This window comes from Bacillus salipaludis (assembly GCF_030938565.1).
GTDB lineage: Bacteria > Bacillota > Bacilli > Bacillales > Cytobacillaceae > Neobacillus > Neobacillus salipaludis_A.
In genome coordinates this window covers 4,089,883-4,205,225 of record NZ_JAVGVR010000001.1, presented here as the reverse complement: position 1 = coordinate 4,205,225, position 115,343 = coordinate 4,089,883, and the positions used below count along the sequence as shown (strand labels likewise).

The 115,343-nt window shown below is 37.8% G+C and carries 121 protein-coding genes and 3 pseudogenes (2 of these 124 only partly in view); 95 read left to right on the top strand and 29 right to left on the bottom strand.

Annotation, left to right across the window (positions count from 1 at the left end; all coding sequences use genetic code 11):
* From RCG21_RS20945 to RCG21_RS20930, 4 genes are all read left to right on the top strand, one after another.
* Positions 1-605 carry the 3' portion of a dienelactone hydrolase family protein gene (locus tag RCG21_RS20945; protein ID WP_133334736.1) on the top strand. The gene continues 211 nt to the left of window position 1, outside the view, so 605 of the gene's 816 nt are visible here — the last part of the coding sequence; the start codon falls outside the window, past its left edge; its stop codon occupies positions 603-605.
* 136 nt (positions 606-741) lie between these two features.
* Positions 742-1,389 carry a glycoside hydrolase domain-containing protein gene (locus tag RCG21_RS20940; protein WP_133334738.1) on the top strand — a complete coding sequence of 216 codons (648 nt, stop codon included), beginning with the start codon at positions 742-744 and terminating at the stop codon, positions 1,387-1,389.
* A gap of 121 nt (positions 1,390-1,510) precedes the next feature.
* Complete coding sequence (locus RCG21_RS20935; protein WP_235824827.1) at positions 1,511-1,801, top strand: hypothetical protein; 291 nt, start codon at positions 1,511-1,513, stop codon at positions 1,799-1,801.
* Positions 1,738-2,112: a VanZ family protein gene (locus RCG21_RS20930; RefSeq protein ID WP_235824817.1), complete on the top strand. Its 375-nt coding sequence runs from the start codon at positions 1,738-1,740 to the stop codon at positions 2,110-2,112. Before RCG21_RS20935 ends, RCG21_RS20930 begins: the two co-directional genes overlap by 64 nt.
* 128 nt (positions 2,113-2,240) lie before the next feature.
* On the opposite strand, the gene RCG21_RS20925 is transcribed toward RCG21_RS20930, so the two are convergent.
* Complete coding sequence (locus tag RCG21_RS20925) at positions 2,241-3,221, bottom strand: NAD(P)H-dependent flavin oxidoreductase (protein ID WP_208025367.1); 981 nt, start codon at positions 3,219-3,221, stop codon at positions 2,241-2,243.
* Between the two features lie 277 nt (positions 3,222-3,498).
* On the opposite strand from RCG21_RS20925, the gene RCG21_RS20920 reads away from it, so the two are divergent.
* The 3 genes from RCG21_RS20920 (at position 3,499) to RCG21_RS20910 (ending at position 7,461) form a co-directional block, all read left to right on the top strand.
* The gene (locus tag RCG21_RS20920) at positions 3,499-4,728 is read left to right on the top strand and encodes a DUF438 domain-containing protein (protein WP_133334742.1); all 1,230 of its coding nucleotides are present in this window, start codon (positions 3,499-3,501) and stop codon (positions 4,726-4,728) included.
* Between the two features lie 280 nt (positions 4,729-5,008).
* The gene (locus RCG21_RS20915) at positions 5,009-6,214 is read left to right on the top strand and encodes a CaiB/BaiF CoA transferase family protein (protein ID WP_308913731.1); all 1,206 of its coding nucleotides are present in this window, start codon (positions 5,009-5,011) and stop codon (positions 6,212-6,214) included.
* A gap of 35 nt (positions 6,215-6,249) precedes the next feature.
* Positions 6,250-7,461, top strand: a complete 1,212-nt coding sequence (locus RCG21_RS20910) for an acyl-CoA dehydrogenase family protein (RefSeq protein ID WP_133334746.1) — start codon at positions 6,250-6,252, stop codon at positions 7,459-7,461.
* 255 nt (positions 7,462-7,716) lie between these two features.
* On the opposite strand, the gene RCG21_RS20905 is transcribed toward RCG21_RS20910, so the two are convergent.
* Positions 7,717-8,025 (bottom strand): DUF3870 domain-containing protein, encoded by a 309-nt coding sequence (locus RCG21_RS20905; RefSeq protein WP_026576089.1) that lies wholly within the window; start codon positions 8,023-8,025, stop codon positions 7,717-7,719.
* Positions 8,026-8,217: 192 nt separating this feature from the next.
* On the opposite strand from RCG21_RS20905, the gene RCG21_RS20900 reads away from it, so the two are divergent.
* Both RCG21_RS20900 and brnQ (RCG21_RS20895) read left to right on the top strand, forming a co-directional pair.
* Complete coding sequence (locus RCG21_RS20900; RefSeq protein ID WP_308913730.1) at positions 8,218-9,528, top strand: sensor histidine kinase; 1,311 nt, start codon at positions 8,218-8,220, stop codon at positions 9,526-9,528.
* Positions 9,529-9,973: 445 nt separating this feature from the next.
* On the top strand, positions 9,974-11,329 hold the full coding sequence (gene brnQ, locus RCG21_RS20895; RefSeq protein WP_133334750.1) for a branched-chain amino acid transport system II carrier protein: 1,356 nt from the start codon (positions 9,974-9,976) through the stop codon (positions 11,327-11,329).
* A 114-nt stretch (positions 11,330-11,443) separates the two neighbouring features.
* Here the strand turns inward: brnQ (RCG21_RS20895) and RCG21_RS20890 are convergent, their stop codons facing one another.
* Together RCG21_RS20890 and guaC are read right to left on the bottom strand one after the other, a co-directional pair.
* Positions 11,444-12,163: a cell wall hydrolase gene (locus RCG21_RS20890; protein ID WP_308913729.1), complete on the bottom strand. Its 720-nt coding sequence runs from the start codon at positions 12,161-12,163 to the stop codon at positions 11,444-11,446.
* A 196-nt stretch (positions 12,164-12,359) separates the two neighbouring features.
* Positions 12,360-13,343, bottom strand: a complete 984-nt coding sequence (gene guaC / locus RCG21_RS20885) for a GMP reductase (protein ID WP_133334754.1) — start codon at positions 13,341-13,343, stop codon at positions 12,360-12,362.
* Between the two features lie 320 nt (positions 13,344-13,663).
* Here guaC and RCG21_RS20880 point away from each other — a divergent pair, with 320 nt between their 5' ends.
* The 5 genes from RCG21_RS20880 (at position 13,664) to proC (ending at position 18,629) form a co-directional block, all read left to right on the top strand.
* Positions 13,664-14,773, top strand: a complete 1,110-nt coding sequence (locus tag RCG21_RS20880; protein ID WP_133334756.1) for an FtsZ/tubulin family protein — start codon at positions 13,664-13,666, stop codon at positions 14,771-14,773.
* A 177-nt stretch (positions 14,774-14,950) separates the two neighbouring features.
* Complete coding sequence (locus RCG21_RS20875) at positions 14,951-15,712, top strand: SDR family NAD(P)-dependent oxidoreductase (protein ID WP_308913728.1); 762 nt, start codon at positions 14,951-14,953, stop codon at positions 15,710-15,712.
* Positions 15,713-15,726: 14 nt separating this feature from the next.
* A complete protein-coding gene (locus tag RCG21_RS20870) occupies positions 15,727-16,638 on the top strand; it encodes a ketopantoate reductase family protein (protein ID WP_133334760.1) in 912 nt (303 codons plus the stop codon).
* A 209-nt stretch (positions 16,639-16,847) separates the two neighbouring features.
* Entirely contained in the window at positions 16,848-17,765 is a 918-nt protein-coding gene (locus RCG21_RS20865) for a DUF1002 domain-containing protein (protein ID WP_133334762.1), read from the top strand.
* Positions 17,766-17,831: 66 nt separating this feature from the next.
* Positions 17,832-18,629 (top strand): pyrroline-5-carboxylate reductase, encoded by a 798-nt coding sequence (gene proC, locus RCG21_RS20860; RefSeq protein WP_133334764.1) that lies wholly within the window; start codon positions 17,832-17,834, stop codon positions 18,627-18,629.
* A 49-nt stretch (positions 18,630-18,678) separates the two neighbouring features.
* On the opposite strand, the gene RCG21_RS20855 is transcribed toward proC, so the two are convergent.
* Positions 18,679-19,500 (bottom strand): HAD family hydrolase, encoded by an 822-nt coding sequence (locus RCG21_RS20855; RefSeq protein WP_133334766.1) that lies wholly within the window; start codon positions 19,498-19,500, stop codon positions 18,679-18,681.
* A gap of 118 nt (positions 19,501-19,618) precedes the next feature.
* Between RCG21_RS20855 and RCG21_RS20850 the strand changes: the two genes are divergently transcribed.
* From RCG21_RS20850 to RCG21_RS20835, 4 genes are all read left to right on the top strand, one after another.
* On the top strand, positions 19,619-20,299 hold the full coding sequence (locus RCG21_RS20850; protein WP_308913727.1) for a glycosyltransferase: 681 nt from the start codon (positions 19,619-19,621) through the stop codon (positions 20,297-20,299).
* 151 nt (positions 20,300-20,450) lie between these two features.
* Entirely contained in the window at positions 20,451-20,822 is a 372-nt protein-coding gene (locus RCG21_RS20845) for a hypothetical protein (protein WP_133334768.1), read from the top strand.
* A 275-nt stretch (positions 20,823-21,097) separates the two neighbouring features.
* Positions 21,098-21,598, top strand: a complete 501-nt coding sequence (locus RCG21_RS20840) for a hypothetical protein (protein WP_133334770.1) — start codon at positions 21,098-21,100, stop codon at positions 21,596-21,598.
* A gap of 223 nt (positions 21,599-21,821) precedes the next feature.
* The gene (locus tag RCG21_RS20835; RefSeq protein WP_308913726.1) at positions 21,822-23,747 is read left to right on the top strand and encodes an FUSC family protein; all 1,926 of its coding nucleotides are present in this window, start codon (positions 21,822-21,824) and stop codon (positions 23,745-23,747) included.
* A gap of 111 nt (positions 23,748-23,858) precedes the next feature.
* Here the strand turns inward: RCG21_RS20835 and RCG21_RS20830 are convergent, their stop codons facing one another.
* Both RCG21_RS20830 and RCG21_RS20825 read right to left on the bottom strand, forming a co-directional pair.
* Positions 23,859-24,845, bottom strand: coding sequence for an inorganic phosphate transporter (locus RCG21_RS20830; RefSeq protein ID WP_133334774.1), 987 nt, complete (start codon positions 24,843-24,845; stop codon positions 23,859-23,861).
* A 37-nt stretch (positions 24,846-24,882) separates the two neighbouring features.
* The gene (locus RCG21_RS20825) at positions 24,883-25,497 is read right to left on the bottom strand and encodes a DUF47 domain-containing protein (protein ID WP_133334776.1); all 615 of its coding nucleotides are present in this window, start codon (positions 25,495-25,497) and stop codon (positions 24,883-24,885) included.
* Positions 25,498-25,754: 257 nt separating this feature from the next.
* On the opposite strand from RCG21_RS20825, the gene RCG21_RS20820 reads away from it, so the two are divergent.
* Positions 25,755-27,032 carry a VTT domain-containing protein gene (locus RCG21_RS20820; RefSeq protein WP_133334778.1) on the top strand — a complete coding sequence of 426 codons (1,278 nt, stop codon included), beginning with the start codon at positions 25,755-25,757 and terminating at the stop codon, positions 27,030-27,032.
* Positions 27,033-27,062: 30 nt separating this feature from the next.
* On the opposite strand, the gene serC is transcribed toward RCG21_RS20820, so the two are convergent.
* The 3 genes from serC to RCG21_RS20805 form a co-directional block, all read right to left on the bottom strand.
* Positions 27,063-28,160: a 3-phosphoserine/phosphohydroxythreonine transaminase gene (gene serC, locus RCG21_RS20815; protein ID WP_133334780.1), complete on the bottom strand. Its 1,098-nt coding sequence runs from the start codon at positions 28,158-28,160 to the stop codon at positions 27,063-27,065.
* Positions 28,161-28,453: 293 nt separating this feature from the next.
* A complete protein-coding gene (locus RCG21_RS20810) occupies positions 28,454-28,570 on the bottom strand; it encodes a YjcZ family sporulation protein (RefSeq protein WP_133334782.1) in 117 nt (38 codons plus the stop codon).
* Between the two features lie 38 nt (positions 28,571-28,608).
* Positions 28,609-28,710: a YjcZ family sporulation protein gene (locus RCG21_RS20805; protein ID WP_133334784.1), complete on the bottom strand. Its 102-nt coding sequence runs from the start codon at positions 28,708-28,710 to the stop codon at positions 28,609-28,611.
* Between the two features lie 453 nt (positions 28,711-29,163).
* Here RCG21_RS20805 and RCG21_RS20800 point away from each other — a divergent pair, with 453 nt between their 5' ends.
* Positions 29,164-30,621: a sensor histidine kinase gene (locus RCG21_RS20800; RefSeq protein WP_133334786.1), complete on the top strand. Its 1,458-nt coding sequence runs from the start codon at positions 29,164-29,166 to the stop codon at positions 30,619-30,621.
* Complete coding sequence (locus RCG21_RS20795; RefSeq protein ID WP_133334788.1) at positions 30,618-31,310, top strand: response regulator transcription factor; 693 nt, start codon at positions 30,618-30,620, stop codon at positions 31,308-31,310. Before RCG21_RS20800 ends, RCG21_RS20795 begins: the two co-directional genes overlap by 4 nt.
* Before the next feature lie 91 nt (positions 31,311-31,401).
* Here RCG21_RS20795 and brnQ (RCG21_RS20790) read toward each other — a convergent pair whose 3' ends face one another.
* Positions 31,402-32,754 (bottom strand): branched-chain amino acid transport system II carrier protein, encoded by a 1,353-nt coding sequence (brnQ, locus tag RCG21_RS20790; protein WP_133334790.1) that lies wholly within the window; start codon positions 32,752-32,754, stop codon positions 31,402-31,404.
* 252 nt (positions 32,755-33,006) lie between these two features.
* On the opposite strand from brnQ (RCG21_RS20790), the gene RCG21_RS20785 reads away from it, so the two are divergent.
* The 3 genes from RCG21_RS20785 (at position 33,007) to pdxR (RCG21_RS20775) (ending at position 35,689) form a co-directional block, all read left to right on the top strand.
* Positions 33,007-33,525, top strand: coding sequence for a DUF2269 family protein (locus RCG21_RS20785; RefSeq protein ID WP_133334792.1), 519 nt, complete (start codon positions 33,007-33,009; stop codon positions 33,523-33,525).
* A gap of 239 nt (positions 33,526-33,764) precedes the next feature.
* The gene (locus tag RCG21_RS20780; protein WP_133334794.1) at positions 33,765-34,151 is read left to right on the top strand and encodes a YkvA family protein; all 387 of its coding nucleotides are present in this window, start codon (positions 33,765-33,767) and stop codon (positions 34,149-34,151) included.
* A gap of 101 nt (positions 34,152-34,252) precedes the next feature.
* Entirely contained in the window at positions 34,253-35,689 is a 1,437-nt protein-coding gene (pdxR, locus tag RCG21_RS20775; protein WP_133334796.1) for a MocR-like pyridoxine biosynthesis transcription factor PdxR, read from the top strand.
* 50 nt (positions 35,690-35,739) lie between these two features.
* Here pdxR (RCG21_RS20775) and RCG21_RS20770 read toward each other — a convergent pair whose 3' ends face one another.
* From RCG21_RS20770 to RCG21_RS20760, 3 genes are all read right to left on the bottom strand, one after another.
* On the bottom strand, positions 35,740-36,171 hold the full coding sequence (locus tag RCG21_RS20770) for a YfmQ family protein (RefSeq protein ID WP_133334798.1): 432 nt from the start codon (positions 36,169-36,171) through the stop codon (positions 35,740-35,742).
* 52 nt (positions 36,172-36,223) lie between these two features.
* Positions 36,224-36,418: a hypothetical protein gene (locus tag RCG21_RS20765; RefSeq protein WP_133334800.1), complete on the bottom strand. Its 195-nt coding sequence runs from the start codon at positions 36,416-36,418 to the stop codon at positions 36,224-36,226.
* Positions 36,419-36,617: 199 nt separating this feature from the next.
* On the bottom strand, positions 36,618-37,049 hold the full coding sequence (locus tag RCG21_RS20760; RefSeq protein WP_133334802.1) for a Gp49 family protein: 432 nt from the start codon (positions 37,047-37,049) through the stop codon (positions 36,618-36,620).
* Between the two features lie 273 nt (positions 37,050-37,322).
* On the opposite strand from RCG21_RS20760, the gene RCG21_RS20755 reads away from it, so the two are divergent.
* Positions 37,323-37,472, top strand: a complete 150-nt coding sequence (locus RCG21_RS20755; RefSeq protein WP_165976264.1) for a hypothetical protein — start codon at positions 37,323-37,325, stop codon at positions 37,470-37,472.
* Positions 37,473-37,629: 157 nt separating this feature from the next.
* Here RCG21_RS20755 and trxA read toward each other — a convergent pair whose 3' ends face one another.
* Positions 37,630-37,950, bottom strand: a complete 321-nt coding sequence (gene trxA, locus RCG21_RS20750; protein ID WP_133334804.1) for a thioredoxin — start codon at positions 37,948-37,950, stop codon at positions 37,630-37,632.
* A 121-nt stretch (positions 37,951-38,071) separates the two neighbouring features.
* On the opposite strand from trxA, the gene RCG21_RS20745 reads away from it, so the two are divergent.
* The 3 genes from RCG21_RS20745 (at position 38,072) to RCG21_RS20735 (ending at position 41,258) form a co-directional block, all read left to right on the top strand.
* Positions 38,072-38,986, top strand: a complete 915-nt coding sequence (locus tag RCG21_RS20745; protein ID WP_133334806.1) for a LysR family transcriptional regulator — start codon at positions 38,072-38,074, stop codon at positions 38,984-38,986.
* A gap of 87 nt (positions 38,987-39,073) precedes the next feature.
* Positions 39,074-39,928 (top strand): MBL fold metallo-hydrolase, encoded by an 855-nt coding sequence (locus RCG21_RS20740; RefSeq protein WP_308913725.1) that lies wholly within the window; start codon positions 39,074-39,076, stop codon positions 39,926-39,928.
* Positions 39,929-40,058: 130 nt separating this feature from the next.
* On the top strand, positions 40,059-41,258 hold the full coding sequence (locus RCG21_RS20735) for a class I SAM-dependent rRNA methyltransferase (RefSeq protein ID WP_133334810.1): 1,200 nt from the start codon (positions 40,059-40,061) through the stop codon (positions 41,256-41,258).
* Positions 41,259-41,474: 216 nt separating this feature from the next.
* On the opposite strand, the gene RCG21_RS20730 is transcribed toward RCG21_RS20735, so the two are convergent.
* Positions 41,475-41,813 (bottom strand): DsrE family protein, encoded by a 339-nt coding sequence (locus RCG21_RS20730; RefSeq protein WP_133334812.1) that lies wholly within the window; start codon positions 41,811-41,813, stop codon positions 41,475-41,477.
* Positions 41,814-42,499: 686 nt separating this feature from the next.
* Here RCG21_RS20730 and RCG21_RS20725 point away from each other — a divergent pair.
* Both RCG21_RS20725 and RCG21_RS20720 read left to right on the top strand, forming a co-directional pair.
* A complete protein-coding gene (locus RCG21_RS20725) occupies positions 42,500-43,264 on the top strand; it encodes an SDR family NAD(P)-dependent oxidoreductase (protein WP_133334814.1) in 765 nt (254 codons plus the stop codon).
* Positions 43,265-43,280: 16 nt separating this feature from the next.
* The gene (locus RCG21_RS20720; protein ID WP_133334816.1) at positions 43,281-43,586 is read left to right on the top strand and encodes an ArsR/SmtB family transcription factor; all 306 of its coding nucleotides are present in this window, start codon (positions 43,281-43,283) and stop codon (positions 43,584-43,586) included.
* A gap of 561 nt (positions 43,587-44,147) precedes the next feature.
* Here the strand turns inward: RCG21_RS20720 and RCG21_RS20715 are convergent.
* From RCG21_RS20715 to RCG21_RS20705, 3 genes are all read right to left on the bottom strand, one after another.
* Entirely contained in the window at positions 44,148-45,563 is a 1,416-nt protein-coding gene (locus RCG21_RS20715; RefSeq protein ID WP_133334818.1) for a glycoside hydrolase family 18 protein, read from the bottom strand.
* 177 nt (positions 45,564-45,740) lie between these two features.
* On the bottom strand, positions 45,741-45,896 hold the full coding sequence (locus RCG21_RS20710; RefSeq protein WP_133334820.1) for a type II toxin-antitoxin system antitoxin: 156 nt from the start codon (positions 45,894-45,896) through the stop codon (positions 45,741-45,743).
* Between the two features lie 13 nt (positions 45,897-45,909).
* On the bottom strand, positions 45,910-46,770 hold the full coding sequence (locus RCG21_RS20705; protein ID WP_133334822.1) for an SPFH domain-containing protein: 861 nt from the start codon (positions 46,768-46,770) through the stop codon (positions 45,910-45,912).
* Positions 46,771-47,056: 286 nt separating this feature from the next.
* Here RCG21_RS20705 and RCG21_RS20700 point away from each other — a divergent pair, with 286 nt between their 5' ends.
* The 8 genes from RCG21_RS20700 to RCG21_RS20665 all read left to right on the top strand — a co-directional run bounded on the left by RCG21_RS20700 (position 47,057) and on the right by RCG21_RS20665 (position 52,381).
* Positions 47,057-47,689: an AmiS/UreI family transporter gene (locus RCG21_RS20700; protein WP_133334824.1), complete on the top strand. Its 633-nt coding sequence runs from the start codon at positions 47,057-47,059 to the stop codon at positions 47,687-47,689.
* Positions 47,690-47,853: 164 nt separating this feature from the next.
* Complete coding sequence (locus RCG21_RS20695) at positions 47,854-48,276, top strand: MarR family winged helix-turn-helix transcriptional regulator (RefSeq protein WP_133334826.1); 423 nt, start codon at positions 47,854-47,856, stop codon at positions 48,274-48,276.
* 62 nt (positions 48,277-48,338) lie between these two features.
* A complete protein-coding gene (locus RCG21_RS20690) occupies positions 48,339-48,737 on the top strand; it encodes a DoxX family protein (protein WP_133334828.1) in 399 nt (132 codons plus the stop codon).
* 124 nt (positions 48,738-48,861) lie between these two features.
* Positions 48,862-49,800: a ring-cleaving dioxygenase gene (locus tag RCG21_RS20685; RefSeq protein WP_133334830.1), complete on the top strand. Its 939-nt coding sequence runs from the start codon at positions 48,862-48,864 to the stop codon at positions 49,798-49,800.
* Positions 49,801-49,823: 23 nt separating this feature from the next.
* Positions 49,824-50,432 carry a flavin reductase family protein gene (locus tag RCG21_RS20680; protein ID WP_133335560.1) on the top strand — a complete coding sequence of 203 codons (609 nt, stop codon included), beginning with the start codon at positions 49,824-49,826 and terminating at the stop codon, positions 50,430-50,432.
* Between the two features lie 38 nt (positions 50,433-50,470).
* Positions 50,471-51,088 carry an alpha/beta hydrolase gene (locus RCG21_RS20675; RefSeq protein ID WP_133334832.1) on the top strand — a complete coding sequence of 206 codons (618 nt, stop codon included), beginning with the start codon at positions 50,471-50,473 and terminating at the stop codon, positions 51,086-51,088.
* A 147-nt stretch (positions 51,089-51,235) separates the two neighbouring features.
* On the top strand, positions 51,236-51,841 hold the full coding sequence (locus RCG21_RS20670; protein ID WP_308913724.1) for a hypothetical protein: 606 nt from the start codon (positions 51,236-51,238) through the stop codon (positions 51,839-51,841).
* 126 nt (positions 51,842-51,967) lie between these two features.
* A complete protein-coding gene (locus RCG21_RS20665) occupies positions 51,968-52,381 on the top strand; it encodes a gamma-glutamylcyclotransferase family protein (protein WP_165976265.1) in 414 nt (137 codons plus the stop codon).
* A 46-nt stretch (positions 52,382-52,427) separates the two neighbouring features.
* Here RCG21_RS20665 and RCG21_RS20660 read toward each other — a convergent pair whose 3' ends face one another.
* Positions 52,428-52,856 (bottom strand): hypothetical protein, encoded by a 429-nt coding sequence (locus tag RCG21_RS20660; RefSeq protein WP_133334838.1) that lies wholly within the window; start codon positions 52,854-52,856, stop codon positions 52,428-52,430.
* A gap of 443 nt (positions 52,857-53,299) precedes the next feature.
* Here RCG21_RS20660 and RCG21_RS20655 point away from each other — a divergent pair, with 443 nt between their 5' ends.
* Positions 53,300-54,313: a DUF3231 family protein gene (locus RCG21_RS20655; RefSeq protein ID WP_308913723.1), complete on the top strand. Its 1,014-nt coding sequence runs from the start codon at positions 53,300-53,302 to the stop codon at positions 54,311-54,313.
* 297 nt (positions 54,314-54,610) lie between these two features.
* On the opposite strand, the gene RCG21_RS20650 is transcribed toward RCG21_RS20655, so the two are convergent.
* Both RCG21_RS20650 and RCG21_RS20645 read right to left on the bottom strand, forming a co-directional pair.
* Positions 54,611-54,982, bottom strand: a complete 372-nt coding sequence (locus tag RCG21_RS20650; RefSeq protein ID WP_133334842.1) for a hypothetical protein — start codon at positions 54,980-54,982, stop codon at positions 54,611-54,613.
* Positions 54,983-55,069: 87 nt separating this feature from the next.
* Positions 55,070-55,861: a hypothetical protein gene (locus tag RCG21_RS20645; protein WP_133334844.1), complete on the bottom strand. Its 792-nt coding sequence runs from the start codon at positions 55,859-55,861 to the stop codon at positions 55,070-55,072.
* Between the two features lie 175 nt (positions 55,862-56,036).
* On the opposite strand from RCG21_RS20645, the gene RCG21_RS20640 reads away from it, so the two are divergent.
* On the top strand, positions 56,037-56,588 hold the full coding sequence (locus tag RCG21_RS20640; RefSeq protein WP_133334846.1) for a DJ-1/PfpI family protein: 552 nt from the start codon (positions 56,037-56,039) through the stop codon (positions 56,586-56,588).
* A gap of 135 nt (positions 56,589-56,723) precedes the next feature.
* Here RCG21_RS20640 and pdxR (RCG21_RS20635) read toward each other — a convergent pair whose 3' ends face one another.
* Entirely contained in the window at positions 56,724-58,133 is a 1,410-nt protein-coding gene (gene pdxR, locus RCG21_RS20635; protein ID WP_208025368.1) for a MocR-like pyridoxine biosynthesis transcription factor PdxR, read from the bottom strand.
* Between the two features lie 105 nt (positions 58,134-58,238).
* Here pdxR (RCG21_RS20635) and pdxS point away from each other — a divergent pair, with 105 nt between their 5' ends.
* The 5 genes from pdxS to RCG21_RS20610 all read left to right on the top strand — a co-directional run bounded on the left by pdxS (position 58,239) and on the right by RCG21_RS20610 (position 64,171).
* Positions 58,239-59,123: a pyridoxal 5'-phosphate synthase lyase subunit PdxS gene (gene pdxS / locus RCG21_RS20630; protein ID WP_026576133.1), complete on the top strand. Its 885-nt coding sequence runs from the start codon at positions 58,239-58,241 to the stop codon at positions 59,121-59,123.
* Position 59,124: 1 nt separating this feature from the next.
* A complete protein-coding gene (pdxT, locus tag RCG21_RS20625) occupies positions 59,125-59,715 on the top strand; it encodes a pyridoxal 5'-phosphate synthase glutaminase subunit PdxT (RefSeq protein ID WP_133334848.1) in 591 nt (196 codons plus the stop codon).
* Positions 59,716-60,289: 574 nt separating this feature from the next.
* Complete coding sequence (locus RCG21_RS20620; protein ID WP_133334850.1) at positions 60,290-61,846, top strand: spore germination protein; 1,557 nt, start codon at positions 60,290-60,292, stop codon at positions 61,844-61,846.
* 25 nt (positions 61,847-61,871) lie between these two features.
* Positions 61,872-62,963, top strand: a complete 1,092-nt coding sequence (locus RCG21_RS20615) for a spore germination protein (RefSeq protein WP_133334852.1) — start codon at positions 61,872-61,874, stop codon at positions 62,961-62,963.
* Positions 62,960-64,171 carry a Ger(x)C family spore germination protein gene (locus tag RCG21_RS20610; protein WP_133334854.1) on the top strand — a complete coding sequence of 404 codons (1,212 nt, stop codon included), beginning with the start codon at positions 62,960-62,962 and terminating at the stop codon, positions 64,169-64,171. The genes RCG21_RS20615 and RCG21_RS20610 overlap by 4 nt, the downstream gene beginning before the upstream one ends.
* A 78-nt stretch (positions 64,172-64,249) precedes the next feature.
* Here the strand turns inward: RCG21_RS20610 and RCG21_RS20605 are convergent, their stop codons facing one another.
* Both RCG21_RS20605 and RCG21_RS20600 read right to left on the bottom strand, forming a co-directional pair.
* Complete coding sequence (locus RCG21_RS20605; protein ID WP_133334856.1) at positions 64,250-65,179, bottom strand: response regulator; 930 nt, start codon at positions 65,177-65,179, stop codon at positions 64,250-64,252.
* A 4-nt stretch (positions 65,180-65,183) separates the two neighbouring features.
* Complete coding sequence (locus RCG21_RS20600; protein WP_133334858.1) at positions 65,184-66,503, bottom strand: ATP-binding protein; 1,320 nt, start codon at positions 66,501-66,503, stop codon at positions 65,184-65,186.
* Positions 66,504-66,750: 247 nt separating this feature from the next.
* Between RCG21_RS20600 and RCG21_RS20595 the strand changes: the two genes are divergently transcribed.
* From RCG21_RS20595 to RCG21_RS20585, 3 genes and pseudogenes are all read left to right on the top strand, one after another.
* Complete coding sequence (locus RCG21_RS20595) at positions 66,751-67,731, top strand: glutaminase (RefSeq protein ID WP_133334860.1); 981 nt, start codon at positions 66,751-66,753, stop codon at positions 67,729-67,731.
* Between the two features lie 30 nt (positions 67,732-67,761).
* Positions 67,762-69,398 (top strand): annotated as a pseudogene (gene aimA, locus RCG21_RS20590) (glutamate/serine transporter AimA).
* A 56-nt stretch (positions 69,399-69,454) separates the two neighbouring features.
* Entirely contained in the window at positions 69,455-69,604 is a 150-nt protein-coding gene (locus RCG21_RS20585) for a hypothetical protein (RefSeq protein ID WP_165976266.1), read from the top strand.
* A gap of 61 nt (positions 69,605-69,665) precedes the next feature.
* Here RCG21_RS20585 and RCG21_RS20580 read toward each other — a convergent pair whose 3' ends face one another.
* Positions 69,666-70,289: a TetR/AcrR family transcriptional regulator gene (locus tag RCG21_RS20580; protein WP_308913722.1), complete on the bottom strand. Its 624-nt coding sequence runs from the start codon at positions 70,287-70,289 to the stop codon at positions 69,666-69,668.
* Positions 70,290-70,498: 209 nt separating this feature from the next.
* Between RCG21_RS20580 and RCG21_RS20575 the strand changes: the two genes are divergently transcribed.
* The 4 genes from RCG21_RS20575 (at position 70,499) to RCG21_RS20560 (ending at position 74,056) form a co-directional block, all read left to right on the top strand.
* A complete protein-coding gene (locus tag RCG21_RS20575) occupies positions 70,499-70,939 on the top strand; it encodes a MarR family winged helix-turn-helix transcriptional regulator (protein ID WP_133334866.1) in 441 nt (146 codons plus the stop codon).
* Positions 70,940-70,944: 5 nt separating this feature from the next.
* Complete coding sequence (locus RCG21_RS20570) at positions 70,945-71,598, top strand: HlyD family secretion protein (RefSeq protein WP_133334868.1); 654 nt, start codon at positions 70,945-70,947, stop codon at positions 71,596-71,598.
* 8 nt (positions 71,599-71,606) lie between these two features.
* On the top strand, positions 71,607-73,469 hold the full coding sequence (locus RCG21_RS20565) for a DHA2 family efflux MFS transporter permease subunit (protein ID WP_133334870.1): 1,863 nt from the start codon (positions 71,607-71,609) through the stop codon (positions 73,467-73,469).
* A 188-nt stretch (positions 73,470-73,657) separates the two neighbouring features.
* Positions 73,658-74,056 (top strand): DoxX family protein, encoded by a 399-nt coding sequence (locus RCG21_RS20560; RefSeq protein WP_133334872.1) that lies wholly within the window; start codon positions 73,658-73,660, stop codon positions 74,054-74,056.
* Between the two features lie 397 nt (positions 74,057-74,453).
* Here the strand turns inward: RCG21_RS20560 and RCG21_RS20555 are convergent, their stop codons facing one another.
* Positions 74,454-75,152, bottom strand: a complete 699-nt coding sequence (locus RCG21_RS20555) for a hypothetical protein (RefSeq protein ID WP_133334874.1) — start codon at positions 75,150-75,152, stop codon at positions 74,454-74,456.
* A gap of 352 nt (positions 75,153-75,504) precedes the next feature.
* Between RCG21_RS20555 and RCG21_RS20550 the strand changes: the two genes are divergently transcribed.
* The 3 genes from RCG21_RS20550 (at position 75,505) to RCG21_RS20540 (ending at position 80,134) form a co-directional block, all read left to right on the top strand.
* The gene (locus tag RCG21_RS20550) at positions 75,505-76,677 is read left to right on the top strand and encodes a sulfite reductase subunit alpha (protein WP_133334876.1); all 1,173 of its coding nucleotides are present in this window, start codon (positions 75,505-75,507) and stop codon (positions 76,675-76,677) included.
* Between the two features lie 1,778 nt (positions 76,678-78,455).
* Positions 78,456-79,295 (top strand): GNAT family N-acetyltransferase, encoded by an 840-nt coding sequence (locus RCG21_RS20545; protein WP_133334878.1) that lies wholly within the window; start codon positions 78,456-78,458, stop codon positions 79,293-79,295.
* 263 nt (positions 79,296-79,558) lie between these two features.
* Positions 79,559-80,134 (top strand): hypothetical protein, encoded by a 576-nt coding sequence (locus RCG21_RS20540; RefSeq protein WP_308913721.1) that lies wholly within the window; start codon positions 79,559-79,561, stop codon positions 80,132-80,134.
* Positions 80,135-80,179: 45 nt separating this feature from the next.
* Here the strand turns inward: RCG21_RS20540 and RCG21_RS20535 are convergent, their stop codons facing one another.
* The gene (locus RCG21_RS20535; RefSeq protein WP_133334882.1) at positions 80,180-80,359 is read right to left on the bottom strand and encodes a DUF3896 family protein; all 180 of its coding nucleotides are present in this window, start codon (positions 80,357-80,359) and stop codon (positions 80,180-80,182) included.
* Between the two features lie 326 nt (positions 80,360-80,685).
* On the opposite strand from RCG21_RS20535, the gene RCG21_RS20530 reads away from it, so the two are divergent.
* From RCG21_RS20530 to RCG21_RS20395, 30 genes and pseudogenes are all read left to right on the top strand, one after another.
* Positions 80,686-81,225, top strand: a complete 540-nt coding sequence (locus RCG21_RS20530; RefSeq protein WP_133334884.1) for a CcdC protein domain-containing protein — start codon at positions 80,686-80,688, stop codon at positions 81,223-81,225.
* A 20-nt stretch (positions 81,226-81,245) separates the two neighbouring features.
* A complete protein-coding gene (locus RCG21_RS20525; protein WP_308913720.1) occupies positions 81,246-81,725 on the top strand; it encodes a hypothetical protein in 480 nt (159 codons plus the stop codon).
* On the top strand, positions 81,641-81,850 hold the full coding sequence (locus RCG21_RS33590; RefSeq protein WP_133335564.1) for a response regulator: 210 nt from the start codon (positions 81,641-81,643) through the stop codon (positions 81,848-81,850). Before RCG21_RS20525 ends, RCG21_RS33590 begins: the two co-directional genes overlap by 85 nt.
* 87 nt (positions 81,851-81,937) lie before the next feature.
* Positions 81,938-82,165 carry a hypothetical protein gene (locus RCG21_RS20520; RefSeq protein WP_235824828.1) on the top strand — a complete coding sequence of 76 codons (228 nt, stop codon included), beginning with the start codon at positions 81,938-81,940 and terminating at the stop codon, positions 82,163-82,165.
* A complete protein-coding gene (locus tag RCG21_RS33585) occupies positions 82,135-82,284 on the top strand; it encodes a LuxR C-terminal-related transcriptional regulator (RefSeq protein ID WP_235824807.1) in 150 nt (49 codons plus the stop codon). The genes RCG21_RS20520 and RCG21_RS33585 overlap by 31 nt, the downstream gene beginning before the upstream one ends.
* Before the next feature lie 163 nt (positions 82,285-82,447).
* Positions 82,448-82,939 carry a CarD family transcriptional regulator gene (locus tag RCG21_RS20515; RefSeq protein WP_133334888.1) on the top strand — a complete coding sequence of 164 codons (492 nt, stop codon included), beginning with the start codon at positions 82,448-82,450 and terminating at the stop codon, positions 82,937-82,939.
* Between the two features lie 408 nt (positions 82,940-83,347).
* The gene (locus RCG21_RS20510) at positions 83,348-83,548 is read left to right on the top strand and encodes a cold-shock protein (protein ID WP_026576199.1); all 201 of its coding nucleotides are present in this window, start codon (positions 83,348-83,350) and stop codon (positions 83,546-83,548) included.
* 580 nt (positions 83,549-84,128) lie between these two features.
* Positions 84,129-85,574: a L,D-transpeptidase family protein gene (locus RCG21_RS20505; RefSeq protein WP_133334890.1), complete on the top strand. Its 1,446-nt coding sequence runs from the start codon at positions 84,129-84,131 to the stop codon at positions 85,572-85,574.
* 320 nt (positions 85,575-85,894) lie between these two features.
* A complete protein-coding gene (locus RCG21_RS20500; protein ID WP_133334892.1) occupies positions 85,895-86,311 on the top strand; it encodes a helical membrane plugin domain-containing protein in 417 nt (138 codons plus the stop codon).
* A gap of 31 nt (positions 86,312-86,342) precedes the next feature.
* Positions 86,343-87,521, top strand: a complete 1,179-nt coding sequence (locus RCG21_RS20495) for an NAD(P)/FAD-dependent oxidoreductase (protein ID WP_133334894.1) — start codon at positions 86,343-86,345, stop codon at positions 87,519-87,521.
* Positions 87,522-87,911: 390 nt separating this feature from the next.
* Complete coding sequence (locus RCG21_RS20490) at positions 87,912-88,592, top strand: hypothetical protein (protein WP_133334896.1); 681 nt, start codon at positions 87,912-87,914, stop codon at positions 88,590-88,592.
* 172 nt (positions 88,593-88,764) lie between these two features.
* Positions 88,765-89,127, top strand: a complete 363-nt coding sequence (locus tag RCG21_RS20485) for a DUF1835 domain-containing protein (protein ID WP_308913719.1) — start codon at positions 88,765-88,767, stop codon at positions 89,125-89,127.
* A 41-nt stretch (positions 89,128-89,168) separates the two neighbouring features.
* Complete coding sequence (locus RCG21_RS20480) at positions 89,169-89,681, top strand: hypothetical protein (RefSeq protein WP_308913718.1); 513 nt, start codon at positions 89,169-89,171, stop codon at positions 89,679-89,681.
* Between the two features lie 152 nt (positions 89,682-89,833).
* Positions 89,834-90,676 (top strand): aldo/keto reductase, encoded by an 843-nt coding sequence (locus tag RCG21_RS20475; RefSeq protein ID WP_308913717.1) that lies wholly within the window; start codon positions 89,834-89,836, stop codon positions 90,674-90,676.
* Between the two features lie 233 nt (positions 90,677-90,909).
* Entirely contained in the window at positions 90,910-91,809 is a 900-nt protein-coding gene (locus tag RCG21_RS20470) for a LysR family transcriptional regulator (RefSeq protein ID WP_308913716.1), read from the top strand.
* Positions 91,810-91,985: 176 nt separating this feature from the next.
* A complete protein-coding gene (locus tag RCG21_RS20465; protein WP_133334905.1) occupies positions 91,986-92,321 on the top strand; it encodes a hypothetical protein in 336 nt (111 codons plus the stop codon).
* 178 nt (positions 92,322-92,499) lie between these two features.
* Positions 92,500-93,515 (top strand): annotated as a pseudogene (locus tag RCG21_RS20460) (LLM class flavin-dependent oxidoreductase).
* A gap of 98 nt (positions 93,516-93,613) precedes the next feature.
* On the top strand, positions 93,614-94,951 hold the full coding sequence (locus RCG21_RS20455; RefSeq protein ID WP_133334909.1) for an LLM class flavin-dependent oxidoreductase: 1,338 nt from the start codon (positions 93,614-93,616) through the stop codon (positions 94,949-94,951).
* A gap of 119 nt (positions 94,952-95,070) precedes the next feature.
* Complete coding sequence (locus RCG21_RS20450; protein WP_133334911.1) at positions 95,071-95,829, top strand: alpha/beta hydrolase; 759 nt, start codon at positions 95,071-95,073, stop codon at positions 95,827-95,829.
* 310 nt (positions 95,830-96,139) lie between these two features.
* Positions 96,140-96,418 (top strand): glutaredoxin family protein, encoded by a 279-nt coding sequence (locus RCG21_RS20445; RefSeq protein ID WP_133334913.1) that lies wholly within the window; start codon positions 96,140-96,142, stop codon positions 96,416-96,418.
* A gap of 110 nt (positions 96,419-96,528) precedes the next feature.
* Positions 96,529-97,344 (top strand): transporter substrate-binding domain-containing protein, encoded by an 816-nt coding sequence (locus RCG21_RS20440; RefSeq protein ID WP_133334915.1) that lies wholly within the window; start codon positions 96,529-96,531, stop codon positions 97,342-97,344.
* Between the two features lie 35 nt (positions 97,345-97,379).
* Positions 97,380-98,087, top strand: a complete 708-nt coding sequence (locus RCG21_RS20435; RefSeq protein ID WP_133334917.1) for an amino acid ABC transporter permease — start codon at positions 97,380-97,382, stop codon at positions 98,085-98,087.
* A 16-nt stretch (positions 98,088-98,103) separates the two neighbouring features.
* Complete coding sequence (locus RCG21_RS20430) at positions 98,104-98,814, top strand: amino acid ABC transporter permease (RefSeq protein WP_133334919.1); 711 nt, start codon at positions 98,104-98,106, stop codon at positions 98,812-98,814.
* A complete protein-coding gene (locus RCG21_RS20425; protein WP_133334921.1) occupies positions 98,811-99,581 on the top strand; it encodes an amino acid ABC transporter ATP-binding protein in 771 nt (256 codons plus the stop codon). Before RCG21_RS20430 ends, RCG21_RS20425 begins: the two co-directional genes overlap by 4 nt.
* 29 nt (positions 99,582-99,610) lie before the next feature.
* Positions 99,611-100,120 carry a GNAT family N-acetyltransferase gene (locus tag RCG21_RS20420; RefSeq protein ID WP_133334923.1) on the top strand — a complete coding sequence of 170 codons (510 nt, stop codon included), beginning with the start codon at positions 99,611-99,613 and terminating at the stop codon, positions 100,118-100,120.
* 19 nt (positions 100,121-100,139) lie between these two features.
* Positions 100,140-101,285: an amidohydrolase gene (locus RCG21_RS20415; RefSeq protein WP_133334925.1), complete on the top strand. Its 1,146-nt coding sequence runs from the start codon at positions 100,140-100,142 to the stop codon at positions 101,283-101,285.
* A 74-nt stretch (positions 101,286-101,359) separates the two neighbouring features.
* Positions 101,360-101,566 (top strand): Fur-regulated basic protein FbpA, encoded by a 207-nt coding sequence (locus RCG21_RS20410; RefSeq protein WP_133334927.1) that lies wholly within the window; start codon positions 101,360-101,362, stop codon positions 101,564-101,566.
* 38 nt (positions 101,567-101,604) lie between these two features.
* Entirely contained in the window at positions 101,605-102,165 is a 561-nt protein-coding gene (gene ssuE, locus RCG21_RS20405; RefSeq protein ID WP_133334929.1) for an NADPH-dependent FMN reductase, read from the top strand.
* A gap of 233 nt (positions 102,166-102,398) precedes the next feature.
* Positions 102,399-103,025, top strand: coding sequence for a hypothetical protein (locus tag RCG21_RS20400; RefSeq protein WP_133334931.1), 627 nt, complete (start codon positions 102,399-102,401; stop codon positions 103,023-103,025).
* Positions 103,026-103,063: 38 nt separating this feature from the next.
* Positions 103,064-103,450, top strand: a complete 387-nt coding sequence (locus tag RCG21_RS20395; RefSeq protein ID WP_133334933.1) for a VOC family protein — start codon at positions 103,064-103,066, stop codon at positions 103,448-103,450.
* A 365-nt stretch (positions 103,451-103,815) separates the two neighbouring features.
* Here the strand turns inward: RCG21_RS20395 and RCG21_RS20390 are convergent, their stop codons facing one another.
* Positions 103,816-104,379: a hypothetical protein gene (locus RCG21_RS20390; protein WP_133334935.1), complete on the bottom strand. Its 564-nt coding sequence runs from the start codon at positions 104,377-104,379 to the stop codon at positions 103,816-103,818.
* A 303-nt stretch (positions 104,380-104,682) separates the two neighbouring features.
* On the opposite strand from RCG21_RS20390, the gene RCG21_RS20385 reads away from it, so the two are divergent.
* The 10 genes and pseudogenes from RCG21_RS20385 to RCG21_RS20340 form a co-directional block, all read left to right on the top strand.
* Positions 104,683-105,672: a LacI family DNA-binding transcriptional regulator gene (locus tag RCG21_RS20385; RefSeq protein WP_133334937.1), complete on the top strand. Its 990-nt coding sequence runs from the start codon at positions 104,683-104,685 to the stop codon at positions 105,670-105,672.
* Entirely contained in the window at positions 105,665-106,543 is an 879-nt protein-coding gene (gene rbsK / locus RCG21_RS20380; RefSeq protein ID WP_133334939.1) for a ribokinase, read from the top strand. Before RCG21_RS20385 ends, rbsK begins: the two co-directional genes overlap by 8 nt.
* A gap of 1 nt (position 106,544) precedes the next feature.
* Positions 106,545-106,940 (top strand): D-ribose pyranase, encoded by a 396-nt coding sequence (gene rbsD, locus RCG21_RS20375; protein WP_133334941.1) that lies wholly within the window; start codon positions 106,545-106,547, stop codon positions 106,938-106,940.
* 71 nt (positions 106,941-107,011) lie between these two features.
* Positions 107,012-108,493: a sugar ABC transporter ATP-binding protein gene (locus tag RCG21_RS20370; protein WP_133334943.1), complete on the top strand. Its 1,482-nt coding sequence runs from the start codon at positions 107,012-107,014 to the stop codon at positions 108,491-108,493.
* 46 nt (positions 108,494-108,539) lie between these two features.
* A pseudogene (gene rbsC, locus RCG21_RS20365) lies at positions 108,540-109,465 on the top strand (ribose ABC transporter permease RbsC).
* A 14-nt stretch (positions 109,466-109,479) separates the two neighbouring features.
* Positions 109,480-110,397 carry a ribose ABC transporter substrate-binding protein RbsB gene (gene rbsB, locus RCG21_RS20360; protein ID WP_133334945.1) on the top strand — a complete coding sequence of 306 codons (918 nt, stop codon included), beginning with the start codon at positions 109,480-109,482 and terminating at the stop codon, positions 110,395-110,397.
* A gap of 190 nt (positions 110,398-110,587) precedes the next feature.
* Complete coding sequence (locus RCG21_RS20355; RefSeq protein WP_308913715.1) at positions 110,588-112,942, top strand: polyprenyl synthetase family protein; 2,355 nt, start codon at positions 110,588-110,590, stop codon at positions 112,940-112,942.
* A gap of 93 nt (positions 112,943-113,035) precedes the next feature.
* Complete coding sequence (locus RCG21_RS20350) at positions 113,036-113,290, top strand: autorepressor SdpR family transcription factor (RefSeq protein WP_133334949.1); 255 nt, start codon at positions 113,036-113,038, stop codon at positions 113,288-113,290.
* 13 nt (positions 113,291-113,303) lie between these two features.
* Positions 113,304-113,939, top strand: a complete 636-nt coding sequence (locus tag RCG21_RS20345; protein WP_133334951.1) for an SdpI family protein — start codon at positions 113,304-113,306, stop codon at positions 113,937-113,939.
* A 210-nt stretch (positions 113,940-114,149) separates the two neighbouring features.
* On the top strand, positions 114,150-115,343 hold the 5' portion of the coding sequence (locus RCG21_RS20340; RefSeq protein WP_133334953.1) for a protein adenylyltransferase SelO. Its footprint extends 273 nt past the window's final position; 1,194 of the gene's 1,467 nt are visible here — the first part of the coding sequence; it begins with the start codon at positions 114,150-114,152; the stop codon falls past the right edge of the window.

Sequence of the window (115,343 nt, the reverse complement as noted above, 5' to 3'; positions counted from 1 at the left end):
AATTGCGTACAGAGCGGGTTGCTGAGGTGAAGGCCTTTCTCGACACATTGCCACATTCGGTATGGAACAACCCTGATGAACGAGAGCAGGCTCTTCGCGAATTAGAGGAAGAAAAACAAAACCGTGTAACAAAAACCTTTGAACGAATGTTTAGCGGGATTAATTCTTCTGATTATATTGAACAGCTTTTGGCAACTTCTAGTTTTTTGCGTGAGGAATACGGGGCGTCTAAGGGACAAGGTGTTGCATCCGTTGGTTTTTGTATGGGAGGGGCTCTTTCCGCACAATTAGCCTGCCGGGATCCCAAATTAAAAGGAGCGGTTATCTTTTACGGAAATGCTCCACAGGATGAAGATATCAAGCATATTCAGTGTCCAGTCTATGGATTTTACGGTGATCAGGACAAACGGATATCGGACAATGTTCCACATCTTGCAGAACAAATGAAACAAAATGGTAAATCATTTGAATATAAAATTTATCAAAATACAGGTCATGCTTTTTTCAACGATACGCGTGCATCCTACAATGTGGCCTCTGCAAGGGATGCTTACCAGCAAGTGTTACAATTTTTTCATCAAGTGCTTAATACAGAAACAAAATAGCTTGATTAAAAGCGTCTCTCCATTTAGAGGGCGCTTTTTTAAGTTTTATAATAAATGCTAATGGCTGTCTTAATCGATTTTTTCATTAGGATAAGTATCCTCCGCATATACATATAGATGGAAATGGAGGTGTAGTATGGCAGTTTTTTGGGGTGTAGACTCTACAGTAAATGCTAATGAGGAAGTATTACTATGTGTCCAGAGAAACTTTGGGATACCGGATTTTTGGGGAAGATATTTGAGCACGGTGCCCAATGCTAGCGAGGGACTTACGAAGGACGAACTACGGTTTTTAAGATCGAAAGGCATAAAAGTTATGCCTATTTATAATGATTTTAACAACCCTGTTGGGCGGCAAGAGGGAAAAGTAATGGCGCGGAATGCTATTTACCATGCCCGAAGGCTGGGAATTCGTAAAGGGACTGTTATATTCGCAAATGTAGAACGGTTTCACGAAGCGGATGCAGAGTGGTTAATTGGCTGGGTGGAAACGTTTTATACCAGTTCATATAGGGCGGGATTTTATCATGATCCAATGGTCGGCGGTTTTCATAGTGCCTACTGTGAAGCCGTTCAAAAAGAGGAGTTCGTGAAAAATCAAGCAGTATTGTGGAGTGCGAAGCCTGAAAAAGGAATCAGCACCAAACGGAGCAAACCAAAATTTAACCCGAAAAAACCAAGATGTCCTGGTTTAGTATGGGCATGGCAATACGGAAGAGATGCAAAAGTCTGCCCGATTGACACCAATTTAGCAGAAGAAAAATTATTTAATCTTATGCATTGAGATTCGACAAAATTTGGGCGGTGCCAGGCACCGCCCAAATTTTGTCGATAAATGGGTTCCCCGCCGCTACTCTTTTTCGTGGTAGAATGGTAAGGATTGATTTTTTGACGGGGGTTCTTCAATGATTTCAAAAAAATGGGCGGTTTGGCTCTCTGTGATCGTATCGCAGGGCTTATTTGCCGCTTTGCTTCCGATTTGGATAAAATTATTTAATTATCTTCATCCGGTCGTTTTGATTTTGGTGTGGTTCTGTCTGACCATTTTTATTTTTTTCTTCATTTTATTAGTTACAGGAAATACGATGTCTATTTCAAAACGGATATTATCGACTTTCTTATTCTTGTATTCATGTTCATTGCTGGTTCTTTTCTTTTCAGGCCATCCAATCAAGAATACCAAACATATAATTTAGTTCCTTTTAAAACTATCTCCTCTTATTTAAGTGGGGAGGTTTCATTCTTAATCGCGTTTTACAACTTAGCAGCAAATGTTTTATTGTTTGTCCCATTTGGGATTTTTACTATGATCATAGCCAGAAAATCGCCTGTCAATAATATAAAACGATTCGGGCTCCCTATTATCATGATTACAATGATTGAGGTTCTGCAATTCCTTACCAAAAGAGGAAGTTTGGATGTAGATGATTTGATATTAAACGTTTTCGGGGTTTATGCAGGCTATGGATTGTCACGTTCGATAAAGAAGGTTCTGCAAATAGATTAGAGGTAGTTGATTTTTATCGGTGTATAAATTAAAAAATGGTCCCGAGTGTTTAAATCTGCACCCGGGATTTGTTAGCTTTTCAGCAAAAAGTAAGCCGAGAGTGTTTCATTCTAGTACAAAATAGACCTTTAAGCGTTTTCTGCAGCCAAACCATATTCAATAGTAAGATTGTCAATGATTTTTTGGACCGGAAGAATTTCCTTTATTTCTCCCACTCTTGCACCAGCAAAAACTAACCCATTCTCCACATCTCCTCCAACAGACACAAGGAGGGAATCTAGTGTGCAAAAACGATAGGAACAATTTTTTAGACAATCATGGCATTTAGCAATTTTCAACTTGTCAGGACCACTGATCAATTTTGTAAAGTTATTGCTTATGGCTCTTCCTTGAAGGCCAACTGTCGTTTTAACCAGAACGGTGTCTTCTTTACGTGCATCCACATATTTTTGCTTGAAGGCAAGTGGCGCATCACATTCCTCGCTTGCCACAAACCGAGTGCCCATTTGCACGCCGGATGCACCCATTCCAATCGCTTTTGCAATATCATCACCCGTCATAATTCCTCCCGCAGCAATGACAGGGATGGAAACAGCCTCTACAATTTCCGGAAGTATATCCAACATAGGACGCTCAGTACCAAGATGTCCTCCCGCTTCAAAACCTTCAACGACCACTGCTGCAGCGCCAAGACGTTCAGAAATTCTAGCCAATTTTGCCGAAGAGACAATCGAAATGACGGGTATTCCCGCCTGTTTTCCCCATGCGTACATATCTCGTGAGATTCCTGCGCCTGATATAATAAAATCCACTTTTTCTTCAAGGGCAGCTTTCATTTTTTCCGCAAAATCATTCATGGCAAATAATACATTTACGCCAATATATCCAGCATCTTTGACAAGATTTTTAGCTCGTCTTATATGGGTCCTCATTTCATCAACTGAAATTCCAGTACCGGATATTATGCCAATCCCGCCGGCATTCGCAACAGCTGAAGCTAGCTTGCTTAAAGAAATGCCAACACCCATACCACCTTGCATTATCGGTACTCTCGGCATCATATGACCTATTTTCAGTTGTGGAAAGTTCACTACATAACCCCATTTCAATTTATTTATTTACTTACACTCTTGCATCATACCATTCAGATTTTATATTGGATGTGATAATTATCATCAGGTCATAATAGCAGGTATTTCCAACTCGACAAAATTCAGGCGGTGCCAGGCACCGCCCGAGTTTTGTCGAATCAACTTGTCTATTTTGTGAACATTGTTTGTTTTGCATTGTAGTAATGATATAAATCACAAACCTTTGGGGGATTGCGTGATATTCTTGAGAAAAGTTATCACTAAGGTACAGATGCTTTAGCGAAGGAGAATCGTTATGAGTGAAATGATTAATAATCGTGAACAATTTTTATTAAAAAATACAAAACGATTTGAAATGATTAAACAAATTTTTACGGATCTTCATAATGGAAGAAGTGTTGAAGAGGTAAAAGCCCATTTTAATGCGCTCATCGGTAAAATTACCATTGATGAAATTTCACAAATACAGCATGATTTTACCCAAGAGGGGACCTTGCCCGCAGAAGAAGTGAAGCGTTTATACGCGGCGCACACCGCTCTGTTTAAAGGCTCAATCGAAGAGGAGCAGCGCTCACAGCATCCTGAGGAACAGCCTGGACATCCGGTCCATACCTTTAAGTTGGAAAATAGGGAATTAGAAAAATTAATTAAAACAAAGGTTCAAATCCATTTATGGCAATTTGAAAAGGAAGATTCACCTGAGAATGTTTATAAACTCCTGGAAGATTGCAATCTTTTACTGGATATAGACAAGCATTTTAACAGGAAGGAACATTTAATTTTCCCATACCTTGAGAAATATGGAATCTATGGTCCTTCTACGAATATGTGGAGAATCGATGACTTTATTCGTGATGCGATTAAAGATGCCAAACAAAATTTATCTTATTACGATGGAGATAAGCAGGGCATTGTTCAAGTTGTTACCTATATCATCAATGAAGTAAATGATATGATTTACCGCGAAGAAAATATTTTGTTTCCAATGGCTCTCAACAATCTGACTGAAGATGAATGGGTGAAAATTGCTCATGAAAGTGATGAAATTGGCTTCTGCCTGACGGAGCCTGCTGATGTTTGGAGGCCTGAAAGACAAGCACTTGCAGAGAATGCCATCTCTGAAGGGTATATCAAGATGGAAACCGGGATATTATCGTTAAAACAGCTCGAACTGCTGTTAAACCATTTACCGGTGGATATTACCTTTATAGACCACGACGATGTTGTTCGTTATTTTTCTCACGGAAAAGATAGGATTTTTGCCCGTACGAAAGCTGTTATCGGGCGCACGGTCCAAAATTGCCATCCGCCAAGAAGTGTCCACGCCGTCGAAGAACTGCTCGCAGATTTTAAATCAGGCAAAAAAGATGTGGAGGATTTCTGGATAAAATTTAAGGACAAATATGTTTATATTCGTTATTTTGCAGTTCGGGATGAAAATGGAGAATATATTGGTACCTTAGAATTTACGCAAAATATTGACCCCATCAAGCAAGTTGATGGGGAGAAACGAATATTATCATAGGTAGGAAAATAAATAATAATTCCCCAAATATATTCAAAAAGCACTTGAAATATTCAGAACATTCTTTTAAAATAAAGATAACTTCTCCCTATCAGCCTTTACAGCTGAAGGTAGTGAAGTCCGTTTTTGATTCTTAAATATTTGACTGAGAAGATTCCAATACCAGCCCTACCAGGTTGGATGAAATGGATCATGTAGCCAGTCCTTAACACATGAATGTGGAAAGGACTGGCTTTTTGTATGTAAAAAATGTTTTTTTTCAAAAAAGGGAGGAGGTAACATGAGCGGTGCATTAGAAGGAATTAAAGTATTGGATTTAACACGTGTGCTTGCGGGTCCTTACTGCACCATGATTTTAGCAGACTTAGGCGCAGATGTAATAAAAGTAGAAGCCCCTGGTGGAAGTGATGAGACACGAGGATGGGGACCTCCGTTTCAAAATGGCGTCAGTGCCTATTATTTATGTGCCAATCGGAATAAGCGCAGCCTGACGGTTGACTTAAAAACGGAAGAAGGCAGGGACATAGTCCGAGAACTAGCCAAAGAGGCGGATGTGTTGATTCATAACTTTAAATCTGGCTCGATGGAAAAATGGTTACTAGATTATGATTCATTGAAAGAAAATAACCCAAAATTAGTTTTTTGTTCGATCACAGGCTTTGGAGAATCAGGCCCCTATCGCCATCTTCCCGGATATGATTATATAATCCAAGGAATGAGCGGTCTGATGAGCATTACGGGGGATCAAGACAGCAGTCCATTTAAAATTGGCGTGGCAATGGTTGATATTCTTACAGGATTATATTCAGCTATTTCCATTGAAGCAGCCCTTTTAGAACGAGAGAGGTCCGGGAAGGGACAAAAAATTGATATGTCGCTTATGGATGCTGCAGTTAGCTCATTAGCTAATGTGGCCAGCAATTATCTTATTTCTGGTAATGTGCCACAAAGGCTCGGAAATGACCACCCAAATATTGTCCCATATTCTATATTTAAAGCTATGGATGGAGAAATTATTATCGCTGTGGGGAATAACAGGCAGTTTACAACATTATGTGAAGTAATGAAGATTCCTGAAATAGCTAAAGATGAAAAATATAGAACAAATGAAGCAAGGGTAGAAAATAGGATTGAACTTACGAATATTTTGGAAAATCAGCTTCAATTAAAGTCTTCTGAATTTTGGATGGAGTTGTTTTCTAAAAATAATATCCCTTGCGGTCCAATCCAAACCATGGACCAGGTATTTAACCACCCACAGGTGATTGAGCGGGATATGGTAGTTCAAGTCAATCATCCTGAGGCAGGTTCAGTAAAACTAGTAGGTTCTCCGATAAAACTATCAAGGACAGCTACAAAAGTAGAACGGCACCCCCCGATGCAGGAGAGCATACTATCGAGATCCTTCAAGAAGCAGGGTACACTCCTGAAGAGATTTCACAATTTATCCAGAAAAAAATTATCGACTCTGGGATTAATTCATTAGAGTTAAAAAATTAATATAATTGGAGAGTGTTCACGATGAATTTTGATTTTTCAGAAGAGCAAGTAATGCTAAGAAAGATGATTAGAAGTTTCGTAGATAAAGAAATTATTCCAAATATGAGAGAGTGGGATGAACAAGGGGCCTTCGATCCGAAAATTTGGAAGCGCTTAAGTGATTTAAATCTTATGGGGGTTTGTATCCCGGAAGAGTACGGCGGAAGCGGGATGGATTATAATGCACTGGCAATCGTTTGTGAAGAACTGGAAAGAGGGGATACAGCGTTTCGTACAGCGGTATCAGTTCATACAGGACTTAACAGTTTAACACTATTGCAATGGGGAACAGAAGCACAAAAGCAAAAATACCTGGTTCCACAAGCGAAGGGTGAAAAGATTGCTGCATTTGGTTTAACAGAACCTGGAGCCGGTTCAGATGTTGCTTCACTACAAACCACTGCCGTTCGGGATGGGGAGGACTACATACTAAACGGTTCAAAAACATGGATTTCCTTATGCGATGTTGCTGATCATTTCATCGTATTCGCGTATACAGATAAAGCTCAGAAACATCATGGAATTTCTGCGTTTATCGTCGAAAGAACGATGCCAGGGTTTTCATCCCGTGCCATCAAAGGAAAATTAGGAATCCGTTCTGGTAATACAGGGGAATTATTCTTTGATCAGGTAAGAGTTCCAAAAGAGAACCGATTAGGCGAAGAGGGCGAAGGCTTCAAAATTGCCATGGCTGCCCTTGATAATGGACGTTTTACCGTTGCGGCTGGTGCTGTTGGTTTAATCATGGCATCTTTAGAAGAGAGTGTAAATTATTGTCATGAACGGAAGACATTTGGGAAAGAAATTGGCAAACACCAATTGGTTCAACAAATGATTGCAAACATGGAAGCAGGCTTACAAATGAGCCGATTATTGGTTTATCGTGTAGGTGAACTAAAAAACAAAGGTGTCCGAAATACACGAGAAACATCGCTAGCAAAATGGCAGGCTTGTGATTTTGCGAATAAAGCGGCCGATGATGCGGTGCAAATCCATGGGGCTTACGGATATTCAAGTGAATATCCAGTCGAACGATTCCTAAGAAATTCAAAGGCTCCGGTGATTTATGAAGGGACGAGAGAGATCCATACCATTATGCAGGCGGAATACGTTCTCGGGTACCGGGAGGATAAACCATTAAATAATACCTTGCCGGCTTGGCCATTTGAAAAGGAAACAGTGAAAAAAGGATAATTTAAATTAAACGTTAGGCTATGTAAAAGATCAATGTTGATTTTTGAAACGCTGTTGATTGAAGCGACGAGGAGGCTCCACGAGCCGCCCGCGGAAAGCGAAGCGCCTGGAGCGGAAATCAACAACCTGTTTAACAGAGCCAACCGTTAAAACCCCGGAGATTGAGTAACTCCGGGGTTTTAGTATGTAACTTAAAGCCGGTTTCAATCTAGCGTGTTATATTAAGAAGAAAACTCCATCTTTAGTTGAAATCGCTTATTTTTTAATCGACTCAAATTGTTTATATAAGTCCTTTAATGCAGCAATTAGAGCATTTGCTGCTTTTCCATTGTAAAATCTTTTTACATCATCAAGTGGTTTGTCAATTCCATGACGAAGACTATGGCCTTTTAAGAGTCTAGCAATATAATCTTTGCCGTGATCCGTTGCCAGGGTGCATGCAGCATCCACAATCACCCCATAATGATTATCTATTTCAGCTGTGATCGTTAACGTTTCAAACAAATTGCTTGCTGCCATTCCTGAGGGTAATTTTGCATGTCCGGCAATAAACATCGTATTCATTTAACCCACTCCTAAAAGTTTGTATTCTATATTTAGAATAATACAAAAATAGAGTTTTGGTAAGAACAAAAGAAAATTTATGATTGGAATCTATTTCAGAACACCATTATAGTAGAAACCTCTTCCTGCATATCCCTTCTTGTTGTATAATTTACAAGACGTTCTAACCAACATAGTTAGGAGTATGCAACGATGAACTTCGTTTATATCAATCATAATGTATTAGATAACTTGTTTTATATTATTGTCAGCATTCTAATGTTTTTTGTTTTATATGATAATGTAAGCCGGCTTAAGAAGTATAAGCAGATCCTACTTACTGCCTGCATGAGTTTACCGATTATTTTATGTATGAAATTCCCAATCTATATTGATCAGTACTGTGTACATGACCTGAGACAAATTCCACTGTTTATTGGAACCCTTTATGGCGGCTGGCCTACCGGGGCTGCACTTTTGATCATTTTATTAGTGAGCCGGTTTGCGATTTATGGATTTAATTTTTTAACACTGATTGTTTATGTGGTCATCTTTATTGCTACGGCCTTTTTCTCGACAAAGTTCAATCGAGTAAATAAAAAGAAAAAGCTGTTATTTTCAGCTGCAATTACCTTGCTCCTGGAAATCATTACAACCTATATGGCTGTTGCGATGTCTGATTTCTTTAAAGTAACCGAACCGTATATTTTCTATTTTATTATTTTACCTCCTGTGATTGTATTTTTTGCCGTCTACCTGCTAGAGATTTTGATGGATACGATTCATGTAAGATCCAATATGGTGAAATTGGAAAAAATGGAGGTTGTCAGCCAGCTGGCAGCAAGTATCTCACATGAGGTTCGGAATCCACTGACCGTGGTAAAAGGATTTATTGAGCTGCTAAAAGATCCGAATTTATCGCAGGAAAAGAAAGAGCAATATATTGAACATGTGGCGAGAGAACTCAATAATGCAGAGACGATTATTAGTGACTATTTAGCCTTTGCCAAACCGGCGACGGAGAAGGTAGAACCAATTAGCGTTGAAAGTGAATTCAAAAATATTATTGAGATTTTGAAGCCTTGGGCAAACATGAATTCAGTAAAGATAAAGGATCAGCTTGTATCCGGTTCAGTGCTCGGGAATGCGAATTATTTCCGTCAATGCTTTTTGAACATCATGAAAAACGGTGTTGAGGCCATGCCAAATGGTGGGGAGCTGAAAATTGCAACCTTTTTAAATAAAAATGATTTAACCATTAAAGTGAGCGACACGGGCGTAGGAATGACAAAGGAACAAATTAATCGTTTTGGGGAACCGTATTACAGCAGTAAGGAAAAAGGGACCGGGCTGGGGTCAATGGTCGCGGTAAAGACAATTCAAATGATGAAAGGCAAACTGGAGATAGAAAGTGTCCCAAATGAGGGCACGACACTTGCGGTGACATTTCCAGTTTATTTAGCTGAGAAAGCTAAGGTAAAAGAAAACCCAATTAAATTGGAAACGGAGTTTTTACGTTCATAGGTAAAACAGCTTGGGGGTGATTCTCCAAGCTGTTTTTATATCCACAGTTGTGGAATGAACCTCCAAAATCCGTTCATAATAAAGACGAAAAGGGGTGACAGCATGGACGGAAAGTATAATACGAACGATGATGCAACGGTAGAATTGAAGAAGGCGCTAAATAAAACGAAGCCTCCGCAATACCCGAATATGAGCGAGGCAGAGAGGCGCTTAAAATTTTAAGGGAAAAAAGGTTGAATCAATTAGAAGGGCAGGGGAAACCGTGCCCTTTTATTTGTTACTTTTTTTCAAGAACTGGGAGCGACTTTTTAGAATTGTTATAATAATGTGAGTTTGTGTTGCATTTCACGAACAAGAAGAGTATTATTATTTTGCTAATATAGTAAATTCAGACGATATTTTAGAATATCAACCGTTGTAAAACTTTAGGAGGAAAAGCTTTTTTATGCAAAACAAGTTATCATTTTCGAAATATTTTGTTATTGGAGTCATGCTCTTTGCCTTGTTTTTTGGAGCAGGAAATTTAATTTTCCCAGCATCACTAGGGCAGAATGCAGGATCGCAAATTTGGATGGCGGTCGCAGGATTTTTGATTACCGGAATTGGTTTGCCATTCCTTGGGATTTTGGCGATGGGGTTTTCAGGAAGTAAAAACCTTCAGGAGCTCTCAAGCCGGGTTCATCCAATTTATGGGGTGATTTTTACCGCACTGCTTTATTTAACAATTGGGCCGTTTTTTGCTGCACCAAGAACGGGTGCCGTTGCTTATGACATTGGGATTGCACCGTTTGTTGGCAAAAGCCATGGACATATTGGACTTTTTATCTTTACTCTCATCTTTTTTGTAGTTACTCTCTGGTTTTCATTAAATCCGGCAAAGATTGTCGATAATGTTGGGAAAATTCTATCTCCTGCAATCATTATCCTGATCCTTGTTTTATTATTCATGGTGATCGTTAAACCATTAGGTCCAATTGGTGCACCGCAAGAGACGTATTCAAGTGGAGCATTTGTAAAAGGATTCATGGAAGGGTATAACACGATGGATGCACTCGCGTCCCTTGTATTTGGCATTATCGTCATCAATGCGATTCGTTCGATGGGGGTTACTTCTGCACGAGGTGTTCTGATTACATCTGCAAAGTCCGGACTGGTAGCGGTTGTTTTCCTAGGAATAATTTATGCCGGTGTTGCCTATTTAGGGGCTACCAGCACAGGAAGATTCGGTTTATTTGATACAGGCGGACCTGTCCTTGGAAAAGCAGCCTATTACTACTTTGGAACGTTAGGAACATTAATGTTATCGGTTATTATTATTCTTGCCTGTCTCACGACAAGTATCGGGTTGGTCACAGCCTGTGGGGAATATTTCCATTCATTGCTTCCAAAGTTGAGCTATAAGGCGTGGGTTGTTTTCTTTTCTCTAGTTTGTTTTGTCATTTCGAATTTTGGATTGGCCAATATCATTAATTTTTCCATTCCTGTTTTAATGTTTCTTTACCCATTAGCGGTTGTGCTCATGCTCTTGACTTTTACTTCAAAACTATTTAAGCATGCCCAGATGGTTTATGTAACGGCGATTACTGTTACGTTGTTGATCAGTATTATTGATGGGTTTAAAACCTTGTGCCAGCTTCTGAATATTGAATATTTTAGCTGGCTTGCACCGATTATCGAATTTTATAACAGGGCATTACCTTTTTATGAGGATGGACTCGGCTGGCTGATTCCGGTATTAATTGTGATTTTCGTAACCGGATTGCTCATCCGAATACCAAAGTTCTCTCAGGTTCGCTCATAGACAAGAAGGGATCTCGATTGAGAGATCCTTTTATTTTTTGGCTGTATTAAACTTGGTTGTTGTTTCCGCTCCAATCAACGCCGTTTAAAAATCAGCATTGTTCTTTAGTAAAGCCTATTTTTTAAAAACATGGCGACCAATTGCTAGTGTGGTCGGGCGGGTATCGAGCCAGCGGCTTTGCGCGATTTTAGGATTATAGAAAAATAAAGAGCTGCCGACTAAATCTCGTTTACTGCTCAATGCCTCATTCACGGCTTCCCTTGAATCCTTATCGGCCGGTTTATTGATTTGACCATTTAAAACGGGCTGAAACTGGTTTCTAGCATAAATCACAGATCTAATAGAGTTTGGAAACTTTTTACTTTCCACGCGGTTCAGGACCACACAAGCCACTGCAACCTTACCGTTAAAGGGCTCATTTTGGGCTTCAGCTCTAACAAGCCTAGCTAGTAAATCTTTTTCGTAAGCGGTGACTTCCATGGTTTTTGGTGTGCTTTTTGTATGTATTTTCGGTTTCGACTTGCGAATCGCTTGTCTAACTTTTAAGTCTGCTTCCGATATGTATTCAGGTTTTGCTGTATTTGTGCTTTTTCTTATCTTAAGGGGTCCACCAATTTTATGTTCTGGTTTGATTGTATTAATGTATTGCCCTATGTAAAGGGCATTCATATTTTCAATTTGCGGGTTTAGCCTCGTTAATTCCTTCAAGGTTAAATAATGGTCTTGCGCGATCGTTTCCACCGTGTCTCCATCTTTAACGGTATACGCAAACGTTGGGGTTGTGAATAGAAGTGAAATCAAAATGGCAATGGCGGTAATACATTTCTTTAACATACTTTCCCTCCTGAACCTCGTTCGTCACTTGTGAATCTCTTAGCTATTTCTATGACTATGAGATCCAGGAATAGATTAGTATTACAGTTAGTAGAGTACTATTACAGTTTAATTACATTGGTAGGAAATCTTTGGGAAAATAATAGTTTTGAGCGAAAAAAATGAGCGGGTACGTATTTGAACCCGCTCATTTTACTTAATAAACCTTATCGCCATTGAAAATGGAATTTTTTACGACCACATAATCCACGGTACGAATGGCATCTAATTTGTTTCCGCCAGCGTAAGAGATAGAAGATTGAAGATCCTGCTCCATCTCGATTAATGTATCGATTAATTTTCCTTTGTGTTCCACATACATTTTTTTACCTTCTACGTTTTTACGTTCGCCTTTTTGGAATTCGGATGCAGAACCGAAATATTCTTTATAGCATTTTCCGTCTTTCTCGTACGTTTCACCCGGAGATTCCGCGTGGCCGGCAAAGAGGGAACCAATCATCACCATGCTTGCACCAAATCTTACAGATTTAGCGATATCTCCATGTGTACGAATCCCGCCATCCGCAATGATCGGTTTTGTTGCAGCTTTGGCACACCAACGTAATGCAGCTAATTGCCAGCCGCCTGTTCCAAAGCCGGTTTTAATTTTAGTGATACAAACCTTACCAGGCCCGATCCCTACTTTTGTTGCGTCAGCTCCGGCATGTTCTAATTCTCTTACTGCTTCAGGTGTACCCACGTTTCCGGCAATAACGAAGCTTCCTGGCAGGAGTTTCTTAATATGTTGAATCATTTCGATCACGGCGTTGGAATGTCCGTGTGCGATATCGATTGTAATGTATTCAGGTGTTAGGTTTTCATCTGCTAGTTGTTGAATGAAATCATATTCTCCATCTTTTACACCGACACTAATGGAAGCAATTAAACCTCGTTTTTTCATATCTTTTATAAAATCAATTCGCTTCTCTGGCTGGAAACGGTGCATGATGTAAAAGTAACCGTTTTCCGCTAGGAAGATGGCAATCTTTTCGTCAATGATGGTTTGCATATTGGCTGGTACAACTGGAAGTTTAAATTTATGACCGCCAAAAGTTATGGATGTATCACATTCTGAACGGCTTTTTACTATAGATTTTGCAGGAATCAATTGTATATCTTCATAATCAAAAACATTTTCCATGAGTTACACTCCCAAACACGAATATTAATGTTAGTTATTTAAAAATTGTTCGTACATTTGTTAATTTACATTATTTTTATCAGTATGTCAAAATATTTTAATATTTATGTGGAAAATATTTCGGGGATGATGGGGTGCGGTCAATAAATAATCAGCTTTTTAGGACAAATACAGTTGTTAAAGCGTTGGAAATGTTCTAAAACTAATATGTTTGGCATTTACCCGTCTACTTTTAGCGCAAAGTAACCCCCATTTTTACAATGAACAAGTCTAATTTCATAAAAAGTGAGTATTATCTAAGTAGATAAGGAGGCGATCTGGTGAAATCGATCGGTATTTTGGGTGTAGGTCAAGCTGGTGGTAATATTGCTGAGATAGCATCGACAATGGGCTTTCAAACCGCCCTTATCAATACGAATCAACGTGATGGGGTAGTAAACACGAAAGTAGAGAAAAAGTATTTTGTCCCAGGTTATAATGGTGCAGGGCAGGACCGTTCAGTCGGTTTGCGTGCCGTTCATGAGCATTATCGCGAAATGATTGATTTTGTGAAAAAATCCTTTCAAAACATCAAACTATTATTGGTTGCATTCTCAACTGACGGTGGATCCGGTTCGGGGATGAGTCCGCTGTTAATCGATATTTTATTAGACCAGCTCCCAGGCGTTAACATAGGGGCGATTGCGATTGTTCCTGAACGCAATGTGTTGGCAGGCAACCGGATTAACGCAGCAGAATGCATCGAACAGATTTCGAAAATAGAGGGAATCTCTTCCGTGTTCCTAGTCGATAACGATCAAATGCGCAAGGCGAACCCGCAATCAAGTAAACAACAAATTTATCTCTCTTCGAATCGTCAGGTCATGGAAGCCATCAGTTATGTGTTGCAAGTGACGCAGAAGAGCTCATTTTTTGGTAATTTTGATGAGACAGATCTCATGAATATTCTAAATACAAGAGGAGTAACGCTTATTTCTTCGGCGACGGTAACGGAAGCGAGGACATCAGCAGACGTTTCCAGCAAAATTCAACGGTCATGGGCGCACTCGATTTTCTGTCCTGTTGATACGGTTGGGGTTATCCGAGCCGGCCTAATATATGAGGGTCCAGAAACAGTATCGAAACTCATCAATGTGCCACAAATTTTTGAAAAAATTGGCGAGCCTTTGGAATTATTTGAAGGTACCTATATTTCGGAATGTGATCCAACGGTTACGACCATTCTAGCTGGGCTTTCTTTCCCGCCAAGCCGGCTGAAGACGCTTGAGGAATCGCTCGAAAAGAACAAAGAGCGGCTGCAATTCCTCGTTAATAAGGAGCAAACAGAAAAATATGAGTCGCAAGTTTCCTGGGCTTCCGGACTGAAAGCTAAAGCACCCGAAAAAAAGCCTGGATCAGTCTCATCGAAGTTGTCTAAGTATCAGAAATAGGTATTCATTCGGCATCTCCTGAAAATGGGGGTGTCATTTTTTTGAAAGGATGTTACATTGCCGTTGAAGAGTGAAAGTTATGGAAAAAGAATTAGTAGCTTTTTTAAAATCTACTCACTAAACCGTTATAATATAAATAGTTCAATATTTTCGCAATTTTAAAAAGGAGCTTTTACAATGGATTTACAACTACATAACAAAAACATTCTAATTACCGGAGGCTCAAAAGGGATCGGGAAAGCCATCGCCAAGGCTTTTGTAGCTGAGGGAGCAAACGTTGCCATCACTGCCCGTGGATTGGATGCATTAGAAAAAACAAAAGAAGAAATCGGCGGCAGTATTACGATCTTTCAAGCAGACCTAACGAACGCAGATGAACGCATCAAGCTCATACATGATTTCGTTGAACAATTCGGAACCATTGACGTCCTGATCAACAATGCTGGTGGCAGCAATGGCGGTAAAGCGACCGAAACGGAGATGGATCTCTTTTACAAGGCGATGGAACTGAATTATTTTTCCGCGATTCACTTAAGCAAACTGGCTGTCGAACAAATGAAAAAACAGCGTTCAGGTTCGATTATTAATATCACTTCCATTTACGGCAGAGAAAGCGGCGGCAAAGTTACCTATAACAATGCAAAGTCTGCTCTCATCAGCTTCACAAAGTCATTGGCAGACGAAGTGATTACATACGGAATTCGGGTCAATAGTATAGCACCGGGGAGTATTTTGCATAAAAGCGCCAATTGGCAAAGACGCTTGGAAGAGGATCCGGAAGGTATCGAAGAATTTGTGAAAAAAGAAATTCCCGCCGGGCGTTTTGGAACACCAGAGGAAATCGCGAATGTTGCAGCATTTCTTGCATCTGAGAAAGCCTCTTGGATCGTCGGCGCCAGCATCAATGTCGATGGCGGCCAGTCGAAAATGAATTTTTAGGGAGGAAAGCGATTATGAAAGTATCTATCATTGGGTTGGGAGCATTAGGAATATTATTTGGACACCATTTATCGAAAAAGATGCCTAAAGGGGATTTGCGAGTTATTGCAGATAAGGACCGAATCAAACGGTACCAGGAAGAAGGGGTTTTTTGTAACGGCGAACGCTGCGAATTTCAATATGTTTCACCTGAAGACCACTGTGAACCTGCTGATTTAATTCTGTTTGCGGTAAAATTTAATGGACTACATGATGCAATACAGACTGTTAAACATCATGTTGGTGAACATACCGTCATATTATCAGCTTTAAACGGAATCTCAAGCGAAGCAATTATCGGGGAAGCCTTTGGAATGGATAAGGTTTTATACTGCGTCGCACAAGGCATGGATGCCGTTAAGGTCGGGAATCAACTGACCTTTGATCATATGGGTATGCTTTGTTTTGGAGATCGGGAGCCAGGAGTGGTTTCAAACAAAACAAAGAGCGTAGGCGAATTTTTTGAAAAAATGGAGTTGCCTTATGAGATTGATACGAACATGCAAAGGCGGCAATGGGGTAAATTTATGCTAAATGTCGGCGTCAATCAAACGGTTGCCGTTTATCAAGGGAATTACGGTGAAATTCAAAAAGAAGGGCAAGCAAGAGATACTATGATTGCCGCCATGCGAGAGGTCATCCAGCTTTCTGAAAAAGAGGGAGTCCACTTAACAGAAGAGGATTTGAACTATTGGTTAGATGTGCTGTCAACATTAGGTCCAACCGGAAAACCTTCGATGGCGCAGGATATGGAAGCGAGACGCATGAGTGAAGTGGATTTATTTTCCGGTACCGTATTGGAGCTTGGTCAAAAACATGGTGTATCCACTCCTGTTAACAAGGAGCTTTACGAAAAAATTAAAACGCTGGAAAGCCAGTTTAGTTGATTCTAATTTTTATAAATGATGGGCTCGTCAATCGGTGAGCTTTCTTTTTTGAATTCAAATGATTGTAATCTGCCAAAAAAGACTTCAATCACCGAAACTAAAAATTTATACGGCTTAAAACCTATTCACATGAAAATCTTGGCATGATAGAGTAAAATAGGTTTCTGAAATAAACCAAGGTCATTTATGGAAAAAGGAGAGACTAAAAAATGAAATGGAATCGATTTTTAAAAGGGGCGGCGATCGTCGGTGTTCTGATAACAACATTATTTGTAAGAAATTCTGGCATTGCTCTTGCCTCAAGTGGTGATAATGACAGCATTAATGAAAAGTATGGATCGCCAGTAGTTGTGTACGGGGCACAATTATCCGCTGCCCAAAAAGACGAAGTCAAAAAACTATTAGATGTGACTGACCCAAGCCAAGTAAGAGAGATCACGGCAACCGGACAAGACCTCGTGAACTATATCAAAGGGGATGCACATGCCAATATGTATTCCTCTGCAAAAATAACCAGAGACGACACAGGTGGGGGAATTGTCGTAAACATCGTAACCCCTGAAAATATTACCGAGGTCACGAAAGAAATGTATGCAAATGCCTTGTTAACAGCAGGGGTAAAGGATGCAGAAGTAGATGTTGCCTCCCCGATTAAAGTCAGCGGACATTCCGCCCTTGTGGGGATCTATAAGGCCTATGATACCGGAAAAGGTACAAACCTAAATAAGGACCGGACGGAAGTTGCTAGTGAGGAATTGAGCTTAGCAACTAATTTAGCCAAAAAAGAAGGCATGGATTCCGATAAAGTCAGCCAACTGTTAACAGAGATTAAACAAGAGATTGCCGCACAGCATCCGGCAACGAAAGAGGATATTGCCAACATCGTGGATGAGAAATTAAAAACGTTGAACATCAGTCTAAGTGAGAAAGATCGTCAGCTGTTAATTGACCTATTTGATAAAATGCGTCATCTGAACATCAATTTTGATAACGTACAATCTCAACTCGATAATCTTGCACAGGACGTTAAACAGAAGGTACAGAATGCAGTAGACCAAGGATTTTTTCAAAAGGTCGCGGATTTCTTTCAAAAATTAATTGACGCGATAAAAAGTATTTTTTCATAGAATTTATCCTCCCAATTGGGTAAGCTAAGCAACATATTCAACTTAGAAAATCAAGGTGAAGCAGCAATGAATAATAATAAAAAACATGTTTTGTTTATCGGGGCAGGGCGCATGGCCCAAGCTCTTATTGAAGGAGTGAACAAGAAGGAATTTTCCATTCTTGTCGGCAATAATGGAAACGAAAAGCGATTACATGACGTAAGAGAAATATATGACGTGGAAACAACCAATCACTGGCAGCAAGAGGTTAGCATGATGGATATCATCATACTCGCTTTACCCCCAGAATCCCATGATTCGATTCTTGCAGATTTAGCAGACCTCATGAATGGTCAATTGGTCATCACGGTTGCAGCAGGAATCGGTCCAACTTATCTGGAGTCAAAGCTGCCTAAAGGAACACCTGTAGCATGGGTGATGCCCAATACAGCCGCAAAATTAGGAAAGTCGATGACCTTATATGCACTTGGGCAAAATGTAAAACAAGAACAGCAAGATTGGCTTGAAGCATTGATTAACGGAATTGGTGAATTTGAAAAAGTAACAGAGCAGCAAATTCATGAATTGACAGCTGTCACCGGAAGTGCTCCGGCCTTTATCTACCGAGTCGCAGAAGCACTTGAAAAAATCACACTGGAGTCCGGTGTCAGTCAGGAACAAGCAAGGAAACTAGTGGCAAACATGATTGCCGGCTCTGCAGAAATGTTGAAAACCAATGCGGATCCTGCTGAACTGGCAGATGAAGTGGCCACCCCGGGCGGTTCTACGGCTGCTGGTTTAGAGGTTTTGGACACCAACCATTTGGACCACCTAATGATCGATGCGATTGAAGCATGCCGCCAAAAAGCAATGGTTCAAGATTAACAGAACACAAAAAAGCCTTCCATTCTGATGAATGTGAAGGCTTTTTGGATTAATGCTGCCCAACTGGAGTGTTCGTTAAATGCAATAGATGTCGGACTGCATAAGCAAAACCGTCTTCATCATTTGTTTTTGTAACTAGGTCCGCTTTTTCTTGCACATATAGCGGGGCATTGCCCATCGCAACCGAAATGTTCGCTACTTCAAATTGGCCAAGGTCATTCCCGCCATCTCCAAAGGCAATAATCTCATCAAAAGACAGCCCCATCATTTTTTGGTACTTCAATAGGGCCTTTCCTTTGTGAGCCTCGCCTGACGTAATTTCCACATTATTCGGAAAGGAAGAAGCCATCGTAATCGGGAATTTACCTGTTAACGTCGCTTTTATTTCATCGACTTTTTCGAGTTGGTCATTGTGCACCAAAGCAATTAATTTATAGATCTTCAACTCTTTAAGCTCAAGAATTTCATCATAATTGAATTCTTGAAAAAACCTGTCGAGTTCTTCTTTACTCTTATCTTTCAATGGAGGCAAAGTGGAAGGAAAACCGCCATGATTCGTGTAGACGAGAATACCTGCGCCTAAATTTTTCAAAATTGGAAGAAGTTCTTTAAAGGTGGAAATCGGCAAAGTCGCCTCATACAGCATTTCATTTGTACGTGAATACAAAACAGAACCATTTATACAAAAAATAGGAATCTCCAAATTTTGCACGGCTTTTAGTTGAATGACATCCGCCAAAGCTCTTCCCGTGTTTAAAATAAGCTCATGACCTTGAGCTTTTAATTCGTTTAAAGTTTTTTCGTTTTCTTCAGAAATTTCATGGTCAGAGTTTAATAGTGTCCCATCTAAATCAATTGAAATACATTTCATGATAAAAAAGTTCCTTTCTATTCCACATTAAGACTACTATATCAGATTTTCCTTTAAAAAAGTTTAGTAAAGCATTGGAGGATGCGGGCATAAGGAATAAAAATTTATTAATACTAAAATGGTAAAAATAATAAATAAAGGAGTAAACATCCATGAAAAAAGCGATTATTTCTTTCATTTTCGTTTTCCTGTTTTCCATGTAAATACCGCTTCATTTGCCGGTGCGGAAGTGAGAGATCCGGTAGATCCATCCTGTCTTAATGCCAAAGTAATTGATTTAAAATATCCCATGCAGCAGCTTTGGGTTGAACATGCATGGTGGACAAGAAGTTTAATTGTATCCACACTCAGCGATCTTAAAGATAAAGATGTAGTGTTGGCCAGACTTCTTAAAAACCAAGAAGACTTAGGAACCATTATTAAATCCTATTATGGTGAAGAAGAAGGGAATAAATTTACAGCTCTTTTAAAGGAACATATTTTGATTGCAGGCAAAATTATTGATGCTGCGAGAAGGGGGGACCAACCTAATATTAATAAATTCAATAAAGAATGGGTACAAAACGCGGACGAAATTGTTGCATTTTTAACATCTGCAAATCCATATTGGTCCAAAAAGGTCTTAACCGAAATGTTCTATACCCATCTAAAATTAACTACTGATGAGGTTATTGACCGGCTAAAAGGTGACTGGGTAGGCGATGTTCGTACAGCGGATACGAACGAAACTCATTTGATTCATATGGGGGATATCTTGACCGAGGGAATTGTGAAGCAGTTTCCAGAGAAGTTTAGATAAACATGATGAAAAGGAAATCTAACAGAAGGGATTCTTTGGATTTCCTTTTTCTTCTAAAGGGCATGGTGCTGAAATTCTACACTTTTCATGATAATAGTAGTACCATATATTTATAATAGCTATATTTGAAAAATCCCAAGGAGAAGAAAAGATGAGTTTTAAAAAGGAAGAACTACTTAATTTAAGGGAAAAGGATCATGACCTTTATGAAAAAACGGTTCAGACAGCGTTCATAGAAAAAAGACAGGAATTTCTTGATGTGTTTGAAGATTATTTTCGTGAAAGAGGATTTGTCATTCGAAAGAGAAATGATTCAGTCAAAGCCTCTTTTGACATCCTTCATTTTAAGGCTTTTACAGATGAAACTGGAAAAATAATGATTATGAAAGGGAAGGAGGAAATCGCAAACATCTACATTCATTTTGATGGAGATACCGATCCTGTTTTTTATTATACAGGAAGCAATTTCGAGATAAGGTTTGAAAGCCCATTAGCTATACTTGAAAGTATTTTTCAGATATAAGTTACCAATTAGCACGATTCTTCTTTAAGGCATCGCCGCATTTTGGGTAGAGGGCACTGATATTCAATGAGTATCAGTGTTTTTTTATGAGAAAACACCCGTAGCTTTTGTGAGATCATTTTAAATAAACATTTATTTTCCACTTACCAAATAAAGGTCCTTTATAGGAATAATATTCAATATTTTGTCAACTTTTGCTGAAAAAATAGCTTCAAAACATGATAGGATGATTGTGGTTAGCAATAACCAAAAAATTTTGAATAGGAGAATGTATGATGGGGCTAGATATGTATTTATTCAGTGCACCAAAGATTGACGGAATGAACTTTGAAGATGTGCTCCTTGCAAACGGTCGCTTTCATAAACTCGAAGAGGGGGATATGCTTTATGAACGATTGAAACCGTACATTAAACACTTTGAAGAATATGGTCGCAAATGGTCCAGTATGTTAGAGGAAGTCGCTTACTGGCGAAAGGCAAATCAGATTCACAATTGGTTTGTAGAAAATCTTAATAATGGGACAGATGAACCTGTCTTTACGGTGGAGGTCACGAAAGACCAATTGAGGGAACTTTATAAATTATGCATAGAAGCCCTTACGAAACAAACCCATCCACATGAACAATTACCGACAAGACCAGGATGTTTTTTTGGCAGCATAGCTTATGATGATTACTATTACAAAGAAATTGATCGAACGAAATCGATAGTAGAAAACCTCCTTAAAAACTTCAATTTTGAAACCCACTATTTGTTATATCAATGTTCCTGGTAAGCCTCAATGACTTCGTAAATATAATTCTCAATTTTTTTAATAACTTAAACGCTAAGGTAATTCAGTTCTGCGTACGCATTTTTATTTTATTGTAATACCCATCTGGAGAAATGGGAAATATAAACAGACATCACGATATTCACAATGACGAGGAAAAATCAGATAGCATGCTGTCTGGTTTTTCTACTGTTTTCTTAAACATCATAGAGAGGAGGCCACCCGAATGGGAGAAAACAAAAATGGTTCTCTTAAAGTAACTTCCATTATCAGACAAGCGCTAATGGTAAATAAAATGCCATTCCCTTGGTTGAAAGCATTTTGCGCGGGATTGGCTGCATCGTTACCCATTATGTTTGGATTACTCCTGGGGAATTTTCAATATGGATTATTAGCCGGAATGGGGGGATTTACTTATTTATACGTCTTTCATATTCCTTATGCTCAAAGAGCAAAAAAGTTATTCTTTGTCATACTGGGGATAACGTTCGTTACGTTCTTAGGAACAGTTACAGCTCCACACCCACTAGCAGCCGCTATTTTAATGGGGCTCATCGGAGGTATTGGAATCTTTATTTTTGGGGCTTTAAAAATTAAAGGACCATCCGCCATCTTTTTCGTTTTAATTTTTGCGATGACTTCAGGTATGCCCGTTCAACCTGAACTTGCTCCACTGCGTGCCGGTCTTGCCTTTCTTGGCGGCGCTTTATCATGGGTGATTGCCATGATCGGTTGGTTTTTTCATCCCCATGGTCCTGAACAAGATGTGGTAAAACGGGAATATTTCGAGCTGGCATCCTTTTTTGATTCAATTGGCTCCGATCACTTGAATGCAGCCGGACAACGAGTAATGACCGTTTTTAAAGAAGCGGAAGAAACGCTTACAGCGGGATACATTTCATGGCGTAAAACGGACCTTTTTCAACGATTATTTTTATTACATAATCATGCAAATTTGATATTTATGACTGTCCTAGAAAACATTCCAGAAGAACATGCAAAATTGCCGCCAGAAATGGGTGATTCGATTCGTAATATTGCCCAATCACTTGACCAGGGCGAATGTGGGGTAAAGAACGAAGAGCAAAAAAACATGGATCAATCCATAAACACGATATGGGCAAGAATCTATGAGGCTGAAGCGATTTTGCAAACACCAATTACCGAACTAGGCCCAGAGATGGAATTGTCGAAGCAACCTCTAAAAACGACTTTTTTAGGAGCCTTTGATAAGAACTCGTTTGTTTTCATTTCAGCCTTACGTTTTGGCGTCGTTACCATGATTGCTGCCATTATCGCGTATAAGTTTGGCTTTAATCGGGCATATTGGATACCTTTATCCTGTGTAGCGGTCATGTCGGGAGCTACAATCGTGTCCACCTACCATCGGGCGATTCAAAGAGGAATTGGTACAATTCTTGGGATTCTCATAGCAAGCCTGGTACTCTCAACACAGCCAACTGGATACATGATTGCGTTCTTTGTTCTGCTTTTAACCTTTATAACAGAACTATTTATTGTCAAAAATTATGGGTTAGCTGCATTGTTTTTTACGCCGAATGCTTTATTGATGGCGGAGAGTGGAAGTCATGGAAACTATAGCTTTTCCTTTTATGCATCTGCCAGAATTCTTGACGTCATCATTGGAATTGTGATTGGTATTCTAGGGGTCTTATTGCTAGGGAGGCAGTCAGCTTCAAGTCGTCTGCCGCATAACATCACGAAAACGATAAGAAGCCAGGCACAGTTTTTATTTATCCTTTTCTCTGATCAAGGAGAAGGTTTTGATGCGGGAAAAAGCAGAGAGCGAAGTAAAATGAGGACGAATCTTAATAATTTACGTACTATGTATGATACAGCAACAGGTGAGATTCCCGTTAATCAAAAGGCTTTAGAGTATTATTGGCCCGTTATTTTTTCCATCGAACAGCTAGGGTACTTATTGGAAAAATGTTCGCTTATGTCGAAACGTCCGGTTCTCAGTGACGATACTCTTGCTCAATTGTTTTATGTGTTTGAAACAATAGCAAATGCCGCCGACCGAGAAACATTTCCTGTGATAAAAAATGTACCGAAAATTGGTGAATTCCCAAGTATAGAAAAAGAAATTGATTCCCTACAGCATGCATTTCAATTAAATACTAAGAAATAGGGCCTCAAATAAATGATGTTTCTGTGAACCAAAAAGAATCCCATCTGAATTTAAATCAGATGGGATTTTTATGATTTGTCAATGAGGAAAATCATGTCACCAACTAAAGTATTATAAAAAAATCTTTATGATGGTTATGAAAATGCCAGCAATTGCAGCAGAAATCGGTAATGTAATCACCCATGTAATGACCATTCTTCCTGCAACACCCCAATTGACACCTCGAAATCGCTTTGCAGATCCAACACCTAATATTGAACAGGAGGCAACATGAGTGGTTGAAACGGGAACACCTAATAAAGTTGCTCCCTGCATGACGGCAAAGGATGATAAATCTGCGGCAAATCCATTAATGGGCTGTACTTTAAATAATTTTTTAGCTACCGTTTTAATAATCCGCATACCGCCAATCATGGTACCAAGTCCCATTGCTGCTGCGCAAATCAACTGAACCCAAAAAGGGACATCAAGGGTTGATTGGTATCCGGCTGCTACTAATGCGAAAACAATAATTCCCATTGTTTTTTGCCCATCATTTCCCCCATGTGAAAAAGCAGCTAATCCACCGGCTATAACTTGAATCGAACGAAAACCACGGGTGGCACGGTGAGGATTCGCATTTTTGAAAAGAACTCTTAATATTTTCATGAGAATAAAGCCTACAAAAAAAGCTAAAAAGGGTGAAATAATTAAACCTTTAATAATGTCAGTGAATCCTACCCAGTTGATGGAATGTAGTCCTGATCCAAAAATAACAGCTCCAGCGACTGATCCAATTAATGTGTGGGATGATGAAGAAGGAATCCCAAAATACCAAGTTATCAGATTCCAAAAAATTGCAGATAGTAAAGCGGCAATGACGATGGCCATTCCGTTTTCAATATGGAAGGGATCAGCGATTTTTCCGCCAATTGATTTTGCTACCGCTTGAGAAGTGATTGCACCGATAAAATTTAAAACACCCGCAAAAATCACAGCAAACCGTGGTGATAGAGCTCTTGTAGAAACCGACATGGCGATTGCATTTGCTGTATCATGAAAGCCATTAATGAAATCGAAAGCTAAGGCAAGAACGATAATGATGACAATGATTGTCATGAGATCCTCCTTCAGTTAATTTTATTTTTAGTTGAAATTAGGAGTTCTTCATAATAATGGTTTCTAATGTATTGGCTACAGATTGACAGTAATCGGCGATATCTTCGAGCTCTTCATATATTTCCTTATATTGAATAATTCGAATCGGATCTTTTTCAACCTCGAACAAATGTTTAATGGATTTTCGTAGGATTCCATCACATTTTGACTCAATATCTTTAATTTTGATTGAATGTTCCCGAATAGGTTGTAGTTTTTTGGACGATAACAATTCGATGGCTATATCGATTTCATCTGCACATTTTCGAATCCCTTCAACAAATTGAAGCATGAATTCGTCCGCATTCGTAATAGAATACATTTCAAAAAGAGAAGAAGTATGCTCTAATCCATCCAAAACATCATCCATCGTCATGGTGAGTGCTAGGATATCTTCGCGTTCGATTTGGGTAATGAAGGCATTGTTTAATTCTTGGATGACTTCATGAACATAGGTATCTCCTTTAGTTTCATATTCCTTCATTTTTTCAGCGAAGATTTTAAGATCGCTGACGTTATTAAGTTTGTAATCAGCGAAAAAATAGGCACTTTCTTTCAAATTTAATGAAATATTACTTAGGTAGTTTGCGAATTTATCTTTCTTTTTTGCCATTTTATTTCCTCCACAGCGCTCAAATAGTATTTTAGGTAAATAAGATACTTATTTATTTTTCCATTAAGGGAAATATCAATTCATTTTATTTATAATAAGCAAGCTTGGTCTATAAAAACATTGTACGTTCTCTGTATAATGGATTAATAATTCATGAAAATGCCAAATCTATTTATCAATCGTGCTACATTATTGTTAGAACTAAAATTGATGATAATCAGTTTAGTTCGTTTCTCTTAAAATTTGGAGGAATTTCTATGTCACATTTAATCACTTTATTTGAACAACACAGTTATCTGATTTTATTTATCGGGATTTTTCTAGAACTCATGGCTCTGCCTATATCTGGGGAATTTTTAATGAGCTATGCAGGTTATTTTGTCTATCAGGGGAAAATGAATTACATTATGGCACTCCTGACTGTTTTTTTAGCAGGTGGTGCAGGTATTACAGTTACGTATTGGATTGGGAGGGCAGGGGGATATAAACTGATCGAAAGATACGGGAAATATATTCATCTAGGACCTGAACGTTATAGAAAAACAGCTGCCTGGTTTGAACGATCCGGAAGTAGATTGTTGGTCATTGCTTATTTCATACCGGGAATTCGACATTTCACCGGTTATATTTCAGGTATTTCCAAAATGCCGTTCCGAAAATTTTTTATTTCAGCTTATATTGGTTCCTTCCTTTGGGGATTCTGCTTTATTACACTTGGAAAGGTATTAGGGCCTCGCTGGCAGGTTTTCCATCATGCAGCTAGTAAATATTTTGTTATTTTTATTATTATTTTTGCCATATTGTTAGCAGGGTATTTAGCGTATCGTTTTTATAAAAATCAAATTAAGGACTTTTTCATTCGTTTCGTAAAATGGTTAATCTTCCGTTTTAAAACGATTCGGGCAACTGAAATCTTTCTTATTTTTCTTACGCTCGCTTTTATTGGGATGGTTACCCTAATGTTTGGAATTGCTCAAGACTATCTAGCGAATGACTTTTTAGAATTCAATGAAGTAACGGAATATCTGGTTAAGTCTGCGGTATATTTGGGATGGATGAGGGGATTTTTAGTGTTACAATTTCCTTATCTTCTTGGAATCATCATAGCGTTAACTGTTATTCGGGTATGGAGAAAAGGGCGGAATAGGGGATTAGAGTATCTTCTGCTTGTTGTTACAGTCGCAGGAGCAAAGACCTTTCATGATTTGCTCATGAAAGCCTTTCTATACCTGCAGTCTTATGGTTTCGTAGGGAAATTTCATTCAGCTAATTTTCCTGACCTAAAAGCGATGATTTTCATCATCATTTATGGAACATGTATCTTTTTACTTGTCCGGCATTCGAAAGCGAATATCACAACGATTATAGTCCCTTTATTTGGGATTATTCTATTAGTATGTGTAACCATAGCAAACATTGTAACGACTGATGTTCTTCCAAGCGATATAATGGGGGGGTATGTCTATGGAGGAGTTTGGATCTTTTTTAACTTCTTATTGTTTGAAATGTTTCGGCTTGTATTGGAAAAAGAATGAGACTGCTAGATTTAGCAGCCTCATTTTTTATTAGTTATTTTCCTTCTGAAACTTCACCATAAAATCGCTAAATGCCTTACAAGCTTCATAAGGAACTGCATTGTAAGTAGACACGCGGCAGCCGCCAATAGAACGGTGACCGTTTACACCGACGAAGCCTTCTTGTTTTGCTTGTTCTAAGAATTTTTTTTCTAATTCTTCTTCTTTTAAGTTGAAGGTGATGTTCATCAATGAACGGCTGTCCTTTTCAGCATGGCCGATATAGTAACCTTCACTTGAATCGATTGCATCATAAATGAGTTTTGCTTTTTTCTCATTCAGCTCAGCAATCGCCTCTATTCCACCCAACTCTCGAGCCCAATTAAGAACTTCGCCAAGCATATAAATGCCAAAGGTTGGTGGTGTGTTATACAATGAATTGTTTTTAGAATGCGTGCTATACTTCAGCATCGTTGGGATATTGGTGTTCGCTTGTTCAAGGAAATCTTTGCGAATAATCACAACGGTTACACCTGATGGACCAAGGTTTTTCTGAGCACCAGCATAGATTAAAGCAAATTTGCTGACATCAATTGGTCTAGAAAGAATATCACTCGACATATCGGCAATCAACGGAACGTCTCCAGTGTTTGGGTATTCCTTCCACTCTGTACCGTAAATCGTATTGTTGGAAGTAATGTGCACATAGGCATCATCCTGTTTATACTGCAATTCATCATGTTTAGGAATGCTGCGGTACTTGTCTTCTTTCGTAGATGCAGCTTGATAAGCTTCCCCGAAGAGTGCGGTCTCTTTGAATGCTTTTTCAGACCAAGATCCTGTCATCACATAGGCCGCTTGTTTTCCCGGTTGTAAAAAATTCATCGGAATCATAGAAAACTGAAGACTCGCTCCACCTTGAAGGAAAAGGACTTCATAGTTTTCAGGAATAGACAGCAATTCTCTTAAATTGCTGATTGCTTGATTATGTACTACTTCATACGCTTTACTGCGGTGACTAAGTTCCATGACAGACATTCCCGTTCCACGGAAATCAACCAATTCCAATTGCGCTTTTTCTAAGACGGAAATCGGTAAGGCAGAGGGACCAGCATTAAAATTATAGGCACGCTTTGTTTGTAGTTTCATTATGAACTCACCTCAAATTTTGATTTACTTGAATATAACATATTTTTTTAATTTTTAGGATAAATATTTTAATGCGTGAGGGAGTAAATCATGGTAAGAAAGGGTTTCCAATGTTGTATTTAAGGGAAAAGAAACGAGGATTATTTTTTTTAAAAAAAGGTCACCAGTCCAATTTCTACGTATTTATAAATTGTAGAATACGTACGTTATGTAATAGGAGAAAAGCCTTTTTCAGGCTTTTTCCCTACTTGAAAATCCCCGTTTTTTAGAAAAGTAATAGGATTTTATTCTAATTAATAAAAACAAGCTGCTCCAACAATGATTAAAAGAATGAACAATACAACGATTAAAACAAAAGTGCTGCCGCCATAGAAGCCGCCGCCTCCGTATCCGTATCCACCGAAGCACATAGGGAGTCCCCCTTTTCATAAGAAATTGAAATCATTTTTTAATAAAATCCGCCACCAATGAAAGCTGTCCCTACAATAATTAGCAGGATAAATAATACAACGATTAAGGCAAATCCGCCTCCACCAACACCATCAGACATAATATCGAACCCCCCTTCACAAGTTAATAACAAAATATGTAAAAAATAAAAAATTGGAAGGGCACCTTTCAAAAAAGGCTAGAATGTAGGGGGATTTTTTTGAATATTCCTTTTGAATAAGCCCAGAGAGGTCTATTCAGCAGACTTTAAAAAAACATCAACAAGGTACCGCCGCCCTGACTGATGCATAAGCTTTATAGTACCTCAAAAACAATAGTAATCTCACGAAATTTAAAAAGGTCCCTTTGATGGGACCTTTTTGAATTTTATAGACAGTTTCTAAATTCAAATTTTGTATAAGACAATAAAAGGGGTCTGACCCCATTATTTATACATTTTTTAGATTTGTTTTAGAGATGGTTTAGATATGTTGGGTATGATGAACTTAAAGGTATGAACTAAAATTTAAAAGGATTGAATTGGTTTTAAACCATTTTTAAGGAGATTTTTTATATGTCAATTAAAACGAGATTATTGCTTTCTTATCTTGCTATGACATTTATTCCCATCATCATGTTTGGTTTCATAGTAACGACACTGTTTTCTACTTTGTATAAAGATATGGCAGGAACCGGGGGTGGGAAGCGAATGCCAGTGTTTTGGGAAATGGCGAATCAACGTCGAGACCTGATTGCTGGTGTAAAATTTATGGCGCAAACTGATCCTGACAGATTTACTAACAGCGAGTTTCTAAAAAATACGGATAAAAGAATGAACATTTTGCATTCAGGACTAGTTGTCATGGAAAATCATAAAGTTACCTTCTCTTCTCCATTCGTTGACAGACTGGACCTTAAACAGTCGCTTCAAGAGTTGACCACGAATAATGGACAAGTCCGTTGGGGGAAAAATCGGTATTCAGTAGAAAAGTACAATATCAAATTTAGCAATCACTCAAGCGGCACTGTATACCTAATTACTGATTTAACCCCCTTTTTCAACGAAGCGAGAAAATTTTTCCCATTGCTTATATTGTCCCTGCTTTTCGTGATTGGGCTAACTAATGGTTTTCTTACTTTTATCGTTTCCCGTAGTTTTATTAAACCTATGTATACCTTAAAACGGGCTGCTGAGCAAATAAAAGAGGGTAATCTACAATATGAGTTGAAGTTGAAACGAAAGGATGAAATTGGGGAATTGGCAGCTTCGTTTGAAGAAATGCGTTACCGGTTAAGCGATTCAATTCAGCTTCAAATCCAGTATGAAGAAAACCGGAAAGAACTAATATCCAATATTTCGCATGATCTAAAAACCCCAATTACCGGAATTAAAGCTTGTGTTCAAGGTATACAGGACGGAATTGCGGATTCTGCATCAAAACAGGATAAATATATCAATATGATTGCAAAAAAGGCAGAAGACATGGACCATTTAATTGATGAATTGATGCTGTTTTCCAAACTGGATTTGAAACGACTGCCGTTTTATTTGGAATCAATGGATATAAATGCTTATTTGCGTGATTGGGTAGAAGAATTACGCACTGACCCAAGAATGGAGAAAATCGGAATAATCTTTTCTGACAGTAACAATCCTATTCCAGTGATAGCTGACCGCGAAAAGTTGTATCGGGTTTTGATGAATATTATCGATAACAGCTTAAAATATATGGATAAGGGACAAAAGGAAATTTGGATATCATTACTCGATTATGATGACAAAGCTACTGTACGCATTCAGGATAATGGTCCCGGAATTGATAGTGAGGCGCTACTTCATATTTTTGATCGTTTTTACCGAGCAGACCCTTCAAGGAACTCAACCACAGGAGGAACCGGCCTGGGACTTGCAATTGTCAAACAAATGATTGAAGGGCAAGGGGGGAGTGTTTGGGCAGAAAGTCAAATAGGTGAAGGGACTAGCATTTATTTTACATTGCTAAAAACCACAAAGGAGGGTGAGCACAAGTGAAACGAATCTTAATCATCGAGGATGACCCGGTGATTGTGGAGGTAGAAAAAGATTATTTAGAAGCTAGTGGGTTCAAAGTGGATATTGCAACAAGAGGCGATATTGGTCTCAATATGGCTCTTGAAACGAAGTATGATTTAATCATACTTGATCTCATGCTTCCCCATACGGACGGCTTTGAAATTTGTAGAAAAATCCGCGAAGTGAAGAATATCCCAATTCTAATGGTTTCCGCGAAAAAGGAGGAGATTGATAAAATACGCGGACTTGGACTTGGAGCAGATGATTATATGACGAAACCATTCAGTGTCGGTGAGTTAGTTGCCAGGGTGAAAGCACATCTATCAAGGTATGACCGATTAATCACAGATAACCAGACGAGACAAAAGGATGAAATCCAAATACGTGGAATTCGAATAGATCAGTTATCTCGAAAGGTGTTCGTAAATGAAAAAGAAATCTCATTTACGTTGAAAGAATATGATTTATTGTTATTTTTGGCCAAACATCCAAACCAGGTATTCAGCAAAGAGGATATATTTGAAAAAATCTGGGGACTTGATTCGATGGGCGATACTGCCACTGTTACGGTTTATATCGGAAAATTACGTGAAAAAATAGAACTCCATCCATCTAAACCGCAATATATCGAGACAATTTGGGGTGTTGGTTATAGATTTAATGTTTAATTGTCCGAAAAAGAAAAGGTTTTTCAATATAAAAATAATAAACATTAGAAAAGGGCTATCAAATCGCAAAGATTTGATGGCCCTTCTCTAGTTATCGTATTTCAATTTTTTTTAACCGTGTTGGCCACAAATTGCCGATAATGGCTCCAACAACTGCTGGTAAGATCCATCCAAGACCAAGATCATAAAGCGGTAAATAATTTACATAAAACGATTTAATCGATTCGAATAAAGCAATAGTAGCTCCCGGTAAGCTGCTTACTAATGTGCTATAGCCATCGAATATACTTACAAAAAATGTTAGGAGCATCGTCACTGCATAAACACTTCGTTTATTGCCAAAAAGTGGTGAACAAAGTGCCAATAAGATAAGAACTATGGCCAGTGGATACAAGAACATTAATACTGGGATCGCGAATTGAATGATATTCGTTAAGCCGAAGTTTGCGATTATGAACGAAACAAGACAAAGGATTGCCACGAACCATTTATAGCTTACCTTTGGAAAAACTTCATGGAAAAATTCACTGCATGATGTGATTAGACCGATGCTCGTTTTTAAACATGCAAGGACGATAATGATAGCCAATAAAATGTTGCCGAATGAACCGAAATAATACTGAGCTACCTCCGCAAAAATCAAACCGCCATTATCGAATTTCCCTATTGCTGAAACACTCGATGCCCCCATATAGGTGATGAGTCCGTAAATAAGCATCATAAGTCCCATCGCAAAAATACCTGATTTCCAGGTTGCTTTCGCAATAGATTTCCGGTCGGTGATGCCTTGGCTCTTGATTGCATTGATGACAACAATACCGAATGCGAGGGAGGCCAGGGCATCCATTGTGTTATAACCCTCTTTAAAGCCCGTTATAAAAGCTAGTCCGCTATAGTCACCCGTCGGCTTACCGAAGTGACCCATTGGTTTGACAATGGCAATGATTATTAACACGAATAAAAATACTAAAAACGCTGGTGTTAAATATTTGCCAATATAGTCCATAATTTTTGCAGGATTTAATGAAAAATAATAAACAATTGCAAAAAATAAAAAGCTAAAGAGTCCGAGATAAAGACTAGTGTGCGCTGGATTAATATACGGTTCAAATCCGACAACAAAGGGTACCGTTGCAGTACGTGGAATCGCGAAAAACGGACCAATTGTTAAATATAGAGCCATTGCGAAAACGACTCCAAATAATGGGTGTACGCGATTAGCTAAATCTCGCAAGCCATTACTTCCTGATAGACCTATTGCTAGAATTCCCATAAAAGGCAGCCCAATGGCTGTGATTAAAAAGCCGATTAATGCCGGCCAAAAGTTCGTACCAGCAAGCTGTCCCATCTGGATGGGGAAGATCAAATTACCCGCACCAAAGAATAGTCCGAACAACATCGTACCAATGACAGCATACGTTGAAAATGGTATTTTTTGTGGCATACAAATTGCTCCTTCTAAAAATTTAATATTGTTGTTTTTTAAAAATAATATAATAATATAATAATTTCGTCATTATTGAAAGGGCGTTATAACATTTTCACTCCTTTTCTAAGATATTTTTACTATTCATTAAGAAATTACTTCCGTATCTTATCTATATTTTTATACTTTTTTTAGATTTGCTTTAGAGTCCTTTTAGACCCAACGATTATCATTATGAATAGTAATAGTTTTGAAGGAGTGATTCATGGAATGAGAAGACTAAGTTTAACGAAAAGAAAATGGCTGTTGATTCTTCATTTACTGTTTTCGGCCATTATGTTAGGAGTTTCTATTGTTTTTCTAATTCTAAGTATAACGGCTGCAAATACAAACGATGTAAATGTGTTGAAAGCATGTTATTCCAGTATGCATGTGCTTGCGAAGACATCCATTCGTGCTTCAACAATCGGCACCGTAATAACAGGAATACTACTTTCCGTTCTGACCCAATGGGGATTGTTCAAATTTTACTGGATTATTGTGAAAGAATGGTTGACGCTCCTCTCACTTATATTGGGTCCTTTTGCTATGTATAGCTTAACACTTAAAGCAGTAACACTAACAGCCAATAATGGAGTCAACGTTCTTTTCGATCCAGCTTTTACAGTGAATAAATGGCAGCTCTGGTGTGGGATTATTCTACAAATCATTTCACTTGTTTCGATGTTCGTGATTTCTGTTTTTAAGCCATTGGGAGAGAGAAAAAAGAAAGAGATGAAAATTGCGTAATAATGAGAGGGGACAAGACAAGTGGAAAATTAAAATAGAAAAGTGTTAAATAAGGATAATAAACAAGGATCTGCAAGTGTGTGCACAGTAAGATTTTTGAATATGAAGGCAGCTTAGAGGCCATACATTATTACATTTATTAAATTCAGTTAAAAAATGTCAGCAGTGGTCAATACTAACGGATAGAATAAGATCCGCATAATATATCAGAAATTGTTCATTTTTTAAAGGAGAAAAGCATGGGTAAAATAAAGACTTGGGCGAAAAATTTGAAACGAAAAATATTTATTCTTTACTTTGCATGCAAAGATAAAAGAGTTCCTTGGTATGCAAAAACGTTTACGGCTGGTGTTGTCGCCTATGCCTTCAGTCCCATTGATTTAATCCCCGATTTTGTACCAATCCTAGGCTACCTGGATGATATTATTATTGTTCCATTGGGAATTATGCTTGCCTTAAAGATGATTCCTAAAAATGTAATTTCTGATTGTGAACTGAAAGCAGAAGAAATGTTGAAAAAGGGAAAGCCAAAAAATTGGGTAGCTGGTTCACTCATTATTAGCATTTGGAGTCTATTTATCCTCTTGCTGATTATAAAGGGATATCAAATTATGCAGGGCCAGTGATCAAAACACTGGCCTTTGTTCTTATTTCAAATGCTTTTTTTTTGACCTTGAAAAAGTATACAATAGTTTAACAGAGTAAATGGAAATAGAGGATGTAACAAATGGATTGGAAACCGGATCGAGAATCGAAAATACCTATTTATAAACAACTTGCTGACTATATCGAAAACGGGATTGCAGATGGAACCTTTCCTCCTGATAAACCACTGCCATCTGAAAGAGGTTTGGCGAAAGAGCTTGGAATCAACAGAAGCACGGTTATTTCTGCCTATGACGAATTGGAAGCAAATGGACTCATTGATCGGAATAGAGGCAGTGGAACAACGGTCAGCAAAGATATTTGGGGGATAGCCAAGAAACGGATCCCTAGTTGGAATCGGTACATTGAGGCAGGTTCGTTTTTACCTAATTTGCCTGTCACTCAAAGAATACATAAAGAAATGGTCGAGCAAAATCTGATTAATTTAGCGAGTGGGGAATTGTCTCAGGATCTTTTTCCGATGACTTCCCTAAGGGAGATTACTTTCAACCGATCGTTTATCGGAACCTTGGGATATGATCATCCCCAAGGGAATGCGATCCTCCGGCAAACGCTAACGAATCACGTGAAACAGTTTCGTAGTATAGAAACGAACCCATCATCGATTTTAATTACATCAGGGGCACAGCAAGCTTTGCATCTTGTCGTCCAATGTTTATTAAAACCTGGAGACGGCGTTGCGATTGCAAATCCTTCCTATCATTATAATCTGCCTGTTTTTAAATCAGCCGGAATCAAAACTTATTCTTTAAAAATGGATAAGGAAGGGATTAACCCTTTAGATATAACGACATTGTATAAAAAACATCGAATCCGAATGATTTTTATGAACCCTATTTATCAAAATCCCACAGGTACGCTAATGTCGGAAGAAAGGAGAAAAAAGGTTCTGGAGTTATCATCCGAATATGGAATTCCGATTGTAGAGGATGATCCGTACAGTTTAACCTCTTTTACAGGGGAAAAGATGCAGACGCTCAAATCATTAGATCGGAACGGGAATGTATTATATATTAGCTCACTAACGAAAATTGTTGCTTCAGGTCTAAGGATTGGATGGATTATTGGTCCAAAAGCAGTGATTGAACGGTTATCAGATGCTAAGCAGCAGGTTGATTATGGACATGCAAGTTATACGCAGTGGATTGCCAATGATTTTTTAGATTCAAGCGATTTTGAATATCATATAAAAAATTTAGTGAAGCAGTTAGAAAGCAGAAGAAATCAAATTGTCGTCAGTCTTGAGTCAATTTTAAAAGATCAGGTTGATTTTTATATTCCTAATGGCGGAATTCATATTTGGTGCAGGATAAAAAGGGAAGTGAATGAAAATCAATTGCTGGAGGAATCCATTAAAAGAGGAGTCATCTATGTTCCCGGTTTGACAATGGGCTCAGAGAAGGGATTTGTTCGATTTACTTTTTCAAGGGAAAAAGAAAAAGATATACATGAAGGAATTAAAAGATTTGCTGATGCTTTGAATGCAATTACAAAATGATATGAAATAGAAAAGGCGGTCATATATAAGACCGCCTTTTCTAATTCTTGTTATGCAGAAAAAGACCATTTTTGAAGGCTTTTTGAAAGCAGTTGATAGGCTACTATCTTTTTCTTGTACTGTTTGACTACTTCCACATTGTGTTTGGAACAGTAGACAAATAACCGGACATCGTTTTTACCTTCTTTTGTTTCAATGACGAAGGGGGGTTCACTGTTCTCTGGATGTAAATATAATTCCTCTGTTCCCGGATAAATATAATGCTTCTTTAAAAATGTAGCCTCATTAAATGATTGAAGTACTCCCACTTTGTTTTCACCTTCAAGTAGTTTCCCGCCAAAGGTAACGGTGACATTCATGTTGGTAAGTTTTGTATGAGTTTCAAATTTATTGATTAGCCATTCCACTGGACCGGTTGGAAGACAGGTCATTAAAATTTTCACCATACTGACGAGTACAATTGAAATCACAGCCCATGTCATCTTTCATCATCTCCGTTTAATGTATTCCAATAAAATAGTGGACCTTGTTTATTTACAGAGTCAACCAAATATAGATTCCTAGTGATATCAGAGCGATAAAAATAATGACTACATAAATTAAAGTTAAGTTCGTTGTATTTCTTCTTGTGGATTTACTGTAGTCTTCATCTGGTTTTCCGGTAATGAATAGGGTCAAAACGACAGAAATAATTAAAATTAAGATAACCAAACCTATCAATATATTCATGTTGCACCTCTTAAAATTTACTTTCTTTAGTGTTCTACTTTTTTATAATTAAATCATATCGCAACCAGAAGAAATGATAACCATCCAATTAAACTAAAAAAAGACCATCCACTTTGAGGCGCGTTTCAGCAAACCAATAGCTTAAATAATCCGGAAAATGAGAAAGGGCCGGTGATTTTCACATCACTAGCCCCTCTAATTAATACTGATATTTGTAGCCTTCTAATTCCGAAATTCTTTGTTTGATGCGTTCTAAACAAATCTGGGTATCTGTGTCTTTATTGTAATGTGCTGGATCTTGGCTCGTAGTTGATTCTGTAAGGACAAAACCATTTGCCAGCTGAACTGCAACCATTGTACATTTGCCAAAAAGCTCAATGATTTCTATTTGCGCATTTTCCATCATCGAATCAATATCCGCCAGTGTAATTTCTTGTTTTTGCACTTGTGCCCTTGGACTTACTGATGCAATAAATTTATATTCTGTTGGTTCAAATGCGATTTCAAAGGCTTGCTCTGAAATTTCAATGATCTCATTGGTTGCTAAATTTTTAACCTTCACAATCCCATCATTTGTAATTTCTAATAATTCTACTTTATTATCTGTGCCTTTTACCCGGTAAACCTTCAATTTATCTTCCCCCCATACCCATTTTCCTTCAAAATTCTGTCTAATAAGGCATCACCCTCCGGTATTGCATGTTTCATGAATAATCCACATTTATTAATAGCTTATTCAGGTCTAAACCTTCGGTGAAAGCTGAAAGTGCGGAAAAATGCAGGTATTTGAAGTTAATGGTTTTAAGGAATACTCTCTAAAATCTATAAAGAGTATAAATATTCAAGGGAATAATAACGAATCCTAAAAGTGTATTTTTTCAATCCATTTAAATGAGGTGAAACCATGAATAAGAACAATCCGATTGAGTATACTGGCAAAGTTCTGGACCAAAGAAACGACCTTACGGGTCCAGATGATGCAGGTAAGGGAAACTATCCAAAACCACCCAAAAAAGTAATGATACAACAGCAAAACCGTTCTAATGGGCAATAACCTTTTGAATGAAATTACCAATTTTATGAAATATCCTCTCATTAAAACAGCAGCCAGTTCAGGCTGCTGTTTTATAGTAATTCTGACAATGAGAATCCATTTAAAATTGTAGGGGAATCCTTTGTTCTTAACTCAAAAAAAGCTATCAATTAACCTCTTATTCAACCAACCTATGCTTTTTTATTGATTCGATCAGCATTTCTTTAGGTTGAAAACCTGTTATCCGCTTCACCAGCTGACCATCTTGAAAAAACAATAATGTCGGTATTCCAAGTACCTCAAACTGATTTATAAACTCCTCATTCTCATCGGAATTAACTTTTACTATTTTTAATTCCAGTTCCTCATCGATTTCTTCCAAAACAGCTCCAATCATTCTGCAAGGAGGACACCATGGAGCCCAGCAATCAATCAGCACTGATTTACTTGTTTGGATTTCCTTCAGAATTTCTTGCCCCTTTGCGTGTAAGATACTCATGAAATTTCCTCACCTTTCTTATTATCTTGCTTGTAGTATATGATGAGTTATAATATAAGTAAAATTAATACTTTTAATTTCTTAAATAAGTAAAAACTAATAAGTAAAAAAGAGGGAATTTATGACTATATTCCAATTAGAGGTTTTCTTAAAGGTAGTTGAAACGAAAAGTTTTACAAAAGCCGGGGAGCAAATCGGCCTTTCTCAATCTGCCGTCAGTCAAGCAGTAGCAGCCTTGGAATCCGAGTTAAATATAAAATTATTAAACCGACACAGGAATGGGGTTAGCGTTACAGAAATTGGAGAGCGTATCACGAGCTTGATTAAGGACTTGCTAACGATTAAAACAAAAATTGTAAACGAAGCAAGTGGAATGGCAGCCGTTGAAGCAGGAACAATAAAAATCGGAAGTATTTCAGGTATGTCAACGAAACTATTACCAGGAATGATCAGTTCCTTTAAAAAACGGTTTCCCGGTGTAGATGTCACTCTATATGAAGGAAATTATGAAGAAGTCAAAAATTGGATTAAATTGTCGGTAATTGATGTCGGCGTGGTCACAGAGGAAAAGCATGAATTTGAATTTATTCCCTTATTACAGGATAAAATGGTTATAATTGTTCCGGAGCAACATCTTTTGGGAAATCAATCTTCCATATTCTTAAAGGAAATCGGAAGTGAACCTCTGATCATGCCAAAGGAATGTGATCGTTTACTTCGTGCAGTCTTTAAGGAACAAGGAATAACACCTCACATTCAATTTGAAGTCAGCGACATAGCAACCATTATTGCAATGGTTCAAGAAGGGGTTGGATATACAATACTTCCGGAGTTGGCAATTCCCTCAACCTTGCCGAAGGTCACTCCTTCATACTTATCTCCTCAAGTGTACCAAAACCTAGGTCTAGAGATCCGTTCATTAGAATACATTAGTCCAGTCCTAACTGCTTTTATTCATGAGGCACAAGAATTCACAAAAAACTTATCACTAAAATTATTTAACAGCTATCATTCTGTTATTGTGAAAAAAAGATAATTTCTTTTGGAGCACTTCATCAAGTAAATAGGAAAAATTAATTGGAAAATAATAATGAATACAAGTAATCAAAGGGGGAAATTAGTTATGCATTCAATTGAGAAGATAGGTAAGCGCTTTTGGTATATCACTCCAATTTCTGAGACGGACAGGCCCATTCTTGGGATGGTGGTTGGGGATCACAAGACATTGATGATTGATGCAGGTAACTCCGAAAACCATGCCCAATATTTTTTAGCAGAACTTTCAAAAAGGAATGTCCCAAATCCTGATATAGTCGTTCTAACACACTGGCATTGGGATCATATCTTTGGCCTTCCGGCATTAACAAATACCGTATCTTTTTCCTCCAAAGAAACAAAAGAGGAAATGGAGAAATTCATTCATCTTTCATGGTCGGATGAGGCGATAGATGCAAGGGTGAAGGAAGGAACAGAGATTGAATTTTGTGCGAATGCAATTAAGCAGGAATACACTGACCACCGAGATATCACCATTGTCCTACCCGATGTAGTTTTTGAAAATCATGTGGAGATAGACCTTGGAGGAGTAACCTGTATAGTTCAGAAGGTTGGAGGTGATCACGCCTCAGATTCTGTCATCGTGTATATCAAAGAAGAAAAGATTTTATTTTTAGGCGACTGCATTTATCCCGATATTTTTTCGGAAAAAGAAAACTATACAATCAAGGAAACACTTCAACTTTTAGATAGATTAGAAACATTTGATGCAGATACATATGTCCTTTCCCATTGGACGCCGATTTCAAAAGAGGAATTTAATCAAGAAGTTACCATGCTGAGAACGATTGCAAGATTTACTGATACTTATAGCGGGGATCAACAGAAAATACAAGTAGAATATGCGAAATACGTAAAGAGAGAACTTACAGAAGACGAAATGGTAACAATCACCGATTTTGTGAATGGATATCTAATATAAAGTTCAGAATGGAAGCACCGAACTTTGGTGTTTCTTTTTCTGTAACGGAGAGAAGGTAGTGACAAGTTTTCTTTCAAATTATGACTATATATGTAACAATAGAATGTAACTTAAGGTAAGGATGGAGATAATGGGATCAGAAGTGAGTATAAAGGTGAAGGCATCGTTCGTTAACAAATATAAGGAAGGTTATCCCCTTATATCGAAACAATTGATTAATAACGCATCTGATTTAACAGAAGAGGGTATGTTGATTAACCTTGTTGATGAAGGACATACATTTATAGGAAAAGGCTATTACGGTAAGCAAAACAAAGGGTATGGCTGGGTGCTTACTCATAATAAGGATGAAAAGATTGACCAATTGTTTTTTGAAAGAAAGATTAGGGCTGCATTAGACAAAAGAAAATCGTTTTTTAAAGATCAGGAAACGACCGCCTTTCGAGTATTTAATGCAGAAGGTGATGGAATTGGCGGCTTAACCATCGATTATTTCGATGGCTATTACTTAATCAATTGGTACAGTAGAGGGATTTATACGTATAAAGACCATGTGCTTGCAACACTTAAGAATCTAGTTGATTATAAAGCAATTTACCAGAAGAAGCGTTTTAATATTGAGGGAAAATATATCGAAGAAGATGGATTTGTTGATGGAGAAAGAGGACAGTTTCCGATTATTGTCAAAGAAAATGGGATTAATTTAGCTGTCTATTTAAACGAAGAAGCGATGGTTGGGGTTTTTCTTGATCAGCGCGATGTGAGGAGAACGATTCGTGATAAGTACGCTAAAGGAAAGACTGTATTAAATACCTTTTCGTATACCGGGGCATTTTCTATTTTTGCGGCAATCGGTGGTGCTGCAAAAACAACCAGTGTTGACTTGGCTAATCGTAGTTTACCGAAGACGATTGAGCAGTTCAGTGTGAACGGAATTGATTATGAAGCCCAAGATATTATTGTGGAAGATGTTTTTCATTATTTTAAATATGCTGGTAAGAAGAAGCTAACCTTTGATATGGTAATCCTTGATCCTCCTAGTTTTGCAAGGTCTAAGAAATTTACCTTCAGTGCAGAAAAGGATTATAAAAATCTCCTGAAAGAAGCGATCGCGATTACAGAGAATAATGGGGTAATTGTCGCTTCGACTAATTGTGCTGCGTTTGACATGAAAAAGTTCAAAGCGTTTATTGATGCTGCATTTAAGGAGAGCAACAGGAAATATCGAATAGAAGAGGAATTTTCATTACCTCAGGACTTTAAAACAATTAAGCAATTTAAGGAAGGAAACTACCTTAAAGTTGTGTTTATTAAAAAGCTTAATGGCTAGAGGAATGAGTAAAAGGTAATGAACTGCACCTCAATTTTTGGTGTTATCCAATAATTGTAGGTGCAGTTTTTGATATGGCCTAATTTATGGTTGATATATATAAAGTATGTTGTAATAATTGTCCTATCTTGTTGCATTAAAGCGCCGATTGTTGTATCTCAACATTGTTTAGATTTTAAATAAATGACAGATACCTTATGGAAAACCTCTTCAAAATCAAGATAAGGTAAGGACCTCATATTTTGAGGCTAATTCAATAAAATGGTCCATCCCGCTGATTTTCCCAGCTACAAGCCTATCATTTAGCTCATAAAAGTCTACACATGTTTTACATGCAAGAACGTCAACACCCTTTTCTTCCAGTTCTTTTAATTGGAGAGAAACAAGCGAGTTATCTGTTAGTGTAAACACACCCCGGTTCATACAAAAAACAGCAGCAGTCAGTTCTTCCTTCTGCTTAAGAATCGTAAAGAAGGTTTCTAATATTCCTTCACCTAGTTCTGGTTCTCCTTTGCCAAGCTGATCTGAAGAGAGTAAAATGACTTTGTTTTTCAATTTCTCCACCTCACTGATTTATTAACATAATGGTAGCATATTTAATTAGGAAAAAACTACCTTGTCTGGTTGATGTTGTAATTCATTCAGTTGCTTTCTTTCAATCATAGCTGATTTTCATGTAGCTATGATAGTAGGCGGAGATTCTCCGGCTAATGTATGTAGTCAAGTGTTAAGAAGCACATATTAGCGGAGATATTCCGGTTAACTCCTCTAAACAAGCTAAAATCTAATGATTTGGATGAGATAAACGGAAAACCTACCTTTATTTTTATGGAAATATGAACATTTCCCAAACTAAAAGGAATTTTTCCGTTTATTTTTCAAACACCGTGAAATCAACATTCAGTTAATAACAGAGCGGAAAAAGTACCCTGGGCATAGGGCTCCTGCGATACAGGCAACCGCCAGAAGTGTTTTGCCTGCTACGAAAAAGTAAAGAATGAGTCCAAGATACAGACAAGCAAAAATGAGGCCGATCACAGCCACTGTTTAATGGTCAGAAAAATTCGAAGCAGTCCTTCCAAATTCGGAGCATAAGTAAATGATTATAATTTGTGATCTTTCTCTCAATGTAATTGACATTAAGAGGATATTTAATTATTATACGTTTAAACGTTTAAACATTTAAACGCGAATATTCTATTTTTCGAATAAAATACAAACCCCAATGGAGGAACGAGTGTGTGAAAAGGACAGCATTAATTACTGGAGCTACAAGCGGCTTAGGATATGAGTTCGTAAAACTGTTTGCTGCTGATGGCTACAATCTTGTTCTAGTTGCTAGAAATAATCAAAAATTAGAAGAAATCAAACATACCTTTCCCCATATTGAAGTGACGATCATTGCTAAAGACCTAAGCGTACCAGGAGCGGCTAATGAAGTATTCCAGGAAGTTAAAAAAAAGGGAATTAATATCGATGCTTTGATTAACAATGCTGGTTTTGGATTAATGGGGAACTTCGTTGACCTAGATCTTCAAAAACAATCAGAGATGATTCAACTTAACATTACGGCATTAACAGAATTAACCTATTATTTCCTGCCAAGCTTAAAACAACAGAATAAGGCGAGAATCCTGAATGTCGCAAGTACAGCCGCATTTCAGCCGGGTCCATTAATGGCTGTGTATTACGCGACAAAGGCATATGTGCTTTCTTTTTCAGAAGCACTTGTGGAAGAGTTAAAAGGGAGCAGTGTTACCGTTACCACTCTATGCCCTGGTGCAACAAAGACCAATTTTGGTTCGGTTGCCAGTGTGGAAGGAACAAAAATGTTCAGTCGGGCTATGTCTTCAAAAATAGTAGCTCAACAAGGTTACCAGGCAATGATGCACGGGAAACGTGTGATAATAACGGGTGGATTGAATAAAGCTGGTGCACTCGCAGCAAAGTTTTTGCCAAGGAGCCTGGGAGCAAAAATTGCGATGTATGTCGCTGGTGAAAAGTAAGGGGGCTCTTGGAGTTATGACAAAACAAGCGATTGATGTTTTTAGGGCGTGTATTCCGTTATTTAACACGTTAAGTGACCCGGCAAGGCAGGATATTATTCTTTTGCTGGCAGAACGAGAACCGTTAAGTGTAAATGAAATTGCTGAACATTCCAGTTTATCGCGACCAGCGATTTCTCACCATTTAAAAATCATGCGGGATCTTCAACTTGTTAAAATAGAACAAAAAGGAACTCAGCGTTATTATTCACTTTCGTTAAATCAAAGTATAGAGCAATTGAAGGAGTTAATTGAAATAGTCGAGACTGAATGTATTCTTTAAAGTGTAAAAATGGTCCTGTTTCATTTATAGCCTGGATGAAGGACATTTCGCGAGTATCCAATGAAAGATTTGTCCTTCATTGCCTGGATGAAGGACATTTCGCGGGTATCCAATGAAAGATTTGTCCTTCATAGCCTTGATGAAGACCATTTTACAGGTACCCAATGAAAGAATTGTCCTTCATAGCCTGGATGAAGGACAATTCGCGGGTACCCAATGAAAGATTTGTCCTTCACAGCCTTGATGAAGACCATTTCACAGGGAACCCAGAAAGATTTGTCCTTCATAGCTTTGATGAAGATCATTTTACGCGTACCCAACGAAAGATTTATCCTTCATAGCCTGGATGAAGGACAATTCGCGAGTATCCAATGAAAGATTTGTCCTTCACAGCCTTGATGAAGACCATTTCACAGGGAACCCAGAAAGATTTGTCCTTCATAGCTTGGATGAAGACCATTTTACGCGTACCCAACGATAGATTTATCCTTCATAGCCTGGATGAATGACAATTCGCGGGTACCCAATGAAAGATTTGTCCTTCATATCCCAGATTCCCCATTACAAAGCTAATTTTTTTATCGTAAAATTGTCACCTAATAATGCCCAGTTTTGTGGATATGGATAACCTAATGCCCAGTAACTGACACCACGCAGGTTATATTGTTTCACCATGTCAAACTTTGCTTGAGCACTGCGTGCATCTTCAAACCATACTTCATGACCCCGGCCTTGCTCATCTACATAGCGAAAAAATGGTGATTGTGCGATCGTATCATATTGTATGGAAGCCCCATATTTAACAGCCCTTCTTACCGCTTCTTGAGGGCTAAAGGTCTCGGCTTCTTGGCCCTGAACATGTGGGAGAAACCAATCACGGGCATAAATTTGGAATCCTAAAAATATTTTTTCTGCTGGCATCACCGATAAGGCATATTCCACAACTCTTCGCATTTGATTAATAGGAGAGATTGCTTGCGGAGGGCCAAGTCGATATCCCCATTCATAGGTCATAAGTACCACGAAATCTGCAATTCTTCCATGTGCCTCATAATCGTGTGCTTCATATAACAGTCCTGCTTGGGTTGCACTTACTTTTGGTGCAAGAGCAGTTGAGACCAAATATCCCTTTGGATGCAGACGGTCAACCGCTAATTGTAAAAATTGATTATAATTCTCGCGGTCATCCGGTTGTACATTTTCAAAATCAATGTTTAACACTTTATAGCCCTTAGTATCCATCACTTGAAGAGCATTTGTAAGTACTTTTTCTCTTAAATCTGGATTGGATAAAATAACATGCGCTAAATTTGATCCAGCTTGTGTGGAGGTGAAATTTGTGATCGCCAACATGGGTACAATATTTTTAGATTTTGCAGCATCAACCATTACCTGGTCATTCATCGGTTGTAATGTCCCATCTTCCTTGATCATATAAGCAAATGGGCTAAAATAAGTAAGTAGATTCCCAAATTCATTAAAGTTATCGACAGTTGTTTCGTTCGACTGATACGTATAAGCATTTACTTCAATCGTTGGTTTTGTTCTTGGGATTGCCAATTGCATACCTGGATAAATCATGTTAGGGTCTTGAATGTGATTTTCACTGATGATTGCCTGAACCGTGATCCGATACCTGTTGGAGATTTGCCATAAGGTCTCCCCTGATTGAACAATATGTGTGATAGAAGGAATAAATAGTTTGGTCCCAGGATATAAAACATTTGGATTTGTTAGTTGGTTCGCTTGGATAATCGCCTGAATGGTGACGCCGTATTGTTGAGAAATGGACCATAATGTATCCCCATACTTAACGCTGTGGGATGTCCCAGGTTTTGGAATAACTAACGACTGTCCTATTAGTAATTGATTTGGGTTGGGTAACCCATTTAATTGAACTGTTGTATTCATATTTACAGCATAGCGGTTGGTAATTTGCCAGAGCGTCTCGCCAGCGCTCACCACATGTATAATCATTCGGACTCCCCCTAGGCGTTTTCATTAATGCATAATATGTAACAACCAATAAAAGGTGTATTACCTTGGGGGGTGACTCTTTTTTAAATGGGAGGAGCCCGTTCATTAACCAGCTCCAGCTGTAAACTAAAGGCACGGGGATAATTATTATATCCCCGTGCCTTAAATATCCGTAATTTATTCTTTTTTCATTCTGCCGGCCTTTTTGGCCGCCTCTTTTAAAATTACTTCGATTTGGGCGTTCACACTTCTAATTTCATCTTCCGCCCATTTTTCCAACACTTCATATAATTTGGGATCAATACGGAGCGGAAATGATTTTCGTTTCGTCATTTACGACACAACCTTAATAAATACTTCCTGTATTGATAATGGGCTGCGTGCCCTTTTCAGATACAATCGCGACCATCAAATTATTGACCATCTGTGCCTTTTTCTCCTCATCCAGCTCGACAATTTCTTGTTCAGCCAGCTGATCAATTGCGGCTTTGACTAGCCCTACAGCACCATCAACAATCACTTTCCGTGCCGACAACACTGCTTGAGCCTGCTGTCTTTGAAGCATGGCAGATGCGATTTCGGAAGAATAGGCCAGATGCATAATCCTTGCTTCAATGACATCGACCCCGGCAACCTCAAGTCTTTTTTGTAAGTCAGACATAAGAACGTCTGCAACCTCATCGCTATTTTGTCTTAATGTTAAGGCGTTTCCGGATGATTCAAATGAATCATAGGCATAGGTGCTGGCAATGTGGCGAATCCCAGTTTCACTTTGAATTTGAATGAATTTCTCGTAGTTTTCTACATCAAATAGGGCTTTAGCAGCATCCCTTACTTTATATACCACAACAGCAGCGATTTCAATCGGATTTCCCTCTAAATCGTTGACCTTTAATTTCTCGCTGTTAAAGTTCGTCACACGTAAGGAAACACGTCGTTTAAACGTGAAGGGAATGGTTGCCCATAATCCTTGTTCACGAATCACACCTAGATACGTACCGAAGAATGTTAATACTTTTGCTTCGTTAGGCTGAACAATGGTTAAACTGGTCGCAATGATCAAACCGAGTAGAACGGCTACAATGGCAAGTATTTTTTCTAGTGTTGAAACACCGTTAATGACTAATAAAACTCCGCCAACAATACACACAATGGCAATGACAAGTGCGGCAAAACCATTCATTTTAAAGATCGTTTTTTCTGTCATACAATCCCCTCCCTAAGATCAACGTGATATAAAAGTGATATCACATTTATATCATATGATTTTTGTTGAAAAAAGTAAAAGGTTATAGTGCTAACCAATTTATTTGTGTGGTGAAATAAACAATTTCCATTTTTTTAAGATATAGAAAGGATTTACTCTCTGATCGAGTATAAGTATAATAAGAAATGCTAATCGGACGTCATACGACTTTTTAAAAAGTAAAGACTTTTGATTATATAAAAAACCAGCTACTTGTAATATAAAAAAACGAAAAGGAAAAAATAAAATGGATATAATCGGTTTGTTCTTATCTGGTGCTGCATTATTTTTAAATGGGATTATGCTCGTAGGAAAAGCGGATGAAAAAAACGTTGGGATTTTTAATCTGTTTGTTGGGGCGTTCCAAGTCATCGCTCCTTTTTATTTAATTATTATTTCCGGTCAAGATCACTGGTTTTTATTTGAAAAAGCAGCCACTTTCTTGTTCGGTCTAACCTATTTGTACGTCGGAATTACTCTGTTAAAAGGAATGAATGGAAGCGGGCTGGGTTACTACTCTTTATGGGTGTCTATTATCGCTCTCGGTTATGTGATGGAATCCATTATCCATTTTCATGATATGGTTAATGCGTTGACATGGCTATTGTGGTCATTTTTATGGTTTTTATTTTTTGTAATCAATACACAAAAAATCAATATCAATAAATTCGTTGGAAAAGTAGCTATTATTCAATCATGGATAACCTTAACTTTGCCGGCGCTTTTTTCTTTCATAGGCATATGGGGGAATAAATGGATCTACAATATCTGGATATTCGTCTTAGGAATTTCAATCATCTACTTTCTGCTTTTGGCATACAAACAATTTTTTTATCAAAAAAAGCTTAGCTTTAAAGGAAAATTAACCATTTCAAAATAAGAAAATTGGACTAGGGCGGCATGACTTTTAATAAGTTATGCTGCCTTTTTTCTAATTGGGGAAATTGCATGAATAAAAATAGGTGTTGACATGAAAAATGTTAAGAATTATAATTATCTCATATTCAAGATAATAAATTTCGAGATTTTGGGAGGTGATTTAAAATGGTGCGAAAATGCAAGAATTTACCCTTTCTTGTCTTAATGCAAACATCAAAAGCTATTCATGAGCGCATAAAGGAAGAAATGACTAAAAACAAACTGAGTATTACGGAATTTTCAGTTTTAGAGGTCCTTTACCAAAAGGGGAAACAGACCATCCAACAGATTGGTCACTGCATCTTAATTTCTAGTGGATCGATGACCTATGTGATAGATAAATTAGAACAAAAAGGTTTGTTAAAGAGAAATGACTGTCCTAATGATCGACGTGTGATTCATGTGACATTAACGGATAAAGGAAATCAATTTATGGAGGAAATCATGCCGAAACATCTTGAGTTAATTGAGGATATGTTTCATTCATTAAATTCTGATGAGGCAGTGACATTGTTTCGGTTATTGGAGAAAGTAAAGAATACAATATAAAATTTTATTTTTTAAAATAAATATCTCGGATTCAAGATAAAAGCACTTAGGAGGAATCAGAAATGATTAATGTTGGCTTATTAATAATTCGTTTAGTAGTTGGTATATTATTCATTGGTCACGGTGCTCAGAAATTATTTGGTTGGTTTGGTGGTTACGGGTTAAAAGGTACGGGAGGCTGGTTTGAATCCGTTGGTGTGAAACCGGGAGTAACCATGGCCTTATTCGCTGGATTAGCAGAACTAATTGGTGGAATTTTGTTTGCTTTAGGACTTTTAACGCCACTTGCGGGAATTATCATTGCAGGTACTATGGTAATGGCGATCGTGAAAGTGCATGGTCCAAATGGAGTATGGGCAACATCAAATGGGTATGAGTATAACTTAACTTTGATCGCCGTTACGATCGGTATAGCTTTAGTCGGTCCTGGTCAATATGCTTTAGATGCTTTATTTTTCTAAAATATCTCGGAATTGAGATTCTTAAATTCAAATAAATATAAGACTTCAAAATTCAAATTAGGAACAAAATAACGTATACAGTTCCTTTTCAAAGCGAATTTCACATTAAAAAGGAGTGAGAAAAATGAGTAAGAAAACAATGGGGATTCACCATATCACAGCCATCGTAGGTCATCCACAAGAAAATGTAGATTTTTATGCTGGAGTTTTAGGATTACGACTTGTCAAACAAACGGTCAATTTTGATGATCCAGAAACTTATCATCTTTATTTTGGTAACGAAGGTGGAAAACCAGGAACAATTATTACCTTTTTTCCATGGACAGGTGCACGTCAAGGGATCATTGGAGACGGGCAAGTCGGAGTAACTTCATATGTAGTTCCGACAGGTGCTTTTAGATTTTGGGAAAAAAGACTAGAAAAATTCAACATTTCTTTTACGAAAATGGAACGCTTTGGCGAGCAATACCTGGAATTTGATGATCCACATGGGCTTCATTTGGAAATCGTAGAAAGAGAAGAAGGGGAAGCTAATACTTGGACCTTTGGTGGAGTAACATCGGATGTAGCCATAAAAGGATTTGGCGGTGCCACTCTTTTATCCTCTCAACCAAATAAATCAGCGGAATTGTTAGAAAATGTTTTAGGATTAGAAAAAATCGGGATAGAGGGGGATTTTGTACGCTTTCGCTCCTTAGCTGAAATCGGAAATATAATCGATCTTAAATTAACTCCGATTGGTCGAGGACAAATGGGTGTGGGAACTGTACACCATATTGCATGGAGGGCGAAAGATGATGAGGATCAATTAGATTGGAAACAATTCGTTCAAGCAAATGGGTATAGCGTTACACCAGTACAGGATCGAAACTACTTTAATGCGATATATTTTAGGGAACATGGGAAAATCCTTTTTGAAATTGCAACTGATCCTCCAGGTTTTGCGCATGATGAGTCACAAGCTACAATGGGGGAAAAATTAATGTTGCCATCACAATATGAGCCTCATAGAGGACAAATAAAACGCGGATTGTTACCATTTGAAGTAAGAGAACTAAACTGATTTTACGAAAGGAAATGATTACTGTGCTTTCGATTGACCCAGCCATATTGTCTGAACGGGATAATTATAAGTTCCTAATAGGAAGCATCATACCTCGACCGATTGCTTTCGTCACAACGATATCAAAAGACGGGGTTTTGAATGGTGCACCATTTAGCTATTTTAATATCGTATCATCCAATCCTCCGTTGATTTCATTATCGATTCAACGTGCACAAGGGGAACGAAAGGATACATCAAGAAATATCATCGAGTCTAAAGAATTTGTTGTTCATATTGTGGATGAACAAAATGTGGAAAAAGTAAATAAAACAGCTGCCAGTCTTCCACCAAATCAAAGTGAAATAGAGTTAGCGAAATTAACTCCAGTAGAAAGCGTAAAAATTACTGTGCCGGGAGTTAAGGAGGCGAAAATTAGAATGGAGTGTTCTTTGGAACATTCATTTGAATTGGGAGGTTCGGATTCCCCGGGATGTGATTTAATCATTGGAAAAGTGGTGCAATTTCATATCGAAAATGACCTCTATGAAAAAGGGAGAATTGATCCCAAGGGTTTGGCTGCGGTAAGTAGATTGGCTGGGAATTATTACGCCAAAATTGGTGAGATTTTTGAAATCGAAAGACCTAAATAGTTCATTTCAACGATGAACGTTCTGGAGGGAGATTAATCATGAAGCATATATTCAATAAGGGACAAGACCCAACTAAACCAACGTTATTATTACTGCATGGTACGGGTGGCACAGAATTAGACCTGTTGCCGATTGCAGGAAGAATGGATGATGAGGCGAATGTCTTAAGCGTCCGTGGGAATGTATTAGAAAATGGCATGCCGCGTTTTTTTAGAAGATTAGCGGAAGGGGTCTTTGATGAAGAAGATCTTATTTTCCGTACAAAAGAATTAAATGAGTTTCTAGATGAAGCAGCTGAAAAGTATGGTTTTGACCGAAATAATGTCATTGCCATCGGTTACTCAAATGGGGCGAATATTGCGGCAAGTTTATTATTTCATTATCAAAATGCCTTAAAGGGTGCGATTCTCCATCATCCAATGGTACCGAGAAGAGGAATCGAACTTCCTGATTTATCAGGGAAGTCAGTATTTATTGCCGCTGGAACAAATGATCCAATCTGCTCTCCAACAGAGTCCTCTGAACTACAATCTTTATTAGACAAGGCAAATGCGAAGGTTGAAATTCATTGGGAAAATAGAGGTCACCAACTAACATTGGAAGAAGTAGAGGCTGCAGGCCAATGGTATAAACAATTTAAATTAAAAAATATGTAAAAAGAAAATCAATGAATATAAACTAATCGGAATTTTTTTCGGTTAGTTTTTTTATGGGTATAAAAATGGGTAAAAGAAACAAAGCAGGAAATCCTTTGATTTTATCGAAAGTATATGAAAAACAGGTTTTAATATAGAGGTGACATAATGATTTTTCATTATCATTTTTGGACTCCCCATGTGGAGGAAACTGAAAAGTTTTATCAAGAGAATGGATTTCGCATATCGCAACGTTTAGGAAAATACAATGGCGATTTTCAAACGTTTAATCCTCCATTAACTTGGGATGATTTTCGTGAAAAAAAGATTCTTTTCCGAATTTTAGAAGCAAGAAAAGGGGCAGTTAATATAACTTTTGGTTATGGAAAGAGGATTATGTTTGATCATATTGGCTTTATAGTATCGGAGGAAGTAAAAGGAGAAATTAGTGAAAATGCTGAAAGAATGAATTGGGAAGTTGATCGCGGTGAAAGGAGGACCTTTATTACTACACCCTATCATTTTAGGATTGAACTCCAATCGAATATAGATGTAATAGACTCTATGAGTGAGAACATAAAAATAAAAAAATTAAAATTGGTAACTAAAATGGAGGGATTGGATAAAGACCTTGCCCAGTTGTTTGGAGGACCTCTTTATCAAATCATTTCCAAAGTCGGTAATGAAGTTATGATTAAGGAAGTGGTTATAAATGGGTTCTTATCGTCGAATGTTGTTGACCCTAACGGAGTAAAAGTTTTTAACAATATTTAGATAAATATTATAAACTAACAATCATAAAAAAACTCATAAAGGCCAAATAACAAAAGTGGTTTAAAGTGATGTACTGCTTTCGGGAGTATTTGTAGGAGAAGATTTAAATATTTGGGAGTGATGGTAATGGAAAAAAGGCACCATGTATTCGTTTACGGCACCTTAAGAAAGGATGACCGTAATCATAAGCTGCTTAAAGATGCTGTTTGTATTGCAAGTCATTGTTTCACAGAAGGAAGGCTATTTGATTCGCATCAGGGGTACCCGTTTTTAGTGCAATCCACTGACAGTCGAGTAGTTGGAGAACTTTATATAGTGGACGACGCGCAGCTTTCTGACCTCGATGGGTTGGAAGACTACAATGGAGTTGGAAAAGATAATCTTTATAATCGAGTGGAACAAGTGATCCATACTGGTACTGGGGATTTTCTGGCCTTTGTTTATGTCCTTCCAGAGAGTAAGAATTTCAAAAATATGAAGTTGATTGAAAGCGGAGACTGGTTTCTATATCAAAAAAATCAGAAAACAAGTCTAGGGTAGTGTTATTCTAATAGTAAAAGGCCGAAATATTAAATAATTGATTGGTTTAATGGCTTGGTAGCAGCATTTTATCTAAATCGCGCACTCTGTCATAAGATTCTACTAGATGTTTAGGGACCAACGTTCTTCCAAATTCCCAAGCATTTGTTTCAATTAACGATTTAAGCTGTTCGATCTCATCATCTTCTCCATACATTAGAATCCTTGTATCATGTTTGTTTTTCTTAAAATCTAAATAGTACCCGAGTACTCGATAAAGAATAAGTTTAACAAAGTTTTCATCAGTCTCTTTAATTTTAAAGTTCAATTTATCTTTATATCCGTTAATTTGTAAGTAGTTAAACTTAATCGTATTTGTCGATACGTTATAACTCATGGGCACAGTTAGATGATTGTTAAATTCATAATTAATTTCTAAATTATGTTGTTGGAGAGTATTTTCAATGATCTTTTCAATATCCCATATGTATAGCATTTGTTCCACCAATACCTTTTCCCATAATGATATCTGATAACCTTCATGTAATTATCTGAATTTGTCAAAATTATAGCACAGATTTTTATTAAATTAATGATAAGAGTATTACAATTTAATATCAGATCACTTACAAGAAATTTATCCTTCTATATACAGGTGAATATTCATAAAGGTTTTTAGGTTCCCCATTCAATTCGAATGGGGAACTTTTTTGTATTAAGCTCTATTAAAATTTTGAATGAAGATTCAATAATCAAAACCTGAATAACAATTATTTACATAGGAAAATCTATCACAAGGCGAACCATTTGAAAAATTAAAGGTATAGGAAAAGTTTTTAGCATAACGGTTAATTCTAATACTTCTATGAACATAATTACCTAGTATATATTTTCAGTATTAGATTGTTGATATAGATGAAAAAGGATGGTGGACATGTTATGGAGAGCAAGGACGAGAGCGTAAAACTAACAAGCGCAGAAGTATCAGTCTTATGGGGTACGTATGTTAACGACAGTATGGTGGATTGTATAATGCACCACTTTTTGGAATCCTACTCAGACCCAGACATTCATCCTATACTCGAGCAAACGAAAAACATTGCCAAAAAACATATGAATGAAACAGAGCAATTATTTCTGAAGGAGAAAATTGCAGTACCAGAAGGCTTTAAGGTAGGGAAACATGTTATTCCTGGGGCACCAAAACTTTTTTCCGATATGTTTTATATGCAGTATGTATTGCAAATTTGTCGTTTTGGAATTGCTTCCCATACTGTAGGTTTAACATCAGCTGCAAGAGAAGATGTACGAAAAATGTATAAAGATTTCTACGATGATGCCTCACAATTATACAATGATGTAGTGAATCTTATGGAAAATAAGGGCACTTTTGTGCGGATTCCTTATATGACCTATCCAATTAAAATTGACTATGTCAACAAAGAAAATTTTTTAACAGGTTGGTTTGGTCGCAAACGTTCCTTGTTGGGAATAGAAGTTATCCATTTGATGCTTAATGCTTTTCAAAATGAAATTGGTAGAGCAACATGTGTGGGTTTTCCGCAGGTGGCTCAAGAACGAGAAATAAGAGAATATTTCCTGAGAGGAAAGCACTTAACGAAACATATTCTGAGTTCTATTCATGATGTACTTTTAGAAAGTGATGTCCCAAATGCAATGTCATGGGACCAAAGTGTTACAGATTCAACCATACCGCCATTTTCGGACCATTTGATGCTTTATATTATTGGCATTCTTTCTAATCTTGGTGTAGCAACTTATGGAGCTGGATTATCTGCAACCATGCGTAGGGATATTAGTGCGATGTACGCCAGTTTTATAACGAAAGCAGGAGCTTTTGGAGAAGATGGCATGGATTTAATGATTGAGAGAAGATGGAGGGAGCAACCTCCGACATTTGAAGACCGAGATCGGTTAGCTAAAAGGGATTAGTTTCAGGAACAAAATAAGGTAACGACAATCAAACTGAAAACGAGCCCCAATTATGTGGCTCGTTTTCCCAGGTGGTAAAGTCTTACTTTTCCTTGACAGCAAGTCCGATCATCATCACTATGAGCGTAAGCAACTGAATCATAACCTCTAGGTTAATCTTCATTCGCCCTCCTAACCTAAGTGAATTTTCTATCCTCCGGTCTCACTAAGAAGAAGTAAAGACTTACGTTTCCCATACAATATAGATATTCGGTCAACCAGTAAATATGACAGTTGAAATTATGATGATTTGAATTTCTATTCAAGTCCTGTTTGGGTTTTACCAGAGACGTGCCCATGTATGAATGTTACCAATATCGAATTCGGACCGGCACTTGCAGCATAGGTGTAGACTTCCATTTTCAATTTCCCTGATTGGCCTTGGGTTTGGTCAGTTGGTTTCCCAAGGATTTTTTCTACCTCAGCTTTAGTCATGCCACCTTCGCCAGTCTTTACATCTCCTACGCGAATTTGATCATAGTCTGCTTTACCTGGCAGAGCTTTTTCACTTTGTTGTGGTGCATTTTTCTCATCTAAGATATGCGGAATTCCATTGACAACCCCAACGATGATAAAAATTAACACAAAAGCTCCTATAAGAAGCATGACAAGTTTAAAAAGTTTTCCCATTATGATTCCCCTAACACATTCATTGTCTTATCAACACACACTATATTAACAGACAATCAATTTAAATCCAAAGGATGAATTCAATGTTTAATCCTGTTCTTTCAGACTAAACCCCATCTCCCATAATTCCTCAAAATAAAGCTCTTCAAATTTTTTCTCAAGAATTCCATAAAAATAGGCGATTGGTTTTTTGACGATGGAATTTGTTTTTAGCTTTCTAACTAATTGCTTAAATGCTTGAATGGCTGTTTCTAGAACTTGATCTTTATTCTTTTCCTGGTCACCTCGATAGGCTGCAATATTCACCATATGCCAAAATTCTTCAATGGTTTTAGCATCAGAAAAGAAGAATTTTACTAATTGCATAAACGGTTTCGGTACTCGGTCACTAACAAAAGTGTGATCGATTTCAACAGACGGTTCTTGATTACGTTTATTTATCTCTTGATTATTGGTTTTAGGAAGATTGCTAGTTTTAGGGTGGTCCATTTTTTCCTCTTTTGGTGGTTCACTTTGAGGAAAACGATTAAATACATAAAGGTTACTCGATTGTGAGCCGTTTTTTCTTTCGGTTTCATAGACTGTCATGATTCCTAAGTTGATTGCTTTTTGGATCATCCGTTTAAAGGTTGACCGGGAAATGCCGTTGTCATGATATTCTTCATGAATCGCTTTTAAGACGGTGCCAATTTTGGCATTCGAAACTCCTGGGATTTTTGCCGAAAAACGAACCAGCCGTTTTAGTCCAATTAATTCACCTTTCGAAAAATCCTTCTTATGTATAGCCAGCCACATCTCTAGATGGGTATTAAATTCCTTAAGTGAAGAGAATTGAGAATATTGTTCGAAGCCTTCAATTTTACCTGATTTTATTTGCATATAATTGCACCACCCTTTCACCGCCTATATAAAGAAAAACGGGTGAAAAGGACATGGTGGGAGAGGGGAAGTTGTGACAGATTTATGAAAACAATATAAGGTAAAAAAGTAATAATAGAAAGAGTTTCGAATATAAATAATGTTGGCTTGGTTTATAGTGTATGGAGGGATGAGTATGTCAAAAAAAGTACTAATTTTAGCAGGGGATGCCGTTGAATCTTTAGAGGTTTATTATCCATATTTTCGCTGCCTAGAAGAAGGATATGATGTTAAAATTGCTGCACCATCCGAGAAGAAACTGCAAACAGTCGTACATGATTTCATCGGTTGGGATACCTATACGGAAAGCAAGGGATATCTGATTGAGTCTAACCTTGCATTTGAAGATGTCAATCCTGAAGAATATGACGGGTTAATTATTCCTGGAGGAAGGGCACCTGAATACATTCGGTTAAATAAAAATGTTCCAAGAATTGTTGCTCACTTTTTTGAAGCGAATAAACCAGTAGCAGCCATATGCCATGCCAGTCTAATTTTAACAACAGTCCGCCAATACTTGGAGGGCCGTGAATTGACTGCATATATTGCCTGTAAACCAGATGTGGAAGCAGCAGGGGCAAAATATATTGACAAACATCTCCATGTTGAAGGAAATCTAGTATCAGGACATGCATGGCCTGACCTGCCAGGGTTCATGAAAGAATTCATCAAACATTTAAACCAATAATCTTTACTTGAAAAATCTTAAAAAGGAACCTGACTCTACAGTCTGGTTCCTTTTATTATTAAAATATTGGAAAAATAATGTAATATTAGTTTTTAGATGAAATTTAATTACAAAAATCCAAGTTGACTGATCGCTCTATCGCTTTTTTGATTTTGAAATTCCCCAGCATTGCATTAATTGGTGAATGCCTTTTTCAATTTGATCGATTGGAATACTGCCAAAGCCAAATAGAAAGGTTGGATATTGATATTCAATTGGCTTTAATAAATAATCGCTTACTGGATAGATGGCAATATTGTCTTTTGCTGCTATCCGTTGCAACTGATCTTCACTTTTTGACAGGGGGACAGAAATTAAAACGTGCATTCCGGCTTGGTCTCCAGTGATTTTAACATCAGGATAATAGGTTTCAAATATTTGGGTTAATTTTTCATGTTTTTTACGATAAATTTTTCGCATCCGGTTTAAGTGTTTTGAAAAATATCCATCTCTCATAAAATTAGCTAAAATATGCTGATCAAATCTCGGTACGGTTGCCGAGTAAAAACTAAATGCCTCTTTGTATTTTTGCAGCAAGGTTGTAGGTAATACAATATAAGCAACACGTAAGGAAGGCATTAATGATTTGGAAAAAGTGCTCATATAAATGACTTTATTGTTTTGGTCTAAGCCTTGTAATGCAGGAATGGGTTTTCCGATATAACGAAACTCACTATCGTAATCATCTTCAATGATGTAATGATTTTCATCTTTTGCAGCCCAGTTTAACAGGTGTGTTCTTCTTGTTGCTGATAGTACCGCACCCGTTGGGAATTGGTGTGAAGGTGTAATGTAAACAACGTTGGCATTTGTTTTTTCAAGTTCATCCACCATTAAACCTTCTTCATCTACCGGAATCGGGATGGCTCTATTTTCTAATTGTATTTTGGGGATAGCAGAATAGCCAGGGTTCTCAAGAGCAAATTTTGAATCATTTTCAAGTAATCTTAGAATCATTGGAAGTAGATGTTCCGTTCCCGAACCAATGACAATCTGATCTGGTTTACATACAATCCCCCTTGATTGATAAAGATATTTTGAAATTTCAGCTCTTAATGCCAATTCTCCTTGAGGGTCTCCAATTTGTAAAAACTCTTTTGAGCTACTATCATATAAATTTTTTGCATATTTTCGCCAAAGTGAAAATGGGAATGAGTCGGTATCAATTTTTCCCGGATGGAAGTCAAATTGATAGATTTTCTTCTCGACCTTCTCTATAGGCATGTTTAAATGCTCTTTTTCAATATAGGGTAATTCATCGATCTCTTCTACAAAGAAACCAATCCGAGGTTTAGATACCACATAGCCTTCTGCCATGAGTTGAAAATAGGCAATTTCAATCGTTGTTTGACTGATATTTAAAAATTCAGCTAATTTTTTTTTGGATGGTAATTTGGTTCCAACTTCAATTTGTTTATGGATAATGGCATCCTTGATACCGATATAAAGCTGTTCATATAAAGGTTTTGCTGTACTTTTATCCAATTTAAACATAAGCATATCCATCTGCAATTCCCCCAACTGACCATATTGATTTTTTGAAAATTGAACCTTTTCTTAAAGTCAATTTCTATTATACTAGGAATCATCAAGTCATTGGAGGTTATTTTTATGAAACAAGTTGGAACTGAAAGAGTAAAACGTGGAATGGCAGAAATGCAAAAAGGCGGCGTTATTATGGACGTCATTAATGCCGAGCAAGCAAAAATTGCAGAGGCTGCAGGTGCAGTTGCTGTTATGGCTTTAGAACGGGTACCATCTGATATTAGAAAAGCTGGGGGCGTAGCCCGTATGGCGGATCCTCGTATTGTAGAGGAAGTATTGAACGCTGTAACCATTCCAGTAATGGCAAAAGCACGTATTGGTCATATTGTAGAAGCACGTGTATTAGAATCAATGGGTGTTGATTACATCGATGAAAGTGAAGTATTGACTCCTGCTGATGAAGAATACCATTTATTAAAAAGCGACTATACCGTACCTTTTGTATGTGGGTGTCGCGATTTAGGGGAAGCTGCACGTCGGATTGGAGAAGGAGCTTCCATGTTACGTACGAAAGGTGAACCGGGAACAGGTAATATTGTAGAAGCTGTTCGTCATATTCGAAAAGTGAATGCGCAAGTAAGACGCGTTGTGGGTATGAGTACAGATGAATTAATGACTGAAGCAAAAAATTTAGGAGCACCATTTGAATTATTACTTGAAATCAAAAAATTAGGGCGCTTACCAGTTGTAAATTTTGCTGCTGGTGGGGTAGCGACACCTGCCGATGCAGCTTTAATGATGGAACTTGGAGCAGATGGTGTATTTGTAGGATCAGGTATTTTTAAATCGGATAACCCAGAAAAATTCGCACGTGCCATTGTAGAAGCAACTACACATTATCAAGACTATAAACTGATTGCAGAAATTTCAAAAGAGTTAGGGACACCGATGAAAGGTATTGATATTTCAACGCTAGCTGCAAGCGAACGAATGCAGGAACGTGGTTGGTAACATGCTGAAAATTGGGATACTTGCATTACAGGGTGCAGTCAGAGAGCATATTAGACAAATAGAAGAGCTTGGTTGTGAAGCCATTTCTGTTAAATCTGTTGAGGATCTAAAAGATATAAATGGTCTGGTATTGCCTGGCGGAGAAAGTACGACAATGCGTAAGCTGCTGGACCGTTACGGTTTACTAGAACCCATTCGTGCTTTAGCTGACAAAGGAATTCCGATGTTTGGAACATGTGCGGGTCTGATTTTATTAGCAAAAGAAATCGTCGGATATGATACGCCTCATCTTGGGTTAATGGAAGTAGTGGTTGAACGGAATTCATTCGGACGCCAAGTAGATAGTTTTGAAGTAGAGCTATCCATTCATGGAATAGGGGAAGATATTCCTGCTGTTTTTATCCGGGCACCACATATCGTAGATGCCGGTGAAAATGTTGAAATTCTAGCAAAACATGAAGAGCGCATTGTGTTAGCTCGAGAAGGTCAATTTTTAGGTTGTTCCTTTCATCCAGAGTTAACAGAAGATAGTAGAATTATGAAGTATTTTATTCAAATGGTACGAGAGAACACAACTGTTTTATCTCATTAGGAATGTCTTCAAATTGTATAAAAGTGTTTCCATATATATGTAACAAGAGATTTAAAAAGCTAACATAGTGAACCAAAATATAAAACGGTAAAACACTCACAAATTTATTTATAAATTTTTGTGGGTGTTTTTTTATAGAAATCCCACTGCTTCGAAGAGCACCACAGAAAACCACCGTAATAAATAAAACAAGTAAAGGAGAAACTAGAGTAATTACTCTTCTGAAAAATGTTTCAAAAGCAGTTTTTGCATGGAATCGGCCATTACTTTTGTGCACTCACCCCATGATATCCTTTTCATTCCTTTGAGTTTTCTTCTGCTTAGTAATTTTGAATCTTCCGTTCCGATTTTTTTCCAAGTTTTCGCCGATCTGACGGCCATAGGGGGTCAAGGATGTAAGTAACTGTTGGCTGATGGTTGCATCTTTTACAAATTCATTTGTGCAAATATATCCAATTGCAACTGAACCAAAATGGTTTAAATTCCTATATAAAAGACAAAAATGATGGTACATACACAGTCCAAAATGATCTATTCTTGGTTCGCAGATTAACAACTAGTGAGTGATTAATCAATGAGAAAACTAAAAATAAACAGACTTGCAGACAAAAAGGCTTATGGACGAGATACTGTTTCTCAAGAATCTGCTACAAGTTTTACCGACGACTTACCAATAAATTTAGAATTAGTAAAACAAGAAATCGGTCAAAACTGGGATGTCCATTATCGGGAGTTTAACATGGGGCGTACTGGGATAGGGGCATGCCTCATTTTTGTCATTGGATTATCTGACATAGAACTCATAAATAAACAAATTATTTCATCCTTAATGGTTGAATTTTCTTCAGAATTAAAACATGAATTATCCGCAGTAAAAGGAAATCAATTAAATGAATTTTTAAAAAACCAAGTGATCCCGATTAGTGAAATTGAAGAGATAGGTTCGATAAAAGTGGCAGCTGCTAAAATCCTAACAGGCTCTGCAGCACTTTTAATCGATGGGTCTTCAGAGGTGCTCGTCTTAGGTACCACAAAATTAAAAACAAGAGCGATAGAAGAACCTGTATCTGAGTCTTTAGTCCGAGGGCCTCGCGTTGGATTTACGGAGTCTTTGAGGGATAATACCTCAATTTTGCGAGGAAACGGTGAAATTGAAAATCTAACCTTTGTAAATTTTCGAGTTGGTAGGACTTTAAAAAAAGATTTGGTGGTTGCTTACATTAAAGGAATTGTCGACCCGGATTTAGTTCAAGAGGTAGAAACGCGCATAAAGAAAATTGATCTTGATCATATCCCGGAATCCGGTTATGTCGAGCAGTTGATTGAAGATAATTACCGAAGCCCCTTTCCACAGGTGCAGAGTACAGAGCGTCCTGATCGAGTAATGGCTGCTTTAATGGAAGGCCGGGTATCCATTTTACTGGATGGAACGCCTTTTGCATTAATTGTTCCGGTTACCTTTAGCATGATGTTACAATCACCGGAAGACTATTATGAAAGATGGATTCCCGGTACACTGCTCCGATTACTTCGGTATCTGGCATCGATTCTGGCTCTTTTCACACCAGCGCTGTATATTGCTTTTATCTCGTTTCACCCAGGGATGATTCCGACTAAGTTAGCGATTTCCATTATAGGTTCGAGGACAGGGGTTCCATTCCCGGCATTGATTGAAGCCTTATTCATGGAAATTTCCATAGAAATTTTGAGGGAAGCCGGGCTCCGTCTGCCAAAACCTATTGGTCCGGCAATGGGCATTGTCGGTGGATTAATTATTGGTGAAGCCGCTGTACAGGCAGGGATTGTGAGCAATATTTTAGTCATTATCGTATCTTTAACGGCTATTTCATCGTTTGCCATTCCGCAATATAGCGGAGGGATACCGCTACGTATCCTTCGCTTCGTAGCCATGCTTTTTTCTGCAGTTTTAGGTTTGTACGGGGTGATTTTATTTTTCATCTTCTTAACCGCCCATTTAGTGAAATTAAAAAGTTTTGGCACTCCATATGTGAGTCCGGCGGCTCCTTATCGTTTAAGTGATTGGAAGGACTTTATGTTTCGCATGCCGCTTATGATGATGAAGGAACGTCCAAAAGTGAATCATCCGAAAGATAAGATACGGAAGGGATAATGTATCGTGAAAGGAAGAGTAAGGTATGATTCTAAATCCTAAAGATCAAATCACGACTTCCCAGGCAGCGGTTATCCTCATCAACGCGATTCTTGGCACAGGAATCCTCACCTTGCCCAGGGCGTCCGTAGATAAGGTGGGTACTCCTGATGTATGGATCACCGTTTTGTTAGGCGGGCTGCTAGCAATCCTTGCAGGAATTATTATTGCGAAGTTAAGCCAGCGATTTCCGCAAAAAACTTTTTATCTCTATAGTCAGGATATTGTAGGCAAGTGGGTCGGCGGATTTCTTGGTTTACTTGTTATTGGTTATTTTCTCGCCACATCCGGTTTTCAAATCCGTTCCTTGACGGAAGTAACAAAGTTCTTATTACTGGAAGGAACTCCCAGTTGGGCGATTATCCTGCCATTCATGTTGGTGGGGCTTTATTTAATGATGGGCGGAATTAATCCAATTGCACGACATTTTGATATTATTTTACCGATAACGGTCGTCCTTTTTTTGCTCGCCATTTTTTTGAGTTTCAAAATATTTGAGATCGATAATTTACGTCCCGTATTGGGGGCGGGAATTATACCAGTGCTAAAAGGGGTAAAAACAACGGCGCTTGCATTTACTGGTCCTGAGGTTATGCTGTTCCTTGTGGCTTTTATGAGTGAGCCAAATAAAGCAGTAAAAGCCGTGATAGTGGGTATTACGATTCCTTTAATATTTTATATCATTACTGTCGTCCTTGTAATTGGTGCATTATCAGCGGATGAGGTGGTCACAAGAACATGGCCGACACTTGATCTGCTGCGAAGTTTTGAAATCTCAGGTTTGATTTTTGAACGATTTGAATCATTGCTGCTGGCGATTTGGATTATGCAAATGTTTACCATTTATACAATTGCACACTATGCTGCTGCACTGGGACTGGCTCAAATTTTTAAAAAGAATATTCATACATTTATGATTGGATTGGTACCGGTTATTTATTTAATTTCCATGATTCCTAAAAATTTAAATGATGTTTTTAAGCTTGGTGATGTAATTGGGAATGCTGCATTGTATCTATTTGGTGTAATGCCACTATTCCTTCTCATCATCGCAAAATGGGTGAGAAGGGCAACATGAAGTTTAAACACTTGTTCGTTCGTATTCTTTTTGGTTCACTGTCTGTTATTTTTCTGTTTTCCCTCACTGGCTGTTGGAGCAGCCATGAAATCGAGGAGTTAAGTCTTGGGGTAGGAATGGCCCTAGATACAAATAAGGATTCAAACTCCGAAAAAATGATGAATGAGAAATACGCAGAGGATTCAAAGGAAAATGCAATTACTATCACTTACCAACTTATTACGCCAGAAATCGCCAGCTCATCGAGTAAAGGGGAAGAATCACAAAAAAATTCCTACTTGAATATTTCTGAAACGGGAAATTCTCTTATCCAAGAGGTGCGGGAATTATCATTACGGTCGGACCTTCCCTTAAATGCCTCACATATGAAAGTCGTGGTTATTGGGGAAGAACTGGCGCGATCGTTCAGTTTGCAAGAGTTATTTGATCTGTATCTTCGGGATAATGAGTTCCGCCCAAGCTGTCTGGTGGTTGTCAGTAATGGGAGAGCAAGCGATTCCTTAATATCCAAGAAGGAAGGAGAAGTTCCTGCCTTCCGTTTGTTTGGAATCGTCGATAATGCTTATCGAACAACCAGGATTTTACCTCCAGTCTCGATTATTAAATTGGATAGCAAGCTCCAATCGGGTTCCAGTTTTCTATTACAAAACGTGGTTTCAGCAAATGGACAAGTGGAATTTGCCGGAGCTGCAGTGATAGATGGAAAGACAAAAAAATTGCGTGGTTTTTTAAATAAGAAGGAATTAGAAGGAATTACCTGGTTGGCGGGAAAAGAAAAAGGCGGTGTGGTCAAAAGTTTTGATCAACAGTCAAAAAGGCTGATTATGTATGAGATTGAAACCATAAAAAGTAAAATCACACCACATATAAGGGGAAACACCATCTCATTTGATGTCAATATTGAATCAAAAGGGATATTAATGGAGCATCGGGTAACATCCAGTACACCGTTTGAAAATTCTTTTCTTAAAAGGGCAGAAGCGTCAATCGAAAGTGCCGTAAAACAATTGGTCGAGGATTCAGTAAAAAAAATGCAAAAGAAATATCAAGTAGACGTGGCTGGTTTTGGCAACCGTATAAAAATTGAAAATCCGAAATTATGGGAAAAAGTTAAAAAGGATTGGGATCAAACCTTCAGTAAGGTTCCCATTCATTACAACGTGAAAATAACGATCAAAGGTTACGGGGCATCCGGTCATTATAAATAAGATTACTAATAGATAGATCTCAAAGAAAAAACTTCACGAAACAAGAATTCCGTGAAGTTTTTTTGTTAAACATGTAAGCTATTGTTCTGAATGAACCCGGTGAGCTTCAAAATAGAGGACTTGAATAAATTTTTTCGCATTGATTCGGGTTAGCGATGTTGATGGTGCAGAGCCATTCTTTAATTCTGCCATTTTAGTCCTGACGGTTGCAAAGTCAAAAAACTTTGAAGCATAATTCTCAAACTTCCAATTCGAAAAATCGGCTAGACCAAGGGATGCCAGATGATTCAACGACTGATAAATGGCCCGGCGCACCCGCTGTTCGGTTGCTTTAATTTCTTTGTTTATTTCGACGACTGGAGCAGCGGTTCCCAGTCTTTTTTTAGCTAAATCGATAAATATTCCTTTTAGGGTAGGAAAGCGATTGTTTAAAATGTCTGTTTGTTCAGTTTGCTCTAAATATTCGAGGATGTCCAGTAAATCTTTACTGCCATTTTCACCTGCGATCCCTAATTCCGTTAATAGAAATTGACCGGAATTTCTGATGCTTTTTTTATTCATAGGATTTGCTTTTCTTGGTGATGGATCGAATTTAAGCACGGCATGAAGAGACTTGTGAATATCCTGTATCGATTTTTCCAATTGGATTTTTTCGATGACTTTTTGAAGAATCGTTAATACTTCAATTCTGTTTACCGGTTTATTGATATAGTATTCACTGCCAAGCGAGTATGCTTCGGCAATCAAATCTTTTGATTCGACTTGAGAAATCATGATGATTTTTCCTTCGAAATACGATTTTATTTGCCGGATGGTTTCCAATCCGTCCCGATTTGGCATCAACAAATCAATTAATAAAATTTCGATGTTAAGCATGTTCAGATTTTCGCCATCAATTAATGAACCATCTTCTGCTTCTCCAACAACTTCCCCTAAACCTTCGTCTTCGATGATTTGGGCTAACATCGACCGAACTGCTTCATCATCGTCGATAATGTAAAATCGCATCGAATCATCCTTTCTTGATTAACTGACTCACGGGTAATCGAATTATGAAAATCGTTCCTGTTCCTTCTGCTTGATCCTCAACCGTTATTTTACCTTCAAGTTGTTCCATCATTTCTTTGACAAACGATAATCCCATACCAGTAGATGGATTTCCGGACTGATCATATTTCGAGGTAAATCCTGGCTTGAATATTGCATTTTTTCGCTTGGCTAGGATACCGGGTCCGTTATCGCCAATTTCAAATTCAATCATTTCTTGATTCTTTTCAATGTTGATTGAAATAATTCCAACATTGTCAATTGCTTCTACCGCGTTTGTGACGATATTATTGATGATTGATAAAAGGGTGAACGCGTGGTAGGGAGGATGAACTCCACTAATGGAATACTCAATGTGAATCTCTTTACCTAGTAAAGAGGCATATTTTTCATTTGTCCGTTTTATGATGGAAATCAGCTCGTTTAGTTCCATATAATCCGCAAAACGTTCAACGGAGATGAGCTTCGAAAGTCCTGCAAAAATACGCTGATTATCTTTTTTAATCTCATGAACTTCTCCAGCGATACTCAACGCCTCCCTAGAGAAATCCTCGATTGAATTGGCAATACTCGGAACGTTTTTCAACTCATATAAGCCTTTGTATAAATCATAGGATTTTTTTGTAATGTTTTCGGCATTTACCAACGTTTTTTTTAAATGAATTGATTCTTCATATAGGTTGGAAATCAACAGGAGCATATGCTCATTTTGTTTTCGAATTTGTCTTTCTCTTTCTTGTGCCTGATACAGCTGCATGATGGTGAAAAAGCTAAGAACAATAAAACTGTGCGAAATTGCCATCATCAGGATTTCGCTTAGTGATGAAATTTTAATTGTAGTTCCTAAAACAAAGTATTGAACGGTCAGTTCAACGATATCAGACAGGATCTCGATTGAAATGCCTATCCATCCGATGACCAAAAGCCGGTTATGAAATCGGTTGACTCTTGCCAAATAAAAGAAACAAGCATAAGCCAAATAAAAGAAAAAGCTTGAAAAATTGTCTTTCAAAGAGCTTACCCAATGAAAATGCTCATTCTGGATAAATTCTAGCAGGATACGAAACCCTACAATATTTATAGCGGTCAAAAAACCGGGCAAGACAGGCGGAATCTTACGAAATAATAACAAAAAGAATAAAAAGGTCGGCACCCCAAAACTGATTCTGAAGGCGGCATTGATTGGATAAAAATTGATAACACCTGCTAAGGGGACCGTTATCAACATCAAAATAAGGATGTTGATGTCTTTTTTGAGTAGTGGGCTGAAATTCAAAATGATCACTTCCTGTTTGTCTGAACAAAAGTATACAGGTAGAAATATCTGAACACAATGCCAGAGCCATTTTTGAGAAATTTTATTTTTAAGATAAAAAACTTTCTGTAGATTTCCGTTTTCTTTTGTAGTGCGGATTATAGAATCAATTATATTTTTTAAGTAACATTTCGAAAGCGGTTTCTAAACCGAACATTTTATGAAAGTGAGGGGATTCCGCTTTCATTAATGTAAAAACATTAAAGGAGAGAAGAAATTGAGCCAAGCGATAAAACAAGAGGTTCATAATCAAAGAATAGATGGGTTGGATAAATTGGTGACTCATTTTCGCTCTTTTGCCACGGAAGGAAAATGTGCTAGCTATATTCCTGCTTTGGGGAAGGCCAACTTATTTCAGCTGGGAATTTGTATTGCATTACCAACAGGTTCAACCATCCGGTCAGGGGATTGGCAAGTCCCATTTACATTACAAAGTATCTCAAAAGTAATCAGCTTTATTACAGCATGTGTAACCCGTGGTATTTCTTATGTGTTGGACCGGGTTGATGTCGAACCAACAGGTGATCCCTTTAATTCTATCATTCGTTTGGAAATGCATAAACCGGGAAAGCCATTTAACCCGATGATCAATGCAGGTGCCATTACTGTTGCTTCCATGCTTCCTGGGGATTCGTCGCAAAGTAAACTAGAAAATGTTAATCAATTAATTGAGAGTATGATAGGAAAACGTCCAAACCTGAATGAGGAAGTGTTTCAATCCGAATGGCAAACAGCACATCGAAACCGGGCTTTGGCTTACTATTTAAAAGAGACTGGCTTTTTAGAAGCCGAGGTGGAGGAAACACTTGAAGTTTACTTAAAGCTTTGTTCGCTGGAAGTGACTACAGAAGATATCGCCATGATTGGAATGATCTTGGCGCATGATGGATACCATCCCATTCAACACGTACAGGTTTTGCCTAAAGAAGTGGCCAGACTGACCAAAGCTTTGATGATTACTTGTGGAATGTACAATGCTTCCGGTAAATTTGCGGCATTTGTCGGGCTCCCGGCAAAAAGCGGGGTATCCGGAGGAATTCTGGCGTTAGTTCCGCCAAATAAAAATAGAGAACATCCCTTTCAAGACGGTTGTGGAATCGGGATTTATGGACCGGCAATTGATGAATTTGGGAATAGCCTGACAGGTGTTAAATTATTAAAGCATTTGGCTCAGGAATGGGATCTCTGTATTTTTTAAAGTTATCTAAATAAGAAAGAGGTTGAATGGATGAACAATCAATTACAAAGAAGGATGGGAACGTTTGCCTTAACAATGGTGGGTATAGGTTCGATGATCGGATCTGGCTGGTTATTTGGGGCTTGGAGAGCGGCGCAAATCGCCGGTCCTGCAGCGATTTTTTCCTGGCTCATCGGAATGACGGTTATTTTATTTATTGCTCTTTCTTATTGTGAATTAGGCTCGATGTTCCCTGAAGCAGGGGGAATGGTGAAATATACTCAATATTCTCATGGGTCGTTCATTGGGTTTCTCGCCGGTTGGTCTAATTGGATTGCCATAGTTTCGGTAATTCCCGTTGAGGCCATTGCTTCTGTTCAATATATGAGTTCGTTGCCTTGGAAATGGGCTCAGTGGACTCATCAACTGGTCGTAAATGGCAGTCTAACCTTAAAAGGCTTATTGCTTGCTTCTGTATTTTTATTTATCTATTTTCTCATTAATTATTGGACGGTTAGCTTATTTGCAAAAGCGAACTCTCTAATCACGGTTTTTAAAATCATCATCCCTGGACTGACGATTGGCTCCCTCTTATTTGTAGGTTTTCATGGCGGGAATTTTACGTTGAACTCAGGAGGCGAAAGTCATAGTTTATCAAGTGTCTTTACAGCTGTCGCGACATCAGGTATAATTTTTGCATTCAATGGTTTTCAAAGTCCAATCAATATGGCAGGTGAGGCTAAGAATCCCGGGCGTTCCATCCCGATTGCGGTAGTGGGTTCGGTCCTGATTGCAACGATGATCTATGTTCTCTTGCAAGTTGCTTTTATTGGGTCTGTCGATCCTTCCTTAGTTGTCCATGGCTGGAATCTGTTAAATTTTAATTCTCCTTTTGCTGATTTGGCTATTGCACTAAACCTGAACTGGCTCGTCATCATACTCTATTCTGATGCTTTTATTTCTCCTTCAGGAACAGCTATTACGTATACCGCCACAACGGCGCGGATGATCTATGGGATGCAAAAGAATAAGTATTTTCCAGCAGTGTTTGGAAATATTCATCCCTTGTATGGCGTACCACGTCCGGCAATGTTCTTAAACCTGGCTGTATCGTTTCTATTTTTGTTCTTGTTTAAGAGGCTGGGAAACTGGCGGAAGTCATTTCTGTTGCGACGTTAATTTCTTATATTACAGGACCTGTTACCGTCATGACATTAAGAAGGACAGGGGCACGTTTGTATCGGCCTATCAAGCTAAAAGGACTGAGCATTATTGCTCCATGCGGGTTTGTTTTTGCTTCTTTAACCCTCTATTGGGCATGTTGGCCGTTAACCGGACAGGTATTATTATTTATTATGATTGGTCTTCCGATTTATTTTTACTATCAAATAAAAGTGAAATGGAAAGGGTTCCGCCGGAATTTTCTCGCTGGTCTATGGATGGTTGTATACCTATTATGTATGATGTGTGTATCCTATTTAGGAAGTAACAAGTTTGGCGGAAAGGACATTATCCCATACGGCTGGGATATGCTCTTAATTGCCGGTTTATCTCTAGTATTTTATGTTTGGGGCTTTAAAAGTGGGTATGAGACAGAATATCTGCAAGAAGCGTACAAAGTGAATGAAGAAATTAGGGCAAATAAGGAAACAAATGCCTTGGAAATCAAGAAAGAAACAGCAGTATAGTAAATCTGTTTAGTTAAATCATTTCTATTAATCTATGAAAAGAGGAATATATTTTTATGTGGATTATCACAGTCTATTCAAAAAACAATGTTAACATGTTTGAATTTGACACAGAAAAAGAAGCAAAAGAGGCATTTAAAAAAATTCAAGGTCCGAAATTTCTTACAGAAATGATTTACTATAATGATGAGCGTTTTATTGTATAGTATAGAAATATAATAAGTGCCAGGCACCAATCCAGTATGGGAGAGGCCTGGCACTTATTTTTTATTTCTTATAGAACCCTCTTTTAAGTAAATCCAGTTCCAAAGAAAAGGCCTTCATTGCATCATTCATATGAATTTCCCTCGCAAAGACAGAAATGAGATTTCGAAGCATTACGGCCGTCATGATTTTAAAGATATGGTGCAATTCTTCCTCATTTTGTACATTTAAATTTTCCGAGTTGATCGAGTGAATGATTCCCATGAATCTGCTTTTTGCTTTTTCCTCATAAATATTCTGTGTTATCGCTTTTTCGATTCGATAATTCATGTTTAAAAAGGTATTTTTAAAATATTGGCGATTTTCCTGTTCTTCAAAGGTGATGAGAATGGATTTAAACCAATCGATAAAGGACTGAAATAAATCTCCTTCATTCATTTTTAAGATGGAAATGAAGCGCTCATTATTCCGAGTAGAATGCTCATCTAATAAAAAATAGAACACATCTTCCTTATCCTCAAAATATTGATAAAAACTCCCCCTGGGTATGCCAGCATCCTTAATGATATTTGAAATGGATGCTTCATTTAATGGAACCCGCGAAAATTCCTTCTTCGCAGCTTTCAATAATCCTTCTTGTTTTTCTTTTGATAAATTTAAAAACGTTGGTTTTGGCAACGATTTCACTCCTTATATCATATGACAATGTGTCACAATTTATCCTAACTATATGATAATAGGCCTATAAATTAATGTCAATGCACATATGACAATGTGTCATTTTTTATATTGACACTTAAATGTCCACTGATTATAATGTATTTCTGTAAAGATTATTTCGCATACGAAATATTCCAGTGGGAAAGTTTAGAAGAATAATAGAAAGGAGAGCAGCGATGGCCGTACTAAATAATGAGATCTATGAATCATATTTAGCGATCAATAAAGCCATCAAAAGACTGATTAAATTTGATGCAGATAAATTAGGAATCACAACAGTCCAATTAAAGGCAATCTACAAGCTTGCGACGAATCCCAATATAAGTTTAGGAGAACTTGCCGAAAAATTAAGAATGACGAACAGTACTGCAAGTAATGTGATTGAACGATTAGTTCAAATGGGCTTAGTCGAAAGGGTAATTCCCCCTGAAAATAGAAGGGTGGTCTCCATTCATTTAACAGAAAAAGGGAAAATGATCTTAGATCAGTTTCATTCTTCGGACTCCCTTTTTATCAATAAAATGAACGATGTCCTTGATTTACCGGAGGAGGATGTCTCGGAGCTGTTACGGTTGCAAACGATTGTCTTACAGAAGCTTACAATAGAGGAGGAATAGGGTTAATGAGTGCAAAACGTTTACTTTTAATCAACATTATTATGTTACTTGTTCTAGTAGGAGGAGGTTTTGGGATTTATGCCTATTACAATAAATCAGTCAATTATTTAACGACTGACAATGCCCAAATTGCTGGACAACAGGTGACGATTGCAGCAACGGCAAATGGAAAATTAACAAATTGGAATGCCAATGTTGGCGACCATTTTTCAAAAGATGATAAGGTTGGAACTATTACTACTACGGGCGCGGATGGTAAACCTGTCAAAATGAATGTGACGCTTCCAACGGATGGAACGATTGTGCAAAGTAATGCCGTTAAAGATTCGTTTGTTGCCGCAGGGACACCGCTTGCCCAAGTCTATAATCTGGATAAATTATGGGTAACAGCGAATATTGAGGAAACAAGTATTGATGAAATCGCAGTAGGACAGGATGTCGATATTTATGTGGATGCATTCCCAAATAGCGAATTAAAGGGAACAGTAAAACAAATCGGCTTAGCAACTTCAGGGACATTCTCTCTATTGCCTAGTACAAATACCACAGGTAATTACACAAAAGTTACACAGGTTGTTCCTGTAAAAGTATCCATTGATGATAATAAAGGTGTTGCCATTGTCCCTGGTATGAACGTAACCGTGCGAATTCATAAGTAGGTGATAAAATGTCCATATATATCACGGGTTATGTTATTTTAGCCATATTGGTTTTACTTATTATAAATTTTACGATGATCAAACAAAGAAAGCGGAACATGCTTCCAACGAAAGTGATGGATCAAGAGGGTAAGGAAAATCCTGTTCAAACGAAAATCAATGATGATGAATTAAAGGAAATAAGTTTGGAAACTGAAGAGGTTGCGGTTAATACCCAGCAGGATTTATCCCATCAAGTCGAAGAAATGCTTGAAGATTCGGCGATTGCTGAACCGGCATTAGAATATGTTGCGGATGTACAGAAAGAAGAAGTTAGAAAGAAGCGGGAAAAAGAAAAGGCTGTTGACGATAAAGGGAATTCAGGAACAGGGAAAGTGCTTGTCGCGTTAATGCTTGGTGCCTTTGTTGCCATTCTGAATCAAACCTTATTGAATGTAGCCATCCCCCATATTATGAATGATTTAGGTGTTTCGGCGAATACGGTTCAATGGCTCTCAACAGGTTATATGCTGGTTAACGGAATTGCGATTCCTGTTACAGCCTTCCTGATTGAAAAGTTTGGGACTAGGAAACTATTTATCTCTGCCATTCTTCTCTTCACACTAGGATCGTTGGTTTGTTCCCTGTCAGCCAATTTTAGTATGCTGATGATTGGAAGGATTATTCAGGCAAGTGGTGCGGGTATTATTATGCCGCTTTTGATGACGGTATTTTTCGCGTTATTCCCTCCAGAAAAACGAGGCAAGGCAATGGGGATTATGGGCATTGTTATGATCTTTGCCCCTGCAATTGGACCGACCTTGTCCGGTTGGCTGATTGGACATTATTCATGGAGACTACTGTTTGACATTGTCATTCCAATCGGTGTCCTTGATTTAATTCTAAGCTTTTTGTGGATGAAGGACGTAACGAAAATAACCAATCCGAAATTTGATTTTCCAGGATTTTTATTTTCAACCTTAGGTTTCGGCTTCCTATTGTATGGCTTTAGCGAAGCTGGAAATGATGGCTGGGACAGCGGTACGGTTATCGTTTCCTTAGCGGTCGGTATTATTTCATTAGTTGCTTTCGTCTGGCGTGAATTAACAGCAGATAAGCCGATGCTTGATTTACGAGTTTTTAAATATGACATTTTCGCTTTAACGACGATTATTAGTATGATCGTGAATATGGCGATGTTTGGTGCCATGATCCTGCTTCCGATTTATTTGCAAAATATTCGCGGCTATACGGCATTGGAATCAGGATTATTGATGCTTCCTGGTGCCATCGTGATGGGGATTATGTCACCTATCTCAGGCGCACTTTTTGATAAAATTGGTGCAAGATGGCTGGCGGTTATTGGCTTAGCGATTACGGTCATAACCACATGGCAGTTTACAAGTCTTAGTATGACAACCAGCTATGGTCATATCTTATTTCTATATGTCATGCGGATGTTTGGGATGTCCTTTATTATGATGACAGTTATGACAGAGGGACTTAACCAATTGCCACGTCATCTTGGTGCGCACGGGACTGCGGCCTCTAATACGGCCAGACAGGTTGCGGGTAGTATTGGGACGGCGCTTCTTGTAACGGTCATGTCGACAAGGCAAGGGGGGCATTATGGTGATTTTACCAATACTGTTACAAGTTCGAATCCTTTTATTGCTGATAAATTTTCGCAGCTTACGCAGGTCTTATCAGGTTATGCCCACATTCCTGCTGCAGCAGGAAAACAACTAACAACCTATTTGGTTTATGGGCAATCGATGCAGCAAGCGACCATTGACGGGATTAATGATTCGTTTATTGTCGCAACGGGTATTGCATTTGTCGCTTTAATTTTAGCGTTCTTTATTAAACGTGCGAAGGTAAAAGAACAGTAAGTGGAAGGAATAACTAGAAAAGGCTCTTCAAAGGGCCTTCTCTAGTTGTTTTTATTTTAGAAAAATTATTTCAAATAAATTTATCTGCTATTCTGGAGCATTTATCTGCGTTGCTAAGGTAAAGGAACAATCTTTTAGAAGTGAGTCAATATTAATGATCTACACTTAAAGAAAGGAGAGGTATGGGAATGGTTAATATCGGCCTTTTGATTATACGTTTGGCTATTGGTCTTACGTTTGTAGGGCATGGAGCCCAAAAATTGTTTGGATGGTTTGGGGGACCAGGGGTAGTAAAGTTCGGTGAATTTTTAGGTACGATTGGAATTAAGACAGGCGGAAGAACCTGGGCAATCCTTGCCGGAATATTTGAACTTATAGGAGGTCTCCTTTTTTCCGCCGGCATCCTCACCTGGTTAGGTGCAGTCCTAATTATTATTGTGATGATTGATGCAATCATCACTGTCCATGGTAAAAATGGTTTTTGGCTAACTGATGGAGGATATGAATATAATTTTATTTTAATTGCTGTTGTTCTTGGCGTGGCACTAACTGGACCTGGTGATTATGTTTTAATTTATAAGCCATAATATGGGGACATTTAAAATGTTCCTCACCTTTACGGTTTTAAAATGTACAAAGAATTTTTAAAGAAATGAACAAAATTCCAAAAACAATTTTAACATGTTTGAATTTGACACAAAAAAAGAGGCAAAAGAAGCATTCAGAAGCATTCGAAAAATTTAAGGCTAAATTCCTTACTGAAATGATAAACTTTAATGATGATTGTTTTATAAACGGATAATCATAAAAAAGGTGCTTAACCCGATTGGTTAAGCACCTTAAATTTATTATTAGGAAAAAGTTTCTTTTCTTTATCACGTCCTTTTATCATGGAATTTATCTAATCGAAAGGATTACCTTTTTAATCCTTTTTCTTCGATTAGATATTGTATGAAGTTGTATATTCCTTTTAAAAATAATCCTTCACCATCCCTTCATGATAAAAATGGTTTGTTTCTGATCACCCGGACCGATAAAATCTAATGCGGCAGGGGAAAATAGTGCAACTTTTTTCTTAGCGCCCTCCAAAAGAATTCGGATTGGCTCAAAAACTACGTTATCCTGAAAGACATGGCCTCCCAAGAAGATCCTCTTTCTTTCCCTACTTGAGAAGACAGCTTTATTTTTTGAAGAAACAAATTTAACTGCGACAGGCTCTTTCTCTTCTTCTTGTGTTGTCAATGAAGCGTTTACAGTTTGTAAAACTTCCTCTTCAATCGAAGCGACGATTCCGATTTCGCGTTCATTCAATACCAAGACGAAGTGATATCCTGTTTCCGTTTTCATCTGGACAACAGACACTTCATCCGTAATGAACGTAACAAAATCCTCGGTTTCGTTTGTGTGTGAGTCTTGTGAGGCTTCTTTTTTCCTGATGACTCGATAATAGGCTTTTGTGCCCATTTCCTCATCTGTGAAATCAAAGGGTTTGATACTCTCAGTGCGCACAAGATACAATTGATTGACTTTTTCGTTGCGGTTTAGTTGGACACATAGGGCAATATCTTCTTTCACCGCCTTTCTCTCACCGTTCGAGAGCATAGGGACATTCATTTTCATACCTGGAAATTGAACGAAGATATAGCTGAAGTTTTTCCTAGGTTGTACATTCTGAAGTCTCATCCACTCACAACCTTTCCGAAATGGTTTTAAGGTTTTTAACCCTGATGAAGTATAATTCAATATTGTTTTGTTCTTTCCTTTCTGGGTATGATGAGTTTTCATCGTCACTTTCTTATGAAATACGAGGTTTGCTCACAATTGTTGAGGAAATATGAGCAGAAATACTATCGAAAAACATAGAATAGAACATTTTTTGTCGTTTGATTTTATAGTTTATTTTTAATTAGTTGGAATTTTTTAAATAAGAAGGATGGGCGGGATTAAATTTTTGAAAATTATGTGTTAAAAAACATACCTGATTTCTTTTCTCTGTGTTATCCTAGCATATATACAACTTTGGGAGGTAAGAGAAATGCAAGTTACTGCAGATAATGCAAAAAAAGACAAACCTACACCTACATTTTCAAGAACGAATCCATTTCCAGCAAGGATTCTTAAAAATGTAAATTTAAATGGAGAAGGCTCTAGTAAAGAAACAAGACATATAGAGTTGTCGTTAGAAGGCTCTGGCCTTTCTTATGTACCAGGAGATGCTCTTGGTGTTGTTCCTGAAAACGATCCAGAACTTGTGGCTGCCCTTCTTGTGGAAATGCATTGGGATGAAGAAGCAGTTGTCACTATTAATAAGCAAGGTGAAACACTGCCATTAAAGGAAGCGCTCACAAGCTTCTTTGAAATTACCCTGCTGAATAAAAAGATTTTACAGCAGGCAGCCGCATTCACTGAAAATGAAGAGCTTCAAAAGCTTGTGGTGGTTGAAAACGCTGCGCAACTAAAAGAATATTGCTATGGCCGTGATTTGCTTGATATGTTACGTGACTTTGGTCCATGGAAAGCTACTGCCCAAGAAATCGTTTCCCTATTAAGAAAAATGCCGCCACGGCTTTATTCGATTGCTAGCAGCATTGCCGCTCATCCAAATGAAGTACATTTAACCATTGGTGCTGTACGATACTCATCTAACGGACGTGATCGTAAAGGGGTTTGCTCGATACAATGTGCGGAACGCGTTCAAGAGGGCGATACGCTTCCAGTATTTGTTCAACCAAATAAACACTTCCATCTACCGGAGACCGGGGAAAGTGATATTATCATGGTTGGCCCTGGGACAGGCATTGCACCATTCCGTTCGTTTATCGAGGAGCGTGCAGTAAATAAAGCATCAGGCAAGACATGGTTATTCTTTGGAGACCAGCATGCTGCGTCGGATTTCCTTTATCAGGATGAGTTAGAAAAATATCTACAGGATGGAATCCTAACAAAACTTGATGTTGCATTCTCTCGTGATACAGCTCAAAAGGTTTATGTTCAGCACAAAATGCTTGAACATGGCAAAGAATTGTTTGCATGGTTAGAAAAAGGTGCAACGTTCTACGTTTGTGGTGATAAAGAACATATGGCAAAGGATGTCCATGAAGCCCTAATTACTGTGATTGAAAAAGAAGGCGAAATGGCTCGTGATGCAGCTGAAGCGTATCTAAAAGAAATGCAATCAAATGGCCGTTATCAGCGTGACGTGTATTAAAATAAATAGGTGTTAGCTGAAGCTTTCGCAAGGCAACGAACCAGTTTTTTTGGGGCGTTGCCTTTTTTGTGTTTATTTTTGTATGATTTAGTATGCTGATTGAGGGGAATTAGTCTGGACCTAGATGTTTTGTACGGAATGAAGTCCAAAACTCAGAAGGGTACGGGAGGAAATGGTCTTCATAGAAGGAATGAAGTCCAAAACGCATGAGGTGGCTGAAGGAAATGGTCTTCATAGAAGGAATGAAGGCCAAAACTCATGAGGTGGCTGAAGAAAATGGTCTTCATAGAAGGAATGAAGTCCAAAACACATGAGGTGGCTGAAGGAAATGGTCTTCATAGAAGGAATGAAGTCCAAAACTCATGAGGGTACAGGAGGAAATGGTCTTCATAGAAGGAATGAAGTCCAAAACTCATGAGGGTACAGGAGGAAATGGTCTTCATAGAAGGAATGAAGTCCAAAACTCATTAAGTCACAGGAGGAAATGGTCTTCATAGAAGGAATGAAGTCCGAAACTCATGAGGAGACAGGAGGAAATGGTCTTCATAGAAGGAATAAAGTCCAAAACTCATGAGGGTACAGGAGGAAATGGTCTTCATAGAAGGAATGAAGTCCGAAACTCATGAGGGTACTGGAGGAAATGGTCTTCATAGAAGGAATGAAGTCCAAAACACATGAGGTAGCTGAAGGAAATGGTCTTCATAGAAGGAATGAAGTCCAAAACTCATGAGGTTGGCTGAAGGAAATGGTCTTCATAGAAGGAATGAAAGCTAAAACTCATGAGGGGACTGGAGGAAATGGTCTTCATAGAAGGAATAAAGTCCAAAACTCATGAGGGTACAGGAGGAAATGGTCTTCATAGAAGGAATGAAGTCCGAAACTCATGAGGGTACAGGAGGAAATGGTCTTCATAAAAGGAATGAAGGCTAAAACTCATGAGGAGACAGGAGGAAATGGTCTTCATAGAAGGAATGAAGTCCAAAACTCATGAGGTTGGCTGAAGGAAATGGTCTTCATAGAAGGAATGAAGTCCAAAACTCATGAGGTGGCTGAAGGAAATGGTCTTCATAGAAGGAATGAAGTCCAAAACTCATGAGGTGGATGAAGGAAATGGTCTTCATAGAAGGAATGAAGTCCAAAACTCATGAGGGTACAGGAGGAAATGGTCTTCATAGAAGGAATGAAGGCTAAAACTCATGAGGGGTGCAGGAGGAAATGGTCTTCATAGAAGGAATGAAGTCCAAAACTCATGAGGGTACAGGAGGAAATGGTCTTCATAGAAGGAATGAAGTCCAAAACTCATGAGGGTACTGGAGGAAATGGTCTTCATAAAAGGAATGAAGGCTAAAACTCATGAGGAGACAGGAGGAAATGGTCTTCATAGAAGGAATGAAGTCCAAAACTCAGAAGGATACAGGAGGAAATGGTCTTCATAGAAGGAATGAAGTCCAAAACTCATGAGGGTACAGGAGGAAATGGTCTTCATAGAAGGAGTGAAGTCCAACACTCATGAGGAGACTGGAGGAAATGGTCTTCATAGAAGGAATAAAGTCCAAAACTCATGAGGTTGGCTGAAGGAAATGGTCTTCATAGAAGGAATGAAGTCCAAAACTCATTAAGTCACAGGAGGAAATGGTCTTCATAGAAGGAGTGAAGGCTAAAACTCATAAGGTGTCGTTATTAGACTTAAACAAAGTGAAAGAACATTTTCCCAAAAGCAGGAATGTCTAGAGTTTGTCCAGAATAGAAATAAAGCGTTGTGAAAGGAGTGGTCTGTAATGTTAACAGAGTTAGATTTACTTGATATTAAAGCTCTTCAGGAGGTTTGTGAATTAGAGGGCGGCTTTCACCTGAAGTTGAATTTTGATATGCTTGAAAACCGGGCTGAAAATAGTAAGGATGATTTCTTCTATTATGAAAATGGCCGACTCGTTGGTTTTCTCGGAAGCTATTATTTTGGGAACAAAGTGGAACTCTGCGGAATGGTCCATCCGAATTACCGGAGAAGAGGTATATTCTCTAAATTGCTTGAAATGGGACTTGAGGAAGTAAAGAAACGAAACGTCAGAAACATTTTGTTAAATGCTCCTACCAGCTCCCAAACGGCAAAGGCGTTTTTAAAAAATATTCCTTGTACGTTTACCGTCGCAGAATATCAAATGAAATGGCATAAAACAGAATTGACAGAGGATCCTGCTATTATCGTAAGGCCATCGATTTCAAATGATGATTGGGAAGCTGAAGTCCAACTGGATGTCTTAGGCTTTGGTCTATATGAAAATGAGGCTCGTAAGATGCAACAGGAGATTAGGAAAGACAGTAACGAACAATGGCTCATTATTGAAGCAAATGGTAGAACGGCAGGGAAAATGCGTGTGGATGAAAAAGATGGCGATGCATGGATCTACGGTTTCGCAATTTATCCCGAACTTCGCGGGAAGGGAATTGGGAGAAAAGCTTTATCTAAAGTGGTAAAAATGGAGCATCAAAAAGGACTTTCTATTTTTCTTGAAGTGGAAGCCAAAAATGCCCGTGCACTTGGACTCTATGAATCATGTGGATTTAGGAGCTATCATTCACAGGATTACTATGAATTTCTTAAAGTAAATAAAAATTAAACAAGGCTGCATTAGCAGTCTTTTTTTGTTCTATTAACGATATTTTTTAGAAAACATAATAGGACTTTGTAATTAAAAACATGAAATTTGTGGATTTTTGGAAGAAAAAGAAGGATTCTTAGATTTAATAAAGAAATATATATATTTAAATACAACTACGATTCATCTGCCATCTAAAATATTTTGAAAGATAACAAGAGAAATGCGATATAGAAAAAGATAATAGCATCCATTTCATCAAGGTATGAAGGAAGGTATAGGATATGAACGATAATTTTTTTACTGATTATAAAAATTTTATAGTAGTACCAGAAGAGGTAAAGCAAGCTGGTAAAGAAGGATTTGAACCAAAAAGTTATGCCGCGCATTATATAGTGACATTGTCGATTTATGATTCCCGTTTATCAGCCTTGAGAGATGCGAGCAAATATGAAATCGATGTTGAAAAAAGCATCAAAGCAGTCTTGAAGGACTTCAATCAAATGCAGTCCAAGAGGTACCATCTTCAATTACTTGAATTAGACAAATTTAAAAACTATTTTATTTTGGCCCTTTCCACTAAAATAAAATTTGAACCTGAGGAAGAGAATGAACAAGTTTCTTTTATCATTGATAAAATGCTCATGAACTCTTTTTATGTAGGGCAAAGTTGGTTTAACCTAATTGGTGAAAAAGGAAAAGTCGAACGAAAGCTCTTTTGCTGGTCCTTTAAGGAATATAAAATGGAGAACCAGGACAATTCAAAAATAGACGGAAAATTTGAAAATATCAGTGAATTAATTCCTAAAAATGGACAGATTACGCTGGTTAAAGCATCATTAAAACAGGAAGTGCTTTAATCTGAATTCACCGCAAAACAAAAGGAGCGAAACCCTCGCTCCTTTTTAATGTATATTTCCTCTTTCAAAGTGATTCATTTCTGTTAATTCAATAATATAGTTATAGTTGTCAATCGAGTGCTGGATTGAATCCATTTGCTCTTTCGATAAGTTCTTACCCTCTAACATCTTCACTAAATTCAGTTTATTTTTCTCAATGATCGAGATCACTTCTAAATAGTCCATACTTTAACATCCTTTCCTGTTTAAGAATAAAATTACAGCAAGTATTTGTAAGCGTTATCTGTGGTGTTATCTTTATTTTATACTGTGAAGTAATAGATGAACCGTGGCAGCTGTAGCAAAATGGTGTCACCTTCGTTACGAAATTGGTACAGATTTCTTGCTAAAAGGCTGCTAGTCCGTCATTATGCATGTCCATACCTTGATCTCTATTTAGAGATATAGATTTTTAAAAATTTTTCTACCCAAGGTTAGTCGATATATGGAATTAAAGAATATATGATAATAACAACGGTTTTATTTATCATTTAACTAAATGGGGGATAAGCATGAATCAGCATTCTTTCTCGATTATTATCATCATCGCTCTTATTTTTTTAAGTATTGTAAGACGCGTCCGTCGAAATATTGGCTGGCAGCAATTAAAACAAGGAAACCTGCTGTTTCGAATTATTTTGTTTCTGATTATTGGGTTAATCTTTTTAGCGGGAGGTGTTGTCCACCCGATCAGCTTAATCTCTGATGTGGTGGGTATACTTTTAGGGAGCATTTTGGCTTTTTATAGTGTAGGTTTAACCACATTTGAACAAAGAGAGGGACGTTTGTTTTACCGCCCGAATATTTGGATTGGCAGCATGGTAACGCTTCTTTTTCTTGTTCGTTTTATTTATCGGTTTTATAGTATGTTTACCGGCGGAACACTTAGTGGATTACAACCAGGACAAACAAATGGATGGCAAAACATTAGTTATACCACCGGGAATTCATGGACAGCTGGGCTTATGCTCATCATGTTTTCTTATTATGTTATTTACTATATGATTTTGTTGAAAAAGCAAAAACAAATTTCCCAAAGGAATACGAATTAATATTCAAGGAGACCTTTCTCATGTTGCATGAAGAATATCAACAGAATAGAAGAAAGATGATTGGCCTGGCAGTCATCTTTTTTCTTATGTTTACCTATCGATTTTTTTTCGGTCCTTTTCCGAAAATGTTTCTAAACCTTTTGATTTGTTTAACTTACTCCGTCATTTTGTTTCTTCCTAAATCATGGTGGACGAGAAAGAAATTGTTCGGTACAGCCTTAATACTCATAACTGAGACAGCGTTTGGTGTCTTTTGGTTTCATGAAATGAACCTTATCTATCTGCTATCCATTTTTATTTTTAATGTAACGATGCAAATATCCTTTTCAAAGTCATCGATTTCTGTGGTAGTAACAATGTTAATAGTTGCCATGCTTTATATTCGATTCGGAAAAGAAACTGTATTTAGTATTGTATCTTTCATTTTCTTAACCATAGTACTTTACTTTACGATTCGGTTACGGCTGCAGCGGAAGAAAATGTATCGGGTGAATCAATAGGGGAAGCTTCTAATGGAAAAGAGGCTATTGAAATAGCCAATGAATGCAAGCCGGATGTCATCCTAATGGATGTTCAAATGCCTATCATGTCGGGAATTGAAGCGACAACGGCAATATTGAATTAGTTTCCAGCAACAAAAGTTGTTATTTTAATACCTTTTGATGACCAAGAGTATATTTATCAAGGGATTCGCGCAGGAGCTGTTGGGTATTTGCTTAAGGATGCGGAAGTCGAAGACATGTTAGAGACGATTCGTGCTGTCTTTCGTGGGGAGGCCGTATATAAAACAAGTTTGGCTGCTTATGTGCTTTCAAGGGTAGTGACCAACAGCTTACATGTTTCTGGAGTCAAACACAAAACAATTTTTGTTGAACCTTTAACGGAGCGGGGAAGGAAATTTTTCAAGAAATGGCCTATGGATTACGGAATGATCAAATAGCTCAAAAACTAATGATAGCGGAAGGAACGGTCAAGTCGCATGTAATCGGATCCTGCAAAAGTTTGGATGTGAAGATCGAACTCAGCTTGTCGTTATGGCACTTCGTAACGGAATGGTGAAATAAAATGACTACCAGGAATTATCAGCGGAGATTGGCCAATTTTCTAAAAAATATTTTTTAAAAAATAAACACAAAAATATTGACACTAAATATTAATTGGTGGTAAAATAATAAATTTGATAAAAAATAAAATTTGTGGTATGCTTGAATAGGTTTAAATTTTGGAGGTGGTTTATTTGTTTCAAGTTGGTGATTACATTGTTTATCCAATGCAGGGTGCCGGTGTTATTGAATCGATAGAAGAAAAGGAAGTCTTAGGTGAGACACATCAATACTATGTAATAAAAATGCCAATCAGTAAAATGCAGGTAATGATTCCTATTGGAAAAGAAAAAAAATCACGTATTCGATTAGTTTCTGATATACCTACACTTGAAAACGTATTGCGAATTTTTCAGCATGGACAAACCGATACCAATCTTTCAATGAAAGAAAGGTATAAAATTAACTCAGAAAAATTGAAAACAGGAAATATCAAAGATGGCGCTGAAGTTGTGCGTGATCTAATGCGCATCAATAAAAATAAAGCACTTAATTCAAGTGAAAAACAAATGCTAGAAAGCGCACGGAAGATATTTATAAGTGAACTAGGATTAATTAAAGGACTCACTGAAAATCAGGCAACAGATTTGTTAAATAATAAAGTCGGCTAGTTTTTCCTCTAGCGTTTATTGTGATTAAACTGAAGAAATTTATCCTATTCAAGCATTTTTCATCATTAACTTCTTTATTTCCTCACATTAATCAGACGTTTCTACTTTTATTCATTTCTGATTTTTACCAAACGTTTTAATTTTGGACAAATATATTTATTATGCCTAATTCAAACTGGCGCGGCCATTGGAGCCGTAAGGATGAAAGAGAGGTTGGGCTTTCGTTGTTTTAGGCAATTTAATTTATTTTATTGTCCCCTTGTAATTTTTTAGAAGAAGTGGTATATTAAAAAAGAATTATTTTTGTCCGGTGTAAAGAAAGTGGATTTCTAACTTTTCGTCTTGATGATCACTGAGAGCAAGGATAGTAATATATTGTGTGTAATTACACACTAGGAGGCAACACAAATGGAAAATGGTAAAGTAAAATGGTTTAACGCAGAAAAAGGTTTCGGATTCATCGAACGTGAAGGCGGAGAAGATGTATTCGTTCATTTCTCAGCTATCCAAGGCGAAGGTTTCAAATCTCTTGAAGAAGGTCAATCCGTAACTTTTGATGTTGAGCAAGGTCAACGTGGAGCTCAAGCAGCAAACGTTCGTAAAGCATAATAATAAAAAAACAGACTCTTACATTAGAGTCTGTTTTTTTATTTAAGGATTAAAATATAAACGTTTTAACTTTGAGAATTGTCCAGCTCCATCGCCTAGTCCTTCGAAGTTGCTTCGGTATTGTCAATGAAGTCAAAGAACGACTTCACTGCCAGGAACGATGACCAAGGCGCTTGCGATTTTCTTATTCAAGGCAATAAAAAACACCACTCACGAATGAGCGGTGCAGATAAAACGGTAAATCAAATGGTAATGCAAGTATAGCATATAAATTTGAAAAAACCTAAATAATACTTAAATTTATAAAAGATTTCATAAAAAGTAAAAGAGTGGGATCCATTTTCCCTTTTACGATGGATCTAAATCTAAGACGTTTTCTTTCGAAAGCGTCTTTTTTTTGTCCAAATTTAGGAATAATTTGAGTGAAAAAATTAAATATATTTTTATACAAATTATGACAAAATTCATATTGTTCAATCAACTAAAATAGTACCAAGGATATAGACAAACCAATCAAACGCTTAAGCAGTATTGAAAAAAGAAAAGTGTGTCCATGTTTTGCAACTAAGGGGGAAGGACAATGAGAAGTACGGTATACATGCCAATTAGACAAATTCATAAAAGGCGGAATAACCCATTAAGAATGTTAATAAACGGGAAATCTATAGTAATAGCCATTATCGTTTTATTAGCCTTAGGATTTGCGGGTATTTATTATTATCAGGCAACTCGGTTCAATCAGAATATTAAAATCAATGGCACAAAAGTTGGTGGATTGACCGCAGATCATGCTTTAAAAAAATTACAATCAACTGTATTAAAAAACGAAGTCTTTATTGGAAAGGATAGAATTTTCAATGGAAAAGATACAAAAACGGGATTTAGCAATAAAGACCTAAATAATGTCAAGGAAATATTAAAAAAGCAAAAGACATTTTTACCTTCCTCAAAGGAAAAAAAATATACGCTGCTGCCAAGTAATGTGGATAAGTATCACAGTCAAACAATTAGGGAAAATGTAGAAAATCAACTCAAAGCTATAAATAAAAGCTTAAAAGGCACAAGTGATTCGGCGGTTTTTTTGAAAAATGGGAAGATTATCACCCCAAACAGCAATATTGGTCATTTAGTTGATGTTGGGGGTACCATAAAAGATTATCAGAAAAAGGAATATAATAGTGTGATTCATTTGAACCCCGTATACATAGAGCCTACCAATGTGAATACTGCGTTGGTAAAAAAAGAAGAGAATTTGCTGCAAGAACTTTTGCAGCGAACCGTCGATTATAAGCTGCAGGATAAAATTTATTCTTTAAAAGCGAGGGAAGTAATCAAGAATGCATCCCTTTCCAAAAAAATGAAGTATATCATTGATCCGAGCATGATTAAGAACAAGATTGCTGAGATGAATCGTTCGCAATCTACTTTAAATAAAAATTATAAATTTAAAACACATTCAGGTAAGGTTATTTCAGTAAAAGGAAAGTCCTACGGTTGGGCAATCGATGTTGATGCAGAAACCAAGCGAATTGTGAAGGCCTTTGAAAAAGGGGAAAACTCGATTAAAGCCTATAATATTTACGGCGTTGGTTGGAGCACATATGGTGTCGGCTATCATGTTACATCAAATAATGGCATAGGTGATACGTATGCGGAAGTGTCCATTAACGATCAACGTATTTGGATTTATAAAAATGGTCAATTAAAAGTGACAACCTCCGTGGTTACAGGCTGGCATGGAGTCAATCAAGATACACCAAAAGGGGTCTGGTATGTGCAGTATAAGAAATCTCCATCCATTCTTAGGGGGAGCGAAGTTGGAAATCCGAATTATTCTGTTAAAGTGACATATTGGGCTCCGTTTACATTGGATGGTGTTGGATTCCATGACGCCGGCTGGCGGAGTAACTGGGCAAGTAATGCCTATCTATCCAATGGATCAGGTGGTTGTGTTAATATAAAGCCAGATGTGATGAAAAAGGTTTATGCCAATCTTGTTCAAAACGAGGCTGTAGTGGTTTATTAAGAAGTGGTAATTACCGGAAATACAGTTTCCGTATTAAAATCTTACTATATTAAATATGAATGGAAAAAGCCTTCAATGTGAAGGCTTTTTTTTATTGTTACGCTGGCAGTACTTTGCAAAAATATTTAAAATCTCAAACGAATATCTTGAAAATTATCGTTAATAGGTATAAAATTTTGTTTTGTGAAATCACTTTTATTATTATGTTTATAGTATTAATTATGAATGAATCATACCAGCAGATGAAAAGGCAGGTTCATAGGGATATAGAGTTGTTTCATAGTATTCCAAACAGCCGCCTAACGAAAGGGGAATTCGCTATGATAGATGTTATGGAAAAACCTGTAGAAACGAAACAAGAACGACTCGATGTGCTTGATCAGTTATTAAACCCAGAGGTTCAGGAATCTTTGACTACATTAGTTGAACAGCTTCCAAAATTGACTGAACTTGTGAATTTATTAACGAAGTCCTATGATTTTGCTCAGTCCGTTGCAACAGATGAGATATTAAAAAATGATACAGTTGGAGCCATTAAAGAAATTGCAGAACCCGTGAAAGATTCAGTGAAAAATCTTGCTGCGACTGTTATTGAAGCGAAAGACCGTGCGGAAGAAAGCAACGAAGTGATCGGCCTATTTGGAATTTTAAAAATGTTGAAAGACCCACAAGCACAGAAGCTTTTCCGTTTCTTTAATGCTTTCCTAGAAGTTTCTGCAGAACGTTCAACTAAATAATTTTAATTACACTACGGACGGGGGAAATACTATGTCAAAAAAAATCGTCATTTTAGGGGCCGGTTATGGCGGACTATTGGCTGCAATCAATATTCGTAAATACTTAAATAAGGACCAAGCAGAAGTTACGGTAGTAAATCAGTTCCCTACACACCAAATCATTACAGAACTACACCGTTTAGCAGCTGGGAGTGTTGCTGAGCAGGCAGTGGCCATGCCATTAGCAAAGCTTTTTAAAGGAAAAGATATTGATCTTCGAATCGCAAAGGTTGAGTCTTTTTCCGTAGATAAAAAAGAAGTTAAACTTTCAGATGGTGCCTATCTAACATATGATGCGTTAGTTGTGGCGTTAGGAAGTAAAACTGCTTACTTTGGTATTCCAGGATTAGAAGAAAACAGTATGGTTTTAAAATCTGCAGATGATGCCAATAAAATTTATCAACATATCGAAGAACGTATTAGTGAATATGCTAAAACGAAAAATGAAGCTGATGCAACCATTCTTATTGGCGGCGGTGGCTTAACCGGTGTTGAACTTGTTGGTGAAATTGCCGATATGATGCCAAAGCTTGCTAGAAACTATGGAGTGAATCCGAAAGAAGTGAAATTACTTCTTGTTGAAGCAGGTCCGAAAATTTTACCAGTGTTACCGGATCCATTAATTGAACGCGCAACTGCAAGTCTTGAATCTCGTGGTGTTCAATTCTTAACAGGTCTGCCTGTTACGAATGTAGAAGGCAATGTAATTGATTTAAAAGATGGACAAAAGATTGTTGCCAATACATTTGTTTGGACTGGCGGAGTACAAGGTAATCCTCTAGTTGGTGAATCGGGTCTTGAAGTGAATCGCGGACGTGCAACAGTTAACGAATATCTTCAATCAACTTCCCATAAAGAAGTATTTGTTGTAGGGGATAGTGCTGTTGTCTTTGGCCCAGAAGGCCGTCCATACCCACCAACTGCACAAATTGCTTGGCAAATGGGTGAACAAACTGGATACAATGTGTATGCATTCTTGGAAGATAAATCCTTTAAAGAGTTTTCTCAGATTAACTCAGGGACACTTGCAAGCTTAGGACGTAAAGATGCTGTTGCCACCATTGGCGCTAATGCTATTCCACTTAAAGGGCTGCCAGCTTCTTTAATGAAAGAAGCAAGTAATGTAAGATACTTGTCACACATTAAAGCATTGTTCAGTTTAGCATATTAATTTTGATGGTTTTACAGCTCTAAAGTAATAAAGCAAAAAGGTTGCAATCTACAACTTTTTAGGACTATAATAACAATGGCTTTCTTAAAGGATAAACCACAGTGTCCCGACAACACTGTGGTTTTCTTTTTTTAGTTTCCTCTAAAGCCCGAATTAAAAATGGATAGGTAAATTGGCAGAACAGCTAAATAAAACAGGATAATCCTCTTGGAATATAGAATATAGTATAAATATGTAATATTAACCAATACAATTTTTAGAATGTGATAGTGAAAAATTTCATGGCATTACTTTTTTAAAGTGGATTGATTAAACATATAGGATTTAGGATTAGAATATGAATGGGATAAATGAAAAATTGGAATTCTTTATACTTGATTAGGAGGTCCTATGAAACAAAGTAAATATTCCATTGCAGATTACTGGAGAAATAAGATAAGACTAGATGAGGAGTTATGGGGTTGCCTTTTTGAGAACCAACCTATAACACAGAATTCGGTGATTATTAATCCGGTAATCCTTAACTCTTATAGTGACCAATCGGAAAACGCTTGGGCTGTTTATCCCAATCCACAAAGTGTCTTCGGATTTTTAAAATTTATCTATCTTCCTACAGCCTTTATAGGGTTAATAAATCCGGAAATGGAGTATCAATATTATTTTGAAGAAGACCTTGGAGAGCTTTTGGACGAATTGAAGGATGAATACCCTGATAAAATAAAATTATTAACTAAAATGGAAGAAATATATTTTGCGTTAAATAATAGTTGGGATGATCACAGTCATTTATGCCTAGAGAAAATAAAACAATGGTCAAGAAGTTTTAATGAGGCCTGGCTGAAATTAAATGGAACCGCATTATCCTTTCATGTTTTTAGCTCGCCTGAAGAGGCTGCAAAATTTATTATCCAAGTTTACGAAGAAGACTTGGGTATCGATTTTCTAGAAAATGATCTTGGTATCACCAAAAATGATTTATTAAGCATCACAGGTCAAGAAATCTTTCAAAATGCATTTATGAAAAGGCGTTTTACTGACATATTAACCAATCGATTAAAAGTTGCTTTTTGATACGGAAAGAAAAGAAACATGGGGTCCGACCCCCTGCGGATAAAAGCGTTCGCACCGGGGGAGTGACCCCATGTTTTCTATTTCTTGCTATACAAAAGAAGAATATCCAATTTATTTAAGTAAGGTATTGTAGGTAGAAAGAAAATAGTCAGGAAAAAGATGAGGTAATCTTATGATTCATATTGTAAATGGCGATGTAGTTGGTAATAAAATTAAACAAATAGAGGGTGACATCCTGGTTTGGAGAGAAATGTATGACTTTGGTCCCTTAAATTTAACCTGGTCAAAAGAAGAGCAAATAAAAAAACGTGCTCATTTTTTTGAAGAAAAACTTGAAATTCCATCAGAATTTTTTATTCAAAATTGTCAAAATCAAGATCGTATATTGAATGGGATAGCGAAATCAGAGGAGGTTATTCTCTGGTTTGAGCATGACCGATTTGACCAAACCATGCTCATGTACTTACTAACAGAATTATCTACTAAAGGCTGCGAAAATATTTCATTGATAAGTATTGATCAGTATCCTGTATAACACCTTTTTATGGATTAGGGCAATTATCATCAGGGCAATTATTGGGACTGCTTGATAGTAGAAAAAAGATAACAACTGAACAAATCCATGAGGCGACCACTGGATGGACTGCCTATAACTCCACTGAGAATGAGGATATTGAAAAATGGATTTTATCTAAAAACCATACCCTACCGTTTCTCCTTCGGGTACTTCAAGATCATAAAAGTTATTTTCCCTCTATTCAAACCGGCTTAAATGAGGTTGAATATTTAGCACTATCCTTCCTTCGTGAAGATGGATGTTTATTTTATGATTTGTGTTCTCACATTATGGAAGAGAGAATTAATGATGGTTTAAGTAACTTGCATTTGGCAGCTATTTTAAAAGAATTAATGAAAGGACCGTATCCGTTGCTTAAAGGTAACATTCCTTTGCCAAATTATTCTCACCCTGCTTCCAATCCAATGTTGGAATTAACCTCCTATGGGTTAGATGTATTAAATGGGGCCCAAAATCGAATTGAGCTGGTTGGGATTGATTGGTGGGTAGGGGGAGTATATTTACATACCTGACAGTTCAAGGTTCTGCCACTAGAGCAGCATCGGGGTCACACCCATCTTTTCAGATATCGCCAAAAAACGGTCTATTTACAGAAAACTTAAAACTGTGAAAATAATCCATAATTATGGTAATCTTAATTTACTAAAAACTAGGGAGTGACTCGTTGGTGAAAACTATTCCAGAGATTCTATTAAATGATGGGCTTACTTTGCCTGTGATTGGATTAGGTACATATAAACTTAAGGGGAATGAAGGAGTCAATTCTATCCTATCTGCAATCAATCAAGGCTATCGATTAATTGACTCTGCATATAATTATGAAAATGAAGGAACTGTCGGTGAAGCCGTTAGACGCAGTTCTATTCCGAGAGAAGACTTAAGAATTACATCCAAATTACCTGGCCGTTATCAAGCCTATGACAAGGCGGTTACGACCATTCAGGAATCACTATATCGCGCTAATCTTGACTATTATGATTTATATCTTATTCATTGGCCTAATCCGAAACAGGAACTATACGTGGAGGCATGGCAGGCATTGATTGATGCAAAAAAATCGGGACTTATTCGTTCGATTGGTGTTTGTAATTTCTTGCCTGAACATTTGGAGCGTTTGGAAAAAGAAACGGGCGTAAAGCCAAGCGTCAATCAAATCGAATTACATACATTTTTCAATCAAGCCGCTCAACTTAAATGGCATGAAGAGAATAATATTTATACAGAATCTTGGAGTCCACTAGCTCGGGCAAATGAAGTCTTACATAATGAAACACTTCAAAAGATTGCTGGCGGTCATAACAAATCTATTTCTCAAATAATTTTACGCTGGCATTATCAGCTCGGGGCCATATCCATTCCTAAGTCTGCATCTTCTGAGCGGCAACTTGAAAATATATCGATATTTGACTTCTCCTTGAATGAAACCGAGATGTCGATGATTTCTGAATTAACCCGTCCAGATGGGAGAATAAACAATCAAGATCCTGCAGTATATGAAGAATTTTAAGCCAGAGAAAGAGTGTTTAAAATTTTATCCAATTCACACTTTACTTATTGGATTAATTGGAGTAGAATTTAGAAAATCATAAATATTGGAAATCTGCCGATTGGTCTCCCAAAGGCTCCTAAACGTATTACACGTAGAGGAGCCTTTTTTACATTTTGTGAACGCAGCAAACCCTTATAGGATTAGTTAACAACAATGCTATTCAAAAAAAATCAAGAGAGGGGTTGGAGAAAGTGAACATTGATCATCTGGAAGCTTTTATGTATGTAGTACATTTGGATAGTATACATAAAGCAGCTGAAGCATTGTATTTATCTCAGCCAACCGTAACAGCAAGAATCAAAACATTAGAACGTGATCTTGGTATCGAATTATTTATAAGAAAGGGAAGGAGTTTGACATTATCAGATGAAGGAAAAGCATTTATCCCCTATGCTGAGCAAATTATCAATACCTATAGTGAGGGGAAAAAACGTTTGAAGAGGGAAGAAAATCCTGAAGAAATTGTCATTGGGGCAAATATGATTACTTCCCAATATTTTATACCATTTGCTCTCCCTTTCATAAAGAAGGAAAATCCTGCATTGCGATTTAAATTTATATCCGCACCAAACGAAGTATTGCTCGATAAACTTCTTCAAAACCAACTGGATATCGCCTTTATGAAGGATGTTAATCATCGTGGTATTCAAAAGCATGAGCTCCTAAATAATTCTGTCCGGTTGGTTGTTTATCCAGGACACTGTTTTCAATTTCAAGAAAATATATCTGTTCAACAATTAGCCATGGAGCCATTGGTATTTTTTGAATGCGGCGCTTTTGACTGGAATCGGGTTCATAAATTGTTTGAAGTGGCAAATGTTGAACCAAATATCGAATTTTTAGTTGACCATCTTGAGGTAGCGAAATCGTTTATTCTTAACAAAAATGCCATTGGATTTTTACCTTACCTCTGTATTAAGGAAGACCTTGAAAATGGCAATTTAATTGAAATAGATGTTTCTCATATTCTTCAAATCAATCAACGTATTTTTGCGACTCATTTGAAAAATGGTTATCAGTATTCCAAGTTATGGAATGATATTCTTTTATCTGTTAAAGAATTTGAGAAGAAAAATATGATGGTTTATTAATTAAATTTTCTAAAGTGAAGATTAAATTTTTCAATCAGTTAATCTATTGCCCTTTCAATCTTTTCGGTGGTAGGATAAATTTCAATCATAACTTTTAATATAAAAAAAGGAAAAGCATTGTTTTAATTCCTAGTATTCTGGTTTGTATTGTTGTGTATAAAAGGAGGATGTTAAATATGCAAACACAAAAGAATAAGAGTTCAGCTGGTTTTTTTTCAAAAACAAATCAATCAAAATTTTTTGAAACAAGTCAATATCTTAATCTGCCTGATTTACAGTTTTTTATTTGGTGTAATCAAAAGTATAAGGTGAATAGGGGAGTCTATAATACGATAGATCAATGGTTTTATGAGTACGGCATTGTTAATATTCATTATCGGAGGATTCAGCTTTTGGCATTCTTGGATTTTCTCAAAGATAAGATTCTCGAAAAAGATAAGCAGAAGTTTATCCGATTCGGTCATGGCGGACTTGCCAAAAGTCTGAATGAATTTATTAATGATTTACGTTAAAAAATGAAAATCTCTATGAATCGTTCTTTTCTTTATAAAATTTTTTAATTAAGATTAAATATTTTCCTATCAATGAAAGTATTGCCAGTTAAATATTTTCAGTGTTAGGATAAACATCAGCAAATAAAACATACTTTTTCAATGTGATAAGTCAGAATAAAAATGGAGGAATTTATAAATGGGCTATAACCTTAGTATTTTAGATCAAAGTCCGATTTTTCCTGAAGCACAGCTTCTACTGCGTTACAAAATACAGTTCTGCTGGCTCAAAAAGCAGAAGAATGGGGGTATACACGTTTTTGGGTATCAGAGCATCACAATACAGATCAATTGGCTGGCTCCTCACCTGAAGTACTAATTTCCTACTTATTGGCACGGACGAACACGATTCAGGTTGGGTCAGGTGGAGTCATGCTTCAGCATTATAGTCCTTATAAGGTAGCTGAAAACTTTCATGTTTTATCCAATTTGGCACCTGGAAGGGTAAATCTTGGGGTTGGGAAAGCCCCAGGCGGACTTCCGTTATCCACAAAGGCGCTGCAGTATGGAACTGTTAATGATGGTAAGGATTTTACAGAACGGCTGATTTTTTTATCGGAATTAATTCACAATTCGATTGATGACTATCATCCTCTTGCAGGAATTCAAGCAACACCAATTCCTCAGGAAAAACCAGAAATTTTCCTTCTTGGAGCAAGTGCAAACAGTGCACAGCTTGCCGCTGATTTGGGGATATCATTTGTTTTTGCTAAATTTATCAATAGTGATGCACGAGTACTGGAAAAAGCTGCAAATCTATATCGAGAAGGCTTTCCACATGGAAGATTTATCATTTCATTAGCCGTTATTGCTACACCTACTCAGACAGAAGCAGAACAATTGGCAGGGGACAGAAAAATAGTCAAAGTACATCTTCAGAGCGGAAGAATGGTTACGGTACAATCCATTGTGCAAGCAGAGGTTTTCGGAAAGCAATCCGGTGAATCATATGAAATCACTGAACAAGAAGCAGATATTATTGCGGGTACACCTCGTTTTGTAAAGGAAGTTTTAAACCATCTCCACAAAACTTATCAGGTGGATGAATTTATTTTACATACACCAATTGAACAAGAAGTAGAAAGATTTCAATCATTTCGGCTGTTGAGTCCCTTTAATAATGCAAATACATTTGTCCAGCCGATAAGAAGGTAAGATTGACAATGGAGAGTTCATATATTTTTTTAAACCAAATACCAACTATCCAGGTAGGAATAATAAATAATTTAGAAGGCGAAAGGAAGGAAAGTGCGATGGCAAAGAAAAGACAATTAAAATTGGGAACGATCATTCATGGTGTGGGAGGGAATATTGCGGCTTGGAGACATCCAGAGGTATTAACTAATGCCAGTGTGAATTTTGAATTTTATAAGGAGCAAGCCCGAAAATCGGAGAAGGCAAAATTTGATTTTGTTTTTATTGCGGATGGCTTGCATATAAACGAAAAATCATTGCCTCATTTCTTGAATCGATTTGAACCGCTTACGATTCTATCAGCACTGGCCGCTGTCACTTCACGAATTGGCCTTGCTGGTACTGTATCGACATCATATAGTGAACCGTTTACTATCGCACGGCAATTTTCCTCCCTTGATCATATTAGTCATGGCAGGGCAGGCTGGAATGTTGTAACTTCCCCATTAGAGAAAACAGCCTTAAACTTTAGCAAAACTATTGAAGAGCATCCAAATCATTCAAAAAGATACCGAATCGCCTCTGAATACCTGGATGTAGCAAAAGGATTATGGGATTCATGGGAAGATGATGCATTTATACGTGATAAAAAATCAGGTGAATTTTTTGATCCTGAAAAACTGCATCAATTAAATCACAAAGGAGAATTTTTCTCAGTACAAGGACCGTTAAATATTGGCAGATCGAAGCAAGGGAGACCCATTATCTTTCAAGCTGGGTCTTCTGAAGATGGGAAAAACCTTGCTGCTAAAGATGCTGATGCTATTTTCACTGGTCAAGAAACGTTGGACGATGCACAAAAATTCTATCAAGACGTCAAACGCAGGACTGCTGAATATGGTAGAAATCCGGAACACATTCTAATTTTGCCAGGAATCGAGCCGATTGTTGGTAAAACAGAGGAAGAAGCTGAACAGAAATATCAAGAGATTGCTAATTTAGTATCGATTGAACAGGCATTGAACTATTTAGGACGCTTTTTTGAACATCACGATTTTTCACAGTATCCACTCGATGAACCCTTTCCAGAAATCGGTGATTTGGGTTCAAACAGTTTCAAAAGTGGTACAGATCGAATTAAGCAGGAAGCGAAAGAAAAAAACCTAACCCTTCGGCAGGTAGCACTTAGGGCGGCCACACCAAGAACTCCGTTTATCGGGACACCAGAAAAAGTGGCAAACCTAATCCAAGAGTGGTTTGAAGGGTATGGGGCAGATGGTTTTATTATTCACTTCAATCTTCCAAGCAACATAACGGGATTCATTGATCATGTAGTCCCGATTCTGCAGGATCGTGGTTTGTTCCGTACAGAATATGAATCTGACACATTGCGGGGAAATCTTGGACTCCCATTCCCGGATAACCGTTATGCACAATCTATAGTGAAAAATGGATAAATGTGTTTTTATAATAAAAATATATAGCTTTATCATTAATCGTATTTTATACTTTTTTTATACTATTAATTCATACTTATTAAATAGGATTAGTTGGACATAAAAAGGGGTAGATATTGATGAAAGAAAAGTTTCCAATTATTAAGGGGGCAGAAAATTTTAAATTCAAGGGTAACAAAATTGGGATTCTCATTTCACATGGTTTCGTTGGTACACCGCAAAGCGTCCGTTACCTAGGTGAAAGACTGGATGAATTTGGGTATTCTGTTTTGGGTCCTAGATTAAAAGGGCATGGAACCCATTATGCAGATTTGGAGAAATGCACGCATGAAGAATGGTTTGAGTCATTGGAAAAGGGTTATCAAGAATTAAAACAGGAATGTAGAGATGTTTTTGTATTGGGCCAGTCAATGGGTGGTACACTATCGCTTTGGCTTGCTCATAAATATAAGGAAATAAAAGGGATTATCTTAGTTAATCCTGCTTTGACTCTTCCTTCTTTTGAACAATTCAGAGGAAAAGAATTACCCCGTTATGTTAGTGAGGGAAATCCTGACATAAAAACAAGGGATGCTTACGAAATCACGTATTCAAAAGTTCCAATTAAAGCCATTCATCAACTGCAAACACTTATGGACATAACGCCTGCCATATTACCAGACCTACATTGTCCTGTTCTGGGAATGAAGTCTGCAGTAGATCATGTCGTACCACCGGAAAATACGGATTATATTATTGACCACATAGGGTCAACAGAAAAGGAAATGATTGTGCTGCCAAATTCCTATCATGTAGCATCATTGGATTATGACAAGGACGTAATTGTAGAAGGGTGCCATCGTTTCGTTCAACAACAAGTAAGTCACCGTGTGGTATAGCTTTGGATTAATGAATTACCTATTCTTCTGATAGTTTTTATGAATGAAAACAATATATTTTTCTATCAGGTAACCTGTAGAATTACTCTTCTTTACGTGTTAGGATAAAGCACAAGATTAAAAATAATTCATATTAAATAACTCGGAATTAAAAAGGAGGATTCTAGAATCAGCAGATCATGACACCAACTGAACAATTTAAGAATTTATGCCGGCTAGACAACTAGAGGCTCTCTATTTAAGATGAAAAATCTTTAATGGGGAGCCTTTTTTGTTAATAAAAAATGAAATCTGATAGGGAGGAATAAAAATGGGAAAAGAATTATCTGTAGTGGTTTGGGCGAAAGAAGGTTGTCACTATTGTGGAGAGGTAAAACAATATTTACAGGATAAAGGAATTAAATACAAAACCATTGATGTTACGAATCATGATGAACGACGTGATATTTTAGAGATCAAGTATGGAGTTCGTCATGTACCAGTTGTTGAAGTTGGCCAAAATGAAGTGTATGAGGGAGTAACAAAAGTAGGAATCGAATATTTAGAAAAAGTTCTTGAGAAAGTTAAGAAGCGTAAAATTTCGGTATAATTCCGACAAAAATCATATGTTTAATAGTTCAATGCCTGGGAATTAGTATTTATACAACAATCCTGGAGCTAGTTGACGGATTAGGAATTTAAGGATGGGTGGATTTCGAGATGAAGAAAACAATTGCTATATTTATGACTTTACTGCTGGTTCTAATGCTTGGGGCATGCTCCTCACAAGAAACGAAAACAACTTCGAAAGTTAGCTCCAAATCGAAAGTACAAAAAATAATCGTAGGAACAGGGACACAATTTCCGAATGTCTGCTTTATTGAAAAGAATGGAAAGTTAACTGGATATGATGTGGAATTAGTTCGAAAAATTGATGAAAAGTTGCCTGAATATCAATTTGAGTTTAAAACAATGGAATTCTCTAATCTCTTGCTAAGCCTTGAGACGAACAAAATTGATTTTATCGCGCACCAAATGGAAGTGAATAAAGAAAGACAGGAGAAGTTTCTTTTTAACAAAGAACCCTATAATATTTTTCCTCTTAATGTAACAGTTCATAAAGATAATAATGAGATTCATTCTATTAAGGATTTAAAAGGAAAAAAGGTAATCGTGAGTCCGACTAGTAACTCAGCAGTATTTATCGAAAATTATAACAAGGAACATAATGCTGGCATACAAATTGTTTATGCAGGGAATGGGCCGGATTCTACCATTAATCAAATAAAAACAGGCAGAGCAGATGCCACTATTACAACACCATTTTCAGTCGATTTTAATAATAAGGCAGTTGATGCTCAGCAAAAAGTAGTCGGTGAACCGCTCTTAAATTCAAAAGTTTATTTTCTTCTAAGAAAAGATGAAACACCACTGCAAAAGAGAATTGACGAAGCGCTTGTTGAATTGAAAAAAGAAGGGGTAGTTAGCGAATTAAGTAAAAAATGGTTAGGAGCGGACTACACTGTAAACTTTTAAATAAAGGGAAGTTAGTGTTTGGAGGTTGTCAAAAAATGGGGAAAGCATTTGATCCTTTATTAATTATCGAGTTTTTACCAACCCTCTTGCATTACCTAGGGGTAACGCTTCAGATCTTAGCGGCATCTATTTTACTGGGACTAATCTTCGGTGTAGCAGCCGCTATACCGAGGCTGTTTAAAATTCCTTTATTGAATCAATTAGTGATTCTATATGTTTCGTTTATTCGCGGGACACCGATATTAATCCAATTATTCCTAGTATTTTATGGTCTCCCTGCTGTTCTTATGGTTTTCCATCTTGATATTTCTAAGATGGAGGCCATCTATTTTGTCATAATTACTTATGCAATTAGTAATGGAGCAGGATTTTCAGAAATTTTTCGGGGAGCGATACGCGCCGTTGATAAAGGACAGACGGAAGCAGCCTATTCAGTTGGAATGACCAGCACTCAGAACTTCTTTCGAATCGTTTTACCACAGGCTATACGGATTGCTTTTCCGAATATAGCAAACTCAGTTATTGGTTCATTAAAGGATACTTCACTTGCCTTTACCATTGGTGTGATGGATATGGTGGGCAGAGGTGATACGCTTATTTCAGCAACTGCGCATGCCCTGGAGGTATATATTTCCCTCTCGATTATCTATTATGCAGTTGTTCTACTATTTGAGAAGATATTTAAAATACTAGAAAAATATTTCAATCGTTATCAGAAAGCTGATTTATCAGTTGCTGCATAAAAAGGGGGAGATTTAAATGACAATTGATATTCCTTTTATTTGGATCGCTTTTAAAGAAATTATTAAGTCTCTTCCCATTACGCTCATTTTAACAATTGTCCCCTTATTGGTTGGTTTTTTAATCGGAATGGGTGTTGCACTAGTAAGGATTTATAAAACAAGGTTTGTATACCAGGCTGCTAATGGGTATGTTTCCTTTTTTAGAGGGACCCCTATTATGATGCATATTATGGTCATTTATTATGGAAATCCATTACTAGTGGACCAAGTATCGTCAAGATTTGATTTAAATATCCAATCCAGTAAGATTCCAATTGTTTTGTTTGTTTTAATCGCCTTGTCGTTAGCAGCAGGTGCCTATTTATCAGAAATTATCCGCTCAGGGATTATCAGTGTTTCAACAGGTCAATTGGAAGCAGCTTACTCAGTAGGGATGACTAAGCTTCAAGCAATGGTTCGGATTGTACTTCCACAGGCGTTGGCACAGTCAGTTCCCAATTTTACAAATATTTTTGTTGGGTTTTTACACACCTCGTCTATAGCCTTTCTCGTATCAGAAAAAGAATTGACAGGAGCTGCCAATATTGTCGCCTCCACTAATTTGAAATTTTTAGAGGCCTTTATCGCAGCAGGAATGATCTATTGGGGACTCACGATTATGGTGGAAGGCATTTCATTTTTACTTGAAAAACGGGTGACATTGTATAGTCGAGGAGGCGTGTCATGATTATTTTAAAAGAAATAAAAAAATCGTTTAATAAATTGCCTGTGTTAAAAGGCATTAATCTCAAAATAAACCGTGGAGAGGTGGTTACGATTCTCGGACCAAGTGGTTCAGGGAAAACCACTTTACTACGATGCTTAAATTTTTTAGAAAGGCCCGAAGCAGGTATTTTTCAAATGGGCAATATTCAGGTTGATGCTGAAAAGGTTACGAAAAAAGAAATTTTATCTATAAGACAACAAACAGCAATGGTTTTTCAACATTATAATTTATTTGCCCATAAAACAGTGTTAGAAAACGTAATGGAAGGCTTAGTTGTTGCAAAAAAAGTAAAGAAAAAGGATGCAAAAATGGTAAGTGAACAAGTGCTTGCAAAAGTCGGTCTCAGTGATAAGTTACATTACTATCCGTCTCAACTATCAGGGGGACAGCAACAGAGAGTAGGAATTGCAAGAGCATTGGCATTAAATCCTGAGGTTATTCTTTTTGATGAGCCAACGTCGGCATTAGATCCCGAATTAGTTGGGGAAGTGCTTTCAGTAATTAAAGAAATTGCACAAGAGGGGATTACGATGGTGGTCGTTACACATGAAATGAGTTTTGCTAAAGAGGTGTCTGATCGTGTTTTGTTTATGGATGGAGGAGTAATAGTCGAGGAAGGCACCCCATTGGAGATTTTCCTTGCACCAAAGGAAGAACGGACGCGACGATTCCTACAAAGAATATCGGGAGAATCATTTTTTACTCCCTTAAAAGAGCGGGTGAATTAGTTCATTTTTAAGAAAGGGTGTTATATGTTGTGATTGATCAAATTGTTATAAAAGAATTACTAGAAGAAGAAAAAGAGGCAGTACGGCAATTATTGGTCGAAAGTTATCAACAGTACAAGTATGAATATAATAATGCTCGAGTTTGGGAGGAGTACCTAACTAATATAAAGGCATCTGTGGATAATCCTGAAGTAGAAAAAATCTTAATTGCTAAAAGTAATGACAATATTCTTGGTACCTTACAGCTATTTCTGTCCTCAGAAAAGGCCTATCAAAGACCAGAGTTACAGATTTTCTCACCGATTATCCGGCTATTGGCTGTTCACCCGGAAGCAAGGGGACGCGGCATAGCACAAGAATTATTAAAAGCTGGTCTTCAATTCGCAAAGTCTCAAGGAGCAAACAAATTGTATTTGCACACAGGTGATAAAATGCAAAAAGCGATTCGATTATATAAATGGTTTGGTTTTAAACGAGATCAAACGAAAGAATTTTATAATAATGATATTTTAGTAAAATGCTATCGTTATGATTTATAAGAAGGGATAAATATTTACTATGAATCAGCAGGAATTAGAGACATTCTTAATATCGATTCGTCGTCATTTGCATCAATTCCCTGAATTATCGAACCAGGAATTTGAAACCTCTAAGTCTATTGAAAAGTGGCTAAAGGAACTAGATATCCCGATTCGAAAAACAACCTTGAAGACAGGTGTTTTTGCTGACATAAAAGGTGGAAAACCAGGGCCAATTGTGGCAATTCGTGCGGATATTGATGCATTGCCAATTGAAGAAAAAACAGGACTACCTTATGCTTCTAAGATAAAAGGAGTCATGCATGCCTGTGGCCATGATTTTCATACTGCTGCCCTTGTTGGTGCTGCTTATCTTCTTAAGAAGAACCAGTCAAATCTAAATGGCACAGTTCGACTCATTTTTCAACCAGCAGAGGAATTAGGGGGAGGGGCAAAGCATGTGATTGAGGATGGGCAGTTGGAGGAAGTGGAGGCGATTATTGGACTTCACAATAAACCTGGGCTTCCTGTAGGTACTATTGGTATAAAAGAAGGACCATTAATGGCAGCAGTCGATCGTTTTCAAATCATTCTCCATGGTAAAGGAAGTCATGCCGCACTTCCGCAGAATGGGAAAGACCCGATAGTTGCTGCAGCTCAGCTTATTACAGCCATTCAGACGATTGTCAGCCGGAATGTATCCCCGCTTCAAAGTGCTGTAGTGAGTGTGACGAAAATAATTGGAGGCAGTACATGGAATGTTATTCCAGGGAACATCAGCTTGGAGGGTACCGTTCGAACCTTTGACCCTATTATACGAGAAGAGGTAAAAACAAGGCTTTACACGATTGTAAATGCGATTGCTGCAGCTTTTTCTCAAGAAGCTGAGATTAATTGGTTTTCTGGTCCACCGCCATTAGTAAATCATACATCGGTGACAGAGATTGTTTCAACGGCTGCTAAGGAACAATCTTTGAACGTCATCCATCCAGAGTCATCCACGGCAGGTGAAGATTTTTCTTATTATCTGCTGGACATCCCAGGGACCTTTGCCTTTTTTGGTACAAATGGACAGGAAGATTGGCACCATCCTGAATTCACGGTTGATGAAACATCAATTATAAAGGCAGCTTATTTTTTATATGGAAGTGCAAGAGAATTATTAGATCTTCAGATTGCTAGATAATTTTTTAATACAGCGTAGGATCCAAACGAAAAAGTTTCATTTATAGGCTATTTATATAAATAGGGGTGATTCGGATGGGGGATATTCTTCGGGATGCTGTGGAAAAAAAGCGCAAGCAATTAATCGAAAAGCTAATTGCTTTTAATGTATATAAGAGTGAAGATAAACATCTTTTTGAGTTATCTCTTACGGAATTAGAAACCGAATATAGAACTTTCAAATCTCAACAACACCCCCATGGTAATTTGGGATCCATAAAATTTTCGAATAAGAAAAAATAATAAATCGAGAATTTAATAGAAGAAAGGGCGGTTGAATCATGAGCAATATTACCATTATTTCAGGGAGTCCCTCTGAGAAAACAAGATTAAATGGAGTTTTCCAAGAGGTTTTAACTTATTTTCAAGCAAGTGGGTATACTCCCGAAATCATAAATGTACGCGAGCTTCCACCAGAAGCATTAATTCATGCAAAATTTAATGGTGAAGAAATTTTAGATGCTAATAAGAAGGTAGAGGATTCAAATATTATAGTTATTTTGACCCCTGTTTATAAAGCATCTTTTTCAGGTGTGTTAAAAACTTACATGGATCTCTTGCCACAAAATAGTCTGGAGGATAAGACCATTTTACCCATTGCTGTTGGTGGCACTTTTGGGCATCTATTAATGATTGACTATGCCCTGAAACCTGTACTTACAACGTTGGGAGCAACCCACATCTTAAAAGGAGTATATGTTTTAGATAATCAAGTAAAGAAAATAAGCGATAATCGTTATGAATTAGATTCAGATGCCAAGAATCGGATAAATACTTCACTAAATTCACTAAATTTCAATAATCCCTCATTATTTACTATTGGTAATGACATAACTATTTAATAATGTATGTACACACCCATTTTTTTTGGTAATGAGTTAGCCTGGCAATATCTTCACTTTTCATACTCCTAAAATAAAAAATGGGATAGCAGAGGCTGTCCCATTTTTTATTTTAGGAGTGACCATTGCATCTTATCACCTAATCGGATGATATAATAAACTTAGAACATTCATGTAAGTTGAAAGTGATTGCTTACCATTAGGAAGAATTTTAATAGAGTTGGTGATTCATTATGAATGAAGCGAAACAATATGTCTGGTATGCGAGCTATGGATCAAATCTTAATTCTGATCGATTTTTATGTTATATCAAAGGAGGAAGTCCTGAAGGGTCTACTAGAGTGGAGTCAGGATGTAGAGACCGTTCCCTGCCAATTGATGTGTCGGCTTTTACTATACCCTATCCTCTTTATTTTGCAAAAAAGGCAGCAGGCTGGGATTTCCAGGGTGTTGCCTTTATCGGTTTAAAACAAGATCCCGCTAACATGACCTATAGCACGAAATATCTTGTCACGACTGAACAATTTTTGGATATCGTAAGCCAAGAAAATGGAGGAATTGAATTTGATATTGATCTGAATGAAGTAATCGAGAACAGTTCGACTACTTTTCGATCATCTTGGTACGGAAATATTGTTTACCTTGGCGAGGATAAGGGTTATCCGATTTTCACTTTTACGGCTCCGTGGAATCTAGACGAAGTGGAATGGGAGAAACCTTCGCAATCATATTTATCCACCATTATAAAAGGCCTGCGAAGTAATTATTCAAATAAGGAGATCTACGATTACATCCAAAATAAACCGGGCATAAAGGGTTTATATACTGGAGAAGAATTAATGAGTATTGTTTTTAAATAAGTCAAGGGGTCTGAACTCATAATAAGGGGAAATAGGCAATGATTAGTAAAATGGAACATGTGGCGATAATTGTTACGGATATGGATCGGTCGATTCAGTTTTACTCTGAGATTTTTGGATTTAAGGTTCGCCTTCGGGGAAGTAATCCGAATCGGGAAATGGCTTTTATCTATCTAGAATCGCAACTGGATATGGAGATTGAATTGATCCGTGATCTTAAATTTTTAGGAGAATATAGTGATAAGGGGATTGTTAATCATCTTGCCTTCACAGTAACAAATATTGATGAGACGATTCAGTATTTAAAGAAAAAGGGAATCGAGTTTCCTGCTGATGGAGTCAAACCAACACTTGAAGGCGGTCGAATGATATTGTTCCCTGGCCCAGATCAGGAACTTCTACAGCTTGTTGAGCGAGCAAAATAAACGATTTTTTAAATAAAGGCTATGTTAAAGAACAATGTTGATTTTTAAACAAAGTTGATTGGAGCGGAAGGCACGAAGACTCCTGTGGGAGTACGGGGTAGGGGAGACCCCACAGGAGCAAAGCGACGAGGAGGCTCCCCAGACCGCCCACGGAAAGCGAAGTGCCTGGAGCGGAAATCAACAACCAAGTTTAACAGAGCCTAAATAAAAGAGGAGCCATTTCGTTATCGAAGGGGCTCCTCTTTTATTTTTCCTTTACCATAATTTGTTTACATACTTTATCCCATTTTTCAAGTAAAAAAAGAATCCAATCGGGTCCATAAAATAGTATTGGCTTGGCGTATCAAACAGCCATTCCTACTTTGTTATTCAGCTTCTTGTTCTGTCGCCGATGAATCCATTTCAGTTGAAGGATTAATAAGAATGCCATTAATTTCATCTCTTAATACATCTCTGAACACAAAGGCTGCAACTTCATTAAAATTATTATAGAGGTCGGATATGTCGTCGTTAAAAAATTGAATGACACTCTTTGTGAATACAGGATACACCGAAGGAGTATCTGGAGAAAAAAGTTTTGTTTCAGCAAATTTAAAATAGCGATTTGAAGATAATGCATCATCAAATAAATCGACAAGACCCTCCGCAGTAAAGTTACGTCCATATGGTCTGACGATGGATTTATCATAAATCACGATTGCATTCACCGTGATATTTCCTAATTCTTTTTGCAGGTTTAGAATCGTCGCCAATGCCCGAGCTTTTTTCCGACTGCTAAAAACAATGATAGGGATTAAATATCCTCCATCTTGTGGAAACTCAATTAAGTTAAGCACCTGCACCATGGGATCATTGCCAATTGAATATTTAAGCTCATTAAAATAAGTATACTGAGGTGGGCTTAACTGAGGCAAATCTGATTGTGTCATTTGTATTCCTCCTTTTCATTCATTCGTATTGTATGAGACGGGTATTTTTCTGAAACGGACAAATAACTATTTTTAAGAATTTTTATGGTTATTTCTCCCTAAGGTACAAATGTAGGGCCTGACACTCAGCGGAGTAAAACCATTTGTACCAGGGGGCTGACCCCATGCTTTAATCTTATTCAATAATGGGCAAATTAATGGTGATCTGAAAGATATCATCTTAAAAGAATTTCTTTATTGCATATATATTTTTTCTGTGCTAATCTAGATGTGTAATCGGTTACATATAAGAGGTGAAACATAATGGCTACAATACGAGATGTCGCGAAAAAAGCTGGAGTATCTGTAGCGACGGTTTCAAGAGCCTTAAATGATAAAGGTTATATCCATGAAGATACGAGAAAGCTTGTAGAGAAAGCAATTCAAGAATTAAATTACAAACCAAATGAAGTTGCCCGTTCTCTCTATAAGAAAAAATCCAGATTAATCGGCCTATTGCTTCCGGATATTCGAAATCCTTTCTTTCCAGAGCTTGCACGAGGGGTTGAGGACGAGATGCAGGAACATGGTTTACGGCTGATCATTGGAAACGCTGATGAAAAGCCGAAGAAAGAAATTGATTATATTGACACCTTTAAACAAAATAATGTAATCGGTATCATATCCGCAACCAACCAGACAGAAACAAGTCATTATGAAAACTTGGATTTTCCAGTTGTTTTTCTGGATCGGACAGCTAATGAGCATCCATCCGTTTATGCAGATGGCTTGGCTGGCGGGAAAATAGCCGCACAAGAAATGATAAAAAGAGGAAGCAAGCGGATTACGTTGCTTCGGGGACCGATTGAATTAAGGACAGCACAAGACAGGTTTAAAGGTGCAATCAATGAGATTTGTAACTATAATGTTAATTTTAACGTGATGACTACGGCTTCTTTTACCTTTGACGATGCTGAAAAAATCGCGAAAGAATTATTTGAAAAATTTCCGGAGACAGACGGAGTGATTGCCAGTAATGATCTTGGTGCAGCAGCTATTTTGCATGAGGCGTTAAGAAGAGGGATTTCTGTTCCGGACGAACTGCAAATTATCGGATATGATGACATCCCGCTCAGCAGCTTACTGTACCCGGCTTTGTCGACGATTCGCCAGCCTGCCTATGATATGGGAAGAGAAGCAGCAAAATTATTGATTCAAATCATAGACGATGAAAAATTGGAACATAAAAATATTCAATTGCCTGTTACATTTATTGAAAGGCAAACAACAAGAAAGGTTGAAGAAAATGGCTAAAATAACCGTAATTGGAAGTTCATCAATGGATTTAGTTGTTACAGCCCCAAGACGTCCCAATAAGGGGGAAACGATTCTTGGTGAATCTTTTAAAACTGTGCCTGGCGGCAAAGGGGCCAACCAGGCAGTCGCTGCTGCAAGGTTAGGAGCAGAGGTTTATATGGTTGGATGTGTTGGTGGCGATGCATTTGGAAAAACGATTCTTGATAATTTTAAAGAAAATGGCGTTTCTACCACTTATGTGGAACCGGTTACACATTCGGAAAGTGGAACAGCTCATATTACTCTTGCTGATGGTGACAACAGCATTATTGTTGTGAAGGGTGCAAACAATTATGTAACACCTGATTTTGTGGAAAATGCGCTTGATGTAATTCGTATATCAGATATTGTCTTGATTCAGCAAGAGATTCCTGAAGATACGGTTAAATATGTTAGCGAAAAATGTCATGAATTCGGTGTTCCTCTATTGTTGAATCCTGCACCGGCAAGGCCGATCAGTAAGGGAGTTATTGAGAACGCAGCTTACATTACACCGAATGAATCGGAGGCTGCGATTTTATTTGAAAATCAGGACATTCATGTAGTATTAGCGCAATATCCAAACAAAGTGTTTATCACAGAAGGTAAAAATGGCGTTCGCTTTCACGATGGTGAAAAAGAGGTAGTGGTTCCATCATTTCCGGTAGAAGCCGTTGATACGACAGGTGCAGGTGATACGTTCAATGCTGCCTTTGCCGTGGCATTAGCGGAAGGAAATAGCTTTGAGAAAAGTGTCCGTTTTGCCAACCGTGCTGCCTCGCTGTCGGTGACCAAATTTGGTGCGCAGGGCGGTATGCCGACTAGAAAAGAAGTAGAGGAGAGTGTATAACATGAAACGCCATGGAATGTTAAACAGTCATATTTCTAAAATTTTAGCCGATCTCGGCCATACAGATTATATTGTCATCGCTGATGCCGGGTTGCCGATTCCCGAAGGTGTAAAAAAAATCGATTTATCGATTAAACCCGGGTTGCCATCATTTAAGGAAGTGACCGATGCAGTTACAGATGACATGGTGATTGAAAAATGTATCATTGCAGCTGAAATCGAACAAGGCAATCCAGAAGTGGAGCAATTTTTAAATAGAAAATTTGCAGATATTGAAATGACAAAGGTTTCGCACGAAGAATTTAAGCAATTAACCGAAAAGGCAAAAGCCATTATCCGAACAGGTGAAGTTACACCCTATGCCAATTGTATTTTACAATCAGGAGTATTTTTTTAAGAGCTAAGATCGGGCTGGACGTTTTTGAAATGTCTCTCTCCGTTTTTTCCAAATCGAATGAGGTGATATGAATGCGCATTTCGATGCAGAACATCTATAAAGCATTTGGTACCAATCAAGTCTTAACAGGTGTTGATTTTGAACTATTGGACGGGGAAGTCCACGCATTAATGGGCGAAAATGGGGCCGGAAAATCAACCATGATGAATGTACTGACAGGACTTCATAAGCATGACCAAGGCACCATCACCATTGATGGCAATGAAACCTATTTTAAAAACCCAAAAGAAGCCGAACAAAACGGGATTACCTTCATCCATCAGGAACTAAATATTTGGCCGGACATGACCGTTTTAGAAAATTTGTTTATCGGCAAAGAATTGAAATCCCCGCTTGGTTTGTTAAAAACAAAAGAAATGAAAGCGTTAGCTACACAACAGTTTGACCGTTTAGCCGTTTCGATTCCTCTCGATCAAGAGGCGGGGGGCTGCTCTGTAGGAGAACAGCAGATGATCGAAATTGCCAAGGCGTTAATGACGGAGGCCAAGGTCATTATCATGGACGAACCAACAGCCGCTTTGACTGAAAGAGAAATCAGCAAGCTTTTTGATGTGATTGCTTCTTTGAAAAAAGAAGGCGTATCAATTGTCTATATTTCTCACCGTATGGAAGAAATCTTTGCCATTTGTGATCGAATTACTGTTATGCGTGATGGCAAGACCGTTGATACAAAGGCTATTCCCGATACAAATTTTGATGAAGTCGTGAGGAAAATGGTCGGCAGGGAATTAACAGACAGGTTTCCAAAAAGAACATCAAAACCAGGAGAAACGGTACTAGAAGTAAAAGGGTTAACTAAAAATGGAGTATTCCGTGATGTGAATTTTTCTGTTCAATCTGGTGAAATCGTTGGGATTTCCGGATTAATGGGAGCAGGAAGGACGGAAATCATGCGGGCAATCTTTGGACTGGATTCCTTTAACTGCGGCGAAATCTGGCTGAATGGTAAGAAAACGGCCATCAAATCTCCTGACCAGGCCGTGAAAGCGGGTATAGGTTTTATCACGGAGGACCGAAAAGATGAAGGGTTGATCTTAGATTTTTCGATCAAGGAAAATATGGTTTTGCCCTCCCTTTATAGTTTTGCTCCGAAAGGGATTATTAAAGAAAAAAGTGAAAAAGACTTTGTCAATCTGCTGATCAAACGCTTGACTGTAAAAACGGAATCAGCGGATCTTGCAGTTGGAAGTTTATCTGGGGGAAATCAGCAAAAAGTAGTCATTGCCAAATGGGTTGGAATTGGACCAAAGGTACTGATATTGGATGAACCGACGAGAGGTGTAGACGTTGGGGCAAAACGAGAAATCTATCAACTGATGAATGAGCTGACGGAGCGGGGAGTGGCCATTATCATGGTTTCATCGGAGCTTCCTGAGATCCTTGGAATGAGCGACCGAATTCTCGTGGTTCATGAAGGAAAAATAAGCGGTGAATTGAGAAGTGATGAAGCAACCCAGGAAAAAATTATGACATTGGCAACGGGAGGTCAGTGAAATGAACGCAATCAATGAAGGCACAAAAGCTGGCAAGGCAAATTTTATGAATACGGTTACGCAGAAACTTGGACCGCTTCTCGGACTTATTATTTTAATTGTGATTGTTTCCATATTAAATCCAAGTTTTCTAGAACCTTTAAATATACTAAACTTATTGCGTCAAGTGGCCATCAATGCGTTAATCGCATTTGGTATGACCTTTGTTATTTTAACAGGAGGAATTGATTTATCAGTCGGTGCGATTCTAGCCCTATCCAGTTCTTTAACGGCAGGTATGATTGTATCGGGTCTTGATCCAATCTTGGCGATTATTGTCGGTTGTATTCTTGGCGGAATCATGGGAATGGTCAATGGACTCTTGATTACAAAAGGAAAAATGGCTCCATTCATTGCCACATTGGCGACCATGACAGCCTTTAGAGGTTTGACACTTGTTTATACAAAAGGAAACCCAATCACAGGGTTAGGTGAAAATTACTTATTCCAGTTATTTGGCCGTGGTTATTTTCTAGGAATTCCTGTTCCTGCAATTACGATGATTGTAACGTTTGTATTATTATATACTGTTCTTCATAAAACCCCATTTGGCCGAAAAACATATGCCATCGGAGGAAATGAAAAGGCCGCGCTTATTTCGGGTATTAAAGTACCAAATGTGAAGCTGATCATTTACGGTCTTTCCGGTTTACTTGCTGCGTTAGCAGGGGCGATTTTAACATCACGATTGAATTCAGCACAGCCGACAGCGGGTACTTCTTATGAACTCGATGCCATCGCGGCAGTTGTATTAGGAGGGACAAGCCTTTCAGGGGGAAAGGAAGAATTTTTGGAACGCTGATTGGCGCGTTAATTATTGGTACATTAAACAATGGTTTAAATCTTCTTGGTGTATCTTCATTCTATCAACAAGTAGTAAAAGGGATTGTAATCATCATTGCTGTATTACTTGATCGGAAGAAATCAGCATAAGGAGAGAATTTTTTATGAAAAAATTAGCTGTACTATTGATATCAGTATCACTCTTGCTTTTAGGCGCTTGTTCGATGCAGCCGCCTGAATGGGCTAAGCCGGCGAAAAAGGAAAATTTAAAAGATGTGAAGATTGGCCTATCCGTTTCCACCTTAAACAATCCGTTTTTTGTTTCTTTAAAAAATGGGGTACAAAAAGAAGCGAAGGTATTGGGAATGGAAGTAAAGGTGGTTGATGCACAAAATGACTCTGCAAAGCAAATAAATGATGTAGAAGATTTAATTCAGCAGGGTGTTGACGTTTTACTGATTAACCCGACAGATTCTGCTGCAATCTCAACAGCTGTTCAATCTGCAAACAACATTGGAATTCCTGTTATTACGCTTGACCGTTCTGCTGATAAAGGGAAAGTTGCAGCATTAGTCGCTTCAGATAATATCAAAGGCGGAGAAATGGCAGGGAATTACATTGTGAAGAAGCTTGGGGAGAAAGCAAAGGTTGCTGAACTTGAAGGTGTACCAGGCGCCTCCGCTACACGTGAACGGGGAAAAGGATTTCATATTATCGCCGATCAGAAATTGAATGTAGTAGAGCAACAATCTGCTGATTTTGACCGGACCAAGGGATTAACAGTAATGGAAAATTTACTTCAAGCAAATCCGGATATTCAAGCCGTCTTTGCCCATAATGATGAAATGGCATTGGGGGCGATTGAAGCGATCAATAGTTCTGGTAAAAATATTATGGTCATTGGATTTGATGGAAATGATGATGCACTGAAAGCCATTAAAGCTGGAAAAATGGAAGCAACGGTTGCTCAACAGCCGGAATTAATCGGAAAACTTGCTGTTGATGCCGGCAGAGATGTGGTTCAGGGTAAAAAGGTAGCAAAAAAGATTCCAGCACCATTGAAACTTGTGACAAAAAGCTAAATCAGTTCTTTCAAAAAGACCTGTTCCTGTAATGAAGGAACAGGTCTTTTTAATTTCCTTTAAGGAAAAGCGTATAAAGCGGCTGTTTTTGGACTATATATAAATATATTTTAATAGTTTTAAGTAAATATTTTTGTATAATTACTAGATATAGGATATTTTTTTAAAATAGAAAAATAAACTAGAGGGAATGTTTACGATGAATAAGGAACTAATTTATGATACCGATATATGCTATCAGCAGGCTGAAGAGAAGGCTGCACAATATTTTCAATCACTGTTGACCCAGGTTCAGCAAAAGACTTTTGTTTCTGTCTTAACAAAAGACATTCAGTCCTGGAAACATAATCATATTCATCGTTATTCATCCCTCACTTTTTTTGCACGAAAAAAGGAAAGAACAGGATATTACAATCATATCCGATGGCTTGATTATACAGGTAAACTAGATCCTTATTTAGATCGAAGTATCTCATATATATTTATGCGGGATTTGGGTAAAGCCTTGGATTCCCCTGATACACAAAAGAGGATCCGTCAAGTAGTTGATTACTTAAAAAATCAATTGACGCAGCCTATCAAAACGGAAATGTTTAGTTTGGCAGGAATGTATCGGTGGGGCCAAAAGGAACGTATTGAATCTACAATTATCTGGTTGATCAATAAACTTAAGACGGTTTCCGAAATAATTCCAAAGGGGATGGACGCGGAGAATGCCCAGCGGAAATTAATTAAAATCATTGGCGGCGTCGTCATGCACGTGACGGAAGAGATGGACAAGGAGATTTCGCCGGAAGAACGTTCCCGCAAACTGGATGAAGCGATTCGACTGGGTTATTCCTATGGACTGACCTACCCTTTTATTGACGACCTTCTCGATGCCAAAGTCTTATCTGAAGAAGAGAAAAAACAATATTCCAATCTAATCCGGACCACCCTTATTACTGGCACTGTGCCTGAGCTGGGGGAGTGGGCTTTTGCGATCGAAGACATGATTCGCCCGATTCATGTAGAACTTCGAGAAGCCTTTGAATATATTAAGGACCATCAACGACCTGACACACGTAAAAGTTTTTTTGAGCAATCCTTTGTATTCTTTCATTCTCAGGAAGTGGACCGTGAAAAGAATCTATCCAATCCAAACTATAGCAATCAAGAACTTTATCTTCCTATCATTTTAAAATCTTCTTTTTCCCGATTGATTGCCAGGTCTGTTATTAGTGCCCCTGAGGACGAGGGGTTTGACAACCGTACCTTCTTTTACGGAATTTATAATCAGTTGGCGGATGATTTTACTGATATGTTTAATGATTGGGAGGATGGTGCGGTCACTCCCTATACCTATTATCTAAAATATCATCAGAAGCGTAAGGATCTGATCAACCCCTTCGAGTTATACTGGACGGTTATCGCCAATTTAATCCATAACGTGTATCACTCGGATCTAAAGACCTGTGAAGTGATACTCGATCGCGCCATTAATAGCCTGAAACGTTTTAAAGAACGAATGGGTACAGAAAAATACAATGATGTGATGAGGCTATTTGCCTCCGGTGTACCTAAATTCAATCGTCTGATTCAAAAAATGGTCCGAAAAGCAGCTGATGTAGATTTCTTTGATAAACTGCTTCGAGATCATGTAATTACGATGATGAAAAATGAACGGAAAGAGCAGGATGAATTCTCTAATACGATTGAGAGTGTACGTGATCAGATGAATCGACTTTTGCCGATTCCCAAAGTTGAATTTCACGATTCAATCATTGAGGCTGCAAATTATAGCTTGGAAGGGGATGGAAAGCGGCTGAGACCCATTATTACTTGGGTGATGGGGGTTAACGCATATGGATTTCATCCGCAAGCGATGGTACCGCTGTTAAAATCTTTGGAATATATGCATACTGCCTCACTTATTTTTGATGATTTGCCTTCCCAGGATAATGCATCTACCCGCAGGGGCCGTCCTACACTCCATCAGACATATAATGCGGCTATTGCTGAATTATCCGGCATTTTCTTAATTCAAAAGGCGACAGAAGAACAAGCCTCTCTTGACCAGTTTGATGCGAAAACAGTACTGCAGTTGATTCAGTATTCTTCTCGGGTTACAGAGAGTATGTGCATGGGACAGGCGATGGACTTAGAGTCTAAAGGGAAACCAATGACACTTGAACAATTGAATACGATGTGCTTTTATAAAACGGGAATCGCCTTTGAGGCGTCACTCATCATGCCAGCGATTCTAGCCCAGGTTGAGGAAGCTGAAATGACGGCCTTGAAAAATTTTGCCCGCCATGCCGGCATTGCTTTTCAGATTAAGGATGATCTGCTAGATGTGGAAGGCGATCGGGTCTTACTAGGAAAACCAATCGGAATAGATGCTGAAAACAACCGCTCGACTTTTGTGTCTATCCTTGGACCGGAGGGTGCTCGAAAAGCGATGTGGGAACATTACTGTCTTGCAATCGAGGCGTTACAGGATGTGCCCCGTAATATCACTTTTTTGAGGCATTTATTGAATTATATCGTAAACCGCGAACGTTGATTAAATGAAAAAGGCCATTTTGGTCTTTTTTTATTTCAAAAATATGGTATTATATATTTAGATAATTAACTAAATATAAAAGGAGAGGCTTAAATGAACGACGTTTTTAAGGCACTAGCCGATCCAACAAGAAGAAAAATTCTTGATTTGTTGAAAGAGCAGGATTTAACAGCGGGTGAAATTGCCGACCAATTTGATATGAGCAAGCCCTCCATCAGCAATCATCTGAAAATCCTTAAATCTGCAGGATTAGTTCTTGATGAAAAAAAGGGCCAGTTTATTCTTTACTCGTTAAATTCCACTATTTTACAGGATGTCATCAAGTGGCTGCTAGATAAAAAAAGTTAAGGGGGAGAAACGTGTGAGGAAAAATAAGATTTATTTCATAACGATGGGAATTGCGATTATAACATTGCTGCTGAATCTCTTGGCCTATCCTAATTTACCGGATAAAGTGCCTGTGCATTGGGGAATCAATGGCGATGTTAACCGCTATGGACCTAAACTGGAACTTGTCAGCCTTGGTGTATTGCCTATTGTCTTATTTTTTTTCTTAAACTATTTACCAGTAATAGACCCGAAAAAGCAATCTTATAAATTGCATAAAAACGCCTATTCGATTATGAATCTGGTGATTATCCTGTTTTTATCCTGTATGAACCTAATTGCCATTGCAAGTGCACTTGGGATTTATGTCCCTTTTCAAAAGGTAGTGCCTATCCTTTTTGGAATACTTTTCATTGTAATTGGTAATTACATGGCGCAAATTCGCCACAATTATTTTATTGGTTTTCGATCACCATGGACACTTGCCTCGGAATATGTGTGGAAAAAAACGCACAGATTTGGCGGCTATGTTTTAGTTGTTATTGGACTTATCTCTCTTATAGCAGGTATGTTTGGTTCAATTGGTATGCAGCTATTCTTTACGGCGTTAGTTATTGGGATTGCGGGGATTTACTTATATTCGTATTTGATATTTAAAAAGAAATCATAGCGGGGACGTGCAGGTATATTGGTTTTTGAAGAAGAGGACAATAAAAGTGTTAATATGAAGAGTAGATGATTTAAATACACTTAAAAGAGGTGTGAAATCCACCTTATCAGCAATTTTTCGAAGTTTATCAGCGAATTTATCAGTTTTATCAGTGAATCCACACGCTTTATCAGCGAATGAAAAAACAACCATCTTTTAAAAGGAGTTACCATGACAAATCAAAATGAAACAGGATGGAATTTTGACAATAGTTATACTCGGCTGCCAGAATCATTTTTTACCAGTCAAAACCTGAACCCAGTCAGATCGCCTAATTTAATTATAATTAATGGACCGTTAGCAAAATCACTAGGCTTGAATGTCGAGAGACTTCAGTCAGAAGATGGGATCGCAGTCCTTGCCGGCAATCGGATTCCCGAAGGCGGTTCCCCCCTTGCTCAAGCCTATGCCGGACATCAATTTGGACATTTTACTATGTTAGGTGATGGCAGGGCGCTGCTTCTTGGTGAACAGATTACCCCTCATGGAGAACGCTATGATATTCAGCTTAAAGGTTCAGGAAGGACTCGGTATTCCCGAGGGGGGGATGGCAGGGCAACGCTTGGTCCAATGCTTCGTGAATATATCATCAGTGAAGCCATGAATGCACTTGGGATTCCGACGACTCGCAGTTTAGCAGTGGTAGAAACGGGTGAGAACATTGCCCGAGAAACCTATTTGCCAGGTGCAATCCTCACTCGTGTGGCTGCAAGTCATATTCGTGTCGGTACTTTTCAATATGTGGCAAAATGGGGAAGTGATGGGGACCTTAGAATCCTCGCAGACTATACAATAAAACGCCATTACCCAGACATTGAGGTGAATGAGAATCAATACCTTTCCCTGCTTAAGGAAGTAATTAAGCGGCAGGCTGAGCTGGTTTCAAAATGGCAGTTAGTTGGTTTTATTCATGGAGTGATGAATACTGACAACATGACAATTAGTGGGGAAACGATTGATTATGGTCCTTGTGCCTTCATGGATACATATGATCCAGAAACAGTCTTCAGTTCGATCGATGTTCAAGGGCGATATGCTTTTGGCAATCAGCCATATATGGCCGGTTGGAATCTTGCACGATTTGCAGAAACCCTTTTGCCTTTATTGCATGAGAATCAAGATGAGGCTGTAAAAATTGCTCAGGATGCCATTTCCGGTTATATGGATTTATATCAGAAGAATTGGCTTGCAGGAATGAGAAAAAAGTTGGGGATTTTTAACGAGGAAGAGCAGGATGCAACCCTTGTGGAAGATCTCCTCAAAATAATGCAGCAATACTATGCGGACTATACGAATACCTTTCGTGCACTAACGATCGAAAAGATGGAAGATACTCCTCTCAATGGGACTCCAGAATTTACGCAA

What these genes read in the sequence shown, in the direction of transcription:
- RCG21_RS20940 (WP_133334738.1), top strand. Translation starts at nt 742, where the DNA reads ATGGCAGTTTTTTGGGGTGTAGACTCTACAGTAAATGCTAATGAGGAA.
- RCG21_RS20935 (WP_235824827.1), top strand. Translation starts at nt 1,511, where the DNA reads ATGATTTCAAAAAAATGGGCGGTTTGGCTCTCTGTGATCGTATCGCAG.
- RCG21_RS20930 (WP_235824817.1), top strand. Translation starts at nt 1,738, where the DNA reads ATGTTCATTGCTGGTTCTTTTCTTTTCAGGCCATCCAATCAAGAATAC.
- RCG21_RS20920 (WP_133334742.1), top strand. Translation starts at nt 3,499, where the DNA reads ATGAGTGAAATGATTAATAATCGTGAACAATTTTTATTAAAAAATACA.
- RCG21_RS20915 (WP_308913731.1), top strand. Translation starts at nt 5,009, where the DNA reads ATGAGCGGTGCATTAGAAGGAATTAAAGTATTGGATTTAACACGTGTG.
- RCG21_RS20910 (WP_133334746.1), top strand. Translation starts at nt 6,250, where the DNA reads ATGAATTTTGATTTTTCAGAAGAGCAAGTAATGCTAAGAAAGATGATT.
- RCG21_RS20905 (WP_026576089.1), bottom strand. Translation starts at nt 8,025, where the DNA reads ATGAATACGATGTTTATTGCCGGACATGCAAAATTACCCTCAGGAATG.
- RCG21_RS20900 (WP_308913730.1), top strand. Translation starts at nt 8,218, where the DNA reads ATGAACTTCGTTTATATCAATCATAATGTATTAGATAACTTGTTTTAT.
- brnQ (WP_133334750.1), top strand. Translation starts at nt 9,974, where the DNA reads ATGCAAAACAAGTTATCATTTTCGAAATATTTTGTTATTGGAGTCATG.
- RCG21_RS20890 (WP_308913729.1), bottom strand. Translation starts at nt 12,163, where the DNA reads ATGTTAAAGAAATGTATTACCGCCATTGCCATTTTGATTTCACTTCTA.
- guaC (WP_133334754.1), bottom strand. Translation starts at nt 13,343, where the DNA reads ATGGAAAATGTTTTTGATTATGAAGATATACAATTGATTCCTGCAAAA.
- RCG21_RS20875 (WP_308913728.1), top strand. Translation starts at nt 14,951, where the DNA reads ATGGATTTACAACTACATAACAAAAACATTCTAATTACCGGAGGCTCA.
- RCG21_RS20870 (WP_133334760.1), top strand. Translation starts at nt 15,727, where the DNA reads ATGAAAGTATCTATCATTGGGTTGGGAGCATTAGGAATATTATTTGGA.
- RCG21_RS20865 (WP_133334762.1), top strand. Translation starts at nt 16,848, where the DNA reads ATGAAATGGAATCGATTTTTAAAAGGGGCGGCGATCGTCGGTGTTCTG.
- proC (WP_133334764.1), top strand. Translation starts at nt 17,832, where the DNA reads ATGAATAATAATAAAAAACATGTTTTGTTTATCGGGGCAGGGCGCATG.
- RCG21_RS20855 (WP_133334766.1), bottom strand. Translation starts at nt 19,500, where the DNA reads ATGAAATGTATTTCAATTGATTTAGATGGGACACTATTAAACTCTGAC.
- RCG21_RS20850 (WP_308913727.1), top strand. Translation starts at nt 19,619, where the DNA reads ATGGTAAAAATAATAAATAAAGGAGTAAACATCCATGAAAAAAGCGAT.
- RCG21_RS20845 (WP_133334768.1), top strand. Translation starts at nt 20,451, where the DNA reads ATGAGTTTTAAAAAGGAAGAACTACTTAATTTAAGGGAAAAGGATCAT.
- RCG21_RS20840 (WP_133334770.1), top strand. Translation starts at nt 21,098, where the DNA reads ATGGGGCTAGATATGTATTTATTCAGTGCACCAAAGATTGACGGAATG.
- RCG21_RS20835 (WP_308913726.1), top strand. Translation starts at nt 21,822, where the DNA reads ATGGGAGAAAACAAAAATGGTTCTCTTAAAGTAACTTCCATTATCAGA.
- RCG21_RS20830 (WP_133334774.1), bottom strand. Translation starts at nt 24,845, where the DNA reads ATGACAATCATTGTCATCATTATCGTTCTTGCCTTAGCTTTCGATTTC.
- RCG21_RS20825 (WP_133334776.1), bottom strand. Translation starts at nt 25,497, where the DNA reads ATGGCAAAAAAGAAAGATAAATTCGCAAACTACCTAAGTAATATTTCA.
- RCG21_RS20820 (WP_133334778.1), top strand. Translation starts at nt 25,755, where the DNA reads ATGTCACATTTAATCACTTTATTTGAACAACACAGTTATCTGATTTTA.
- serC (WP_133334780.1), bottom strand. Translation starts at nt 28,160, where the DNA reads ATGAAACTACAAACAAAGCGTGCCTATAATTTTAATGCTGGTCCCTCT.
- RCG21_RS20810 (WP_133334782.1), bottom strand. Translation starts at nt 28,570, where the DNA reads ATGTGCTTCGGTGGATACGGATACGGAGGCGGCGGCTTCTATGGCGGC.
- RCG21_RS20805 (WP_133334784.1), bottom strand. Translation starts at nt 28,710, where the DNA reads ATGTCTGATGGTGTTGGTGGAGGCGGATTTGCCTTAATCGTTGTATTA.
- RCG21_RS20800 (WP_133334786.1), top strand. Translation starts at nt 29,164, where the DNA reads ATGTCAATTAAAACGAGATTATTGCTTTCTTATCTTGCTATGACATTT.
- brnQ (WP_133334790.1), bottom strand. Translation starts at nt 32,754, where the DNA reads ATGCCACAAAAAATACCATTTTCAACGTATGCTGTCATTGGTACGATG.
- RCG21_RS20785 (WP_133334792.1), top strand. Translation starts at nt 33,007, where the DNA reads ATGAGAAGACTAAGTTTAACGAAAAGAAAATGGCTGTTGATTCTTCAT.
- RCG21_RS20780 (WP_133334794.1), top strand. Translation starts at nt 33,765, where the DNA reads ATGGGTAAAATAAAGACTTGGGCGAAAAATTTGAAACGAAAAATATTT.
- pdxR (WP_133334796.1), top strand. Translation starts at nt 34,253, where the DNA reads ATGGATTGGAAACCGGATCGAGAATCGAAAATACCTATTTATAAACAA.
- RCG21_RS20770 (WP_133334798.1), bottom strand. Translation starts at nt 36,171, where the DNA reads ATGACATGGGCTGTGATTTCAATTGTACTCGTCAGTATGGTGAAAATT.
- RCG21_RS20765 (WP_133334800.1), bottom strand. Translation starts at nt 36,418, where the DNA reads ATGAATATATTGATAGGTTTGGTTATCTTAATTTTAATTATTTCTGTC.
- RCG21_RS20755 (WP_165976264.1), top strand. Translation starts at nt 37,323, where the DNA reads ATGAATAAGAACAATCCGATTGAGTATACTGGCAAAGTTCTGGACCAA.
- trxA (WP_133334804.1), bottom strand. Translation starts at nt 37,950, where the DNA reads ATGAGTATCTTACACGCAAAGGGGCAAGAAATTCTGAAGGAAATCCAA.
- RCG21_RS20745 (WP_133334806.1), top strand. Translation starts at nt 38,072, where the DNA reads ATGACTATATTCCAATTAGAGGTTTTCTTAAAGGTAGTTGAAACGAAA.
- RCG21_RS20740 (WP_308913725.1), top strand. Translation starts at nt 39,074, where the DNA reads ATGCATTCAATTGAGAAGATAGGTAAGCGCTTTTGGTATATCACTCCA.
- RCG21_RS20735 (WP_133334810.1), top strand. Translation starts at nt 40,059, where the DNA reads ATGGGATCAGAAGTGAGTATAAAGGTGAAGGCATCGTTCGTTAACAAA.
- RCG21_RS20720 (WP_133334816.1), top strand. Translation starts at nt 43,281, where the DNA reads ATGACAAAACAAGCGATTGATGTTTTTAGGGCGTGTATTCCGTTATTT.
- RCG21_RS20715 (WP_133334818.1), bottom strand. Translation starts at nt 45,563, where the DNA reads ATGATTATACATGTGGTGAGCGCTGGCGAGACGCTCTGGCAAATTACC.
- RCG21_RS20710 (WP_133334820.1), bottom strand. Translation starts at nt 45,896, where the DNA reads ATGACGAAACGAAAATCATTTCCGCTCCGTATTGATCCCAAATTATAT.
- RCG21_RS20705 (WP_133334822.1), bottom strand. Translation starts at nt 46,770, where the DNA reads ATGACAGAAAAAACGATCTTTAAAATGAATGGTTTTGCCGCACTTGTC.
- RCG21_RS20700 (WP_133334824.1), top strand. Translation starts at nt 47,057, where the DNA reads ATGGATATAATCGGTTTGTTCTTATCTGGTGCTGCATTATTTTTAAAT.
- RCG21_RS20695 (WP_133334826.1), top strand. Translation starts at nt 47,854, where the DNA reads ATGGTGCGAAAATGCAAGAATTTACCCTTTCTTGTCTTAATGCAAACA.
- RCG21_RS20690 (WP_133334828.1), top strand. Translation starts at nt 48,339, where the DNA reads ATGATTAATGTTGGCTTATTAATAATTCGTTTAGTAGTTGGTATATTA.
- RCG21_RS20685 (WP_133334830.1), top strand. Translation starts at nt 48,862, where the DNA reads ATGAGTAAGAAAACAATGGGGATTCACCATATCACAGCCATCGTAGGT.
- RCG21_RS20675 (WP_133334832.1), top strand. Translation starts at nt 50,471, where the DNA reads ATGAAGCATATATTCAATAAGGGACAAGACCCAACTAAACCAACGTTA.
- RCG21_RS20670 (WP_308913724.1), top strand. Translation starts at nt 51,236, where the DNA reads ATGATTTTTCATTATCATTTTTGGACTCCCCATGTGGAGGAAACTGAA.
- RCG21_RS20665 (WP_165976265.1), top strand. Translation starts at nt 51,968, where the DNA reads ATGGAAAAAAGGCACCATGTATTCGTTTACGGCACCTTAAGAAAGGAT.
- RCG21_RS20660 (WP_133334838.1), bottom strand. Translation starts at nt 52,856, where the DNA reads ATGCTATACATATGGGATATTGAAAAGATCATTGAAAATACTCTCCAA.
- RCG21_RS20655 (WP_308913723.1), top strand. Translation starts at nt 53,300, where the DNA reads ATGGAGAGCAAGGACGAGAGCGTAAAACTAACAAGCGCAGAAGTATCA.
- RCG21_RS20650 (WP_133334842.1), bottom strand. Translation starts at nt 54,982, where the DNA reads ATGGGAAAACTTTTTAAACTTGTCATGCTTCTTATAGGAGCTTTTGTG.
- RCG21_RS20645 (WP_133334844.1), bottom strand. Translation starts at nt 55,861, where the DNA reads ATGCAAATAAAATCAGGTAAAATTGAAGGCTTCGAACAATATTCTCAA.
- RCG21_RS20640 (WP_133334846.1), top strand. Translation starts at nt 56,037, where the DNA reads ATGTCAAAAAAAGTACTAATTTTAGCAGGGGATGCCGTTGAATCTTTA.
- pdxR (WP_208025368.1), bottom strand. Translation starts at nt 58,133, where the DNA reads ATGGATATGCTTATGTTTAAATTGGATAAAAGTACAGCAAAACCTTTA.
- pdxS (WP_026576133.1), top strand. Translation starts at nt 58,239, where the DNA reads ATGAAACAAGTTGGAACTGAAAGAGTAAAACGTGGAATGGCAGAAATG.
- pdxT (WP_133334848.1), top strand. Translation starts at nt 59,125, where the DNA reads ATGCTGAAAATTGGGATACTTGCATTACAGGGTGCAGTCAGAGAGCAT.
- RCG21_RS20620 (WP_133334850.1), top strand. Translation starts at nt 60,290, where the DNA reads ATGAGAAAACTAAAAATAAACAGACTTGCAGACAAAAAGGCTTATGGA.
- RCG21_RS20615 (WP_133334852.1), top strand. Translation starts at nt 61,872, where the DNA reads ATGATTCTAAATCCTAAAGATCAAATCACGACTTCCCAGGCAGCGGTT.
- RCG21_RS20610 (WP_133334854.1), top strand. Translation starts at nt 62,960, where the DNA reads ATGAAGTTTAAACACTTGTTCGTTCGTATTCTTTTTGGTTCACTGTCT.
- RCG21_RS20605 (WP_133334856.1), bottom strand. Translation starts at nt 65,179, where the DNA reads ATGCGATTTTACATTATCGACGATGATGAAGCAGTTCGGTCGATGTTA.
- RCG21_RS20585 (WP_165976266.1), top strand. Translation starts at nt 69,455, where the DNA reads ATGTGGATTATCACAGTCTATTCAAAAAACAATGTTAACATGTTTGAA.
- RCG21_RS20575 (WP_133334866.1), top strand. Translation starts at nt 70,499, where the DNA reads ATGGCCGTACTAAATAATGAGATCTATGAATCATATTTAGCGATCAAT.
- RCG21_RS20570 (WP_133334868.1), top strand. Translation starts at nt 70,945, where the DNA reads ATGAGTGCAAAACGTTTACTTTTAATCAACATTATTATGTTACTTGTT.
- RCG21_RS20565 (WP_133334870.1), top strand. Translation starts at nt 71,607, where the DNA reads ATGTCCATATATATCACGGGTTATGTTATTTTAGCCATATTGGTTTTA.
- RCG21_RS20560 (WP_133334872.1), top strand. Translation starts at nt 73,658, where the DNA reads ATGGTTAATATCGGCCTTTTGATTATACGTTTGGCTATTGGTCTTACG.
- RCG21_RS20555 (WP_133334874.1), bottom strand. Translation starts at nt 75,152, where the DNA reads ATGAGACTTCAGAATGTACAACCTAGGAAAAACTTCAGCTATATCTTC.
- RCG21_RS20550 (WP_133334876.1), top strand. Translation starts at nt 75,505, where the DNA reads ATGCAAGTTACTGCAGATAATGCAAAAAAAGACAAACCTACACCTACA.
- RCG21_RS20545 (WP_133334878.1), top strand. Translation starts at nt 78,456, where the DNA reads ATGTTAACAGAGTTAGATTTACTTGATATTAAAGCTCTTCAGGAGGTT.
- RCG21_RS20540 (WP_308913721.1), top strand. Translation starts at nt 79,559, where the DNA reads ATGAACGATAATTTTTTTACTGATTATAAAAATTTTATAGTAGTACCA.
- RCG21_RS20535 (WP_133334882.1), bottom strand. Translation starts at nt 80,359, where the DNA reads ATGGACTATTTAGAAGTGATCTCGATCATTGAGAAAAATAAACTGAAT.
- RCG21_RS20530 (WP_133334884.1), top strand. Translation starts at nt 80,686, where the DNA reads ATGAATCAGCATTCTTTCTCGATTATTATCATCATCGCTCTTATTTTT.
- RCG21_RS20525 (WP_308913720.1), top strand. Translation starts at nt 81,246, where the DNA reads ATGTTGCATGAAGAATATCAACAGAATAGAAGAAAGATGATTGGCCTG.
- RCG21_RS33585 (WP_235824807.1), top strand. Translation starts at nt 82,135, where the DNA reads ATGGCCTATGGATTACGGAATGATCAAATAGCTCAAAAACTAATGATA.
- RCG21_RS20510 (WP_026576199.1), top strand. Translation starts at nt 83,348, where the DNA reads ATGGAAAATGGTAAAGTAAAATGGTTTAACGCAGAAAAAGGTTTCGGA.
- RCG21_RS20505 (WP_133334890.1), top strand. Translation starts at nt 84,129, where the DNA reads ATGAGAAGTACGGTATACATGCCAATTAGACAAATTCATAAAAGGCGG.
- RCG21_RS20500 (WP_133334892.1), top strand. Translation starts at nt 85,895, where the DNA reads ATGATAGATGTTATGGAAAAACCTGTAGAAACGAAACAAGAACGACTC.
- RCG21_RS20495 (WP_133334894.1), top strand. Translation starts at nt 86,343, where the DNA reads ATGTCAAAAAAAATCGTCATTTTAGGGGCCGGTTATGGCGGACTATTG.
- RCG21_RS20490 (WP_133334896.1), top strand. Translation starts at nt 87,912, where the DNA reads ATGAAACAAAGTAAATATTCCATTGCAGATTACTGGAGAAATAAGATA.
- RCG21_RS20485 (WP_308913719.1), top strand. Translation starts at nt 88,765, where the DNA reads ATGATTCATATTGTAAATGGCGATGTAGTTGGTAATAAAATTAAACAA.
- RCG21_RS20465 (WP_133334905.1), top strand. Translation starts at nt 91,986, where the DNA reads ATGCAAACACAAAAGAATAAGAGTTCAGCTGGTTTTTTTTCAAAAACA.
- RCG21_RS20455 (WP_133334909.1), top strand. Translation starts at nt 93,614, where the DNA reads ATGGCAAAGAAAAGACAATTAAAATTGGGAACGATCATTCATGGTGTG.
- RCG21_RS20450 (WP_133334911.1), top strand. Translation starts at nt 95,071, where the DNA reads ATGAAAGAAAAGTTTCCAATTATTAAGGGGGCAGAAAATTTTAAATTC.
- RCG21_RS20445 (WP_133334913.1), top strand. Translation starts at nt 96,140, where the DNA reads ATGGGAAAAGAATTATCTGTAGTGGTTTGGGCGAAAGAAGGTTGTCAC.
- RCG21_RS20440 (WP_133334915.1), top strand. Translation starts at nt 96,529, where the DNA reads ATGAAGAAAACAATTGCTATATTTATGACTTTACTGCTGGTTCTAATG.
- RCG21_RS20435 (WP_133334917.1), top strand. Translation starts at nt 97,380, where the DNA reads ATGGGGAAAGCATTTGATCCTTTATTAATTATCGAGTTTTTACCAACC.
- RCG21_RS20430 (WP_133334919.1), top strand. Translation starts at nt 98,104, where the DNA reads ATGACAATTGATATTCCTTTTATTTGGATCGCTTTTAAAGAAATTATT.
- RCG21_RS20425 (WP_133334921.1), top strand. Translation starts at nt 98,811, where the DNA reads ATGATTATTTTAAAAGAAATAAAAAAATCGTTTAATAAATTGCCTGTG.
- RCG21_RS20415 (WP_133334925.1), top strand. Translation starts at nt 100,140, where the DNA reads ATGAATCAGCAGGAATTAGAGACATTCTTAATATCGATTCGTCGTCAT.
- RCG21_RS20410 (WP_133334927.1), top strand. Translation starts at nt 101,360, where the DNA reads ATGGGGGATATTCTTCGGGATGCTGTGGAAAAAAAGCGCAAGCAATTA.
- ssuE (WP_133334929.1), top strand. Translation starts at nt 101,605, where the DNA reads ATGAGCAATATTACCATTATTTCAGGGAGTCCCTCTGAGAAAACAAGA.
- RCG21_RS20400 (WP_133334931.1), top strand. Translation starts at nt 102,399, where the DNA reads ATGAATGAAGCGAAACAATATGTCTGGTATGCGAGCTATGGATCAAAT.
- RCG21_RS20395 (WP_133334933.1), top strand. Translation starts at nt 103,064, where the DNA reads ATGATTAGTAAAATGGAACATGTGGCGATAATTGTTACGGATATGGAT.
- RCG21_RS20390 (WP_133334935.1), bottom strand. Translation starts at nt 104,379, where the DNA reads ATGACACAATCAGATTTGCCTCAGTTAAGCCCACCTCAGTATACTTAT.
- RCG21_RS20385 (WP_133334937.1), top strand. Translation starts at nt 104,683, where the DNA reads ATGGCTACAATACGAGATGTCGCGAAAAAAGCTGGAGTATCTGTAGCG.
- rbsK (WP_133334939.1), top strand. Translation starts at nt 105,665, where the DNA reads ATGGCTAAAATAACCGTAATTGGAAGTTCATCAATGGATTTAGTTGTT.
- rbsD (WP_133334941.1), top strand. Translation starts at nt 106,545, where the DNA reads ATGAAACGCCATGGAATGTTAAACAGTCATATTTCTAAAATTTTAGCC.
- RCG21_RS20370 (WP_133334943.1), top strand. Translation starts at nt 107,012, where the DNA reads ATGCGCATTTCGATGCAGAACATCTATAAAGCATTTGGTACCAATCAA.
- rbsB (WP_133334945.1), top strand. Translation starts at nt 109,480, where the DNA reads ATGAAAAAATTAGCTGTACTATTGATATCAGTATCACTCTTGCTTTTA.
- RCG21_RS20355 (WP_308913715.1), top strand. Translation starts at nt 110,588, where the DNA reads ATGTTTACGATGAATAAGGAACTAATTTATGATACCGATATATGCTAT.
- RCG21_RS20350 (WP_133334949.1), top strand. Translation starts at nt 113,036, where the DNA reads ATGAACGACGTTTTTAAGGCACTAGCCGATCCAACAAGAAGAAAAATT.